The organism is Paraglaciecola sp. MB-3u-78 (assembly GCF_002835935.1).
Taxonomy (GTDB): domain Bacteria; phylum Pseudomonadota; class Gammaproteobacteria; order Enterobacterales; family Alteromonadaceae; genus Paraglaciecola.
The window spans coordinates 57,672-148,089 of sequence record NZ_PJCF01000010.1; the positions used below are offsets into that span (position 1 = coordinate 57,672).

A 90,418-nucleotide genomic window follows, 5' to 3' on the forward strand; every position below is an offset into this window, starting at 1 on the left:
GCCATTTTGGAGAGTCCTTTACGCAAGACCTGTTCACTGGCGAAACCAATAATAAAGACTGGTTTGGCCCCATTCAGTCTGCATATGGTTATCACCTGGTACTGAAGCTTGAACAAACTGAAGGGCGTTATCCGCCAATTGGTGAAGTAATGGACGAACTTTCTGAAGAATTCAAGCGTCAGCAAACCCTGGAACTGCAAAACCAAGCCATTCAATCATTAATTGATGCCTATCAAATCGTCATTGATTTACCTTCTGCAGAGACGAGATAGTGAGGCTGATATTAATACTGGCACTGCTAATTACCAATTTCAGCGTCTTTGCAGATGATGCCAGACCGGTTCTGGTGCAGGTGGAAGAAGAAACATCGTATCAATATAAAGTGTTATTCAGAGTGCCAAATAATGGGCGCTTAGACGCCTGGCCAGAACTTGAATTTCCAGCGCACTGTAAGGATCTTCATTCATCAGAAGTCATGGCTGGCGATAGCCATGTCCAACACCTTATTTTGCAATGTCAGCATTCAATGCAAGGTGGTCTTGTCGAGATCAATTACCTGTCCAGCAACCCGGGGTTTTACAACCTGTTCCAGTTCACCGACAGTGACGGGCAACAGTCATCCCAGTTACTAAAACCATCACAGAATAGCTGGCAAATTCCTGAAGATCTGAGTAAGGATATTGTCATGCAAGAATTTACCATTCTGGGCATTGAACATATTTGGGCTGGACTGGATCACCTACTATTTGTAACCTGCCTGGTATTGTTGACGGCTGGTCGCTGGAAGCAATTGTTGTTGGCCGTAACGGGTTTTACTCTGGCTCACTCACTGACGCTGGCGTTGGCAGCGTTGGAATTCGTTTATTTCCCAATCCCCCCAGTAGAAGCAGTCATTGCCTTGAGCATATTATTTTTAGCTACAGAAATTGCAAGACAACAACATGAGAACTTGACCTATCGTTATCCGATTTTAGTCTCAAGCAGTTTCGGCTTGCTCCATGGTTTTGGTTTTGCTGCTGTATTGATGGACATCGGTTTACCTCAACAAGAGACAGGCATAGCCCTGCTCGGCTTTAATATAGGCGTAGAAATAGGTCAGCTATTGTTTATATCTGTTTTGCTTTTTGTTATGTTTTTGTCAATGGCTGTAACTAAAAAAAATCTCCGCGAATTTTTTAACTCTGGTGAGTTACATAAAAAAGGAGTTCTCTATATTTTGATAATTTATGTGGTTGGCAGCCTATCAGCTTATTGGACTTTTGAGCGCCTCTATCAATTTTTTTAAAGCCTATATTTGCCCCAATTTAGAGAAAATCAATTGTTTATCACAGAAACATCTAAGCAAAATTTTATGGTTAATAGATGTGCTCTAAACCCCGCTCACTGTTAAAGTTATAAATAAGTATTAAAAAAGGTCCTTTTATGGAATTTGATTATATCATCATTGGTGCAGGCTCAGCCGGTTGTGTATTAGCTGCTCGCTTGTCACACAACCCTGATAATTCAGTGTGTTTACTCGAAGCTGGCGGCCCAGATAACAGTGTTTTAATTCGTGCTCCTATAGGTGTGGCAGCCATGTTGCCGACTAAAATTAATAATTGGGCCTTTAAAACGATCCCTCAAAAAGGCTTAAATGGGCGCCAAGGTTATCAACCAAGAGGGAAAACTTTAGGTGGAAGCTCATCCACTAATGCCATGTTGTACGTTCGTGGAAATAAATGGGATTATGATACTTGGGCCGCATTAGGCAATGAGGGTTGGGGATATGAAGATGTACTGCCTTATTTTAAAAAGTCAGAAGGCAATGAAGTCTTTTCTAATGAGTTTCATAATAGCGACGGCCCCTTAGGTGTGTCTAACCCATCTGATGCTAGCGATCTAAATGATATGTTCATTAGTGCTTGCGAAAAAAATGGCATCCCATTTGTAGATGATTTTAATGGTGCTGAGCAAGAGGGTGCATTTTTTTATCAAAGAACGGTTAAAAATGGTGAACGCTGCAGTGCAGCTAAAGCGTTTTTAACCCCTAATTTATCTAGACCTAACCTCACTGTTATCACTCATGCTGTTACTGAAAAAATTCTGTTCGAAGATAAAAAAGCCGTAGGAGTGCGCTATAAAAAAGATAATCAATCAGTGGAAATCAAGTCCACTAAAGAGATTATTCTAAGTGCGGGCACCTTTGGCTCTCCCCAAGTATTGATGTTATCTGGTGTTGGAGCGGCGCAACATTTATCCGACAAGGGCATTACCACAATTCACGATTTAGCCGGGGTTGGACAAAATTTACAAGACCATATCGATTATGTCCAGACTTACAAAGTATCCAGTAAAGCGGATACTTTCGGCATTTCTTTAACTGGTGGATTCAGGATAATTAAATCCATGTTTCAATGGAAAAAAAGTAGGACTGGCAAAATCACCAGTACCTTGGCTGAATCAGGTGCTTTTTTCCATACTAAAGAGGGCTTGAGTGCCCCCGACGCTCAGTTTGTTTTTGTCCCTGGGATTGTTGATGATCATGCTCGAAAAATAAATATGGGCCATGGATATAGCTGTCACATTACGGTTTGTCGCCCTGAAAGTCGCGGAGAAGTGACATTACACAGCACAGATCCAACCGACACAATGCTGATAGACCCTAATTTTTTGGGTGACGCAAGAGATATGCAAACGATCATGGCCGGCGCACAGAAAATGCAAACAATTCTAGAAGCTGATGCTTTCAGTAAGATCCGAAAAAACATGCTGTATGTTGTCGAAAAAGGCAATACACAGCAATTAGAGCAGGACATACGTAACCGTGCAGACACGCAATACCATCCAGTTGGAACCTGTAAAATGGGGCCTGCATCAGATAACTTGGCGGTCGTTGACTTTCAACTTAGGGTTCATGGATTACAAGGATTAAGGGTAGTCGATGCCTCTGTTATGCCTAACTTAGTCAGTGGCAATACCAATGCGCCAACTATCATGATTGGTGAGAAAGCAGCTGACATGATCTTAGGGGCTCATACCTAAGCATAAAGTGAATGGTTCAATAAAAAAGCGAAGGTTTAACCTTCGCTTTTTTATTGGGGAAGTAAAATCCTAAATATTGTTTATTTACGCAATTCTCTGCGTAATAACTTACCTACCGATGACTTAGGCAACTCTTGCATAAATACGATTTTTTTCGGGACCTTGTAAGCAGTCAACAACACTTTGCAATGGGTTAAGATATCACTTTCTGACACCTCAAATTTAACAGTGATGTAAGCACAGACTTTTTCGCCTGTTTTCTCATCTGGTTCACCGATAACTGCAGCTTCTAAAATTGCATCGTGCTGAGAGAGACCATCTTCAATTTCATTCGAATACACATTAAAACCCGATACAATGATCATGTCTTTTAAGCGGTCCACAATTTTGATGGTGCCATCATCTAAACGTATGCCCACATCCCCTGTTTTGAAAAAGCCGTCTTTGGTTATCACCATCGCAGTTTCTTCTGGCATATTCCAATAGCCTGCCATAACTTGTGGACCCCTAACCACAATTTGACCTTCTTCAACAATCTGATCGTCTTCATTCCAAAGTTCAATTTCAGTGCCCTGCACTGGTGTACCTACTGTTCCTAAATGTTCTTTTCCCGGCTGATTAAAACACACCACAGGTGAAGTCTCAGATAGGCCATAACCTTCTGATATAGAACAGCCGGTAGTTGATTTCCACATATTAACAACCATTGAAATGAGAGCATAGTCCCTTAAAGGTATAAAATATGATGGATTAATATTCTATAAAAACTATATTTCATGGAGATACAAGTCCAGAGTCATTAGGAGCATTGATTTATACGTATGTATGTATGTATGTAGTGAGATAGTTAAGTTGGCCACCTAACAAGAGATGTTGTAATTAACTTCTTAGCTGAATTTAAAGGGACGGAATTTAAAGTGGTCGTAGTCAATTTAAACAATAATTTTTCCGTTAATCTGCTTTTAAAGTAACGTTGGAAATTGACATCGCTTAAGTCAGCTTTGTCGGAATTTTTGTCGTTAGCAGATTGGTAAAAATCGACCTATAGCGGACGTTATCAGCATTCGAATTAATGTTCACTTTGTGCGCAAAGGAGAAATCAGAGTTTTAAGATGTGACTGTTTGTCGAGGTCAACTGTGCACCTGTTAGTTGACTTAAACAGGTCTAAAGCTCACTCAATAATTCTCGGCATAACGGACGTTCCCCCAATCGGTTTTGAGACTGATTTCATGATAAAAAAAGCAAAATACAGTTATAGAACGAGAACAATATCTATGACTGCTGCAAGCTCATTCTTGCCGTTGGTGTTTCGTATCTGAACGCTAACTGTTGCCACTGAGCGGGAGATAGGAATAAGAAAATGTTTGGCATAATTCCTAGTCGATTTGGATCCACAGCTGACATGAAACGCTGTTCTGTCCAGTCGTTTTTGTGAAGCCATTGATTACCAATAGAATAGTGAAGAGATGGGCAGTGTTGCACTGAAAGACTCTTCATTTTGATCCTAGCTCTCATTCCAGCCAAAAAACCTCGTCAACAATATTATTATCAATCAAGGACGGATGTTGGAATATTCTTGGTCACTCAGGCCTATAAACTATATTAGTATATATAGATATTTCATCCAAGTGACTAACTGCAATGTTTGAAGCGGCGCTATAAAAATGATTACACCCGATATCGCTATAGCTTATACAGAGTGTCAGCTAAAATCTTACCTTTTATTATATTCCGATAAAAAAGGGGGCACCCATGAATACATTTCTATCATGGCAGAAGAAACAGAAAAGAACAGAGAGAAGTATTTAATCGGGATTAAGAAAGATGTTCCTGCGGCAGAACTATACTCTATTGAAGGGTTTGAAAAAGGAACGTCTGTTCTGCTTGAGGCCAACTTAATATTTCATGACTTGAAAGCTCATGTTGTCTCGCTAACGAGAGCCAAGGCAGTTTCGTCTCAAACAAAACATCATTATTCACCGACTTTGGTCGTCGGAACACATAAAATTGCCAAAGAGCAAAAATTTCATTTGGCTTTCATAGCGCATGTATTGTCCAATATCCAGAAGGGGAAGCCGGTATCAGGCACTATTGTGGTAAATGGGGGCAAAGCCCATACGATTAAATTAACTTCGATCTACAAGGATGTTGATACGGTTCTTAAACAAATAAAGGTGTGGACACAAGACATAAATTCTCTACCACCACCAATCATTCTTAACAAGCACTGTTCACTTTGTCCATTTCAAGAAGATTGCGAAAACACAGCCGCAGAAAAAGATGATTTAAGTCTGTTGAGTAGATTGAGCCAAAAGGAAATCCAAAAATATCACAAAAAAGGAATTTTCACCGTCAATCAACTTTCCTATTTATTTAGACCTAGAAAACAACGCAAAAGAAAACAAACACCAAAGTCTCCACTACATTACCGAGCTGAAATTCAAGCTCTGGCTATCAGAACTAAGAAGATCTACATTCAAGAACTTCCAGTGCTGTGCAGGCCAGGAGTTGAACTGTTTCTAGATATTGAAGGAACACCTGATCAGGATTCCTATTACCTCATTGGTTTGATTGTTGTGAATGGAGATAAAAAGTCGAGTCATTCTTTCTGGGCAGATTCTATAAATGACGAACAGCAAATTTGGGATAGTTTTATTGAAAAAACAAATGAATACCCTGATGCCCCAATCTACCATTATGGCAGCTACGATGCTAAGGCTGTACGTCAGCTTAAAAATCGATATGGCAATGGTTCAGAGACTATGGATGAGCGTTTAGTCAATGTGACCACGCTCATTTATGGAAAAATTTATTTTCCGGTCAGGGCAAATTCACTAAAAAAATTAGGTTTTTTTTTAGGAATTACTTGGTCACATCCCAAATCATCAGGTTTACAAAGTCTGGTTTGGAGATATCGTTGGAATGAAGAAAGAAATCAGCAACATAAGCAAATATTAATCACTTATAATCAAGAAGATTGTAAAGCCCTATACATACTAACCACTGAGCTTACAAAGATAATTGAAACAGCTGATTCAAAATGGAATGTCGACTTTGCCGATCAACCCAAAAAGCATGTTACAGATATTGGTAATAAAATTCACGAAGAACTAGATTTAATGCTCAAATTTGCTCACGTTCGTTACAACCAGAATAAAATACATTTAAATTCAACCGAATGTTCGAGTTCACCCAGGGAAAGCGCCCAACAATCCGTCACCGCAAAATATGTGCGAATTACTCCCAAGCCAATGAAAGAAGTTTGCGTGCCCAGAATGAGAAGGTGCCCTGCATGCCATCGTTTGCTTAAAGTTTTAGAACAACAAGCGTCAACAGTCATTATAGACTTGGTATTCACCAAAAATGGATGTAGAAAAACGATAATTAAGTATTTTGGGACAAAGTGTTATTGTTTGAAATGCCGAAAAATATACGCGCCCAAAATGGTGAGTTCTTTTAAGGGTAAAATGTTTGGATACAGTTTTATTGCCTGGATCGTGTATCAACGGATTATCCTTCGTCTGCCTTATGAAATGATTTGCCAAGCTCTGGCAGACACTTTTAATGAAAGTGCATCCACTGATACTATAGTAAGGTCTATTGCTTATTTTGCAGATCATTATTCCGATACAGAGGCTCTCTTGCTCCAAAAAATATTGCAAAGTCCTTTCGTTCATGTGGATGAAACGACAATTAATATAAATGGAGCGGTTCAATACGTATGGGTATTTACGGATGGTAAACACGTTGTGTTTAGGCTAACAGAGACAAGACAGTCGACAATCGTTCACGAGTTATTTTCCAACTATACAGGTGTATTGATTTCTGATTTTTATGCTGGATACGATGCCATTAATTGTCGACAGCAGAAATGTTGGGCTCATCTGATGAGGGATCTTAATGATGATTTGTGGAAGGAGCCATTCAATGAAGAGTTGGAAGTATTTGTACTTAGTGTTAAAGACCTAATTTTACCAATTTTTAAAGCAGTGCAAAAATACGGTTTGAAAAAGAGGCACCTTAATAAATTTCGAAAGAGCATTGAAATATTTTACAAGAAAAATGTTGATGGTAATACCTACAAATTTGAAATTACGACCAGATATCAAAAACGATTTAACCGTTACAGGAATAGCTTGTTTACATTTATTGAAGAGGACGGGATTGACTGGCACAACAATATGGCAGAAAGAGCAATAAAACCGGTCATAATCCAAAGAAAAATTTCCATGTCTTTTTGGAAGAGTGGTGCCAATACTTATTTACTACTTTTAAGTATCGCTCAATCTTGTAGGCTTCAAAATAAACCGTTTCTTAAATTTTTAGTTTCTCAGGAAAAAGATGTTGATGAGTATAAAGCGCCAAAGCAACACAAATATTCTCGACTATTGTCCCCAAAAAACAAGAGTGGAGACTCTGGGAATAAAACAAATGAATAAGATGGATTTTGGATCGCAGTAGAGTATAAAAAATTGAGGGTGTAAAGCTCAGGGAGGCGTTTGCTTTACTGACTGAAAATACGAAAAAATAGCGAAGAAAAGAGAAAACATATGACGTTAAATAGTCTTGTTGAGCATTAAATCGCGCGATTACAGCGATGTAAAAGCAATATCTCCTCACAACAATCTCTGCGTATTATCAATTCCCCATAGCGCAAACCTCCCACGGTTTCTTCTATGTTGACTTTGTCGACATCAGTTTCAACTAGAGTATCAACATCACGTATCAGATCATGTCACTGATGATCAACAAACCTACTCATTGTTAGCGTTAACTGCCTAATCATGAATGACGGCAATGGTGGCTTAGTTCACGTTCAGGCTGAACGACTCACTGGTAAAAAGTTATTATCAAACACCACCTGTTTTCATCTATGGGGAATGTCAGCTATCAGGAAACGGCTAGCGGAATGTTGTTGTTCAGTCATGTCCGCTGTAGATCAAAACATACAACAAATTTTAGTGACAATTCTCAAGTGCTAATGTCTTCAGTGTGGCAATTCTTGCCATTAAAGCCAATTATCCTAACGACAGCAATGTCGGAAAACTTGCCATTAGGATACCAACCGATAACATCAAAAAGTTTAAAGGTATACAGATTGCTTGAACGGCTCCTGATCGCTCACTGGAGCCATTCGCTGTGTGTCACAAATGTGCCAATAGCTGATTAACACGACGACACATAAAAAAGGCCAACGGCCTAAAACACTTACTTTCCCCCAAAACATTATTCCAATATGCCCTTTATGAATGGGGCTTGTAGTTTTTGGCACCTAAATATCTTACCATGTTGGAATTGGGTGTTATTTGGAGTATTTCATCATCACTGATTTAGAAAAACCTAGACGAAGACGTCCTGTATCTGATGCTGTAAAGCGGTTAAAAAGCAGTACGAAAGGCGCTGGTAGGATTAAAAATAAATCTCAGTTGAAACATATACTAGCCAACGCAAATCGAGGTGAGTGCGCTGAGCGTAATGTCGCCTTGGTCTGGTTTTTATTCGGCTCTCTTACCAGAATTACAGAGACGTGCTATTTACGCGTGGAGGACATTTTTTATAGTAACGGATCTTTAAAATCTATTTTCAGAATGAAAAAAGAATATGCAAAGGGTGGCCGTAGTCGTGATTGTGCCTTAGTTCTTAAGCAGCAAAGAAAGGCGTTATTAGCATGGCGCGACAAAAGAATTAGAGACAATGCCTTTTTATCTGATGATGGTAGTTATGGGGGGTTACGCGGTGACAGCCCTTTGTTTTTATCTTATAAAGGTCAACGAGGGCATAAATGGGTAAAGCTTGCATTTAATCCAAAATCATACAAAACCAAAGATGGTAAAGAGCAGGAGATAATGCGCTGTTCCAGCATGGAAAACTATATTCGAGATCTATTTAAAAAATGTGGGTTCAAAAAAGGCTCTAGCCACTCTGGGCGTAAAAGTACATCAAGCTACCTAAGTGACTTAGGTGTGCCGTATGATGTTATACAAATGGCTATAGGTCATTTAAGCGGTGATATGACAGACACTTATATTATTCCCGATCCTCAGAGGTTAACTGATGCCCTGAATGGTTTGTACAGCACAATACCGCAAATTGGAGAAGCTTAATAAATGACAGATAAGTACAGCAAAACCAAAACAAGCTACTACAGACGGATTTACGTGGCTTATCTTATAGATACTGGTACCAATACAGTGAAAGGGCTGTTGGACGCTACTGGGATGCATAGGCGAACGCTGCAAGACACATTATCCGCCTTGCCAGAGTTGGATATTATTGTTGAATCATCAGGCGGAACTAAAGCGCTCACTTACAAAGTTACCAATTGGGCTGCAATAAAAAAAGAATGGGTAAAAAATAACTTGCAGCACATAAAAGACGTGCTAGAATGCAGTTAGATATTAATCATGTGCCACATGAATAAGGATTAGTTTTGAGGTTGTCGTTTATAATGAAAGATGTTTTGCTTCTACTCTTTGCCATAGAGCGGAAAGGCGGTAAAAACCCCGTTGGTAGTATGGCGCTGCTTAACAGTATTAATGATAGTCGAAACAGCTTCATAGCGGATAAAAATTTCCGCACAAGCTGCCATAAAATGGTCGAGCATGGATTAGTTGAGATGCACAGAGGGCCAGCATTAAAACTTTACTGGAAACTAACCAACTTTGGCCGTACTAAAGCAGAAACTATTTATAACGAGATAATAATGGAACAAAGCAATGGCTAAAAAACAGGAATTTAAGGAGCCACCGGTGATGCTCGTCCAGACTTGGTATGACTTGCTTAACAATAAAGATAGTAAAGAACTTCAGAAAAGTGGACAAGATAAGCTGCTTAGGGCTTTTAACAATGATCCTCAAGCCATTGCTGATTATCTTAAGCTACATAAGATCATTGAGTGAGAAATGAACTATGTCAGATGATGATTTAACAAAACTCAAAGAACAAATTGTACATGCTGAAAAATATGGTTTTGAGGGTGTAGGTCTAAGTCTCAAAAAAGTGAAATGGTTGCTTGAGCAAGCAATAAAAAACAAATAGTTGGAATAAATCACATTCGTAATTAATAGGAATAACAAAATGAAATTAAATATGTATCCACAATTAGCAATGTCACTAGATATATTTTTACACGCAATACTAATTGTGTTGGTCGCTATAGGAGTAAATACGATTGTAGGCGGATTGTTTGGAGAGGTGTTTATATTTTTGAGTGTGTTCGTAAGTATAGCATTGGCAAAATATTCTGGAGAAAATGAAGACGTTGGCCTGCTCGTTTTCCGTCGTTGGTTGAGAGTGAATTAGCTTATTGGAATTTAACGGACGCTGGCAGAGACAGAGCCTGCGAAATCTATAGGGATATTATGTTGGAGCAAGAAAATGGATGATAAAGTAATACAAGAAGAGCCGCCGTTAGTGTTGGTCCAAACTTGGTATGAGTTGTTGTTAAATGGCGAAGATAAACAATCGAGACGACATGCTGAGAAAATGCTTATGGGTGCATTTGGAACCCAAGAAGCGGTTGCAAATTACTTGAAAAAACACAACATAATCGAATAGTGGAATCAATGATTATGTACCTCAAAAAGTGTACTTATGCCATCAGCATGAAGAACACGGATTTTTAGCTAAATAATTCAATGTATTGATATGGAAAACTTAAATATGAACAAAATCGCTATATTTTTAGTGGCAATTTCAATTGCATTAACCGGATGTGATAATGCGGGTAAGTCCCAAAGTATTGATGTTGCAAACACAGCATCCGAGTTATTAGCTGTAAATTCGGTGAGAGTTATCATTGCAGATAAAAACCCCCAGCCTATTTTATTCGAGAATAAAGATTGCTTTTATCAAGCGGATGCATCGTCAAAGACGCAGGGTGTAATCGAATTTAGGTTAAATAGCGTCACTTGTGGGAGTGTAGGCAAAGAGATCAATACAACGAATAATGCTCCAGTTCTTTATTTTACAGGAGCTGAAATTCTTAGAAGCGCTATGGTTGTTGGCGTTGTAAATGAAATGAGTATCGGTAAAAAGATTGATGGAACGAAATGGCTTAAATTTGAGAAAGAATTAAGCAAATATTCCGAGTAGAACTTATTTTTTTGTTTTAAACAAAAGTTAATTATAAATAATAGGTATGCATTCAAAAATAGGAAACATGTGAGTGAGTAATAGTCTGAAAATTGTGTTCGCTCTGTGCGCTTTGCTGAGCGCCAAAGCTCTGGCCAGTAATGGAGGTGGTATGAAGCCGCCTGGGGATGTTTTCTCTTGTGTTCAGGCTAGTCGGAATTACCTGATAGGTACCAAAGATGTAAAGGCGACATTTTTGAAAATTAATAAAGAATGGGCGTGTCTTTCTGATGAGGACTTAACACTCTGCAAGGAAACAACATTAATGGTGTTTGACATGTATAAAAAGGGCTTTTCAAATAAATCAATTCAGAATGCAATTTATTCTAAAGGTGCTTGGACAGCTGGCATTTGTAATAAATGAAATAATAGGAAAACCCAGAAAGAAGAACGGCTTTGAGCTTACGGCAGCATAGCGCAACTTCTTAAATTTGATCTGATTTAATGTTTTCAACTTATTTATTCGAGATGAAAATATGGCAAACGCTAAAGAAATAAATCAGGTAGTTGAAGCATTTGAGTTATGGCGACATAACCGAGGCAGTCGTAAATCCCCAACCCCACAAGCACTGCGAAAACAAGCCGTCGACTTACTTGAACACTGCACTTACAGTAATGTTACCTCGATGCTGCGGATCAGTGGCTCACAATTGAAACAATGGCGTGAGTCCGTTAAGCCAAGCCAAACAAACCATGATTTCATCCAACTTCCTGCGCGAAGCGAAGCGCAGCATAGTATTAATAAACATCCCATAATCGAGCTTCGTTTGTGCAATGGTGCGGCATTGACGTTTGCGGGCCAGATTTCGCAAGCCTTGCTTGTAACGATGATCCAGGAAGCGAAACCATGATCCATTTAACGGCCCAGACGCCGATTTTGATCGCCACTTCCCCGGCCGATTTTCGCATGGGGATCGATGGATTAGCCGCGCTTTGCCACAGCAGACTGACGCATGACCCCCGCTGTGGAATATTGTTTGTGTTTATCAATCGCAATAAAACCATGATCCGTACGCTAGCCTATGATGGCAACGGGTTTTGGTTAATGACCAAGCGTTTATCCAAGGGTAAGTTTCAATGCTGGCCCAACGTCAACTCAATTGTTCATCCGTTTGAAGCCAAGCAGTTACGTCAACTTCTGAGCGGCGTGCAAGCTGATCTTAAACGATCATTTATAGCAAAATAAGCGATCGTATATTAGCGATGAAATCCACCTTAAAAACAGACTTGTATTTTCAAAAGATGGGATCATAATGCCCGCTAATATCTTCAGCAAACATAATAAACGGTTAACATAAACGGTTAACATAAACAGTGAGTAAACCCTTTACAGAAATCGATGGTCAGGAGCTTGAAGCACTGATAGCCCGCGTGGCTGAGGCCAAAGAAAATAATCTGGCGTTAAGTGCGCAGGATAGCCAGTTGTTATTGGATGCCTTGCTGACACTGGCGAGCATGCAGGACCGTTTGACTGATCATAACGTCACTATTCATAAGTTACGTAAATTACTTGGGATAGAAAAGTCGTCTGAGAAACAAACGGATGTCAGCCAGAAAACCAAAAAGCCTCGTACCAAGAAGCACACTTGCACCTCCGCAGATGAAGGGTTTACTCCGGTCAAGCCCACAGTGGTAATTCACCCGTTAACAGACATCAAAAAAGGGGAGGGTTGCCCTGAATGTCTAACTGGGAAGATATATAAAACAGAGCCGGGTAGCTTCTTGCGGATCACCGGACAAAGTCCGTTTACGCCCGAGCAACATGTGATGGAGCGAAATCGCTGCAATACATGTGGGGCGTATTTCACCGCACCGCTACCGCAAGATGTATTACAAGACGGCTCAGGAACCCAGAAATACGGGTATTCCGCGCGTTCATTGATGGCGATTTACAAGTACTTCGCAGGATTACCTTTTTACCGCCAGAGCAGCATTCAAAAGTTGTTGGGCGTGAAGCTCACTGCGTCAACGGGGTTTGACCAGGTTGAACAGGTGTGCGATGCCATTTATCCGGTTTACCAACACCTATTTAGTCTGGCCGCAGATGCCGTGCATTATGCCATTGATGACACCACTCACCGTATTTTAGATGCCAAGCCCATTGAGAAAAAGATGCGCAACAGTGATAAAACACAACTACGCAGTGGTGTGTATACCTCAGGCGTTATCGCCACCACGAAGCACAATCAACACATCGTGTTATTCGAAACCAATATCGGCCATGCCGGTGAATTTATTGACAGCATCTTACAAAACCGCAGTCAATCCAGTGCGCCGCCGATTATTATGAGTGATGCACTTGCCAGCAACCGTCCGACAGTGACGACAACAATGACATCGTTATGTAACAGTCATGCGAGACGACAGTTTGTTGATGTGATCAATCATTTTCCAGAAGAAGTCGAACATATTTTAATACGCTATGGCGAAATCTGGATCCACGACCATCACATAGCAGAACAACAACTGAGTTTAGCCAAACGGCTTGAATATCACCAAGCGCATTCGTTACCCGTCATGGCAGAAATCAAATTGTGGGGTGAAACCCATCTGGTAGATGAGACGGTAGAAGCAAACAGTGGCTTAGGCAAAGCAATAATACCAATTACACTAATTAACCACCCAAATTAAGCCAATCTCTAAAACATATATTTTTCACCCGTTCTATATCACTTATGAAGCTGTTCCATGCATTACTACAAGATTCAACAATATCGTCATAATCCTTAAAACATTTATTCGCTAATTCATTCTGTCTTAACCACTGCCATACCTGCTCAATTGGATTCAATTCAGGTGAATAAGCTGGCAATTTTATGATGCTAATATTATCAAATTCATCAACAACATTTTCTGTATGCCAACCCGCTCCATCCATTATCACTACGCTGTGTCTACCTAGTGGTGTTGCTTTTGATATTTGCTCCATGTGGAGTTTCATACCCTCTTTATTTGAAAATGGTACAACTAAAGCCTCTGTCTTTCCATTCCCTGGGCAGGCGGCACCAAATAAGTAAGCGTTTAAAAATTGTTGTTGCTTAACCGCTCGCGGACGGCTCCCTTTTTCTGCCCAGAGCCTCGTGGTTGTATTCTGTTGACCGAACCTTGCTTCATCTTGAAACCAGATATCTACGTTATCTAAGGGATGAGCTTTAGCGATCTTTTCGATCACTTTGATTTTAAATTTTTTTAAAACCGTCTTGGATTTCTTGGGACTGCTTAGGGTGACGAGAGCGACTTGTTATCCATGAAAAATTAAGTGCATGCAACAGCCTATACACATTCGTTCTACTGTATTTTATCCCAAACTTGTCATGAATGACTGAAACAAGTGCTGTCGCATTCAGCCTGCTTCCACTCTCTTTTATACTGTGCAGTTGAACATATTCTTTAAGCTCGGATAATTGATTTTCCGTCAGTTTTGAACGGCGTCCTGATCTTGTTTTTTCAGTTAGCCCTACAAGTCCCTCATTAAAAAATTTTTTAGCCCAGTCATTGACTACTTTCCTGCTTACTTTTAAATATTTGGCCGTTTGAGCTCTGTCAGCCCCGTCTTTGATGTGTGATAAAGCTAATAGACGAATTCGCATTCTACCATTGGTTTCTTGAGCAATAAGTGCCTGTAAATTAATAGGCTCTAATTTCTCAGATAATTGTTTTTGAGTAATATATTTCATACCTACAATTAGATCATAAAATTAATGTAATTGGTATAAGATACTTTATTAAACACTATGATGGGCTGAGTCTGTTTTGTCAGGTGGCAGGTGCGAAACTGGACAATAACGCCATAGAAGCGATGCTGAAAATTGTGGTGAGGGATAGAACGCGATGTTCCACAAGACTTTACTGGGTGCAACAATCGGAGATGTTATCACCTCGATGATAGCAACAGGCAGTGAGGCGGGCGTCAACGTGATGGATTATTTTACGTTGCTGCAACGTGAGCAAGAACAAGCCAAGGCCCACCCGGAAAACTACCTACCCTGGAATTATCTGTAAAATAGCTAAGCCACTACATCCCAATACACATTCGTTGACTTAGGCTTTTTGCCTGGGTCACGCTATGCTGCCGTAAGCTCACGATTTTATCCGCATGGATCAGCGAATCACCCTCCGTCCAGGGCATGTATTCACGTACTTCAGCAATCACAATGGTAGCCGCTTTTACGGCCTCCATTGTGAAGTCTACGCCCATGCCTAAACTGCAAAAGCCTTGTTTGTTGGGGTGCGTTACTTTAACCAAGGCAACATCAACTGCAATAAGTCGTTCTTCAAACAAGCGGCGCACCCTGGACGCGGACACCGGCACGTAATCAGCCAGTCCCTGGCTTACCTTTTTGCCTACTTTATCAAAGGAAAAGTTAGTGGTAACCCTAAAACGACTGGCATGATGCTCTAAATAAGGCTGTTCACCCCCCCACAATAAATTGCAAAATATTGATATCCTGCAGGCTCTTGTTCTTAACCATGGCGGCTAAAGTAGCATGGGTTGTGGCAGAGGTGCTGCCAATAGTAATATAGCTGCCATTGGGGACTTTTCCGGCCACTTCAGACAGTTCTAGCCGTTTGGTCAACCATGTATGATCCTTGGCGTACCTTGATTTTTATTGAGAGCATTACTAAACCCGAAAAACCGCCAAAAATTATTCATAAATTCATCTCTGACAGTTAAATATTATGGCGGCACAACACTAGAAGATAACCGCCGTGCTCGTCAAGTTGTAATATAATTACTGGTTCACAAAGCAAGAGGATCATGTGTTGACGGCCGTCCTTTTGTTGCAAGCTGTTTTTTAGTGATATGTGTGGCAAGTGTGCGATAGACAATATCTCATACTCCCCCCATGATATGAGAACGGCTAATGTATATTAAAAACTTTGGCGACGATGTTGTATAGTAAGCCCATAGACTTTTAACCCGCACCTCCCACTACTGGTAAAAATCCATTTCATGGTCTTTAATTCAAGATGTCCTTTTTACTTAGGCATGGAAGCGGCTAATGATAAAAACCAAGCAAGAATTTGATAGATTACTAGCTGAAAGCGATCAGGCGTTTCAGGCGTACATCTTTTGCCCGTCTCAAGAAAATGAACATCGTTACAAGACTCTCAAGTATGAGTATCGAGAGAGAGTTTTAGAGTCAGACCTACGCTTAATTATTGAATGGTCCAAATAGCCAACCGCCTATTTCACATTGAAACCGAAGCAATGATGCTAGTAGCGCCAGCAAATCAGTCTTCATTGCGATGTCACAATGACGGTTAGGTAGATCAGCGTGCCGACGATTTCTGACAGTACCGGGATGTAAATCATATCCGTCTCTCTTAACATATGAATATACGGCAACGGCAACCCATGCTCTGTTGCCCCTTCAAGCAGAATATTTATATACCGCTTCGATGCTTGATAAGGGGGCTGCAACTGACTGGTACCCACCAAGGTTTTGGCGCGGTATGTGTTGCCATTATTATCGTGCACTTCAACATCCGCAATAATGTAAGCGGTACCCTCGGAATGTATTACGCGCTTTAAGTCTTGCACTGTAATTTGATGCAATACCCCGTAAGCCTTGCTCTGGAGTTCATTTGTCAGCAACGCAAACGCCGGTTCTATACCTGGTAGACCACGCTCAGATAACGTCACTGAATAATTCAACACGTAGGCCGGCAAAGAAAGGTAAACCCCTACATGTCTAACATTGCTTAGATAACGGGTGGACATATTGGTGCCGTAAGCAAAATACCAGACTTTAGGCTGACTATTTTCTATTGGCTTAACAATGTCCCGATGGATATACATTTCAACACCCATGTGCACACCTACAAATAGCGCCACGATAGCGACAATAAGTACTTTAAGAGGTCTAATCTTTGCGTTTGTCATCATTAAAATGACTATAGACAACACGTCCAGAAAATTCCTTAGCATACATCGCGTTTTCTATCTTTTCAGCCAAGGTCTCAGCATTAATGGGTTTCACAATCACCCCATCAAAATATTTGGTTTCAATCAGCACATCTTGCGTCGCAATGGTTGCATCAGCGGTGATGCATAAGATGACACTATTGGCGTTAATCTCACTCTCACGAATGGCTTTCGTTAAGGTCGCCCCATCTAAATCTGGCATGTGGTAGTCAACCAATATCACATCAAATTGTTTCCTCAGTGCTTTGTGCAATCCAACGTTAGGGTCGGTGGCGTATTCAGGCGTGATATCAAACTGATTGAGCATATCCATCATAACAATACAGTTCGCTTCTCTATCATCGATGACCAAGACTTTACAACCACTGTCCAAATACGACTCGTCACTTAAATCAGGACTGCTCACCATCTTCGTGACTTCGATAGGAATGGTTACTGTAAATGTACTCCCCCGCCTGGGCACAGAAGATACATCAATCGACCCTTGTAAAATTTGCGTTATTTCTTTCACTATCGACAAACCAAGACCTCGGCCAGATTGCCTTCTAATTTCTGGTGCGTTGACTTGATAAAATTGATCAAAAATATGAGCCTGATCTGCTTCGGATATACCGATACCTGAATCCATTACTTTTATCACCAGGCTCGCAGGGTTAGTATCTTCAATTTGCCATGACACCGATACAGCCCCTTTTTGGGTGTACTTAAATGCATTTTCTATTAAATTAGATAACACGCGATCTATTTTTCCCTTATCAAATAACGCCTGATAATCATTACCCAAGCTACCTTCTTGACACTCAAAATTAAGTTTTTTCGCTGCGAACCTGTTTTGGAACCGGTTGCATATGTCTAGTAGGGTTTGATTGACTGACTGCTCAGTATTTTTGAGGCTTACACTCCCTGATTCAAACGCTTGTACATCCAATAATTCATCAATGACGGCAAGTAACTCAGAAGCGCTTTCTTTGCACAGGGCAAGTTTGGGTTCAATACTGTTTATTTGGTTACGCTTAATATCGCGTGTGATCGTCGAGAACAAATTAACAATGACGTGAACGGGACTGCGTATCTCATGTGATATTATCTGCATGAACCTAATTTTAGCTGAATTACTTTCTTCAGCCTCTAATTGTTTCTTTTTCGCATCACTTTGGCTTTGAGTAAGCGTATCTACTTGCACCGAGAAGGCTTTAGCAACATCCTCGAGTTTAGCGGCTAACGTATTAAACTCCTCTACCCGCGTACGCCGGATCTTAATATCATAGTGACCCCGTATAATTTGTTCCATTTCAGAAATCGTACTTCGCACATAGCGGGAATAATTCATTATGAATGACGCCAGTAATAATGTTGCCACTAACACCACGGCGGCAAATATCAATGTTTGCAACTGCAGTTCCCGATTGATACTTTGTACCTGCGAATCGTTGGTGAAATAAAGATACACCACCCCTAGTAGTTCATTAGTTTTGTCCGGTTGAACCATAGTTGCATCGAGTAGTAATTGAGGGCGATCGTCGTAAATTTCGATGGTTTCACGCTTGAGCGTAATGTTATTATTATCTGTTTTACGTTCCACTCGTTCAATAATAACGCCTTGTTCGTTCCTAACTTCAATGGCCCAAATCATTTCATGTTGTAACAAGTCTGATGATATACGCGTAATTCTCTCGATATCATTTACTGCTAAGGGAAACTGCATCATTGTCTTTAGATCGGACGTAATAATGCGATTGAGCTGGTTTATTTGACGAATATTTAAGTCCGAAATATAACGATAGTTTAAGTAGTACTGCGATACCGCGTATATCCCCACTGTCAGGACGATCAAAACTTGCATCCAGACCTTTAATCTCAGCACCAACGGTTTATTTTTCATGCTTAGACACCTCTTTAAGCTGTATATCAAACCGTTTGAGCAGCTGTTGATTTACGACAACTTCAAGGGAGTTAGAAAATTGACTGAAAGGGGTATCTAATTTGTCGCGGATACGTTGTGCAATTGACAATGTTTGTCGTGCAAATTCATCAATTTTGGGCACAAGAGCAATTGAAGCCCCGGCTTTTAATAGTTGTTTATTTAACGCGATAACGGGTAAGTTTTGACGGTACATATCTTCCAACAAAAACCGCAGTACTTTACTCGAATATAACCGCGTATCGTTCGTGATCAGAAATATATCGATTTTATCAATCTCTCGGAGCCGACGAACACCAGCAAACACATCGTTTGAAACCTTCCGGCCTATGAACTCGACATTCGTTTTCGTGGCGGCATATTGATAGAAAGGGTCATTTTCATCAAAGTAAATAAATCCCACTTTGAGCGAATCAAATTGTTGACTGAGAAATGCGTCTATATCACTGGGCGACACATGAAAATATAGGTAATATTCACGTTTATTTGGCTGTTGGCTTCCGGCGTACGGCAATACAGCTAAACAATAGATGTCTGCAATATCATGCGCGGCTTCGAAAAAATCCCGCCCCGCACCGACCACTACCGTACCTGGATTGACGTTAATCTTATCGATGATAATATTCGCGTCTTTAGAAAAAGCGGACTTTAGTTGAATAGATAAGGAGTTGGTTGCAAGTGATTGAGGGTAATATAGCGCTACATCGCTTGCGAAACTGATACTGCTATGACAAGCAATCAGCCACAATAGTAGTACTCGGAGGACCATATTTACTGCAGCTTTGCATGAGCAACAATTATCATACTCCGGATCAACTCCATTACATCCAAATCGGTTTCCATTTCATTGATATCGCTGTGTTGATGACAATATACAACCATTTTTCTATTCAGTAGTTCAAACTGTTGCTTATCCAAATCGGAAAATACATCAATTCCCATTTCATTGGCCAGTTTATGGATCATCAAAACGACGCGTGCATTTAATGATGCACTAATGGTGGAAATATCCCACTTCCCCAAACTTCTCAGATCGGTTTCAATGAAACCCTGTAAACGATCTTCAAGTGGGCCGCTACCCACTACTAGATATTCCTCTACCTCTGCCGGGGTGACGGCAATATTAGTCTTTCGTTTTAGCTCCTGGCTTAGCTCATTCGCTATTGACCTAAGCGCCGATACCCTTTTCGGGGGCCTATCATTTTCGATACATACCTTAGCGCCACTCCAGGAGAGGCCACTAATCGTTGTCAGAAACCGTATCCGACCAAATTTTTTCTTATCCAATACCGCGCATATTGCATAGAAGCGATCTTTAAATCCCGGTAAATGTTCTTTTCTGGACTTGTTCGTATTTTCAACCGTATTTGAAGTAACCATGACCTCCCCTATTTTTATTCTAAATATACCACAAAATAGTGATTTAACTAGCAACCTGCACGAGTAATCACTAAATTTATTGATCTTCAATAATATTTTTTAATATTCTCATCTCAATTCGTGTATGCATATTTATATACAAAACATCAACTTACGATGCGGAAATAATATTTACCTAAAATTAGTTACATTAACACACTTGCGATCTAAACCAGGTTCACATATAAATAGTGATATCACTATTTTTTAATAATAAGTTTATACTAGATAGCATAATGTGAGTTGGAGGATATACAATGGGAAAAATCAAAACCGTTCTATCACTTACTTTGAAGCAGATACAATCTGATCCTCATATTGCCGATCGCTTTTTCAACGCTTTTTTAACGCATAAACCATTGTTACTTAATGCAGTTCTCGCGCAAATAGAACTGCTTTCAGATTGTGTGTTAACGCCTGAGTCCCATTGGGAACTGATTAAGTTGGAGGATAACGGCTATTTCTTTATTTCCTTATGCCCAACCACTGTTAAAGAACCAGAATTGTTAGCGTGGAGAATGATCGGGCTCAAAGCTTCTATCAATGTATTTACAACCATTTTAAAGAAAACGCCAGAGAATAAATGCTTAGTTAAGGCACTGAAAGCGTTTCTTTGTGGCATTAATACGTCGAAAGTGGCGTAAATTATCATCAATTCCTCACTCACAACACGCCATTAACCACGTAAAAATTAAGGATTGCTCACAAATTTAGTTTGGTGATAAAGGGAATAAAAAATACTAGGTTGGATTAAGCATAGCTGTAGAAATTAATTGATTTGATGCGCGTTGTTATCACATTAAAGATGAAATTTTTTGATCTGTTGCGATCATGTAAACCGTGTGCAATAATCCAAAAATAGGACTAAAGCAGCGTACAGGCCTTGCCAACACTGCCTTTAGAAGGTTAGGAGCAAAGTTAAAAAGTGCTGCAAACCTTTATAAACACCTTAAAGAAATACACAAATGTGTCAAAAACAAACGGTAACATTATTCGCATAAATTAAATAAGGATGGGCAGTTAGACAGTCACCGAACTTTTGGTCGAGTAGAAAGTAACTGACTAACCACCAATGTACATATGAATATTACAATGAGAATGGGCTCAGTGCAATCTGTAACCCTATTTTTAGCGCGCTGCGTAGAGATCGAGTGGTCGTAAATGTCGATACTTAGGATCTACGAACCATCGTCCCCACTGAGTTTGCTGTTCAATACATTGCCGCACGCAATTTATTGTAGTGAAGACAAAACAGCGCGATTTAAGCTCTTAAAAAAAGATGCTTTACGATTCCCGTATATCCAAGTTAACTCTAAAAACCTAAAAAATTGGCTCGTATTCGATATAGATCATAATAATCCGATGATTTGGGAAGACGTTGATCTCCCCCCTCCAAATTTTATGGTTGTGTCTAAGGATAAGAAAAACACTTCTCATTTGTTTTATGCCATCCCTGGGGTTGCCACCTCATCAAAAAGCAGAGCTGCTCCCATTTATTATATGAAAGCTGTCTACGAAGCTATGGCGCTTAAAATGAAAGCTGACCTATCTTACTCAGGCCCAGTCGCGAAAACCCCTGGGCACCCATGGTATCGAACGGTTGAATTTCACAATGTAATGTATGATCTAGGCGAACTTGCAGAATATGTTGAGCTAACAACTAAACCACCTTGGAGTAAAGGGCCCGATCTGACTAGTATTAGTCACTCTAGAAATTGCACGTTATTTGAAATCACGCGTTTCTTTGCTTATGCCAAAGTTACTGAAGCCAGAAAAACCTCCACGCTCAGTAATTTCGAAGACATGCTACTCAATTATACAACCGCGAGGAATCGCTTTAGAACCGATGGTTGGACAGATAACCTGCCTCAATCGGAAATTAAATCCATAGTCAAATCAATCGCTAGGTGGTCCTGGGATCACTATAGAGGCAGTTCAGTGCATCGTGGTGCAATGACAATTGATAGTAACCTACCACTTTATACAAAACAAAAAATGTCCGCAGAAAGAACTGCCAAAATTAAACGGAACAAGACAGAAGTCTCTGTGCGCAACACCGTGCTTAAATTGAAAGACCTTGGGATGAACGTAAACGCCTCAAGCGTATCTCGACTTACAATGCTATCTAGGCAGACCGTGGGTAAATACCTTGAGCATGTACTGAAAAACTTAAATCCAATCATCAGCTTAAGTAATATTTTGAAAAATGCTCAGCCTGTTAAATTAGGTCTACATCAGATAGATGCTTTAGGACATTATAAAAAAAAGATGTTACCTGTAGATCTTAAAGTGGGTAGATCCTTTTTGGTTAGTACCCAAGAAAAGGAGTTCGGAGTGGGTACGTTACATGAATCGAATATTGATGATGATACCAGCTGATTCTTTTACGGGTTATCCCTAAGTCATTTGTAGTACGTTCGCTATTATAGAATTTAAGTAGAAGGTTTGCAGCAATTTTAAGTTCAATGCTCTTTATTTAAAAGGTTTAGAGCAATATAAAGGGGTGGCTTTGTGAGGTTTACAGCAATTAAAGCCGTATATTTATATAGATTTTTATACGATTGGTGGTTTTATGTACTCTATAGGGGAGATTATGCTCGTTTCAGCTTGGTTTTTAGTGATTGCGTCTCTTAATTTGTTATAAAGGTTTGCAGCAAAGTTACTCAGAGGTTTAGAGCATAGTTTAATATTCTCTCTATCTCACTGTATTTACACATAAATTTAAATTTTCATTACTCTTATGGTAAAAAGGTTTGCAGCAATCTAAGTGTGAATCTTGTTGATATTGGTTTGTTGCTCGGAAGATTTAGTGCTCTAATAAACGTTATTATGTTGTTTTTTGGGTATATTTCGACCATTTCCTGTTTTAATTAGCTTGTTTAACTCTATTCGGTAACACTAATTATTTCTGTTTGTTATATACAAGGTTTGAAGCAAAGTTAAACTAATTGTTGTTTCGTCCAGATAAGCTCAAAGCCTTTCAACCCCTTAATTTATAAGGTTTCTGAGAATTTACATTGCTAAGATGCCAGGAGTACCAATGACGGACGAAAATAAAGATAATCCAATCATCAGCACATTACCTGAGATAGACGACCACGCTAAAAAACAATTGGCCTTATTTACAGAGCCTAATGTTGATGGGAATACGTTAATGGGTTATGACATACGCCCACGCTTCGTGCATACGCGTTCGTCTAAGGTTATTCCTTTATCGGTATTCGCCGATAAAGGGGATCGGATATTTGAGATGGAGGACGGTACCGTTTATGCGATTCAACCTGCTGTTTTAGATCGTGATAAAAAAAAGGTCGCTATTTTTCCTGGTACGCGTGAATCTCTTGTTGAAGAAGCTATTATGGGGTTTGCTTCGTTGGGCCCTTTTGACAGTAAAACTGCCCAACCAGGGTATAAATATGACGCAGCTGGCTTTGCTGTATTTTTTACACTGAATCAATTGCGTATGAAAATGAGTGGTAGAGAAAAAACCTATTCACATGCGGAGTTAAACGAGGCGCTACGTGTATTGAAGGGTGCGGGGCATTACACTGGTACACATCAAGATTTTGGCGACGGGAAACTTAGAAAAGCAGATGGTTACGGCTCTTACATTCATGATTTGATCTTTGTTGATAATGACAACCCAGATAAAAATATTCGAGTGGATAAATTTATTTGTGTTTACCTGAACAGAGAAGCTACAAAACTTATCTTAGATGGCAAATACAAGTTGTATGATGAAGATTTTTCAATGCGGTTAAAGAGCCCTATTGCTAGGCACATCTATAAAAAAATGATCCAGCAATTAAAGTATCATCCCCATAATATCAATGAAAATATCACTATGGTTCTGAAACAGAATCAATGCATCTTAGAGTCTGGATATCAGATCCAGGAGAACGCGACTAAGCGTAAAACAGCGTTTCTAAATGCACTGAATGAATTGGTAGAAACAAAACGAATTCATCCAATTAAAAAAGACGACGTCGTTGTTATTAAACATCATCGGTCCATTGTTGAGTTGGAATATACCGTTAAGCCAACGGAGGGGATGTTCACCTACTTGGATCAAGTGTATGAACGCACTTTATTACAGCAAAATGAAACCGAAGACGCACAAACTAAGTTAATATAAGTTAGTAAATACAACTAATATAGACAGTTGAAGGCCATTTTATGGTTGAAGCAAAGCAGGTCTAAACCGGTCAATCTATGCTTTCAATATTGTATTATCTATTGTTTTATAATTATTTACTCTGTAATATAATTCGAATTATTATCTAATGTCGAGTTGTCACTGACTTCTATTAAACGCGGTGAGGTCGGATAAGAAAAATAATGTTGCCCGATACATGCACAAACCCTATTTAATTTCATATGTCGTGAGTCAAATTAAAAACCGATCCCCCGGATAATCGAGGCTCAATGACTATTGGGAATAACATTGTAAACGATAAAAAGTTGTTGTTTGAAAGTGTGCTGATAAAACACATTGCCAAACACGATGATTTTATGAACGACTATGATCGCCTGGCGCTGTATTTATCCGCTGATAGTGGTAAGAATATTGATGGCCGGAAAATCACCTATATGTCTCGAGGCGAAGCCTACGCCAAAAAATGGCTGATACTGTGTTTATTAAAAACGGCGTTGGTATATGGTTGGTTACCAAATACGCCAGAAGATTGGATGCATATTATTTGGACACTGACAGGTAAACGACAGTCCGTTTATGGCGGGGATAACACACTTATCTATGAAAAATTGGCGGATATGAGTGGTAAGCCCGAGTGTGTTTTTGAACAAAAATACGCTGAAATGTTACAGGAGAGTCAATATGGCGAACCGAAGTAAAATTAGGCTAACAAAAGCGAAACTTAATTATTTAGCTAAACAGCCGCGAAAATTCAAACCAGAAACGATTAAAATGTTAGAAAGAGTACTTGTTCATGGCGACACTCAAAAGGAAGTAGCAACGGCGTTTAAAGTAACACAACAATATCTTAGCTCAAGAGTCAGAGAGCTTTTAAAGCGATTGTCTGATGATGTCGGTAATGTCCCTGAAGATTGCATTGCAAGAATGGTAATTGTTCATAAAGATTTTATAGGCGAATTAGACACCTTACAGAAAAAAAGTATTAGTAAATCCTTAACTTCGACATGATGCATCAAATGATATTTTGTACTCTCTCTACTAATCATGACACCGATATTTAATAGCTTTTAAAAGGGTGATTTTATTGGCAACAATTCGCAGACCCTATCACTATGCACGCTTGATCATGTCTCCTTAGATAGTCGAAACGACAAATGTAATGTGTGGTCAGACGGTTGACATCATAAAAGAGCGCGGCCAGATTGGTCGCATTTTTTTGACTGTCTATTAACCTGGCGTAAACCAACACCAAGACTTTTTGTGTGGCTAAATATGGTTGGTTTCACCACAGGCGACGCCCCGATTGTTGGGGGTTGTATGGATTTCAATAAAGACCAATTATTTATTGCTGTTCTATATAATAACACCGTTAAACTGGTCATTTATCATTGTCGTTTAATGTCCGCTGGGATACTAAAATATATTGAATCAGTAAGAAGGATAAAGGTTACGAAAATAGAGTGTTTATAACGAAGTACCACCCTACCCTATTTCTCCAGAGATTAATAAAATGCTTTGTGACAGTGTCACAGTATGATAAATTGATTACATTGTGACAGTGTCACACTTTAATGGAGAACCCTAATGAAATTTAATATACCCGACATCAATGGTATTGATGCCTGGGGATACATCAATACCAAACTAAACACCGATCCGACGTATCTTGCACACATTGACGAGTTCGAAAAGGAGCGTTCAGGGACCAAGCTATTCAGCACTTTCAAGTTTGATGATCAACTTGCTGTTAACCTAACGGCTTGGTGCAAAAAATACCTCACCGAACAAAAATTCAGTGCGCTATGTGCTTCGCTACGCAAAAAAAATTCCCGCCGTAAACTTAATGTATTTTCGGTTGTGATTGATAATGACACGTATAATAAATTGAACGACCTATCTGCGCTGTATGAAATGACTATTAAGGACTGTATGTCCATGCTTATCGAGGACCGTTATCAAGAAGTAGATCCTCCGGTTGCGAAAAGCGCAAACGTTAGACGCAAAAAGTGACAGTGTCACACATGGCAGGTCTTTTGGTTAAAGTGAATATTACTATGCAATCTGTTCAAACATGTGATTGATATTAACGCCATCTCTGTTTAAATATTCTCGTACTTCCTCATTTCGGCATATTCGGTCGAAGTCTCTTAGCATATTTTTGAAACGTAGATTATCACTTGCTAACACTTGAGACACATCAATTGGTGAGTCAGCAGCAAACAATATTCCCTGCCGGATCCCACGCAAAATATCCTTATTATCACAATAAAATGTAGTCGTAGTGGTCATTTAAAATGTTTTTTTAATTAATTGTGTCATGCAAGACAATTTTGAGTTTAATTTCCAAATTACCAAGTCAATGTAAGTAATTTGCAGACGCTTACAATAGGCGCAGGCTAATAAGACAATGACGGAGTTACCCTACTTCATGTCACTGTTCGCTTGTATCCCCTGCCCTGTTATGTGAGTTTTAACGCCGTTTCACATATTTAACTACGCTGGACAAAATGGTTATCCACTTAGCCCCACCAACCACTATATGTTGTGTTTGCTAGATTTAACCTTGTCAGTCTCTGGTGGTAACTGGCAGCTGTTTACCAATTCCAATATATGGATGAATATCTTAACCCAGCTACTAAATTGTCTAGGCGAAATCACTTTAGTCGAATGGCTCCTTTGCCCAAGAAAGCGGACGTAGCGATTTATTGTGGTTTCGTCTCCTTTGAGCGAAAAGCGGACCTTATCTTCCGTCTCGCTTAGGACAAGAATTCCGACAAAGCAGACATACGAACGAAGAAATATATTGCTGGTAAACCCCTCAACATCAACTTCCTCTATCCGTCGTCCATGTCCCAATTGCAGACAGTCGTGGTCATAGTGATTCAGGAGTAAGAAGCCTAAGTTTTAGCAAATTAGGATAGCTGCAACTGCTATAGGGCACATTTGAGTGGGTAACGAACCTTGCTCTTCAATAGGAGTAATGGTTTGCAAGGTAAAGACCTTTCGTCCTTGCTGTTTGATTGTAGCGATAGCATCTTTTAGAATAGTGACAATAGGCACTGAGGGAGTTTGATGACTGTGTGGCCGACGCCTCTGTTACAGGCTTTATCTAATTTATCAAGCCTCTGAAATAGAAAAAGCCGTCAGGTTATCTAATACCTCCGACGGCTTCGCTTAACTATGAATTAATCGTCTGTAGTGATAACAAATTCGACGATCACTCGTGCCATTGACCAGTGCCCTTTGAGATGCCACCTTTAGTGTGCCAAGTAATGGAACCGGTCCGACCTTCAAGCTTTCCAGCCTTGCCCTTCAGTCCGCCTACACAGCTTGTCTCGGTCTTTTCCTTATTCATGAAATTACAGCCTGCCGCAACAGTGTATACCGTCGCTTCACGTGTAACGTCACAGGCAACGTGCATAGCAAATATATTCGCATTTGACGGCTGCATCATAGATACGCATTTACTTGTACTCTTTAATTTACTGCCATCAGCGTAGGTCGAGACTCCGTTGCCGGTGTTGTAACTCCCAACATAACTGCCACCGTCTGGTCCGATTCCCCCTACCACGACTGGGGTATCACTTTTCGAGTCGAAATTAAAGGTTTGTGCATTGGCAGAACCAAAGCCCAGAGCCAGTATGGCTGTGGCGATATACATTTTAGATTTAATCATTAAAATATCCATTTGTAGTTATTAGATTTATACTTCGTTTGAGTATGGGTAAAATAAAACGTCATTTTTCATAAAATGAAAATACATCTTGCCTCATATTTTGCATGCCTGCATCTATTTAACATCTTAGTTACGTTATATTTACATCTCTATTGCATTATTGAGGGAGTAAAAATAGGCAATTTCTCGCCTATTACTCAACTGTTTTCAAATAATGCAGAATCTAAAAAAAGCGCCTCCCGCTGTTATGCAAACAGATTTATCTGAGGCGCGCTCGATTTTCGCCGTTTGATGCCAGCTTTCAGCACATACTTGGTATTTAAACGGTTAGAAAAGCTAATCCACTCACCGTCTGTTAATAGGCTCATTGCCGTCAGTCAAGTTTGATTAATCGTATGATGATTTTGCGCTCAATATAATCTGATAGTTTGAATTCTCTTACGTCCGCTATAGGTCGTTAGTTGCCCTTTTGGGCTGCGAACTAGACTGACAATTTATCGCGAAAATCAGTTTAACTGAAGTGACTCCGAATGACCGGTATTGGCACTTTGCCGACGGATAGAAGACGTTCCTTAATATTGGATTTGGTCGCAAAATACACTTATAAAATTCTGAGTGCTAATGTCGGCTTTGTCGGAAAACTTGCCACTAGGATTCCGACCGATAGCATCCACAAATATCAAAAAAGTTAACAATATATTCAGTTTGGGCTACGACCGTTCCTCGCTCATTGGAGCCATTCGCTGAGCGTCGCAAATGTGCCATAAGCCGTCATACGCATTTGATTTTAAGCCTATTTTGTATCTAGACTTTACCTTGTAAGCGGACTGTCAGGGTTTTCTACACTTATTGATTGATGAGCAAGTCACAAAAACGTTTGAGAGAGTTTAATCAATATCAGTTTATAGCGCGAAGTGGAAGTAAACCCACCTAAAGCAGTCTTTGTGTTAGTCTGAAAACCCCTGTAATGCTTATCGCTAATGGTTTGAGCAGCCATATCTCTGAATTAATCGTTTTATAAGCTTAAACATGAAATTATGTGGCTTACTTTCCAGTTTCACACGTTAATTAAACAACTCATTGGCTTTTTACAGCGCCATATTTTTAAGGTTGAGTATTTATTTATATATCCATGTTGAATCAACAGATTAGCTCACCATTATTGTCAGGTTATTTTACAGATTAGCTTTATAAAAAACACCATAAACCTCTATAATATTGAAACAAAAGCATTTTTAATATTTGGCATCTAATTTGCATATGGATAGTGACTTGTTTTATTAACGTTTTCCTTCCAAAAAATTGGAAAGAGTTAAATTAGGAATATCAAATGAAATTTAAATTTTTAAAGACATTATTAATCGCAACATCTTTGTTTGTAGGAGCATTTGCAAACGCTGCTTTAATTACATCACTGTCAGGTAATTCTTATATAGATGACAAAGGTTTTATTGCTATAAGCACAAATGATGTTGTACAAGGTACAACAGTAGCCTCCACAAATATCTGGAACAGCCCCGCAAATTTCTCTGGGTTTACGTTATTGGCTGATGTTGATTATTTCATCCACATTTTCGTTGACGGTGGTAATTATCCAAACAACATAATAGGCGAATTCAATATCGACGGGACTACTCATGAGTTTGTAAATGGTACACAAACGTTAGGTACGAATAAGGTAGATTGGCTTTGGGGTACGAGCCTGTCGAATATGGTTAATGCGCCAGTAAATGTTGGGAATAATTACGCAGGATCATTCGATTCAACAACCGAAAACATATTCAGAGCAAACACATGGCCTGACTATATAAATACAAATGCATTTTTTACTACTAAGATATCTGCAGTCCAGCTAGATGTATCCAACGTACCAGAACCATCGACACTAGCTATTTTAGGATTAGGTTTAGTGGGTTTAGCATCACGTAGATTTAAGAAATAATCTTAGTTTAGAAAACATCAAGAAGTACTTTCCAGTTTGGTAGGTGCTTTTTTTTGTTCGTAAAGTTGCGGTATTCGACGAATGTGATTGTGTAACGTCCGTTTTAAAATAAATCAAACGTCTGCTATAGCGTCAGACCTCAAATTCAAATTATAAACATTGTATGGCGGCTGATCGCTCATTGCCGTCAGTCAAGTTTGATTAATCGCATGATTTTTCGCTCAATATAGTCTGATAGTTCGAATTCTTTTACGACCGCTTTAGGTCGATTTAAGCCTTTTCTAGACTAGAGCCTTATGTCGGCTTTTGGCTGTGAGTTCAATCGGTCAATGCAACGCTATACTTAGATAAAGTGGAGGTGTTGCTATGACAAGAAGAAAAAAGATTTACTACAATGCACAACAAAGAACATTAATATGGGATCGATATCAGCAAGGCGATTCCTTGCATGACATTGGAAAGATGTTTGATCGATTTCATACCGGTGTACAAAGAATTATTTCGAGGGAAGGCGGAATAAGGCCTCGCCAAAAAACAAGATCCGCGTCACATTTAACACCTCAAGAAAGAGAAGAAATATCTCGCGGTTTGTCATCAAAATTATCAATTCGTGAAATAGCCAAACAGCTAAATCGAGCACCTTCCAATGTATCTAGAGAGGTGAATCGAAATGGTGGGCGTGGAACATATCGAGCGAATAAAGCCGACACGGCCGCATGGGAGCGCGCAAAACGGCCAAAGCCATGCAAACTCCTTTTAAACAAAGTCTTAGCACGGTTGGTTGCGATGAAGTTACATCGAACTTGGTCACCCCAGCAAATCGCAGGTTGGCTCATGCACACTTACTCTGATAAGGACTTCCATGTGTCTCATGAAACAATATACAAAACGCTATATATCCAGACAAGAGGGGCTTTAAAGAAAGAACTGTTAAAACATTTGAGGTCTCAACGCGTCATGAGACGCTCTAAACATGCCACCTTAAAAGGTAAAGGTTTAGGTAAAATAGTAGACGCAGTTAATATCAGTGAAAGACCGCCTGAAGTAGAAGATAGAGCTGTTCCAGGGCACTGGGAGGGTGATTTGATAGCAGGCTCAGGAAATAGTTATATAGCGACTCTAGTCGAACGTCACTCCCGATATGTAATGTTAGCCAAGGTTTCAAGTAATAAAACCGCCGCCGTAATTGACGCGCTAATTAAGCAATCTAAAAAATTACCAAGCGAGTTATATAAGACATTAACTTGGGATAGAGGATGCGAAATGTCTAATCATAAAAGGTTCACACTCGCTACCGATATTCAAGTGTACTTCTGCGATCCAAAGTCGCCGTGGCAGCGAGGCTCGAATGAAAATACCAACCGTTTACTGCGTCAATACTTCCCAAAAGGAACAGACCTAAATGAGCATTCTCAACTGAAATTAAGCCAAGTCGCCAGACAACTAAACGAAAGACCAAGAAAGACGTTAGACTATGAGACACCAGCAGAGCGATTTAACCAGTGTGTTGCACTGACCAGTTGAACTCACAGCACTAAGCAGTCCTTAAAGGCTGCGTTTTTGTTTCTACATTAGGTCAGCAAAGTGGCATCGAGGTTAAATCTAGTAAACACAACATGTAGTGGTTGGTCGGGCTAAGTGGATAGCCCTTTTATTCAAACAGACTTACCTGAGGCGGCGCTCTATAATTTGAGGGCAATAATTCGACGACTTCGTTATTTTTTGTATTCAGGTGACTGAGTATCTTTTGGATCACCTATGGATTTTAGATGCTCGCTATAACCACCCAACACCGGATTGCTCACAGGTTTCTATTTCTATCGCAAAAATCCGTTAAGTATTGCACTGTGTCAAGCCTCAGCTTGAACTGTTGACAATCAATATCGTCAGGATATTGGCAAAAATAACGATAATTATATTCTGATCCGGCGGCGTTTTCGTAAGCCCTCTAATAAGCTACTCATTAATACTCGATTTACTCGGGTTTCATGCTTTTTAGCGAATGCTTCGATTTGTTCGTAGAGTTTTGCGTCTAGTTGGACGGAGCGTGATTTAGCTTTTCTATTGGGAGCGTAAAACACCACATGTTGTTTTTTGGTATACGCTGATTTGTTTTCAATATACTCCCTAACAAATAAATCAAGCACCCCCCGTTGCTCACGTTTGACAGCTTCGGCGTATTCTTTCCATGCATCAAAGAGCCAATCAGGCATGGGTATTGAAGCCCACGCCCTATCAATATTTTTATTCTCCACAAAAAGGTTTCCGATTTTTATTAATTATTATTATTCGAAATTGTGTATGAGTACATACATCAAAACAATACCACACAATTTTATATTTTGGCGCAAAACCCACATACAACCAATAGTGCTTTCATACTAATAACTATTGCGGATCAGAGTTAATCCATCAACTACGAGAAAAATAACAACCGAAAATTTTGAAGTATTGTATAAAAATTAAGCAGATTAATTTATTTCGATGTATGCTTACATACATTGCTTAACGGTTAGAGTTTTTACCGATGAAGCATGTGTTGAAATTCAATATGTTTGCTAGTTTCAAATCGAGCCTAGTTAAACAAGGAGCACTGCGTGAGCAGAAAATCAGTGTTTGTAAATAAGAAAGGCGTTGTGACACTCCCAGACTTTTTTAAACGAGGCTTTGGTGTTGTTCGGGATGGTGATGTGGTTCACATGAACCTTCCTGGCTTTAGTCTGTTGTCCGATATACCTAATAGCACTGATAAATCAGTTTCATATAAAGTAGCGCAGTTTTTGATAACACATTTTCATCCTGATGCGTCCCATAATGCTGAGCTTGTAGCGGAATTAGAAAGCGAATTTGTTGTTCCTACATTAACCAATGGTGGCTTGGTGCCCCATGAAACAATTAAAGATTGGCTGTTTTGGCATGGTAAGAAAAATGATTTGGTAGGTGGCTATTAAGGTAGTAAAAAAGGAGTACTAAAGGAATACTATATGTTGAAAGTGACTGATACATGCCTACTTAAAGCCTCGTGCATATTTTTAGCCCTTCCCTTTAGTGCGCTCGCAGAGAATGATCCCTTCGATCCGTTTAACATCAGTGATGCAGATATAAATTTAGTTACCCCGTCCCTACTTTCCGCTGCGTCAAGTGAAAGCCCTGTAAGCGTCACGAAACTTACTGCTTCTGATCTTGAGTTGTTGGGTATTAGCAATATAGTTGACGCACTCAGATTAGTGCCTGGCATGTTGATTGCTGATGAGTTCGGCAGTGGCTCAGTGGTGGGTTATCATGGCACTAACGTCAATGTCCCAAGGCGAATGGAAGTCCTTTTTAATGGTCACAGCATTTATCGTCCAGGTTATGCCGGATTGAACTGGCAACGCCTACCACTGGATATACCTGATCTGACTAGTATTGAGATCATACGGGGTGCCTCGGTTGTTGATTTTGGTAGCAATGCATTCCAAGCTACCGTAAACCTGATCCAAAAACCGTTAGCGACAATGCCCAGTGCAAAGCTGGAGGCATCGCTTGGACAGGACACACATAGAATATGGGCTGGCACTAAATACGCTTTTGACAATGGGCAGGTATTTGCGCGCTTTTTCCAAGAATATAATTCTGGTTTTGATGTCAGTGCGGCGGGTAAAAAAATCCCAGACGACACAAAAGGGAAAAATATCCTAATGAGCGGCATCGTTGATGTGTTCGATAATACATTGATTGATTTCAGCTTTATGAGTAAACGGTATAACTTTGAATTCCCAGGATTTTTAGGGGTAGACACCCAAAACGCCTTAGTCGTAGCGAGTAATTCGCTAATAAATATTGGGAATATTGAAGATAATTCAGATCACGCAGTGCTTAAATTAAGTTCAAAAGATAATTTCGCCGGTACACACATAGAATGGAAGATAGCGGCCAACTACACCCATGTAGAGCGGAAACAACCCATTCGTTCGTGCCAACCAGCTTACGTGTTTGATCCACTATTGGCCAAAATTGATGACAGCCCTAACATCCATTTAGTGAGTTCCGATTTTGACCTTTTCTTTAAGTCTGGGTTTGAAACCGGAAATGTGGTGCTTAAGGACTCAATTGTAAACCCCTTAGAACAGAGTGACTTTGACCTATTACTTCAGATGGGTCAACGAATGCAGGCTCTTGGAATAGACCCAGGTTATGAGCCAATTTGTACCAACACTAATATCGATGTAGAAGAATCTCGTTATGCTGTCAACGGGCGCGCTAAGTTCAAACCCCATGAAAAAATGTGGTTTTCAGCTACCGCTGAGCTACGTAGAGATGAAGCTCAGAGTGAAACGTATTTGGGTGGCGAAACTAAAAGCGACAGCTATAGGGCAAGCGCCAGTGTGCAGTATGCAATGCCAAAAAACGACCTTTTGAATGTTGGCGTGATGTTTGAGGATAACGACCGGACAGGATCAGCACTGTCATACCGCGTTGCTTATATTCATCAGATCGACAAATTACAGTCGGTACGGCTAACCTATTCTGATTCGAAACGTTTGCCCGACATATATGAAACTGAACGCGTATGGCGATTCTTCCACACATTCCTAGATGGATTCGTCGATTATTTAGGGCAACGGGAAGCGTACTTTTTTCGTACATCAACCTCCCCTGAAGGATTAAAGGCAGAGACCAACCGCACCGTCGAGATTGGCTATCAAATATCAGGCGCGCTTAATAAATATCATCTTGATGCAAAACTATTTCAGGAAGAATATCGGGATATGATCAGCGAGCCGTTCGATTTTTTTGATTTTAGATTATCCAATAAGGGTGAGAACAGATTAAGAGGCATTGAGTTTGGTGGCCATTACCAGTTTGATTTTGCGAAGATTGGTGCATCCTATCTCTATTTAGACTCACAGACTAAGACCCCGTTTGAAGGATCACTATACAGTCGTCATTCTGGCAGTGTGTGGACAATAGTCCCTATCACGAATGCGATATATGTGGGTGGCACCGTGACGGGGAATTCTGATATAGGGGGAGCGTCACATCTTCGAGTAGATACCACCTTGTCTTACAAAACGATGCTGTTCAATAAAGACATATTGAGTCAACTTATCTTTCGGCGCTATCCGGATGAATTTAGAGCGTTTACAGAATTTTCTGAAACGTTCCCAAATGTCATTAAGTACAACAACCGAAACCAAGTAACAATCAACTTCTCATTAAGTTTCTAGGATGAAATTATGAAAATTAAATATAGCGGAGTATTTATATCAAGTGTGTTGGTCCTTATGACTGGGTGTGGATCTGGAAGTGAACCGACGACACTCCCCTCCCCTGCTCCTGTTGTGACGACACAGCAAGGAAATTTCTATCTAGGTAATATTAGCGGCGTTAATTATGTTTCAGGAAATACCAGCGGAACGATATCCACAGACGGTGAATTTGAATATGAGCTGATTGATGGAATTGAACAACCCGTGGAGTTTTCTGTAGCAGGTATTGAATTAGGTACAACATTAGGCAAATCTGTTGTCACCCCAATCGACCTAGTGGTGGATGGAACTGTTGATAGTGTTCAGGTTATTAATAAAATAGCCCTACTACGCTTATTGTCTGTGGATCCGTCCTCAAAGTTTAACGTGAATATTGATCAACGTTTGATAGATAATGCCACTGACTTTGCATGGCCACAGCCCGATTTTACCTCGACCGAGTTCTCCACTTCTACACAGATGGTGCAAATACTTGGAGATATCAATGTGTTTTTGTTGTCGCAAAAAAGTATACCCACTTTTGGTGAGTCACAGGCGTATTTAAAACAACGAATGTACTGTGCAGCAAGTGGTATTTATTATGGCGACATTGCAGGGGATGACACTGGACATCTTACGTTCGGTATCAACCCCATAGATGGCAGCATGACGACGCTTGGCTGGAGCGATACGGCCCAAAACTTTATTTTTGTTCAAGCCCCTGCATCACCTGATTATGCTGGTGCTATCCGCTTTGTTAGTGGTGCTTCACTAAGCGGCGATAACTATGATGGCGTCATAACGCATTTTAGTGTTGCGCAAGGTACATGGACTAACACGATCGCACAAACGAGTGGCACGTTCACTGCGCAGCATCTGGACAGAGATGTGTCAGCGGTGCATCATTTTTCTGCTGCGTATATTGCGGTCTACCCGGTTTTTGGTCCTGGCCCTGCGGGAACATATTCATTTAGTCTGCACCAAGACGGTACTGTCACCGGTACTCAGGTAAATATCGCGTTTGGCAGCACCACTACCACCCCGATTACAGGCACTTGGGATAGTGGACTTTTGAGCGCGACCGTCGAAGGAGGAGCCGCCATCAACGCGTCGCTCGATTTTGGTAACATGGCAATGTTCGGTGAGTGGTCAGACTCTAATGCCCCTATAACGAGTGGTGGGATCATCGGTACTGGCTGTCAATTAAACGAATGATCACATCAAGAGGTCGTTTAGTTTGATCAGATCACGTCTGAGCAGGTCTCTAAACACTAAATGGTGAGCCAAGCGGTTCATCATTAACCCAGATTTATCGCAGAAAGATTTTAACCTTTCATAATGTCCGTCTGATATCCAAAATGCATGAGCTTTAGAAGACGGTGGTGAAGAGTAAAGTGACATATAACCCGTATCTTCGTCCTGCGCTGCATCATCATTTCGGAGTAACTCATCAATCAACGCCTCGACATAGCCCTGATGACTTTTCTTTGAATCTTCTATGGCCGTTTTAATGCATTTGATCATATCTGTTGGACAAACAACTTGAACGGATTTCCTCAGGGTTTTTTCAACACCGTACACATAAAGACGGCAAGAGGTATTTTTTTTCATATGCTTTATGAATGATTTTACTTGATCCGACTTTTCATCACCATCAATGATAACAATAGTCGATTTGGATTGATAACAAAGTGCCGCCTCGCCGCTGGCAGCGTAACCAAGTGAGAGCATTCTTGCTTCAGCAGTCTTAGGTTTTAACGTGGTTGTGTGGCCTTCTTTATCCATAAATCTGATCTCATCATCTGATATCGATGCTACTTGCTTGAGTGAATGGGGATTCTGGGTCTGAAAAACGATATCACCGACTGACAAGTGAAGTATTGCTTCATAATAAAACACAGCTTTAATAACCGCTTTCTGGAAAGTCGGAGAGGTTAAATCAAACACAAATTTGTGATTAGATTTCAAACTGACGAATTGAATTTGGGAGGCTTGTTTTTCAACCCGCAGCACCTTGAGCAGGTCGCCTTTTGCGGCAACAGAGCCGCTAATATTTAAGTCGGTTTTTAGCTCAATAACAGTCGAAGAGTATCGCCCTGCATTAAAGTTTTGAATATTGGTTGGTTCAGATACTTCCAGTGGATAACATACTTGCAATGATACAAAACCTGGTTCGATATACCCTGACTTTTGAAGAAACGCCTTGACCGGATTATCTAAACTCACTTGCTTATAATTATCAGGGGCTGAAAGCCTAATGTGGGTAGAGACAGTTTCCAGCAAAGATCTCGTCGCTAAAGACTCCTGCAGCAGTTCAAGATATTTTTCAATCGCTATCGCAGAGCGGTTTTTGATACCTTTTATCTTAGTCGTCTCTATCTTTAAATCATGTTCAGACATGCGGGAAGTGTACCTATAATCGCATTAACAACGGATGATCAAGGGTATTGTGGCCGTTATTACAGTTTAAGAATATCAATGTAGACCTATTGTAATACAATAAAGAAATACTTGTCAGGTATCAAAAGAGAGGAAAAGCACGAATAAATAGTCGAAGTGCGCACACATCGAACGGGGTTTGGTGACATAACAGCCGCTGTACTATTAGGTCTGGACGGCTAAAAGGTGGGTGTTAGCGACAGTTATTGTGTGTTTTAGTGCCAGAAAAACACTCTTCGCATCCTCATTTAATTCAACCCATTCCAGTATATTTTCGAGCGGAATAATACCGCCTTCGGCGGGCATCATTGTGAGCATGCTTTCTGTAAAGTCATTAATGATAGCCTTTTGACACAAGGCTCCATCACAAAACCACCCTAATATAGCGTCAGAAATCTGATTTAATGTATTATCTAAAAGGGGAATTTTATCAGGATTTTCGATGACAATTTCATTCTCTCCCATTGATAATAAAATGGAATGAATACCGACCGGAATGTGTGCTTTTGGTGAAGTGTCCATTGTTTTGCTCAGTGGTTAGTGAAGTGACCAGGTCAAATGAAGCTATACGCGCTATTTGACTAAATTAAACACACCATAATCACATCTCAATGTATGTTTACATACATTTAAATAAAACACATAGTATTGAATTTGGCAAGACAGAAAACACATAAAAACATTAATATAGTTTGTAATCACAGTATTAATATAAAATTTAACCATATAAAACAATGTTATATAGAAATAGTGTGACATCACATAAAAACTAACCTGCATTATAAAACTATTATGTTCAGCAAAAAATAATAAAATAAAAAACCTTTGTAATACAACCACTAATAATAAATATCCTCTTTCTTCTTGTTTATTCATTGTATTACTATCCTAATACAGTCTATACCTAACGTATGAGATTAAAGCGGAGTTCACAGTGAGTCGTGTCATTAAGCCGATCAACATTCGCACTGAGGAGCATGAAGTATTACTAAGCTCTGCCAAGGCGTTGCGTATGCCACTTAAAGATTATATTGAGTCTGTTTTAGTGGTCTATATGGCAATAGTGATGGAGGAAAAATGTGTGAAGTTCGAAGTGCCTCAGAAAATACAAACGCCAAAAGCGTTTGCTATGAGTGTCAATATTGCCCGACAAGTCAAAGAAATGAGCGGCAGGAAAGGGGTATCACAAGTGAATTTTATTTATTCTGCAATAATGTGGCATCTGGCACTGCTCCCCAAAAAGGTTATCTCGTGAAAATTTGTATAGCTATACTAATACTGTTCAGTGCTTTTTCGACGAAAGCGTTCGAACACACTGTGGTCAAAGGTGATTCGCTGTGGTTGCTGTCGCAACAATACCTAGGCACCGGCGTCAACTGGAAACAAATTTTGTACGCTGATGGCACGAAACCACACGCACATAATTTAGCGATTGGCCGCGTTGTTACAGTCAGCGAGTTTGGAGCGCAGCGCTTTCAAGCACCTCAATCAGCAACCCCCACTACAGCCCAAAGAGCAACGAAATCAAGTCACATCGCCTCACGAGGAACGTCATTGTCGTTTAATACCGCGCTTTATTGTTGTGGGGCAGAGGTTGTGACGATGGACGCGCAAGGAATATTTATTGTTATTCCGCAACCCCATCCTTTTGTAACCCAATCCTATGCGCCGGTTAAGCAAGAAATGGCGACATTTATGAACATTAAAATATCTAAGGAATTGTTCGATGCGATCAACACTAATTAGTATGGCCGGGCTATGCCTAAGTTTTCTTGTTGGCGCACAAAGTGAGCAGGACATGATTGCTAAGGCACAGATGAAATTCAAAGCCACCTTCGTGAACTCAACGGCGATCAAATCATTCGGGCCCTCCCCCATTGAAGGGCTTTATCAAATGCAGACGTTGAATGGATTGATGTATTACTACCCAGACAAGGAGCTGTTGGTATTCGGTAAGATATACGACAAAAACGGTGTCGATCTTTCAGCCCAGGTCGAACGAGCATCAAATCAAAAGCTAATAGACACACTCCCATTAGAAAGTGCGCTTGTGTTTGGGAATCCTGATGCAGAAACGAGTTATGTAGAGATTACTAACCCCTATTGTGGTCACTGCATTAATTATAGCCGGTGGGCTGATAAACAGGACAGCTCCCATATCAAACGGTATGTCTTTTTCTTTGTCACCGACGGGGAAGGCAACATCGGTCAGGGGCGTGGCAAACAAGAAGCTATCCACATTCTATGCCATCCGGAAGATTATTCGAAGATTTACAATCGTCAAAAAATCAGCCTCAAAACCTGCGAAGAGGGTTTAGCACGATTTGACCAGCATTCCGCTGCGATGAAGTTAATGGGTCCAACTGGTACCCCTAGTTTCATCGTGGATGGAAGACCCTTCGTCGGTTTCGACGAAGTACTTTTAACTAACCTCTATAGGAAAAGTCATGTTAAATAAAATTTATATTTCACCCAAGCAAATTTCGATTTTTTGCTTAGCTATGTTGGCGTCTGTCGCTGCTATGGCCATCGTTGCTCCAGCAGTCGGTTCACTAGGTTATGACTTGTATGACATCTTTGTTCTACAAGGTATCCAAGGCGCACCTGGCTTCTTAGGTGGCGTTATCGGGATCGCCTATTCTGCGACAATGATGAACAGTGGTAATTGGAAGCTGCCAGCGCTGGGCGTTTTAGGATCTTCTGCGCTTATCAGAGCGGATGACATCACTACCAGTTTAGGGATGCTCATTTAAATGACTAAACAGCGCCTATCTAGGTACCTTCATGAAGTGCCATTTATTATTTGGCTAGATATCCAAGAATGGGCGCTGATCCTAATTTGTTATGTGTTTTGGATTGCTGATCCGAGCCTGTTTAAATTTTTAGTCAGTCTTGCGATCCCATTTTTCATCATCCCACTGAAACGTCGTCAACCAAGAGGTTTTTTGGTGCACCTTATGTATTACGCAGGATTCAAGTCAACAAGTTTTTATCCTCCCGTTCTAGCTAATAAGTATGAGGAATAATCATGGCCGAGTCTGAACAAACAAAGGCACGCCAAGCGCGAGTGAATCATTTCTTATCCAAGAACAGTAACCTTTTTACCGAAAATAAGGTGTTGAAATTTGGGTTTATTTGTTTGTGTCTAATGGTCGCATATCAACAAATATCTATTCCTCGAATGATTGAATCACAGCGCACTATTATCCTGCCCTCCCCCAACATTCAATATGAGATTGGACGTTTTAGTGCCAACAATGCCTATATATTTGATACCTCGCTTAGCATCTTGGCCTTTTACGAAAATGTGAATGCTGGGAATGTTGAAGCTTTCTTTAGTGCACTGTTGTTATACGCATCACCTCAATATCACGGTGAGTTAAAAGATCTACTCAACAAACGTAAAAAAATCATAGTCAAATTAAAGAGTATTTCGTTTTTCACAGAATTTGTAGGTCATGGCGACATCACGGTAAAAGGCGATGAAATTTACATCATATATAACTATTACCGCCGTATTGGGGGCAAAGTGGAGTCTGCAGTTCGAAAAAGACTCACCATTACCCACGTCATGCAGAACGGTCGTTTCATGATAACCAAAATTGCAGATAAAGAGGTCTAAAATGAAAATTCTTCTCGCATTATTAACACTGATTAGTTCACAAGTGCTGGCTGTTAATGTGCAACCTGATAAACCTCGTCAGCTGCAAATATCAGCCAAAGACGTGAATAGGGTGACCTGCGTAAATGGCATGATCCAGGATGTTTTTTATAGCGAAGAAAAGGTACAACAAGTGAGCGTAGCAGAGGACAAGGTGTTTATAAAACTGCCCATTAAGCAGGAAGGCGAAACCTTGACGTACGCGAAAAACATAGTCGACTTCGACATCATCTGCGATGGACTGGCCTATAAGTTTTTTGCAGAGCCTAAAGAAAACTTGCGCGGTCAAATTATCTACTTAGGTGATCCTAATGTCACTCAGGCACTGCAGAATCTAAGGCAGTTGGATGGGATGGACAAAGAGGATCAATATGTACTGCTCGTTGATGCCGTATTAAGCAACGGTCGACTAAATAATCACGTTTACGACTCATTAGTTAAAGAGCAGGTTAAACAAACGTTAACTATCAATCACCGGGCATTATCGCTGCAAGAAAGTTACCGATTCAACGGTGCAGGGCTTCGCATCAAGCACTATATATACCCTGCGAAAGCCACCGAAAAATTCACAGAAGAGCAATTCTTAATACCGCAAATTAGCACCCAAGCACGCGCCATAACCGTTCATCCTATGACGGTTAATGCAGATGGATACATTAATGTAATCGTTATTGAAGAGGTGCACTAATGAACAAATTTCAATTATGGTTTACGCACCTTGAACCCCAGCACAAGCAGAAATACATCAAGTTCGGCATTATTTCGTTTCTTGTTGTTGTTGTGTTGAGTTGGTATTTTTTGTCCGGCGAAGGGGACAAGCGAGACGCAGAGCAACGTGCAGTAAAAGAAGGTATGCAGCAGGAGGAAGTGTTAGATAATTTCGATCTAATGGCGGACGACGTCTCAGAAACGTTCGCTAATCAGTTTGAAGCGCAAAACACGGCAATAGATCAAGCTATCACGACATCCGCTGAGGCGAGCAGTAAAACGGATCAATTAGCGCGCCAGATGACAGAAATGCTTGTCTTACTCAAGCAGGAAAAGGTAAACATACCACCAAGCAACGGGAATGAAAAAGGCTACTTTGAGTTACCTCAAGCACAAGCTGAGGGGTATCAACCACCACCATCATTTCGCAATGACGACAATATTGAGATGCAAGACTCGGTAACCATCATAGGGACGATTGGTCGCGTCCAGGGAGCACGCCAACTGGCTGAAAAAAAAAGCCCAAAAGCAGAGCGGTATTTTCTACCGATATCTTTTGCCAAGGCTCAAACACTTCACGGTCTGCGCATTGTAACCAGTGAAGGGGCGATGGCCGATCCTGAGCAGCTTCTGATCAGAATTCAAGCCCCAAGCATTCTACCCAATTCAATTCGTTCTGACTTAGAGGGGTGTTTTGTCATGTCTAGTGTCACTGGCCATTTGGCAAAACGGCGGGTCGACCCGCAACTCGCTTATTTGTCTTGTCTTAATAAAAATGGTGAATCTGTCATAGAGGAAGAAGTACAAGGGTACGTTGTCGATTCCGACGGCAATAAAGGCATGAGTGCCAACATTGTTTCACAAATGAGTGATTTTATTTGGCGAGCACTGTTAACCGGCACGGTCGCAGGGATTGGTGAAGGCGTGAGTTTGGCAGGTGTACAAAACTCGATAACGGGTGGTGGCCAGGTGCAAACGTTTGATCCAAACAGGATCACGCAATCTGCGCTGGGTAATGGTTTAAAGAACGGCTCTGAAGCCATCCAAGACATATTTATCGATTTAGCTAAACAACATGCACCAGTGGCGGAAGTGGGTGGCACCAAACACGTGTATGTGGTCTTTCAAAAAGGGGTGTGGTTAAACATTAAGCCACGCTACACGACTGCAAATGCAGAAACCAAAAATTAGGAGGAATTATGAACAAATTACTTGGATTTGTCTTATGTGTCACCTTGGGAATTTCTGGATGTTCTATTGTGCCCTATGAAGATGAATATGCTTGTAACATGCCAGGCTCACTCGGTAAATGTCAGAACATGACTGACTCATATCAAGAGGCGGTCACAGGTGTAGAGGTTGGGAAACCCATGGTGCCTGCATCACAAAGGGATGATGAAGAGCAAGTTACATCATCGCCAAAAGATGGTATCGCAGGCACGCAATCACCTAAAGCGACCTCTTCGTCATACGACCGCTATATTGATAATTATTACGCCCAATTAGGGCGCCTTATCGTAGAGCCCAAAAACCCCATCATTCGTCAACCGACTCAGATTCGTATGCTTGTATTACCTTACACCTCACAAGACCAAGCAGTCATGTATATGTCTAGGCATGTTTACTGGGTACATCAACAACCACATTTCATTCAGGGTGACTATATGAAAAAACCGTCTGAAATATTGGACTCTCCAATGATGCATCACCAGGGTAAATAATGATGTTCAAACAATTAAAAGACATATTTATTGGGGATGGTGCGGCGACGTTAGGGGATATTAAAAGGCTCGTCGATAGATTAAAGATCAGTGACTATCTCCCGTATGTTAATTATGACGAAGGTGAAAAGGATTATTTCACCTTAGATAATCGCTTTGGTCATCTGTATGAATGCACCCCAGTGGTGTTTAAAAGTACTGAAACGATTAAAAATTTCAGGGCGTTAGTGAAATCACAATTACCTCGTAATACAGTCATCCAAGTGATCCAGCACGGATCACGACACATTAAACCAATAGTCGATGAACACAACGCATTAGTAAAGTTAGACAACCCCATTGCCACTAGGTCCCGTGAAGAAACCACTAAGATGCTGTACGACTTTACCAACGGAAATGCTCAGTTATTTGGGAATAATATTCGGCATATTAGATTATTTTTCGCCATCACAAGTCTCGATCCGCTTTCAGAAGAACAACTGGCGATTTTTGAAAATAACTTAAAAAGTCTCAACATCAGGCCTACTAATGTCGTTCCAGGCAGATTAAGAGAGTGGTTAAGTACGTTTTTTGGGTACAGCGACAATACGGATTTGCCAAATGAAATAAGCCCTCACATACCCATTAGAAAACAAATAGCGAGTGCTGAAACGGTGCTGGAGTTCCATCCAAGAGAGAAATACGTGGATTTGGGTAACAAAGTGGGTCGATGTATCACCCCAAAGTTTTTACCTCACGCCATCGATGCAATAGAAGCAAATGGGTTACTCGGCGGTTACATGGGCCAAGATGATGACGGTAAACAGTTGCAGGGGGAATACCTATTCACGTTCACCATTTTCATGGGCAAAGAAAATCAAGAGATTGCAGAAAAAGATGCGCAAACAGTGAAAGCGCAGAAACTGTCTAAACAGGCCGCTAAGCGTATTGAAGAACTAAATTGGGCGGACAAACGCAAAGATAATGGTGAGGACTTTGTAAAAGTGATCCCCCAGTTGTGGATATTTGAACCCACAGTGGAAAAGCTTAATCATTCGACAACACGCGCAATCAAGATGTGGGAAAGTCTGGAGGGTTGCGAGATGCAGATAGAAACGATTTTGCAAAAAATTATGTTTATTAGCGCCCTCCCCTTTGGTCTTTACGAGCCAGAAAAAAACATTGGCACCATTGACCGTCACTTTTATGTTGACTCAGAGGCGGTCGCTACGCTGGTTCCGATCACTGGTGACTTCAATGGTATGGGTGATCCGGTGTCGTTATTTATAGGCAGAAAAGGTCAACTTTGTTCATTTGATTTATTCGCTGATGAGTTCGAATCTTTTAACTTCTTTGTAGCGGCTAAAACTGGAGGGGGGAAGTCGAATTTAATGAACTCCATAGTTAAGGATAATTTAGCAGTCGGGCGTGCCGTCAGGATCGCGTCAATGGGTTCTGATTATAAGAAACTTTCTGACTTGTTTAATGGCCGTTACCTTGACGTCGACAATTGTGAGCTTAATCCGTTTTATACCTCGGGATTAATTAACGCTCGCGACGAAGAGGACGTAAACGGCGCATTAGAAGCTATCCGCGCTGTGATATCTGAAATGGCGTTTGGTACCAACAAAGCAGTACAGGATAATTCTGATAATACGTTAATTGAGCATGCCGTAGGCGCAGCCTATAAAGCCGGTGATTATGAATTCCCGGTTGATGCAGTGTATGACTTCCTGCGCGGTTGGCCGGATAACTCACCGGACTGGACTGAACAAAAGAACATCGAAACGATAAAGGATAAAGCCCAAGAAATCGCGTTTAACCTCGGTCCATTTAGAAAGAGTGGACGCTACGGCAAGATGTTTTGTGGGAATAGTCAATTTAATATTGCTGGTGATCAGTTTGTCGTTCTAGAACTGGAGAAGTTTTCAAAAAGTAAACAGTTACTTGGGGTTGCGTACCTGCAGGTGATGAATGCATTTACCGCAGATTTGTATGAATCTAATCGTGCCGATCCTCGAATTCTTATTTTCGAAGAGTTCAAAACACTGATGATGAAATTAGGGCTAGACGACAAGTCCAACTTCAAACAGGTTGTTGAGGAAGGTTATCGAAGGGCGCGCAAATATACCGGCTCTTTAGGGGTGGTTTTGCAAAGCGTTTTGGATATTCCTGATTTTGGTGATCTAGGAAAAGCATTTCAAGAGAACAGTAACACGCAGTTTTTACTGAAGTCTGATATCTATACAAAAGCCAGTGAACAAGGTGCTATTTCACAAGCAGGAATTGCCCTTGAACTGCTCAACTCTGTGAAGTTAGTGAAGAAGCACTATGCTGAACTTTATGTGAAAACCAACCTAGGTGAAGGGGTTATGCGCAGTGTACTCGACCCGTTCAATATGTTCTTAAATAGCTCAGAGGGCAAAGAGAAGGATATGTATGACCATGCTATTGCGTCTGGTATGAATCCTTATGAGGCACTGTGTCACTTATCTAAAGTGCCCTATGATCTTAATCTGTGGAAGCAACGACAAAATGCAGCGTAAATACTTAGGCGTTTACATCCTTACGCTAAGCACCTTACCTTTTTTGGTGTTAGGTCAAAGTGCGTCTGAAGACACCGCTGCGTATTATGCTAATGCAGAAAGTTTAAAAGGGAATGTGATTGATCCCATACTTAGCAGTAGCGCTGTTGTCTCTGCAGATGGTTCAACATTTAATGCCCAAGCTTCCTGTCAAGCAGAAAACGAATACTTGCGAGTATATGCCAGCGTGCAAATGGACGGTGATCTAGATGTCTCTGTCGTTCACGATCACAATTTGGACGGGGTATTTGCCCCGGTTCAGACAATCAGTGATGTTGCAGGTGTGTGTCACAATGGTTATGCAACGAATTGCAACAACGATTTCAGTAGCTGTGATTTTTTTGAATGGGCGGTTGATACATCATTAAATATAACTGGAACACCCTCCTCGCTTGCACAAGGTGGTGGGGTTGAAGGCTGTTATTGTATCAATAATAGCTGTGGCGCGGGGTTGTATTTCGTTAACCAAGAGAGAATTCACGACGATATTGGCACTGGCATCAGCTTGGCATTTCAAAGAACCAACCCGAGCTTTGGGATAACCAATGTGGTTGCTTCCGCTGGCATTACATCCTTTTTTGGACACGACCCAGATAGCTGTGACACAGCGGAAACATCGCAGCAAGTCTATTATGATAATCCTAGCAACATCCCGAGTGCAGCGTTCACTGCATCTGGCACCAGTGAGCTGTTTGCAAGCCTTAGCTCAGCGCAGTCTTCCGGACATACTACAACCAACCAAACCTGTTTCGAAGAACATGGAGCAGATATATTAGAACCGAGTCTCAGCGATATCATTGAAATAACGCGCCTTAACGGAGTCGTTAACGTCAGTCCATGCGGCGCAAATTGCTTTTTAATCACAGTCGGACAACCTGGCGATAACTATCTAAATGGTGGCTCATGTACGCAGTATAATCACAAAGTTGCATTTGATGTGAAACGCCCACAAGACATTAGTAATATCACGTTAATTGATGTTGCGCACGATGATGATTCGCTTATTCAGCACACGATTGGAACCACCACCACCAATATTTGGGTTTCCAACCTGTGGGACCCAACATCACCGCCAGCAAGGTGTGAAAGATCGCACAGTGATTACACCTCAGTTAATCAGAATATTACCAATTTATTCGCGTCTGTAGGTGTTTTTGAAATGGACTTTTGGGGTTTAGTGGGTGACTTAGGTGAATTGTATATTCGTGTCCAAGTGAATATAACCCCAAGCTGTGAAACCACGCCTACCGTTGACAATACCTGTGGTTCGATTCCTTCCGATTGTTATTTGGATGCAGAGGAAATAGATGGGGTGCAAACAGTTGTTAATACAGTAGGAACCGGATTGGTGCCGTTGCCTTCCTCACGCACATTTACCAGCGGTTCGTGCTCTGACACACTGAGTCGCCCATATTGGCGCATTGACAGAACATACAAATGCCCAGCGGCGGGTAGCACCTACGATTTCAGCGCCGGGCTTGACCGGGCTGTTATTATCAATAACTCTGCGTCGCCCACTGGTTATGACGATAAAAGGATTGTTAATGGTATAATGGTGCTTAATTCACAAACCCTAACGTTACCAGCATTACCAACGGTCGATCCGTGCCAACAAAGTTGCAAAACAAGTAAAGAAGTAGGTGAACTCGGAATTTCCACCATGGGACTGTCAGTGGGTATGCGCCCCGATGATACGCGTTTCGAATACAGCTACAAAGCATGCGACGGACTAACCTGTCCACTAGAAGCCGGTGAAACCGTTGTCTCCGCGTGTGGCTGTTTAGACAGGTTTAGCGAAGCCGCGAGTGCTATCCAAGCATTTCGCCTAGCGGGCAAAGACTTCGTTTGCACAACGGAGACGCCTTAATCATGCGTCCTAGTCAAATACTATTTAATACCTGTTTGCTTTTGCGTTCAAATTGTAGCGCTATACTAATACAATCGCTCATACTGTGTTTAGTTTGCTTTGACGTTATTGGACAAGAAATTATATTTCCGCCAAACACACCCGTATGTGTTTTGGATATTGATAACGATGGTGCCGTGTCTGGTGCAAATGAACTTGAAAGCTGTGGCAGTGGTGAGTTGTATAATGCGATTACTGATCTCCCAGGTCCAGCGACCGCCTTATCGTGTCCTTTAGGAAAAACGCCATGCGCCAGACTGGATAACAATGTGTGCCAAATAGACGGCAGTGCATGTGGGGAATTCGATGCTACATGCGATAGACCACAAGCATGCAACCCAATAATTTGGGATGAAGATGGCGGGCCTGCGACGCTCGTCTACAACCTTGCCTCCCCCGATCTATATTTTTGCCCTTCTAACGGAATGACTTATACAAATTTAACGGATGCCACAGCGAGTTGCAGGCTTATGGGCGAAATTATTGATCAAGTTATATTTATAGATGGGTTTGTTGATTTTTGGGTCTGTCTTCGTACAGGAAATCAATTCAACATCGAAGCCGCAGCGGTGGCTGATTGTACCTACATTGGGGACATTGGGGTGGCGACTATTGATGTGTTAGCAGGGGCTCCAGAAAATTGGTATTGCGCAGAAAATAATACTACCTATGGAACGGAGTTTGACGGGCTTGATGGATGTCGCATTGTTCATTCTATTAGCGGTTTCGACTGCCCTTCTACCATCGGCAATGATAAACATTTGACGCTAGCGGCATGCGAGGCAACGTGTGAACAAACGGGCGCGTGTGCCGTTGAGTCCGGTCAGATGCAATGCCCACTTGGTGCCTTTGACTGTATTAACGAGATACCAGGAAGTGAAGACTATTTTTGCTCGCCAAGTGTGTGTGCAACTTATGAAGATGCAGGGACTTATACGCCCCCTGTAGATGATGCATTTACCCCGAATGACGGAGCAATTACGGAGGCAGACGGATGTACAGACTTTATTCAAATATTCAATGGTAAAGCGGAGTCTTGTCGATTGCCTGGTATCGCCAGTGCTTATCAAAATTGCTGTAACAAGGCCGATGAAGATCTACTCACTGACTCGCAAGGCTCCGTGTCCGAAAGTGTACTTTGGGCCGCAGGGATTAATGCGTTATATGATGCTGGTGCGGCCGCATATGCGGCCTATTCAGCAGTACCCGCTGGCAGTGGAGCAGGCGCAGCGGCCGGTTCAACCGCTTCAGCATTTCAGAGCTCGCTACTTGAGAGTCTAGGCAGTACGACAGTGATCGTCGCAGTCGCAGTCGTCGCTGTCACGACTTACCTTGAAAACGCCTGCCCGCCAGAAGGTGTTGTGACGGCAATTAAGAAAAAAGCCAATCAGTGCGTGTTGCTTGGACAAATATGCACCACGTCGTTTCTAGGCTCATGCGTTCAAGAGCGAGAAGTGCATTGTTGTTTCAACTCTTTAATGGCGACTCTCGTTCAAGTCGGTGGAAGAGCCCAATTAGGCATGGACTTTGGCACCGCTGAAACGCCGAATTGTCGGGGCTTTACGCCAGAAGAATTTCAATCCATAGATTTTTCAAAAATCGATTTAACTGCTTACTACGCCGAAATAGAAACTCGGGCTCAAGGAGATGTTGAAAATGAAATTACGAATGTTATCAGTGATGCTGCTAGCGGGATCTAGTTTGTTAGCGAATGCCATTGAAATAAAGGTCGGTGATGTATATCCGGTCAAGGAAAAGTCGATGGAAGAGTTGATCGCGGCGCGTATTCAATCGGCTGACATGGAGCAGAAACTGCTCAATTATACAAAAACCTTTGAAGCAGGGATCACCATCCCTGCAGCTGCTGTTGATAAAGAGTACGCATTCACGCCTTGGTATGTACTACAAGAAGATATTCGAGATCAAAACAACCAGGTTTTATTCCCAAAAGGGTTTCGTTTTAATCCACTCACAAAAGTTCGAGCCCCTGGGCGTTTGGTATTTTTTGATGAGACACAAGTTGATTGGGTTATCGAAAACTCATTAGCCGGTGATCATTTAGTGATGACGTCAGGAGATGTATATACCGCAATGGAAAAACTAAAAGCGCGAGTGTATTTACTTGATGCGAAAACACATGAACGACTGGATGTTAGTGCCGTGCCAAGCATATATGAGCAGAAGTTAAATGATTTTCATTTTACGGTGAATCAATATGCGTTTTAGGATACTGACACTTTTCGTTTTGTGCTGTCTTGCCAGCCGAGCCCATGCAGTTTGCAACGGGACGTTCTTAAATCCTGTGACTGATATTGCATGGGAGAATATATTTCCTATCTCGATTGGCAGCGTCGTCGAATTGGGTGGCAACTCGAAGTATTCCCATGGTAAAGGCTCGCCTGTGTGCTCTTGTGCCAGGGTAGGTGTGCCCATGGTCGGGGTGAAGGTATCCATGTGGGAGCCAGCAAGAATTATAGACACCGTGAAAGATCCATTTTGTATGGTGCCATTTGGAAATACGATAGCACCCGCTGGTAATTTAACGGTTAAAGGCGCTGGTTCACGAGATGCCAAGGATTCTAGGCAATTTAATCAATTTCACTGGTACATATTCCCGGCATTAGCGCTGTTAGACCTGTTTTATGATCTTCCTTGTGTTGATTATAAAAAAGAATTCGACGTGGCGTTGATGACTGAATTATTACTAACGTGGAACAACGATCAATACAGCACCATTATTAATCCAGAAGCGTTACTTGTTGCCAATCCTATTGCGCAATTAGCATGTATGGCCGATGCAACATCGGTGATGTTTCGCCGTCCCATTGATCAACTCTTTTGGTGCGTCGGTAACCACTCAGTTTACCCAATAGCTGGAACAGCTGAGGCATCTGATCCTGTTGAAGCGCATGCAGCCATTGCAGCGAAAGCCATTTTTCAAATGGGTAGATTGGGGCTTTTATGGCAATACCGTTCGGATGGCTGTGGTTTAACACCATCCATAATGTGGACCAAAAGCCGTTGGAGAATGCAACTATCAAAACCAGTTCGCGCCTCACAAGCGAGATATCCTGGCGCACCCGGCGTCCTATGGACATCACTTAAGCATCCACCTTTAAGTGACAATTTCATGTGGATGTTATTTAGAAAATTAGATTGTTGTGTGGGGAATTAATGATGTTTAAAACATGTGTATTAACCTTATGTGTGCTTTTTTCTGTCGTATCGAGGGCTGATCCAGAGCCTATACCAGAAGCTAAGACGGAAACCGACAGCAAATTCAATAGCGCTTTACAGCAGCAATATAAAGATGAACTCAATGCAGTGGTTTCTCAACTGAAAACATCGATTGAATCGAAAGAAAACCCAATGACACAGCGCGCTGATTTGGCCTATACCCATTATGAAAATTCATCGGTAGCGGGTGCATTTTTTAAAGCAATAAAAGACAAGACGAACGAAGGCAATACAGACACCGCAGGCGTATTACTTTTGTTTATATCCTCCTCAATGCCAGAGCGAGTGATCAAAGGGTATCTTGCGCAAGCCGAACGGTTCAATTCTAGAATAATGGTTGTTCTGCGTGGCACCATTGATGACTCACTAAAGCTTCTCCCGACAATTGAATACATTAAGCAAATCAAAAAATTTGATGGATGTGGGCTGGCCTTGTGTCAACGGTCTGTCAATACGGTGATCGACCCGAGACTCTTTGAGCAATTTAGTATCACCCGTGTTCCCGCATTAGCTTATAGCGCTGAGTTTAGCCACATTGGGTATTTTGACAATCAGGAACTACCAGAGTCCGCTGAGCACACAATCGTAGTAGGTGAAGCGACATTGTCTTTTTTAGTGAAAACATTATCCGAGGAGATGAATGATGAAAGCCTTACAGCCTTTACTCAAACCCACGTCTTTTAATACAAATGGAAAGACGAAGAAAAAGTTTTTTATCACACTTTTTGTTATTGGTGCAGCGTTTGTTTTTATAACACGAAGTATCAATTGGGTAGTAACACCTAGCATTGATGCCACCTTACTTCGGTATACCGATGCCCCGTTTAAATATGGCGATTACGTCACCTTTACCCTAATGCATGCAATGGCCAATCACGGCAATGGAATAGAGGTGACAAAAAAATTAGTCTGCCTCCCTGGCGATATATTGCGGATCGACAGGGGTGTTGATTTTTTCTGCAATGATAATTTTATCGGGCGCGCATATGAATATTCGCCGGATATTAAACAGCACCTGCCCGTATTTGATTTTCAAGGCGTGATTCCGATAAACAAAGGCTTCGTAACAGGTAATCACCCCAAATCGTTTGACAGCAGGAATTGGGGATTCATTACATTAAATGAAAGTCGAAATAATGAGGTGATTTTATGAAGCTTTTACTTTTTTTATTATTGATCCAGTCAACGGCTGGGATTGCACAAGACGAGACTAGAGAATATAAGGCAGTGCGGGGGCATTTCTTCTACGAATCACCGGTCGAAGTTGACGAGGACTCACAAGAAAACAAATATCCTAAGCCGCAGGTTCCCGATAGAACGGCACTAATGTCAATGCATCCAAACGAGTTTTCTACGTTATTTGAGGACCAGCTTGAATACGCAATGATGACAATGTCTGAGAGTGACGTCCTCCAATACTACGAATTAGTCGATGTTAGCCGTCGTCGAAGCCGCGCATTTATGGGGGTGACTGAGTTCGTCATGATGCGTAACCCAAGCTTAGATATGCAAACAGTCGATCCTATCAATGCACCAGGTAGAGCAGAGAAAGCCAGACAAACTGAAGAAGCGAGGCGTAAAAAACTAATTAACAATGCTGACCGTTATGCGCTAGTCATGTTTGCGATGGAAGGTTGCAGTGCTTGTCAGTCTCAAATAGGAATACTTGACGTATTTCAACGCACTTATGGGTTTCCTGTGAGAATAGTGGATATCCATTCCGCTCCAAACATGGCGAAACGATACGCGGTTTCACGCACGCCACACACCATATTAATCAGCCGAGACAATGATGACTGGATGCCAATTGGTGTCGGGGTCAAATCCATGCCGGTCGTTGTAAATAAAACTTATTCAGCTATCCGCCTGCTTAACAATGAGATCGAACCGGCGCAATTTTATAATATCGATATTGATAGTGGTGAAATGTACGACCCCTTATTTGGTATCAAAGAAGGAGTGGAATAATGAAAAAATCACTGGTTGCAATAGGAATTATTACCTTGATTATGTGTTCGTCCTCTCCGTCGCTAGCAACAGACTGGACACAGAATTGGTATGATAATGCGGTCGTGACAAGACCATCAAGTTATCAATCTCAACAGCGTGGGTTTTATACACTAGGAGGCTTTCAGTCACGAATCGATTTAAGCGATGATAAATTAATGGCGATATCGCTTCCCTATATCGAATCTGGCTGCGGCGGTATTGATGCATTTTACGGTGGTCTTAGCTTTTTAGACGCTGATTATATTGTACAAAAGCTTGAAAACATCATGCAGGCCGCGCCCTATGTAGCTTTTCAAATGGCCTTAAAGACACTAAGCGCTCAATTGTCAGACACGATCACCGATGCCACAGAAATCGCTGACATGCTAAACAGTATTTCATTAGACGAATGTGCGATCGCCGAAGGTGCGGTGCAAACGGTTGTTGATATCACGGATGGCAAAGGTTTCAGTACTGCACACGATAATGTTTTGGCAAACATGTACAACAAAGACTTATTAGATCGAGCATTAACAAGAAACCGCTCAGAAACGACAGAAGATTTAAAAGCCAACAATAATAATGCAGATACAGATATATCCACCGTGACTGCAAACTGCCCCGCCCTAATAAATGACTTATTCGCCAATGGTAGCTTTATAGACAACATGACTAATTTATATGGTTTTGAAACCTATGAAAATATTATTCGAGGGATGATAGGTGATTTTTTTATCAATCGTGTAAATGGGATTGTGCGTCCTGACGAAATGTCGGGATGTACAGAAAACATAGACTATGACATTGATGACATTGTCTATGGGCGGGTATTGGGTAAGAATCAAGCAGGTGTTTGTGTACCAGGAACCCAAGCAAATATATTCGGGATTGTTAATGGGAATCTGAATAACGTAGTCGCCGCACTTATTGACGGTGACGATATTGCCGCAACCTACCCTTTGGCTGTTGACTTTATTGAACAATCTCCTCTTCCAGTTATCCCTGTTTTACGCTCTGCGGTACTGGAGGGAAATCAAGTGATCATGGTCGATACACTTAGGGAGCCAATCAGCTACGGATTTGCTTACCGCATATATAAGAACCTCAATAGTCATCTAACGATTGCACTATATGACTCGCTCCAAAATCTCGAAAACGTCAATGAGGATGGATGCGATATGGAAGCATATCGACCGGTAATTAACGCCGCCGTAGGTATTCAAAATCAACTGCTGACCCATTCGAAAATATTAGATGACGAATATCGACTCAAACTAAATGAGTTTGAAAGTATGATAAATGTGATTGAAACGCTACGACAACGAGATGACATTTCAACCCGTAAGCAAAACAAACGATTATAGGCCTAGGGGCAAATAATGAATAAATTAATCAGTGCCGCAATACTATGTCTGTTTTGTCACAGTGCGTTCGCTGTGGATCTCGATTTTTACGTTTACGGCGATTTTGATGCCACGGCGGGTGCGTTTACGCGCGCCGCACTGATATTTGCGGATGCTGATTATGCTGGACTGTTCTTTGTGGCCTGCGTGTTTGGTATCTTTTCTGGTGGCATCACAATGTTCTGGACAGGATTATGGGGACAACTGGATGCAGGGAAACTAATACAATATATTTTTTACCCCATCATGGGAGTGACGTTGTATGTCACGTTAATTATTCAGACTGGTACGCTTCACATTTTCGATGAAACCCAAAATAAGTATCGAGCCGTTGGCGGAATACCGGATGGCATTGTACTGGTTGCAGGTGCTTTCAATAAATTCGAACGGATCATTTCAGAAGTAGCAAGTGATAATCCCGCTACAGTGCGTTCATCTTTAGCCTCAGGAACGGGCATTAAACTCTTTTTGGATGCATTTGCAACCAGCCCTTTAACCACTGCGCCGGAATTACAAAAATCATTAAACAACCTGATTATTGATTGTGTTGATATGTCGATGTTGTCAAATGTAGATTTGGATTTAGAGTATATCCGATCCACCGCGCCTAATGCCCGAGCTGTTTTATTAGAGATTGACAATAGCGCAGTCTCAACGACCGTGTACGATAATAATGGCGTACCGACAATCATGACATGCGACTTAGCGAGTGCGGCTATAGTTGCTAGTCTCGACGCGTTGAACATAGATGAGCAAACCGAGTCGTTGTGTCGTGATGCCGGATACGAAGTTGGCGGCGCAAATGCTGCAGCAGAAAGGGCGGCGTGTTATACACAATTGGAGAATGTAGCCGCTGTGTTCATGGGGCCAGCTTTTGGAAATACGACACGAGAGCTATTCACCAATATCGCTGTCTATAATGTTATAGCAACAAACATTAATGACGCAAATGTGGTTGTAAACGGATTAGGGAGCCGTGAAATAGCGTCAGAAGGCATTGCAACTCTCGCAGTAACAGAAGATTGGTTGCCGCAAATACGCGGCGCGATGCTCGTTATTATAGTTTCAATGATGGTATTAATATCATTATTTCTTGTCACACCGTTATTTGGAAAAGCACTCAAAGTCACGTTAGCGTTATTCTTCTTCCTTGCGTTTTGGGGGGCATCCAGTTCAATGCTACTCATGGCTGCTTATGATCAAGTTGTGTATGCATCTCGTTCAATTGGCTTCCATGCGGGTGGACTCGAAGCATATTTATTAGCGCCGACTACGGCTATTTCAGCATTAGCGATTATTGGCGACAGCCTAAGCACTGCAATGATGATAGCAGCGGCATTAACGACAATATTTACCGGTGTCAGCGCTTACGGTTTGTCGAATGCACTGGCCCATGCGGCTGGCAAGGTTGAGGGAATTGGTGAGAATCAAGGCAGAAATCTCACCCCCGAAGGTAAGGCTGATGTGACGGAGCGCAATGCGAATGCGTATGCCACAAATACTGTTTCAGGCTCTATGAGCGCAGAGCAATATGGAAGCGCACATATCCAAAGAGCAAGTGAAAACAATTATAGCGCCTTTGGTAGAGCCCAGGGCATACAACAGCAAGGAGGCGTGAGTTCACAGGTCTCGCATGCAGAAGGTTTGCAGCAAGGCGGAGCAATGGTGCCAACATCTCAACTAGATAACCCTGCTCAATACGGCAGCGATTCGTCCAATCTAAAAATAGGCAGTACTTCTAGTCAAATTAATCGGGCTGATCAAGCTGGAAGCGGAAGTGTTAAAAGTGGTGCTGAAAGTTTGGAGAATGTGCGTAACTCAAGCACATCAGCGACGCTAACGGCCCATAATGGCAGTATTGAGGCTGTTGATAAGACCACGGCGACTGAGGCACAACAAAGCAAAGGTCATGCGGAGGGTCTTAGGAATGTGACTCGTGCAGGCGGGTCGAGTCCTGAAAGCGTTGGCCATCGAGCAGGAGTTAGTTACGGTGCTGATCACATGACTTCTAAAGAAAACTATCGCACGGCAGAACAAGTGATCGCAGCCTCCCAGGCCACAGGTGCATACAAAGCTGGTGAGCTTAAAACAAACATTCAGGATGCAAAAGAACGTTATCCAGAAGAAAGTACAAACCAGGCAATGCGACAGTTTGGCCAAGATGCACAAGCTCTGTCCAACAATCCGTTAATAGCGTCCGGAAGTTTTGAACGTGGGGATTTAATTCAGGCAGAGGAAACATCCAATGTAGAGCGAATTGCTAATGCCAGAATGTTACAGGCCATAGCGGGTGAGTTTTTCAATCCAAATGGTGGGGCAGTAGAAACGGACGAACTCATCCGTGCGGCACAATCAGAAAGTCCGCTGCGCTCTTTGGCGGTACCGGGCCATGAAATGATAGAAAAAATGGATGCGTTAGGATACGGCCATCTCAGCGATATGGTGAATCCCGACGAAATAGTTGAGTTATCAGCCGCAATGACATTAAACGAGCAGGACGGCAGTTTGCAGTTTGGTAATACCACTGTTTCCCAAGGTGCGAGCGTTATTTTATCTGATAAAGTCGATGCACGCAGCGGAGCGAATTTGGACATGGGCGACAAATACGACATAAGAGATGAAGTCTCGGGTACGACACTCATGAATGCCGTCCAAAGCTATGACGAAAACCCCACACTATTAAATAAGATAGTCGACTCAATGAGCGAAATGTCACCCTCCGATTTACTGCAAGTTTCGGAAGAGTTTAATGGCGCATTACCCACCCCATTTGAAGGGCGTTTGAGTACCAGTGATTCTTACAGTTTCACAGCTGGCACCGAAGGACATTTCGGTTTAAGTAGTCCGCAAATACTACAAGGAGTAGCAGGTATTGATGCCGGTTTAAGAGGAGTTAGCAATCAATTTAATGACAATGTAGACACCCGTGATACCGGCGCATCCGTCAAAATGGGCGGGATCCAAATATTCGATAAATTAATGGAAATCCAAGACAGTCATGTTGCTCATGGGGATGTCGCCGATGATCCAACCAGACTCAATATCGGCCCCACAGCAGAAGAAGTATTAAAGACACAAAGAATGGCGGATTACTTCTCGACCGTCTTTCAAAGCTCCTTTACTGAAGGCAGGACCTCAATTAATGTCGATAATGTAAAAGAAGTTAATGACGATAATAGCGGCAAAACAGGCAATCTGTTGAGGGAGATTAATAAGGCAGAGACCGAGTTGTACCGGGCGAAAGGTTGGGAGACAGGTACACGTGAGAGTGTCCCCACCCCGCAAATACGCGCGGCTCAAGAGAAACAACTGGCCGAACAAGCCGCGCTGCAAAAGAAAGTTGAAATGTATCGTTTGAATTAGGTCTATAGTCAATAGGTAACTCTTGGAGAAAAAAAATGACTACAACACAGTGGTATGCATTTCTAGACGCCATAAAGTTCAACTATTGGGGATTTGCCGTTTTAGGACTGATCGTTGGCATGGGTCTGGTGTATTGGAACATACGCCAAGCAAAAAAAAATCTCGACCAACAAGACGATGATAAAGTTGGTGGGCGCCCAAGGTGGCCAGGGGATGCTTATTGGAACAGAACCAGGGTAGGTAAACGGGCGGCGGCTTATCGAGCAACGCGTCCTAACAAAAAGCGGGAGTGATATGAACAAGGTATTTTTTGTTCCGTCGAAAATGTGCGCTACGGGAAAAACCAAGAAAAAAGCTGTCCCTACAGGAAACAGCAAAAAGGTGTTTGGTGGCCTGCTCAGTGTGGCAGAAACAAAACTAGTCGAAGACTTTGTACCAACAGGTGTGAGCGATTGCCAGGTTGATAGTGTGGCACTCGCGTTTGATCTAGAGGCGAAACTTCATGAGTTGGAGGTAAATGGTTACGTGATTGTGAATATTACGCCCATTATTTCTGGTACTTATGCGTATAAGGCCCAGTGGTCGACTAAATTTTCAGCAGGTTATGGGTACGGCTACGGGTTTAGCTATACTCACGGCATGATGATCATTGCTCGTAAACAAGAGTTCTATTCAGAAACCACAGCACCTGTTTCTTGATTTAATTTTTGTATATCTATACTAATACAAAGGTAATTGTTATGTTAAATCTTATTCAATTATTATGGAAAGTGACTGTAGCGCTGATGTTCCACATATCAATGTTAGGGGTATTCACGATTATTTGGATATCATTTGACTACTATTCGTATGATTCATGCGATACGAAGTCAGATTGTTTTATAAGCTACATAGATGAGCGGGTGAAAATAATAGTGGATGCTAGTAACACATCGCTGTAATTACGGGAAAGCATGAAACTTTATTGCTATCTTACACATTGGTTTATATTAATTTTTGTATCTTGATACTCAGAAATACCAGCGCCCCATTAAGATAATGCCGTTCACCTTAAGTGAACGGCATTAGGTTTTGACGCTCTTTTTTGCCTCTATTGCGGACAGTCGAAGGATGTGAGCAATAACACAGCACAACCATTGCGGTTGGTTAGTCGTGTCATTACTTTTATGTCAGCAGGTGCGACATAGCGGACGTAGCTGTTTATTATGGTTTAGTCTGGTTTGCGGTAATGTCAGGATAGTACCGTTCGATCAATTGATAAGCCAAGGTGATTATAAAGTAGGTTTTACAGAGGTAGATATAGATCGACTTTCACCAATTTTCATAACCCAGATATCATTTTCAGAAAAACCGCCCTCAATTCCTGACGCTTTAAAACGAATTGGCGGTTCGAATGGTGGCTCGTCCGATAAACTGCTCAGGGTTCCCCAATGAGAAGCTATCAACGCTTTAGCTTTTACATCCAAACCAATGGCGACAGCTTCTTCGGGTGTAACATGAGACATCCACAATAACTCCCTTGGCTCATAAGCGCCGATTGGCAGTATGGCATAATCAAAAGAACCAAACTGTTCACCTATTTTTTTATAAATAGTATCTGAATAACCTGAATCGCCAACAAAGAAAACTTTCTTTTCTTGTCCCTCTATCGCCCAAGAAGACCATAAAGTTTTATCTTTATCATTTACGCTCCGGGCAGAGTCATGAACGGCAGATAATGCTGTAAACTTCAACTTACCAATAGCCTTTGATTCGCCCCAATCTAATTCAGTTACCTTGCTATAGCCTCTCTGAGTAAAAAAAGACTTCAACCCTAACGGCACAAAAACATTGATATTTTCTTTGTTGGGCAAACTGCGAACGGTTTTATCATCCAAATGATCATAATGATTATGGGAAACTATAACGACATCAATAGGGGGTAGTTCATTTATTGGAATAGCATCGCCAACGAATCTTCTCGGCCCAGCAAATGGCACCGGACTGGCGTAATCAGTTAAAAACGGATCGGTTAACACGTTCATGCCCGATATTCTTATCAAAAAACTGGCGTGGCCAAGCCAAGTGATTCGTTCACCCGCAACGTTCTTTAATAGTTGAGCTGATTCAATCTCGGACAAAACGTGCCCATCGGGAACATCTGGCACAAACAAAGAATCCCATGCCCTACGCAGATAAAAGCGAGGCCCCTTGGCTGCTGCAGTTTCAACAAAAGGATCATTTTGAAAGCCCTTCTCAGTATGGTGATTGGGTTTATTTTTCATAGGTGTTTCATTCATAGCTTTATTATACATAGCTTCATGCACATGACTTTGTGATGAAACAGCATTACAAGCAGACAGCAAAATCACTATCATTAATATTCCAACGATAAGTTCTAAACATTTCATAGGTTCTCGCTGTAATCAATAAGGAAGACCTCTAAGCCTAAAAACAGCAAGATTGCATCCAACGTGGTTATCCAATAGGTTAAACAATAAGGCTTTAATGTTTTCTTTACGTAAGCAAGGAGTATATGGATTGGTTTATATAGTTTGTGTTGCTAATGACATTAACTCTTTCATTTTTCAATGAATTTCTAGAATACTAGTGTCACTATTAACATTCTCAGCGCCATCAAACTCAATAAGATTTAAATGGCCGAGAATACGTCATTTTTCTTATAGCTGCGGATTAGTGCAAATTGAGAGTGATTTAACGATACAGTAAGCTATAAATATTTAGGACGATCTGCTTTATAAAGCTAAGGAACAAGGGAGAAAAAAACAATTGCTGAGGTTATTTAGGCACAAACTTCTTAACCAGGTTTAACGCTCGACCGTCCGGTATTAGGCTCACAGCTGCCTGATGGTCACAAGCTAAGAAGTCAGCAAAGAATGTATTTTATTGTCAATCTACATGATTAAAACATACAGAAATAATTTAGATGAATAATGGCACCAGTGGATCTAAAAATTACAGTTAATAATTGCTACTTCACACTTAAAAATAAGCATAAACTTAGATGAGTTAAACGAAAGTTAGATAATCACCTTAAAAGCACCGTTATTATTGGGTTTTCTAACTTTTTTATCTAAATTTAAGTTACATGTATTTCTTGGGCAAAGCAGACGGTCGGCTTCGATACCTCAAATGTCTCCTGATCGCTCAGACTGTGTAAAAACTCCAATTTATGGATTTTCGTTTTTAACTTTGACTTAAAAACCTTCTCTAAAATGAATATTGATGGTGATTTGCGGTTAATCCTTTGTTTCATTTACACAGCAACGCATTGTCAACGGCGGAAAATTAGTTTTTACACAGTCTGCGCTCTAAGCTGCCTGTCACCACAACCCTTCTCTATTTCTGCTAACGGCAAGTTTTCCGACAAAGCAAACATAAGCACTTAGAGTTATATTGGTGCATTTTGCTACTAAAACCCATCTTTAGGAACGTTCTCTATCCGTCGGCCAACACCCGTCATTCAGCTTTTCTGAAAACAACCAAAGTTTGTTCCCTTAGCCGCCATTCAGCTATGCTTAAGCCATGCTAGATACCAAACATGTCTTCACCGAAGCCACTCTCGATACCGCTTATTCATGGTTGTGTAAGCAGCGGCGTAACTTTCCCGCCAATGCCGACATTTGGCACCTGCGTTTTCACTGGCACACTCTCCGTGGTGAGCTGCTGCAAACACTCAACAAACAAGATTACACCTTCATGCCGCTCAGTGTGGTGACCAAAGCCGATGGTGAAAGTATTCATTTGTGGTCATCACAAGATGCGCTGGTATTAAAGATGTTAGCCATGGCCTTACCGGAGGCATTAGCATTATCCTCACTTTGTACTCATATCAAAGGGCATGGGGGACTAAAAGCCACCGTGAATGACCTACACGCAGCTTTGCCGGATTATAGCTATGTGATGAAAACCGATGTAAAGGGCTACTATGAGTCCATTGACCATACGATATTGCTTAAGCAATTGGATAAAGACATCACCGACCCGTTTATCTGGCGCTTGTTAGTGCAGTTTGTGAAACGCACCGTTGAAAGAGGCGGTACATTTAAGTCTATACACTGCGGTATATCAAGAGGCTGCCCCTTATCACCGATTATCGCGGCTTATTACTTAAAGGCCTTAGATAAACAGATGGAAGGTAACACACGCTATTTTTATCGCAGGTACATGGATGACGGTGTGCCACGAAGGCGCAAAGAAGGACATTGTCCTTCATGCAGCTATGCTGCATAAAAGATGAGGGTTTGGCCCCTCGAAGCCGCCATGCAGGTGGAGGCTTCAAACCACCGTAAGCTGCGTCGGTAAAGAGCCGGGGTGGTGAGCGTTACGGAAAAGGCAAGGCTCGATCTTGTCAGGTGAGTTTCAAGGAGACGAATGCAAATGAACCATTATTGAAGTGTCGAAAATGTAGGGACGAGTGTCAAAACCGAGGGGTCGTCGTTACCTCGGGATAAGTCTAGCGGAAACCTGATTATTGGCTAGGCGGCCTCCGGCATGAAGATGGCGTGAACTTGAAACAGGCTTTTATGTGGAACGTGGGAACCTGTCGCCCTGATGATAAGGGAGAAACACAAGTGGTAGCCCCATAAGTGTGAGAGTACCGATGCAGGGCACAGGGGCGGAGCGACCCGTAGTAGTGATGAAGCTTTTGTAATGAAAGTGGAGCGAAGGGGAAGCATCGATCAGCTTGAACTAAAGAAAACAACCGGAAACGGGAGGATTGGATTGAAACAAGCAAAGCCGTTTACTATTTCCAAACGACAAGTTTGGGAGGCATACAAACGGGTCAAGGCCAACAAAGGCGCTGCCGGAGTTGATCGCCAGACGATCGAAAAGTTTAATGGGGATTTGAAGAATAATCTTTATAAGCTCTGGAATCGTCTGTCGTCAGGCAGCTACTTTCCATCCGCCGTCATGCGGGTTGAAATACCCAAGGATGATGGACAGATGAGGCCTTTAGGGATCCCTACAGTGACTGACCGCATTGCGCAGATGGTAGCCAAACAATTAATAGAGCCTGAGTTGGAACAGCATTTTCATTCAGACTCTTATGGTTACCGTCCAAAGAAATCGGCACATGATGCAGTGGGGCAAGCACGTAAGCGCTGCTGGAAAAGTGACTGGGTACTGGATCTTGATATCAAAGGCTTTTTCGATAATATCGATCATGAGCTGATGATGAGAGCAGTGCAAAAGCATGTGAAAGAAAAGTGGGTACTATTGTATATAGAGCGGTGGTTAAAAGCCCCGATTGAAATGCAAGACGGCACACTGGAATTTCCGGAGAAAGGAACACCGCAAGGAGGCGTCGTAGCGCCACCAACAACATAGCAAAAACAAGTATAATATGTGGGATCCGTATTGATCGGGTGTGCCTGATACAGGGATTCCAGGGGATCCCAGATAGCCATATCAGTCTTTACCTCGACGTTGATACCGGAATTTCAACCTACAGGACGCATATGCTATGAAAAAACATCTAACGCCATTGAATATCCGAGTCGAATTCGAGCCTAATCGTTTTTCATCGCATAGCCTGAACAAGGTCTACGAGAAATTGAACGAGATACAGTCGTATCCTATTACAAATACACAAAAAAATGATGAAGTATGCATCACTAAAACCTCGAAAGTAGGGGGTAACGGATGAGCAATAATAGAATGGTCGCACTCTATGCACGTGTATCATCAGACCAACAGGCTAAGAACAACAATGTTGATAGCCAAATTGACTTACTAAAAGCGAAGATTGAAGCCGATGGTGAAACCCTCATTGAAGACATGATGTTTGTCGATGCGGGGATCAGTGGAGCAACCTTAATTCGCCCACAACTAGAGAGACTAAGAGACACTGCTTCTCTGGGAGGAATTGATTTGCTTTACATTCTTGCACCAGACCGCCTATCACGAAAATACGCACACCAAGCGCTATTGATGGAAGAATTTGCAGACATAGGTATTCAGGTTCGGTTTTTGAATCATGATATCGGCACAACACCAGAAGATGAAATGCTGCTACAGATGCAAGGCATGTTTGCTGAATACGAGCGCGCTAAAATCATGGAGCGTAACCGTAGAGGCAAGCTCCACCGTGCTAAAGGTGGCAGTGTCAACGTTCTATCCAATGCGCCTTTCGGCTACCGTTACATCCGTAAACAACAGGATGGGCAAGCGGCTCAATACATCATTAATTTACATCAAGCCACGACTGTGCGACAGATATTTCAGTGGATAGGCGAAGAACGGCTGAGTATAGGCGAGGTCAGCCGGCGTCTAAGTAACGCAGGAATAGAGACTCAAACAGGAAAAACAAGTTGGGATAGGAGCGTTATCTGGGGGATGTTACAAAATCCAGCTTACATGGGCAGAGCCGCCTTCGGTAAAACCAAAACGACAGAGCGTAGGAATATAATTCGTCCACAGAAACACAGCGCCGAGACACCAAAGAAGCCGTATTCAGTAGAAAAAGTCAATCGAGAAGACTGGATAGAAATAGCGGTACCTGCACTTGTCAGCGAAGCGCTATTTTTAACTGTTCAGGAACAGCTGGAAGAAAACAGGAAGCAGGCTCGACAACGGCGAAGAGGGGCTGCCCATTTGCTTCAAGGGCTAGTGGTTTGCGGGCATTGCCATTATGCATACTATGGCAAGAAAATCAGTCCATCGTCTGCTAAGGGTAAAAAAGCCTATGCGTACTACCGCTGCATTGGAACGGATGGTTACCGGTTTGGTGGACAACGGATATGCGATAACAAACAAATCAGAACAGAAAGGTTAGATGAAATAGTGTGGCAGCAGGTGGTCGAATTATTAAAGCATCCAGAGCGATTAGAAAAGGAGCATGAACGACGTCTGGATTTATTGCAACAGGATAAAAAAGTCAATAATAATGACGATACAATAACGCTGAAAAAGCAAAAAAACAGTTTAGATAAAGGTCAATCACGGCTCATTGACAGCTATGCAGAAGGTTTAATCGACAAAGAAGATTTTGAACCCAAAATCCGTCAGCTAAAGAGTAAGATACAGCAAATAAACCAACAAATTGAAGCCTGCCAGCATCACGAAGTCAACCAAATGGAACTGTTTCTGGTAGTGAGTCGACTAGAGGAATTTGCAAAAACGGTAGCAGGCTCCTTAGACAACATCGACTTCAACAGTCAGAGAGAAATTATCAGAGCATTGGTGAAACGCGTTGAGATTTACAAAGAAGAAGTTAATATCGTATTTCGTATAGAGCCGCAGAATGATTTAAGCGGTAATAATGGTATATCCACTATCAAGGGAAAACTTATGCAACACTGTAAGCGGAGTAGTTAGCCCCTTGTTGGCTAACCTTTTTCTCCATTATGCATTCGACCAATGGATGGTTCGGGAATTCCCGAATGTTCCCTTTGAGCGCTATGCTGATGATGCAGTTTGCCATTGCAAGAGCCAGTCTCAAGCGCAGCAATTGAAGCAAAAGCTGGAAGCCAGAATGAAACAAGTGGGTTTAGAGCTTCATCCTAAAAAGACGAAAGTTGTCTATTGTAAAGATGATGACAGGCGAGGGGATTATGCAGAAGTCAGTTTTGATTTTCTGGGTTATACCTTTCGCTCTCGCCGTTCAAAGAATCGGTGGGGGAAACACTTTATTAATTTCACTCCGGCAATCAGCAACAAGGCTGCAAAAGCAATCCGGCACAAATCACGTGATTGGAACTGGCCATTACGAAGCGACAAAGCACTGGAAGATCTTGCCCGAATGTTCAATCCGATCATTCAAGGTTGGATCAACTATTATGGACGTTACTACAAGTCAGCGTTATACCCGACCCTTAAATGCTTAGATCGTCGTCTCATTATGTGGGCGACGCGAAAGTATAAACGTTTACGCAATCATCGAAGACGAGCAGCGCAATGGTTAAATCGTATTGCGCATAAGCAACCTTGGTTGTTTGCTCACTGGCGATTGTTGTACGCGAAGGCTTGATTGATAAGAGCCGGATGAGCGGAGACGTTCACGTCCGGTTCTGTGAGAGCCTGAGGGGGCAGTTCCCTCGGGCTACTCGACTGATTGTATTGGCCAAAACCCGCTGGCACTTGCGCAAAGCGGTGAGAACCGTCAATCAACACTTTCATCAATTAAAAGTGGAGCAAGCGCCGGATAAAACCTTTATTGGGCGTATTGAAAAAGAATTTGATTTTTTGGGTTATCGATTTGGCCTGCCAGAATTGGGCTTAGCAGAGAAGACGATAACTAACGCGGTGAATAAAGTACGTCAGCTTTATGAGCAAAAGTTAGCGGCCCCCAAAAGAGCCGCTATGCTTGATGACTATATTACCCGCTGGTTACGATGGGTAAATGCAGGGCTAGATGACAAGCCGATTAATATTGTTTTCTGTATCGAGCAAATGACAAGCCCGCTAAACCCAGCAGCATCAATATAACCGAACTGGGTTCGGGGACTGTCACGCGTTTTCCAAAAACACCAACCCCAGTTGCATCATAAAAACCTTTATTTCCACCGTTGTATAAATATACTTCTATGTTATGTATGGTGCCTCGATAAGTGGCACCCCAATCAAAAATAAATATAATTCGTTCAACGCCTCCAAATATATAACTAGCATAAAAATTAATATCTTTAAACTCTCCATCCATCACGTCGAAACTATTATTGTGAACCGTCCAACCGTTATCTTCAAATACGTTGTAATTTAAATGCATAACACCGACGGACGTCAATACTAACCCGGTGGCCCCCATGTTATCGCCATCGTCAGATAACCCATATATTTCGCCGATGATTTTACCATTACTAGAATCCCACGAAAAATCAAATATTAACGTCGCATTGGCAACGCCCATCCATCCTGTTAAGGCTATGACGCCTAAAATCTTTGAAACCATCTTAAACATACCTGTATCCTTTTTTAAATTAAACCTCGAGTCCAGTGCTTAGAAATTTGCAATAATTGCGCCATGAAAATAAATCCTCTTTAATTCAATAGCATATAATACACTTACAAAAAACATGGGATTGAAATAGTAAAGAAACCTGACACATTCATATGGTTGAAAAAGAAAAAAACGTAAACACTTGGCTGTAGGGGATTTCCCATTTTAAAGGGCATAAGATGTGTAAAAATCCCCACCTCATCAATTTGGTGTAAATTGTCAGGTCGGTTGTGCCTGTCATTCTGGGGCCATGCCATCACTTGGTTTGATAAATACGGCGGTGAAAGGGTGGCCTTTGATGGCATGTCAGTCATGATGTGGGCTGCCCGGTATTTGCTCGGTTGAGTCAGATATCATTTTATTGTGAACGGCTGCGATGATTTAGTTTATCAGTTATCTGTCGATCGCTCTGAGCATCGTTAGTTCACCTGCCTTGGGACAGATGATGGATAATCTAAATCATTGGAGCCATTCGCGTTTGATTAATCCTATGATAATTTTGCGCTCAATATAGTCTGATAGTTTGAATTCTCTTACGTCCGCTATAGGTCGATTTAAGCCTTTTCTAGACTAGAACCTTATGTCGGCTTTTGGCACAAAGTTCTCCTTCAGGTTTAACGCTCGACTGTCCGCTTTTAGGCTCATAGCCGACTGTAGCATCCTGGTAACTTGGTCAACGGGATGAAAAAATGCTGTTGTCATGCACCATCGGCTGATGTTTTGACAATATCTAGGCTGCGAGTCAGGGGGCAAAATCAAGGGTAAGAGCCTTGAAGTGCTAGCAGTCTCTCACAAAACAAAAAAAAGAAGCTTTGACGCCTCTTTTAACGATCATACCGAAAACGCTAAATATCAGCGCTTATTACGCCGAGGTGCGAGGCCAATCAGGCCAAGAGCCAGTAATGCCAGGGTTCCCGGTGCAGAGACAGGCACAGTTTCGGAGACACGTGCTATATCGATAGAGACGTTGCTGCGCAAAGTTAGCTGGTACAGGTTACCGGCCAGCAGCTGACCGGTGGTGTCCGAAAATGAAGATCCCAGTTCAATACCACAAGTACCAAAGATTGCGTCAAAACTGCCGCAGGTCTGAATGTCAAAGCCGAAGCCGTTCGGGTTCACAGACGTAGTCTCATTCAACAGGTCTGGAGCGAGGCTGTATTGAATACCCTGGCCACCCTGAAGATCGGTGATGGTGATCCCGAAAGTGGTTGATGCTGAGGCATTGCCAGAGAACAGTTCGCCTGCACCGGCGAAAGCCTCGAGATAGGTTATAAAGTTTCCTGAGAAGGTTATACCGCCTTGTTGCTCCAGAACAAAGGTGTAGCTAAGGTCAATACCGTTATTGACCTTAGCGGAGCCCTCTGCCGTAGTGGTGGATAGGGAACCTGTCGCTTGCTGACCTATAGTGGCACCGGCTGCCGGCTGAAAACCAGGCAGATTACTGATCGGAGCCCCAACTTGCGTATGATCCGCCGCAATAAAGTCCGAAGTCTGTTCGCCGGTAAAATGAGGAAAGCCATTTTCCAATAGTGGGTTGCAATCGCCTGTGGTGCTGAGGCAGCTGCTTGGGAAGTCAATGTCGAAGCCGTTGGGTGTGCTGAAGCCGAAACCGCCAGTACCTGACAAGGAGCCGCTCATATTAGCACTGCTGGTGTAGGCCATGCTGGAAAAATCACTAAAATCCAGCGGGGTGCCACTAGCGTTGGAAATGAGGAAGTTGTTAACTACCAGCTTCGACGTTGCCATCAGGTTAGCATGTGAAGGTGCGGCGAACGCCAAAACAACTGCCACTGTACCGGCCATAAATGCTTTAGTTTTTAATTTACTAGTCATTTTATTAAATATCCTTTGCCGTATGCAGTTAAAATACTTTAAGAAAACTTATTAAGTATAGAAGAATAGTGAGTATAAAAATTCATTTTTAGTAAAATTACGATACATGTAGTTTCATATTTATATCTCTTTTATATCTTCGAGGGATTGGGAATCGGCAATTTTTCGTAAATTACTCAGTTGTTTTCACAAAATGCAAAACATGCGCTTCACGCTGTTTCGATCTGACGTTAGGTTAATTATTGTTAGAAGCTTAGTAACTATTCAGGTCGCGCAGATGAAAAGATGTCAGGAAGCCTGCCCTTGAACAATAGTCGCAACGCCTCACTTGCTGAAACATCTTGCTTGCGACAACTGGATATGTAACTGCGAAGCAAACAAAACATATCCGCACCGTTTTGACTTCTGAAACATCCCGATATTTTTTGATGTACTTTTGTCATTCGAATATCGTTTTCCCCTTGATTGTTAGTAAAGGGGACATCTTTTATTTCGATAAATCTAAGCGCATCATTTTCAAATTCTCTGAGCCGTTCAAGCAAGGCGCGCGCTTTGGTTCGTTTTAAACGACCCCGTTGTCCTGCTGGTCGGTCCTCCTCATTTGGTGGCGGACACTCCTTATCACCCTCAAAGAGTATTTCACGGTACTGTTCTCTGGCGACGCGGGCAGACTCTGGCGTTAACTTACCGTCATTATCCTTCACGTCCTGACAAAGCTTGGTCAGCAGTGCACGCATTTCATTGGCCCATTTCTGCTTGTCTTGCTCCCACGCTCTTTCCAATTCTCTCAAATGATGGGCATTGCACAGAGAATGTTCACATAGGATATATTTGTAGTAAGGTTTCCAGTGGTCATGGCACAGAATGCCCGTAAAGCATGGCAGTATCTCGGCCGCATCCATGGCCTCTTTCCCACGTTTATCGTGGGCATGGAAATACGTCCAGGTAAGTGATGAGGCACAATGTAACCAACGCCGCTTGCCGTTAATGTTGACGCCTGTTTCATCAACATGCAGCACGGGTGATGCTCGTAGTGCGGCTTTGATCCGATCCGCGGCACCTGTTTGCTCAATTAAATCTGACGCTTTTTGATTGAAGTTAAACAAGGTTCCCGCACTGATCGGAATATTGAGTTGATCGGAAAAATACTCTTCAATACGTTTATAAGGCAGCAATTGATATTGTGACAGGTAAACCGCGTGCGCTTTAATGCCATCGCCATATTGGATAGCACTGTTAACACCTTGTGGAAACTCAGCTGTGAATTTCTTGCCTGTTTCGTTGAGCAGTATTTGCGCTCTGTATTCGGTGACCATGCGTGATATTTCTATGTCAACCACTTGACGACACTGGACGCCAGCATCACGATACTTCCCAGGAGGCAATAGCGCCCTGTTTACGGGAATATCCTTGACTACATCGGGCTCTTCGAACGGGCTCAGCGTTTTACCCTCCCGCCCTTTCTGGCCGCCGGCCGGATTGTCAGATTTAGTCCTTGAATTCTTCTTTCTATCAAAATCTGTGGAGGGTGGTTTACTGCTGTTTTGGCTATTTAGTCCTAATCGATTAGCAAGCAAAGACACAACCAGCATGATCAATTCAATTGCCGCTCTTAAGGCCGGCGAAATTGATTTATCCTCTGTAAGCAACTTTTTTGTTGAATCGATCACACTGTCGATTTCAATGCCGTCAATCTTCATTGGTTAATAACTAAAGTGATATTAAGGCAAGTCTGACATCCTAGCGGGATCAGTCAATACGATCGCTGGGATCGTCAAAATATATTTTCATGAGGCTGAATAGTTACGAAGCTTACGCTTCAACCCTTAAAAACTTTGACTGAGCGCGCTCATTAGTCCAACAAAACCGAAAACGATATCGAACATTCATGATCGCTCAGTATTCTAATGCAGTCGACAGACATCGACCGACTGCTTTTAGGCTCACAGCTGCCTGATTCAATGCGCAAAAATCCGCATTCTTTGGTCGTAATAAGTACTTCATCTAAAACTGAAGTTAATCCAACTAAACTATTTGACCAGGGCTTAACTGAAAATCAGTTGGCTAAGATAGAAGCTATAACCCCCCTGCCCTCTCTATTAAAGAACATTATCCAATTGAGTAAACATCATTGGCCATGAATGAAACTCAAGCGTTGTCTAATAGTGTCTTGAAAACTATCCCAGTTGTTGAAGCAAAATGACAACCAGCGTAACGGACTTCATTTCTAACTAATTAGTTAATGTGGAGCTTAGCTAGTGATCTTAAATCTGATATTAGTTACACAGGCCATTTGAAGGATGTTATTCAATTAGTTGTTGAGTTGAATCCTCATACTTTCAAAAATGGCGATCCAGATTTCAGGTACGCTCATAAGCCGCTTTACCTCCCTGCCCTGTCTGAATTAGAAACCGGTTTGTCAAAGTCTATCCAAAGCAGACAACCTGTTTGGGCCTTTGCGCAAGACATTAAAGATGACTACAAAGCGTCAGTGTCTATCAATCAGGTTCTATATGCTTTCGTTAGTGAGCTACCCAGCGACTAAAAGATCACTGTGCTTAGCAACCTAATTGATTACAATTAGGTTGCTTCTTTTTTCTAATTACCAACAACTCACGTTTAAACATGATGTATAAGTCGTCCTTAAGTGAATATGCATATGGCCCATCTTAGGCTCTACAAGACATTATCTTATGTATTGTCTGTAACGACATGAAAAACTAGTAAATTGCTTGTAGTGGCTCTCTGGTTTACTTCAAAGTAGCTTTTAACGTGTATAATTCCAGGGATTTAATTCTGCTTGATGTCAACTTCCCTCTTTAATCCAAGAAAACAAAATTATAATGATTGGCGTAAGCCATCTTAATAGTTCTTTGTTTAGACTTTAACATCTAGTGTGTGCACCAACGTGCTGGAATTGCTTAGTAGTGTATGCAATTTGTGAGCAAATGAACTATTAACGCAGCAGTGGATCATCCTAGTGCGCAGCAATGGATCAAGTATGGATAAGCGTACGTTTTTAATCTACCCAAATTCTTTCATTGGTAAACTATCCTATCTAAAATGGCTATTTTGGATGTTAAATTAAGATATGTAGGGATTGGTGACTATGAATTAGCACCTAGTGAGTTGTTTTTATTTGATTTTGTCGTTAACTTGAAAGACTTGTTAATTATCGCGCTCTTGCCACTCTTTTAAATTCTGCGCTCCCTGAGAGGGGGTTAAGTTTTCTACGTCAATTTTGAATACTTTATTGGGAGCAGCTGCCGTGATTGGCTCTTTATCTGAATTACAAAGTTTAGTGCGAAGTTTATTGGAGGTGTTTTTAATTGCATTGATTACAGATACAAATGTAAATGTAACTGTTTTTGTAGCATAAGAATATCCAACGGCACCGATGTCTTTGAGAGTATTAATTACTCGTCTGACTGTGTTTTGTGACCATTGCATAGCGGCTGAAAGAAAAGCAACTCCCCTAGATACGTTATCTCTGTTTCTCTTTTTATTCCAGCTGGTTTGGTTATACAAATAGCCATGCAATATCAGTGTTTTGTGAAAGTGTTTACTTAGATTTTTTTCTTTTTTATCCACCACAGTATTGGTGTCTCGGTGTAACTTACCTACATTTACTTTAAAAAATGTCATATCACGAGGTACTGTTACTTTTTTCTGCTTAGTTACAGACTCTTTTAGCATTGTTGCCATAGAGTTAGCATATTTAACAGCATAGTCAGCTTCACCAATTGTTAGTTTATGAGCCACTTTATCTATGTAATTATATTTTAACGTCGGTTCTTCTTCTTTCACTACAGACAAGAACTTCTTATCTATCAAATCTTCAAGTGCTTTTCGAACAGTATTAGCTGAGTAACCCACTTTATTGCAAATAGCTCTAGTCGTTTGTTTAAAGTTCCCCTTAAAACGCCCTTCTTTTTGACATGCGAAAAATGCGACATGAGAAAATACGTAACTTTCTGCATCGCTGAGGTGTTCAAACAGTCCTGTGGACATGAATAACACATCGTCTTTCTTGTCTCTGATGTTCATTTCATTCTTACCAACAAATTTAGTTCACATTTGTTGATAAAAAACGCGAAGTACTATTGACCTGATCGATCACTAGCGTAATATTACATTTGTAGCCCATCTAAAGTTACATATGTAGACCCGCTTGGTGTTGGCGCACTATGCGGGTTTTTTATTTTTAGCGCTTTTTATCTTTTTATGAAGTTTAAAGATTCGACTTCATATTCATATTCAGTCTAATCTTTATACGAACGAGTAAAATGATCAAGCTAACAAGCGATCATTCTAAAGATTCGATCCAAGACTTATAATGTTTAAAGATTCGATCCAAACACATCGTTGGAAGTTATTGATTTTATTAAAGATTCGATCCAATGCTGCTTCTTATCATAATGCCGGACATATCCCGCCTAAAGGAGATAATCGGACACCCATGTTCTCTAGAATATCCTATATTTATTAGAAAACCTTGTATGGTTGATCTGCCATACTCAACCACCTTTTCGTTGCTACTTTTACCAGACAAATGTGTTGTTCCTATTTTGTCGGTTATCTTGCCTGATACACGCTCATCAATATTGGCTTTGTAGTCAGGATCAGCATTGGCAATCATTACGTTTGAGAATTTTCTTTTAAATTCAGGCAATGATGATGTAGGTGCCACACTTTCCCGTAGCTCGTTCCAAGTGAACAAACGTTGTTTATAAGAGCCTGTGACAAGCTGTTCTCGTGCCCACAGACTGAACAATATTTCAACTTCGTTGTTTGTTGAAAACAAATCACTATCAAACAACAACAGCTCTTTGACAATACGGTTTTGCTTAATTGCCTCAACAATATTTTGTATCGTGCTTTGTGGAAACTGGATTACTGCAGCTTTCTTTTCGGTTCCTCGCTCGTCATTAAAAGTCACTATTGCTTCTAATCTAAACATTTTATAGAAAAGCTCTAACTCCTTTATTGATGTGGCTGAGACATGAGAGGCTAAGTTTGTCATGTCGAAGGTGGTACCCGATATTCTGTGTAAACTTGCAATCGCATTAGTGATGTATCCACCACCAGATGCTTCATCCATATTAACGTTTTTACTTAAGGCAATTATTGGCTCAAGTGGCAAAGTGTATGTTTCTCCAATGGGCTCATCAGTTTTCAGTAATGTTTTGATATGGGAGACCAACCAAGTGATTGTGCCAGCATAATAAGACAGATCAGGGAGGTACATCAGCCTACCCGCCTCCGCTCTAGCCGTTATCTTGATGGGCTTTTCATTTGGACGATTTTTTACTTCGATACTGATTTTACTGGATGCATCTTTTCGATTTGTCCGCATCGCTTTAACCAAGTAGCGAACAATTTTCAATTCAAGAAATCGTGCATTATCATCATACTGATAGACGCTGATGTTACTTACCGTATCAGAAGCAACTAACTGAAATTTATCTACCTCGTCATCTTTTGATAGTGTCTGTGATGACAATGTTTTACCTGAAGGAATGACTAATTGAAAAAGCTTTCCTCGCCTTTTTCTAATTGGGTCAGTTGTAATGAACTCGCTTTGTACTAACCCCCTTTTTTCAAGCAAATTTAGATGATGACGAATGACGGTAATTTTCTTATCAATCTTTTCTCCTACATAATCTAAACTGCCTATCTTTTCTTCTATAGATTGTAATGCAATGAAAATATTCGAAGCCATCGCGGTTGTAGTTGTAGATACATTCAAGGAGTTACAAAGTCGAGTAAAAGCGGTGAAATCAAAATCTGCATCAATACAGACAAGTGGGGCAGTGAATCCATATTTTTCAGTTAAATTAAACAGCTCCCTCAAAACTCACCCCTTTAAAGATTTAATTTATTTTATGATTCGATTCGAGGATATTACAAACAAATTACCATGTAAATGATGATTGTCCTTATTCGTCGCTGTAACATTAAAATACGATAATTAATAAAAATTACCGCGCGGTAATTTTCATTAATATTGTATGTAACCCTTGCTTATATTGGGCTGTGGCAAAGTGTATTTAAAAATTTAAATAAGCAAAACATGCATAGATTGAAAGGTCTTAAAGATTCGATCCACGTCTAATACAAATATACCACTTAAATGATTATTATCTTTAATAGTGGCTATAACATTAAAATACGATTGTTTTTAAAAAATTACCGCGCGGTAAATATTACGGATGTTGTCTGTATCCCCTGTTTATAGTGCTCTGTAGCAAAGTGTATTTAAAAATTTAAATAAGCAAAATATGCCTAGATTGAAAGGTCTTAAAGATTCGATCCACGTCTAATACAAATATACCACTTGAATGATTATTATCTTTAATAGTGGCTATAACATTAAAATACGATTGTTTTTAAAAAATTACCGCGCGGTAAATATTATGGATGTTGTCTGTATCCCCTGTTTATAGTGCTCTGTAGCAAAGTGTATTTAAAAATTTAAATAAGCAAAATATGCCTAGATTGAAAGGTCTTAAAGATTCGATCCACGTCTAATACAAATATACCACTTGAATGATTATTATCTTTAATAGTGGCTATAACATTAAAATACGATTGTTTTTAAAAAATTACCGCGCGGTAAATATTATGGATGTTGTCTGTATCCCCTGTTTATAGCGCTCTGTAGCAAAGTGTATTTAAATTTTAAATAAACAAAATATACACAAAAAGTAATATTTCTAAAGATTCGATCCGAGACATCTAATCTTTAATGTGCAAACATCATCAAAGTATTCAGACAACGTTTGGAAAATATTATGTATGGCGGTTTAAAGGTCTTATCTAGTTATCACAGAAAAGGTGGCGTGGGGAAAACGTTTCTTGCCTCCACCATTGCTTACCTTTTAGCAGTAGGAGGCCCTGATAAAAAAGGGAAGAAACGTAAAGTATTAGTACTTGATTATGATTCCCAGCAAGACTCGTCAAAAGCATTTATTCAAATGCAAGCTATCCCTGGTGATGATGAATATGCAGCGCCTATTCATCCTGAATTTGGTCAAATAGATGACGATGAATGGACAGGATACAATACCAGTACAGATATCTTGTTCGACCTACCTACTTATGATTATCCAACGGCTTTTGATAATATTAAATTGTTACCGTCAGAAGGTAACGTCGATAGAGTGCTAGCGCTGACGTCAGATCCAAATGAACTAGTGACAAAAATCACCATACATATGACAGATTGGTTTAACCTTCCCGATTTAAGAGAGGATTACGATATTATTATTATCGATAATCCTCCTAGTAAATCACCAATATCATCAGGAATACTAGCGGCAGCAACACACGTTCTTATTCCAACGGAAGCAGAATACGACTCAGTTGATGGTGCACCAATGTTGCTGAATCGCATCAAAATTATTAATGAAATTCGTCAAAAAGATCCATTGCAGGTGCTAGGTATCATACCTAATAAAATCCCAACGCCATCTAGAATGACACAAAAAGACAAAGTAGCACTTACGAAGCTTTATGATAAAAATGGCGCAACAGCCGAACACATGTCGCGTTTCTTTATCAGTAAAAGAGATTGTTATCGTGTCATGGAAAGGCCTTCAATTGATCCATCACATTTCGATTATGTTCATAATCATCACGCTATTGAAGAGATGACTAATCTTTATAACTTAGTAGAAACAAAATTATGGGGGAACCCAGATGAATAAACCTAGACGCCGTAAGGTCGAAAGAAAACCTACCAGTCAAGATGACATGATCAGTCAATTGGAGCAGGGAAGCAGTGTTTCAGAAAAATCAAAAAGATTCCTGAAAGATATGCAATCTAAAGACGCGGATAAAAAAAGTGAAGTCCATGAAGATCCCTTGTTTAATTCAGGTGCCTTTTTTGATTTAGTGCTTATCGAATATATTAGACCACAGCAAGATAACCCAAGGTATCTTCCCGTAAGGTCATCTAGGTCTAACAAGGAAGTCGATGAATCGACCTTAGATGACTGTGTGCTCTGTGAGAAAGGTATTCTAGAAAACAGGCTAAACAAGAGTAATCCTAGATATAACGAAATAGAGAAGGAAATAGAAGCAATAAAGACCCTCGCTGATTCCATTAAAAGTAATGGGTTAGTTCAACCTATTACTGTATGGCGCGGCAACACAAGCAATTTCCCAATAATTTCAGGCCATAGACGTTTTTATGCTGTTTGCTTTTTGTATGGCCGCATGGTTAAAGTTAAAACCAAGATATACCCTGAAAAACCTACAAATGTTAATATACTTAGGCACGTTGAAAATTTCTCTAGGGCTGACTTATCTGCATCTGACGGTTTAAGGAGTTATTCCGGTGCTATTAAGGATCTGGATGCAGTACTTACAAGTGATATTACTGCTACAAAAAGAAAAGACATAGTGACTCACCAATTAGGATTATCACAGACCCAATACTATAGATTCGAGAAGGCCATGCAATATTATGAAGCGTTGTTACCTATTTTGGATAATGGATATATATCTTCGCTTTACACCGCAAATAATGACATTCAAAAATTAGATAAAAATGGTGGGCCTGAAAAAGTACTTCAGTATTTGGCTTACCTATCTGAGTCATCAAAGTATGTCGAAGTGGATCTGTATTTATCACAAAATACTATTGAAAAACCAATAACGAAACCAAAAAGGGGCAGAGAAAAACGGTTTATTTCATTTCCTAAAATAAAAGTAAATCAGTCTCAAGCCATTATTCGGTTACTTAAGGAAGATATAACACAAGTTGATACTGGTATAGATTGGGATACTTTGGACATGAGTGATCCAAAAGCTCTTGAAGATGCACTGAGTCATGTCATTAAAGCTTTATGTAAATAGAATATTTAAATTTACTCTGGGGTAAACTTTATATAAATGACACGAAACCCCTGATAAGTATGGCATGCAGGGGGTTTTAATTATCTATTTACAATATAGATATTCCCCAATTTATAGATTCGATCCAGTCAATAGTTTCGCTTTCAACTATTAGTTCCAAGTGAATTACCCATTTTTACGGAAGTTTCCGTTAGTATCTGTCATTCCGCACCTAAATTTAGAATTGAATTTGGTTATTAATTGACCACTTGATGTGGGTTTGTTAAAAACACCTTGACGCCGATCCCCAGTTTTGATCTATTACTCTCTTTTGAGAGCTATAAATAATGACTTACCCCTCCTCCAAATCCCTCGATCACCTTGGCCTTGTCGCTGGATTTTGTAAAGATATTCAACTTGCACAATACATTGATGATGCATTAGGTGGCTCTAATGAGCGTAAAGTCAGCTTTGGACAATTATTCGTGGCGATGCTACTCAATGGTTTAGGTTTTACCGGTCGCACTTTGCATATGTACAGTGAATATTTTGAAAGCAAACCGCTTGACCGTTTGCTCGGGGAAGGAATATCTGCCGATGATATTAATGACGATGCGCTTGGGCGATGTTTGGATGCACTTTACGACAAGGGCGTATCCTCTCTTTACCAAGGCATAGGCGAGCGGGTGGTCAATCATCTAGGGTTAGATTGCCAAGCGGTGCATCTCGACTCCACTAGTTTCCATTATGATGGCCAAGCCACACCAGTGGGTGAGTTTGGACACATTCGCATTGCCCAAGGCTATTCACGTGACCATCGCCCTGAGCTCAATCAGGTGATATTAAATCTCATTTGCGAAAACCAGTCGGGTATTCCGGTGTACATGAAGCCCGCCAGTGGCAACAACAATGATATGGAAGGCTTTAAACAGATTGTGAAGGCGCATATTGGTAGTTTAAAAGCGGCTCAAGCCAGCCGCTATTTAGTGGCCGATGCGGCGCTTTATGTCAAAGAAACGATTGAGGAATTAGACGCCCAAGGTCAATTATTTATCACGCGGGTGCCGCAAACACTGAGAGAAGCGAAGGCACTGGTTGCACAAGCCCCCACTTTACTGTTTACCCCTATTTCCCAAGGCTATGAAGGCGTCAGTTATGACAGCGAATATGGCGGTGTTAAACAAACATGGTTACTCATTCGCAGTGAGCAGGCTTACAAGCGTGAGCAACACAACTTAAACAAGCGCATGTTAAAAGCCGGCGAGCAAGCGCGAAAAAGCTTCAAACAGTTAAGCCAACAACGCTTTGCCTGCGTCCAAGATGCACAAAGCGCCATTGTAAAATGGCGAAGTAAACAAACCGTGTGTGATGTCAATGCCCGAGCAATTGAAGTGGCGGTATATGCAAACGCAGGACGACCTAAACGAGGCGAATTACCCACGCGCATTGAATATCAAATCACGGGCGAATTATGCACACCTCTGATATCACGCCAAACCGCTTTACAGCAACTCGGACTGTTCATTATTGCCACCAATGATGTCAGTGATGATTTGGATATGGCCAGTTTACTCAGCAGCTACAAAGCCCAGCAAAATGTTGAAAAAGGCTTTCGTTTCTTAAAAAGTCCCGACTTCCTAACCAGTGCCATTTACCTCAAGAAGCCAGAACGTATTGAAGCCTTACTGATGGTCATGACCAGTTGTTTAATGGTGTACGCCAGTCTAGAGCATCAAATCCGCAAAACACTCAAAGACAAGGCGTGTTACTTCCCCGACCAGAAAAAAAAGCCAAGCCAAACACCCACTGCTCGATGGGTTTTCCAATGCTTCGAAAATATTACAGTTCTGTATCAAGCTGAACACATTCCGCTGGTGATGAACTTAAAAGAACGACAACACATCATCATTAATTGCCTTGGTGATGTATACCGGAGAATTTATTCTTAAAGTGGGTGCGGAAGATCGGTTAGTATTACTGCTTCTAATGTATTTTGATTAAGTGTTTGCTTGCACAGGTCGTTGGTAACCAACCATTTGCCTACAGGTATGAATACTTCTTCATTTTCAATGCTATAGGCCATTTTAGTTATGGCAGTTTGTGTTTGGGGCTCTTTAGAACAAGCAAAGAGGCACAAGATCACTAAAGTAAATAGGGTAAATCGACTGTTTGAATAGTGATGATAAAACATAAGAACGTTTCTAATTATTTTGATATCTAGATATTACGTGTGAAAAATTGAAAGAAAATAATTAGAGAGGCCAAATTAGGCATGTCTGTACCTGCAGGGGCAGGGGATGAGTTTATAAAAAAGCTTATTGCCTTTATAGATAATAAATCTATTGCTGTTTAAGGGCTGCTTGAAATGGACAGAGTCGGTCCCGCTATTAATGAATGTGGGTTTCTATTGGCGGATGAAATTAAGTTTCAGTAAATAGGGTGTCACGTCACCATAGCTAATTATTTGCTGTAAGTGCGTTCTTTTTCAACTCGATTAACCGCATTATTTATACTCTTTATGATTTTAGGTTCTAACATATCAAACATAACACCCGCAAAGCTAGAAAAAGGCATCGTTTGTACCCAGACTTTGCCAGTTCCACTAAGCCGACAAAGATATATTCCCTCACCTGAAAACATCACTGATTTTACACTGGTTGTAGTTTCGATATCGTATGTAATTCCTGAAGTGAATGCTACGAGACTTCCGGTCTCCAAATAGATCGTTTCATCTTCTATAGCTTTTTCGACAATGGTTCCCCCGGCATGAATAAATACCTCGCCATCACCTTCTATTTTCTGAAGCACAAACCCTTCACCACCAAAAAATCCTGCGCCGATTTTCCTTGAAAATGCCATGCTTAATTTTGTGCCTATAGAAGCACATATAAACGCACTTTTTTGAGCATAAACCTTACCCCCCATATCCCCCAAGTTCATCGCTATTATTTGGCCAGGGTAGGGGCCTGAAAATGACACTTTTTTCGGAATTTCAGTATTATTAGTGAAGTGGGTTAAAAAAAATGACTCGCTTGTCATGACTCGTTTTGTAGCAGATAACATTTTCCTTAATATCCCCTGTTTCTGGTTTGAACCATCCCCAAGCTTTACTTCGAAATTGATACCTCCTTCAAAGTATTTCATAGCACCGGCTTCCGCTATTGTTGATTCATTCGCATTAAGTTCTATTTCAACACAGGGCATACTCTCCCCAATAATTTTAAAGTTCATAGACATTGTTTATATTCCTTCTCTGATCACTGACTTCAATTCAGTCTTTATTGAGCTGATACGAAAGAGATCATCAAGGCCAGTGGTTGGTATATTATCACTTCGTACTTTCTTGTATATGTTTAGCAATACAAAATATAGTCAAATTGGTACATTTTTCAACTATCTGGATGTTAAGAACTCAAGTAGCTCCACAACCTGCTCTGTCTTGCTGTGCACTAACGTTCTCAGGGGGATCGCCTTTCGGGTTTCCGACACTATCGCAAGAGCCACTGGCCGTTGGCCAGCTGATAAGGTTACTCCGTTGTTCACACTCCATGCTATCCGCTAACTTGGTGCAAACAATGCACTAGGTAAACGGGCAAGGATTACGCCCATCGAGTGACTTTAGTTTACCTCACCGATGTCCCAGGGTTTTGCTATGTGACAGTGTCACATTATTCATATCTTACTTCCTCCTTGGTAGGTCCGTGACAATATGGCAATGCCTGAGAAGTATCAACGCAGGCTGTCGGCTAAAGCACTTATGACACGCCACAGTCATCCCCGTTCTTCATTGTCACTACCAAAGGCAGGTGCTCTCAATAACACCCAATGTGTGACACAGCATCGCACGAACAGCCCCTTGGCCATCACCTCCAAATGCAGAGCTCGGGACTCGACCCGCTGTCGAACAAACCAGACAAAACCATCACAGTAAGCGCTTGAGAACCACTACTTTTTGTGCATAAACCGAACACATTTATGTTATTTAATTCCAGTGATAAAAAATGTATTATCTGTTGTTTTTGGTCTATGCTTAGAGGTATTTAGAAAGGGTATTCCCCGACCTTGATAAGTTCCTTTTAAACGTGGAGGAGGTGGAGAGTTTATGTTACCTATTTTATCACCATCTCATCACCAAATATCAACCATACAGAAATTCGCTGCATGGTGTGTTTTTCGTTCAAATAGCGGTACTCACCCCGGTACAATCAGACGTGCGAGTATTTTTGTCTGGGCCGAATCCAATGATATTGATGTGTCTGAAGAGGGCGTTACTTATATTTTTGAGCATTGGCAAGATCTCGTCGAGTGTTGGCCAAACTAATCCCAAACAGCTGGGCAAATTGTCCCCTAATTTGTCTAGCTGAATCATGAAGGGTAGGGGAGTGCAATAAAAATGAAAACCTTAATACCAACCTTTTCGCGTCACCATTTACCTATCGTCAAGATACGCTGATTATTCACATCGCGGCAATACCAGAAAATTCTGCGGCTGTTGTGGCTGGCCTTGCTCGAAGCTATTACGATGATGCTACCGATATAGCGCGCACTATCAATCTTATTTATGACATTAATGATATTGCTACATTCTCTGATCTCTCTATCGATTTTCGATTGGCAATAATCCTAAACAATGACGATAAACTCATGAATCAAGAAGAGCGGGAATCAAACATTGCTGTGCCGAGCAATTAAGTCTACGACTTGTTTTAATCATGTCTGCGACGGTAATTAACTCTGACTGGGATTCGCACTTTTCTTTCGCGGATTTCAAGTTTGGACAAATTTCCACTCTGGTCCTAGACTTTACTAAAAGGCTTATCCTGTTACTGACAAAAGGTTTCAAAGTGGATTCTGCACCAGTTTTCAATGAGTTGTTCGAACGGTCTGCGCAAGGCGAGGTGGAGACAACTGAGTTGTTGTTTCCTATTGTCTATGGGGAATTGAAAAAAATCGCTCACAATCAAATGCGCAATGCTTGGTCGATGCACACATTGCAAACAACGGCTTTAATCAACGAGACATATTTAAAGCTATTGGGACAGCCAAATGCAAACGGAACAAATAAGAGTCATTTTTTTGCAATTTGCGCAAAAGCAATGAGACAAATTCTGATTAATTATGCTGAGCAGAAAAGTGCCCAAAAGCGCGGCGGTTACATGCGTGCGGTTACCTATAATGAAGTTGTACATCAGTCCGAAACACAGGCAGAATTTTCTATCGATACCTTACTTTCGGTTGATCAGGCATTGCAGCAGTTGGAAGATATTGATGAACACCTGAGTAAACTTGTCGAACTGCGTTTTTTTGCTGGGCTGACTGAAACTGAAATTGCAAAAATGTTTGACGTGTCCGAGCGAACAGTGCGCAGAGACTGGGTTAAAGCCAAGGCATTGCTCTCATATACCTTACTATCTGACTAGGTTTTGCTGTATTGCCAGCCTTACCTCAGGTGCTTATATGAATCCCAAAATGTCCAGAGAGAAGTGGCAAAAAATCCAGGTTATTCTGGATGAAATATTTCATCTTTCAGAAAATGAAAACCGGATTTATCTGCAAAATATCGAGAAACAAGATCCACACTTGCACGCAGATATTGAACAGTTTCTGGCTGCCCAGCGCAACGCTCCTTCCTACCTCGATCAATCAGCGACCGAACTGGCTAGACATTTAGTTTCTAATTCTCCACGTGGTGAGAAAAACGCCCTTGGAGAAAAGATTGGTGCTTATATACTGCGAGAAGAAATAGCCCGCGGCGGCATGGGTATTGTCTATCGAGGCGAGAGACATGGAGGTGAGTTTGAGCAGCAGGTTGCGATCAAATTATTATCCAGTGTAAGTCAGTCAAAAGAGAATAAATCAATATTGCTGGACAGATTCCGCCAAGAACAACAAACGTTATCTTCGCTCAACCACCCTAATATTGCGCAACTATTTGACGGCGGATTTACCGAATCTGGCGTACCATACATCGTGATGGAATTTGTCGAGGGCGTCGATATTAGCCAATATTGCCGCCTCAACAACCTACAGCTTGAGGCGCGATTGCGGCTGATTATTCAGGTCGCCAATGTGCTGGCCTTCGCACATAAGAATCTAATTATCCATCGCGATATAAAGCCTTCGAATATATTAATCAACAACTCCGGGCAAGTTAAGTTGCTTGATTTTGGTATCGCCAAACTGATTGCTGACGATCACCTGACCGATATGACGCAAACCGGTGAGTCACTTCTAACACCTGGTTTTGCTGCTCCTGAACAAATCAGAAAAGCACCAATCACGGTGGCAACAGATATATATCAACTGGCATTGGTGATGTATGAGCTTATCACGGGTCATAAAGGATTTTCCGACCAGTCTGACTCCCTCTACGAATTGGCGCGGGTGATGTGCGAAAAGCTGCCAACTGCGCCCAGTGTTATCTGCACCAGGGAACCAAATTCATCCATAGCCCAACACTGGCAACGAAAACTAAGGGGGGATTTGGACGCGATCACGCTTAAAGCGCTGCGCACTGAGTCAGAACATCGTTATTCCTCGATGTTGGAGTTCGCCAAAGATATTGAGGCACATTTATCTGGTCACCTGGTGGAAGCCAGACAAAAGAACATGAGATATTTGGCCTCCAGCTTCAGCCGCCGACACTGGAAGTTCATGTTGGTGGCGTCTTCCTTCATTGTCATTCTGCTAGCTTATGCGACAACAGTCACTCTGCAGTCGCAAAAGATTAAAGCGGCCCTGGCACAAAGTGAACTTGAAGCGAATAAAGCGCAGCAGGTATCAAAATTTATGATCGATATTTTTAAGACATCTGATCCGAACATCAGTGGATTACAGGAAATTAGTGCTCAGCAATTACTGGATAAAGGGCAGCAGGACATTCAACAAAACTTGCAGCAAGCACCAGAAATTCGGGCGCACATGTTAAGCGTGCTGGGCGATATTTATTATACTCGTGGCGTTTACGAGCAAAGCGATAAGCTGCTTACTCTCGCTTTAGCGCAACAAAAGGCTTTGCCCGATCACAGTCCCCTGCAAATTGCCAAAAACTTAACTAAGTTGGCGATTAGCTACAGTACCCAAAACAAGTATCAACAAGCCGAGCTTTTGTTATCTGAAAGTTTAACCATTCATCGTCAAAAATTAACGCCACTGGATAAACTAGACAGGGGCAGTCTGTCTGAAGATCAACATGTCGCTTATGCAGAAACCTTGAACGCCTATGCTGACCTGTTAAAAATACGCGGCGAGTTTAAAAAGGCCGCGCAGAATTTTAGCAACGCCATTGCGATTATTAAACCCTTTGGCGATAAGCAGAATGAACTTGCTATTGCCTATAATGGCTTAGCGGGTGTCCAGCATGTTCAGGGCCAGTTTGATGATGCAATAAAGAATATGCGCGAAGGACTGCGTATTTTAGCTTTGGTCCAGGGTGAAGAACATACTTACTACACCATTGCGCTGAACAACCTGGTGACGATCCTGACTGATCTGGAATACTTTGAAGAGGCAACAGTCCTGAGCAGGAAGTCGCTGCAAACGCAAATGAATATGTTGGGTGAGGATCATCCAAATGTTGGAAATACATTACGCTCACTGGGTATATTGTCACATCGACAAGGCGATTTTTTGAGCGCCAGAGATTATTTACAAATGGCCCTCTCCAACAAGCGCCAAAACCTCAGCGAAGACAATGTCACTATTGGCGTCATCTTGTTGTTTTTAGGTGCGGTTGAGCAAGATTTAGGACAGTTTGAGCAGGCCTCAGCCTACTATCAGACTATGCTGCAGATTTTCAGAAAGTATCAGGTTGCCGACAGGATCCTTGGGCGCGGTTTATGTCAGCCTGCATCATTGCTTTTAGCCACAGGAGAATGGCGTGCTGCCAATCAACAATATGCTCAGGCACTGGGATTATTGCCCGAACAAGGTGTACGTACGGCCATCGCGCAATTGGGTTTTGCCCGATCTGCCCTTCATCTTGGCTTTGAATTAGCAAGGGCTGAATCACTTTCTCGCGCGGCGCTGGAAGTGCGACTGCAAAAATACCCTGAAAATCACAGTCTGGTGGCCGAAGCACAGGCCGTGCTGGGTCTGGTACTCCACAAACAAAACCAGCCATTGCATGCACTGCCGCTACTCAGGGCAGCAGCAGAAGTGCTAAACAAACACCCTATGTACGCGCGCGCGCAGAGCCAGGATAACCTGGTTGTGAACGTTAAAAAGGCACTGGCTCAGTTAATCTTATAGTAAGCTAAACGGGGTCGATTTTACTCGGGGGGGCGCATGCCAAAGTAAGGCGAGTTCCCAAAAACAATGGACCATTTTCGTCAAACAACGGGGCATCTGTAGTCACAACAATAGTCCCTTCAGGGCACTTGGGTAATTCAGGGATCACTCTGAAACTATCGTTTTTTTCAAGCTTGCACGAAAAAGTATCGCTGCCGCAGCCAGTCAATGAATATTGCGGGAGACAAAACCCTTTACGTTTGAGTCTTCGCCAGTCTGCAGGGCATTGTCCTACAGGCGCTAATGCTTTAGTTCTGCCCGCAATTATGTCTGAGATATCAATGCAATCGCTGCCGCCCGGCGGCCGAATAAAGCCGCTGGAGCACCCAGCCTGAGAGCTCAAATTTAACTCTATATTAGCCTGTTCACTGTCTGTACCCCTTGATGAACATCCGGATGTCAAACATGTGATTAGCAATATCGTTATGCCTAGCAGTTTAGCTGTTTGTACAGGCATTATGTCAATCTCCTTTTCAATGGCGGCCAGTAAATTATAGATGCTGATTGCTAATTATTTAAAAATTTTGTCCGGTTTTTTTAAGGGTTTCTGTATAGCTAAATAGGAATGACAAATTCCTTACAACGACCATGCAGTGTATGGAAATTTTTTAGCTTTATTGGAGCAATATTATGAAAACGCTTAAATTAGTTGGATTGTTAGCAAGCCTAAGTTTGACCAGCATCAGCCACGCAGAACTGCTGTGGGACAATGGTGTCCACGATAACGTCGGCAATGGTGTAAATAATCAGTATCAATCGGTTATGGATGATTTTTATGTTCCCGGCGCAGGGTGGTTTGTTAACAGTGCAGAAACCCATGGGATTTTTCTAAATTCAGGGAGAACCGTTAGCGATGTAGATATTACGATTTGGCCTGCTGATCTCGCCACCGGTGAACCCAATGGTGACACAGCCTTTCCTGTGCCTACCATTAACTTTAATGCCGCAGATACCGGCGAAAATTGGGAAGGATATGACGTTATAAACGTAACAGTTAATTTTGACAATACCTTTCTTGATGGGCAGGAATACTACTTTCTTGAATTGGATATCAAGGATCAATATGGTGAGCGTATCAAGTTGATTGAACGGCAAAGCATTAGTTATCAACCTGCCCATACTGGACCAGGCGCTAACCCCATTAATGCTGGTGTGGATCTGGCTTTTAAACTGTCAGGAACCGATATTAAAGTGATAGATTGGGGGATGCCCGGCGGGTTCAAAGTAGAAAGTTTGGACTCGGGTAGCAAAGTCGTGAGTCTGCAAATAGCGGGAAATAGCAAACAGTTGGATCCCGGCTTGTATCAGATGAATTTGCTTAGAAATATCCCTATTTTGTATCACTTTGATCAAAATGGTAACAAGCAGCTCTATGATTTTGCGCCTAACCCTAAAGAGCCCGCTAGATTCAGCACGCCTTTAGGTGATGACTTATGCGGAGAAGCAGAAGGCTCATTAGCGGAATATTGCCAAAGTTTTGTAGCTTGCGTGGCATATGAACTTTGGTGCCCCGGGCTTTAGGTAATAAATACATGATAAGGGATCGACAAAGTGAATTACCCCGCGACTCGCGTCGCTCTGATACAACGGGGTTTTTCTCGGCAATTTTCGATAAATTGTTTCGTATTTTATTATCATGGGAATGAGATGGACGCTCCCTAATACGGCGTCAATGCGCCAAAATAGTTGTTTCGACAAGACTATTTAAATAGGGAACGTCCACCATAACGCTTAAAAAAATCACTTTAGATATGGCAAAAATGCATTTCTAATGTGCGCTGTGATTGATAACCAACAATACAGCCGTCAGTTAAGGATTATGATGGGATGGTTAATAACAAAGAAAGGCAAAATCAGTTATCAATTGTCGCCTTCTATCTGTATCGCCTCAACATTAATAATGGTGGAGCGGTTTAGGGTAATTTTAAAGTGATGCGTTTGCTGTTGATATTGTTTATCTGCTTGAAAATATCTGGGATAATTATTAATGTCTTTGGTTTGCAGGTTTTGACAAGCCAATGCCTATTAAGCCCTCAATTTTTCTTCGTGATTTTCCAAGTACATGATTGCGAATTCAACACTTCCAAAAGCGTCGTTCAACATTTTTTTGGCGTGACGCCTTGCCTCATTTTTATCTGCTGAAGTTAGAATATACAGCCAAGTATTGACTAGCATTAGAGGGGGATTATTAATATGTGACATGATCCTCATCCTTAAGTTGAATTATAAACTTAGGTTAAACCTGTGAAATCGTCAAATTACAGGCTCCGTTTAACATCTGTTTTTGCATTATTAATAAGGATAAAAATTAGCGTATATACACCATACAAAAAAATAATGACGAAGTTAATATCAAATCAATAATTACTGTATATAATTACAGTAATGTTGAAATTTATCCCAATTAAAGCCTCCGCAGGTATCATCGGTTTTGAGTCTCCTGCGGCAGAATATACTCAGCTTAATCTTGATTTAGACCAGCTTCTAATAGACCACCCTGCTGCTACCTACATCGGTTTTGCCGAAGGTGAGTCTATGATGGGTGACGGTATCTTCTCTGGTGATTTGCTGATTGTTGACCGTGCTCAAAATATTCAAGACCAAGATGTTGTGGTGGCAAACCTTAACGGGGTTTTTGTGTGCAAGAAAATTGACAAGGTACAGCGCTGCTTATTGTCTTCAGGTCAGAACCTACCACCCTACTTTTTAAGAGAGGGGGACGAGTTTCAGATTGAAGGTGTTGTCACACGCTCAATAAGATTGCACCGTCCTTTCAAAAAGCAGCTCTAATGTACGCATTGTGTGACGTGAACAGCATGTATGCCAGTTGCGAAAAGGTCTTTGACCCCAGCATTCGTAAAAAACCTGTTGTGGTGTTAACAAACAACGATGGCTGTATATGTGCCGCGTGCGGTATTGCCAAGCGTATGGGGATTGGAAAGAAGTTTGTACCTTACTTTCAGGTAAAGAAAGAGCTAGAAGCCGCCGGTGCTGTCATACGCTCAAGTAACTATGAGCTATATGCGGATTTAAGCCAACGCATGATGGATACATGTGCACGCTTTGCCCCGGACATTAATGTCTATTCAATCGATGAGTGCTTTTTGTATTACGGCAAGCAGGCCAACGCGCCTAAGGAAGGTTGGGGAACGCTGGGGATGCAGATAAGAAAAGCCGTTTGGCGAGAAGTAAGGCTACCTATCTGCGTAGGGGTAGGCTCAACACCCACCTTAGCCAAAGTCGCTAATCACGCCGCCAAAAAAGTTGAAGGGTTCAAAGGCGTGGCCGTTCTTGATACTAAGGAAATACGAAAAGCAGTGCTATCAAAGATGGCCGTAACTGATGTATGGGGTATCGGTAATCGCCTCGGTAGACGTTTAAATATGCTGGGCGTTAATACCGCGTGGGAATTGGCTAATAGAGACCCCACTCAAATTAGAAAAGAGTTCTCAATTTTAGTTGAAAACACAGTGCGAGAGTTAAACGGTGAAGTGCGACACACTTGGGATACAGTGCGTGGCGCTAAAAAAGAAATATACAGTACACGTAGCTTTGGACAGCGCATTACTGATTTTGAAGAGCTACGAAGCGCTTTAGCTAGCCATGCTGAAATTGTGGCAACAAAGCTACGCAAGCAAAAGAGCTTAACGAGCAGTATGACCCTGTTTGCAACTAGCTCACCCCATGATACTGAAGACTATTTTAGGAAGTCGTACTTTCATCACTTTGCTGTACCCACTAATGACACTCGTAATATTCTTAAGGTCATTGAAATTGCCATGTCGCAGCTATACAAACCTAATGTGCGTTATTACAAGTGCGGGGTGGGTTTGATGGGGTTACAGAATGAAGAGCTGTTTCAATACGACTTGTTCACACCCTCGAATGACAACACTAAACTGATGACTTGCATGGATACAATAAACGCCCGCTATGGTCGTTCAACAGTGCATATCGCAGCGAAAGGATTTGAGCAAAAGTTTGCTATGCGACGAGCTTTTTTGTCGCCGCAATACACAACAAAGTTGAGGGATATCCCAAAGATAATTTGTTAGCGATTAAGATTACATTTTAAGTGTAAATCGCGTCAATGA

At 41.5% G+C, this 90,418-nt stretch carries 86 protein-coding genes and 1 pseudogene (1 of these 87 running past the window's edge); 65 read left to right on the forward strand and 22 right to left on the reverse strand.

The features are described from left to right. The 3 genes from CXF95_RS21890 to CXF95_RS21900 all read left to right on the forward strand — a co-directional run. Nucleotides 1-272, forward strand: the 3' end of a protein-coding gene (locus CXF95_RS21890; RefSeq protein WP_198556670.1) for a peptidyl-prolyl cis-trans isomerase. Its footprint begins 559 nt before the window's first position; the window shows 272 of its 831 coding nt (coding positions 560-831); its start codon lies beyond the left edge, outside the window; it ends in the stop codon at nucleotides 270-272. Then, nucleotides 272-1,285 (forward strand): HupE/UreJ family protein, encoded by a 1,014-nt coding sequence (locus CXF95_RS21895; RefSeq protein ID WP_101200686.1) that lies wholly within the window; start codon nucleotides 272-274, stop codon nucleotides 1,283-1,285. Before CXF95_RS21890 ends, CXF95_RS21895 begins: the two co-directional genes overlap by 1 nt. A 137-nt stretch (nucleotides 1,286-1,422) precedes the next feature. Continuing rightward, on the forward strand, nucleotides 1,423-3,021 hold the full coding sequence (locus tag CXF95_RS21900) for a GMC family oxidoreductase (protein WP_101200687.1): 1,599 nt from the start codon (nucleotides 1,423-1,425) through the stop codon (nucleotides 3,019-3,021). Nucleotides 3,022-3,101: 80 nt separating this feature from the next. On the opposite strand, the pseudogene CXF95_RS21905 reads toward CXF95_RS21900, so the two are convergent. Then, nucleotides 3,102-3,740: pseudogene (locus CXF95_RS21905) on the reverse strand (AMP-binding protein); the annotation flags it as partial. A 554-nt stretch (nucleotides 3,741-4,294) separates the two neighbouring features. After that, complete coding sequence (locus CXF95_RS29680) at nucleotides 4,295-4,519, reverse strand: hypothetical protein (protein WP_157828207.1); 225 nt, start codon at nucleotides 4,517-4,519, stop codon at nucleotides 4,295-4,297. Nucleotides 4,520-4,686: 167 nt separating this feature from the next. On the opposite strand from CXF95_RS29680, the gene CXF95_RS21910 reads away from it, so the two are divergent. The 13 genes from CXF95_RS21910 to CXF95_RS21965 all read left to right on the forward strand — a co-directional run bounded on the left by CXF95_RS21910 (nucleotide 4,687) and on the right by CXF95_RS21965 (nucleotide 13,786). Further along, the gene (locus CXF95_RS21910) at nucleotides 4,687-7,461 is read left to right on the forward strand and encodes an IS66 family transposase (protein WP_101200688.1); all 2,775 of its coding nucleotides are present in this window, start codon (nucleotides 4,687-4,689) and stop codon (nucleotides 7,459-7,461) included. Between the two features lie 987 nt (nucleotides 7,462-8,448). Further along, a complete protein-coding gene (locus tag CXF95_RS21915) occupies nucleotides 8,449-9,126 on the forward strand; it encodes a site-specific integrase (protein WP_232787980.1) in 678 nt (225 codons plus the stop codon). A 3-nt stretch (nucleotides 9,127-9,129) separates the two neighbouring features. Continuing rightward, nucleotides 9,130-9,417, forward strand: coding sequence for a helix-turn-helix domain-containing protein (locus tag CXF95_RS21920; protein ID WP_101200690.1), 288 nt, complete (start codon nucleotides 9,130-9,132; stop codon nucleotides 9,415-9,417). Between the two features lie 53 nt (nucleotides 9,418-9,470). Next, nucleotides 9,471-9,746, forward strand: a complete 276-nt coding sequence (locus CXF95_RS21925) for a chromosome segregation protein ParM (RefSeq protein ID WP_198556671.1) — start codon at nucleotides 9,471-9,473, stop codon at nucleotides 9,744-9,746. Further along, nucleotides 9,739-9,921: a hypothetical protein gene (locus tag CXF95_RS21930; RefSeq protein WP_101200692.1), complete on the forward strand. Its 183-nt coding sequence runs from the start codon at nucleotides 9,739-9,741 to the stop codon at nucleotides 9,919-9,921. The genes CXF95_RS21925 and CXF95_RS21930 overlap by 8 nt, the downstream gene beginning before the upstream one ends. A gap of 10 nt (nucleotides 9,922-9,931) precedes the next feature. Continuing rightward, a complete protein-coding gene (locus tag CXF95_RS31180; protein WP_255418946.1) occupies nucleotides 9,932-10,060 on the forward strand; it encodes a hypothetical protein in 129 nt (42 codons plus the stop codon). A gap of 39 nt (nucleotides 10,061-10,099) precedes the next feature. After that, the gene (locus CXF95_RS21935) at nucleotides 10,100-10,324 is read left to right on the forward strand and encodes a hypothetical protein (protein WP_101200693.1); all 225 of its coding nucleotides are present in this window, start codon (nucleotides 10,100-10,102) and stop codon (nucleotides 10,322-10,324) included. A 75-nt stretch (nucleotides 10,325-10,399) separates the two neighbouring features. After that, nucleotides 10,400-10,579, forward strand: a complete 180-nt coding sequence (locus tag CXF95_RS21940) for a hypothetical protein (RefSeq protein WP_101200694.1) — start codon at nucleotides 10,400-10,402, stop codon at nucleotides 10,577-10,579. 105 nt (nucleotides 10,580-10,684) lie between these two features. Continuing rightward, the gene (locus CXF95_RS21945) at nucleotides 10,685-11,116 is read left to right on the forward strand and encodes a hypothetical protein (protein WP_101200695.1); all 432 of its coding nucleotides are present in this window, start codon (nucleotides 10,685-10,687) and stop codon (nucleotides 11,114-11,116) included. Between the two features lie 73 nt (nucleotides 11,117-11,189). After that, a complete protein-coding gene (locus tag CXF95_RS21950) occupies nucleotides 11,190-11,519 on the forward strand; it encodes a hypothetical protein (protein WP_101200696.1) in 330 nt (109 codons plus the stop codon). A 112-nt stretch (nucleotides 11,520-11,631) separates the two neighbouring features. Next, nucleotides 11,632-12,006, forward strand: a complete 375-nt coding sequence (locus CXF95_RS21955; RefSeq protein WP_101200697.1) for a hypothetical protein — start codon at nucleotides 11,632-11,634, stop codon at nucleotides 12,004-12,006. After that, nucleotides 12,003-12,341, forward strand: a complete 339-nt coding sequence (tnpB, locus tag CXF95_RS21960; RefSeq protein ID WP_101200698.1) for an IS66 family insertion sequence element accessory protein TnpB — start codon at nucleotides 12,003-12,005, stop codon at nucleotides 12,339-12,341. The genes CXF95_RS21955 and tnpB overlap by 4 nt, the downstream gene beginning before the upstream one ends. 128 nt (nucleotides 12,342-12,469) lie before the next feature. Beyond that, a complete protein-coding gene (locus tag CXF95_RS21965; RefSeq protein ID WP_101200699.1) occupies nucleotides 12,470-13,786 on the forward strand; it encodes a transposase in 1,317 nt (438 codons plus the stop codon). On the opposite strand, the gene CXF95_RS21970 is transcribed toward CXF95_RS21965, so the two are convergent. Beyond that, nucleotides 13,770-14,832 (reverse strand): IS630 family transposase gene (locus tag CXF95_RS21970; RefSeq protein ID WP_101200700.1). Its coding sequence is split into 2 segments (ribosomal slippage): nucleotides 13,770-14,345 and nucleotides 14,347-14,832, totalling 1,062 coding nucleotides; the frame shifts between segments, so codons are not numbered across the junction. The genes CXF95_RS21965 and CXF95_RS21970 overlap by 17 nt on opposite strands. 154 nt (nucleotides 14,833-14,986) lie before the next feature. Between CXF95_RS21970 and CXF95_RS29685 the strand changes: the two genes are divergently transcribed. Beyond that, the gene (locus tag CXF95_RS29685; protein ID WP_157828209.1) at nucleotides 14,987-15,157 is read left to right on the forward strand and encodes a hypothetical protein; all 171 of its coding nucleotides are present in this window, start codon (nucleotides 14,987-14,989) and stop codon (nucleotides 15,155-15,157) included. A gap of 13 nt (nucleotides 15,158-15,170) precedes the next feature. Here CXF95_RS29685 and CXF95_RS21975 read toward each other — a convergent pair whose 3' ends face one another. The 6 genes from CXF95_RS21975 to CXF95_RS22000 all read right to left on the reverse strand — a co-directional run bounded on the left by CXF95_RS21975 (nucleotide 15,171) and on the right by CXF95_RS22000 (nucleotide 20,385). After that, nucleotides 15,171-15,581 (reverse strand): hypothetical protein, encoded by a 411-nt coding sequence (locus tag CXF95_RS21975; protein WP_157828210.1) that lies wholly within the window; start codon nucleotides 15,579-15,581, stop codon nucleotides 15,171-15,173. Next, nucleotides 15,568-15,732 (reverse strand): hypothetical protein, encoded by a 165-nt coding sequence (locus tag CXF95_RS21980; RefSeq protein WP_232787977.1) that lies wholly within the window; start codon nucleotides 15,730-15,732, stop codon nucleotides 15,568-15,570. The genes CXF95_RS21975 and CXF95_RS21980 overlap by 14 nt, the downstream gene beginning before the upstream one ends. A 665-nt stretch (nucleotides 15,733-16,397) precedes the next feature. Next, entirely contained in the window at nucleotides 16,398-17,045 is a 648-nt protein-coding gene (locus CXF95_RS21985; protein ID WP_232787978.1) for a gamma-glutamylcyclotransferase, read from the reverse strand. After that, nucleotides 17,023-18,966 (reverse strand): ATP-binding protein, encoded by a 1,944-nt coding sequence (locus tag CXF95_RS21990; RefSeq protein WP_101200703.1) that lies wholly within the window; start codon nucleotides 18,964-18,966, stop codon nucleotides 17,023-17,025. Before CXF95_RS21990 ends, CXF95_RS21985 begins: the two co-directional genes overlap by 23 nt. Continuing rightward, a complete protein-coding gene (locus CXF95_RS21995; RefSeq protein WP_101200704.1) occupies nucleotides 18,956-19,774 on the reverse strand; it encodes a hypothetical protein in 819 nt (272 codons plus the stop codon). The genes CXF95_RS21990 and CXF95_RS21995 overlap by 11 nt, the downstream gene beginning before the upstream one ends. Before the next feature lie 2 nt (nucleotides 19,775-19,776). Then, entirely contained in the window at nucleotides 19,777-20,385 is a 609-nt protein-coding gene (locus CXF95_RS22000; RefSeq protein ID WP_101200705.1) for a hypothetical protein, read from the reverse strand. A gap of 296 nt (nucleotides 20,386-20,681) precedes the next feature. Here CXF95_RS22000 and CXF95_RS22005 point away from each other — a divergent pair, with 296 nt between their 5' ends. The 6 genes from CXF95_RS22005 to CXF95_RS22035 all read left to right on the forward strand — a co-directional run bounded on the left by CXF95_RS22005 (nucleotide 20,682) and on the right by CXF95_RS22035 (nucleotide 26,590). Beyond that, nucleotides 20,682-21,068: a hypothetical protein gene (locus CXF95_RS22005; protein ID WP_101200706.1), complete on the forward strand. Its 387-nt coding sequence runs from the start codon at nucleotides 20,682-20,684 to the stop codon at nucleotides 21,066-21,068. A gap of 517 nt (nucleotides 21,069-21,585) precedes the next feature. Beyond that, complete coding sequence (locus CXF95_RS22010; RefSeq protein WP_101200707.1) at nucleotides 21,586-22,803, forward strand: replication initiation protein; 1,218 nt, start codon at nucleotides 21,586-21,588, stop codon at nucleotides 22,801-22,803. Nucleotides 22,804-23,464: 661 nt separating this feature from the next. After that, entirely contained in the window at nucleotides 23,465-24,559 is a 1,095-nt protein-coding gene (locus CXF95_RS22015; protein WP_101200708.1) for a hypothetical protein, read from the forward strand. 290 nt (nucleotides 24,560-24,849) lie between these two features. Next, nucleotides 24,850-25,278, forward strand: a complete 429-nt coding sequence (locus CXF95_RS22020; protein WP_101200709.1) for a hypothetical protein — start codon at nucleotides 24,850-24,852, stop codon at nucleotides 25,276-25,278. Continuing rightward, a complete protein-coding gene (locus CXF95_RS22025) occupies nucleotides 25,262-25,588 on the forward strand; it encodes a hypothetical protein (RefSeq protein ID WP_101200710.1) in 327 nt (108 codons plus the stop codon). Before CXF95_RS22020 ends, CXF95_RS22025 begins: the two co-directional genes overlap by 17 nt. A 576-nt stretch (nucleotides 25,589-26,164) precedes the next feature. Beyond that, the gene (locus tag CXF95_RS22035) at nucleotides 26,165-26,590 is read left to right on the forward strand and encodes a hypothetical protein (protein ID WP_101200712.1); all 426 of its coding nucleotides are present in this window, start codon (nucleotides 26,165-26,167) and stop codon (nucleotides 26,588-26,590) included. A gap of 42 nt (nucleotides 26,591-26,632) precedes the next feature. Here CXF95_RS22035 and CXF95_RS29690 read toward each other — a convergent pair whose 3' ends face one another. Beyond that, complete coding sequence (locus CXF95_RS29690) at nucleotides 26,633-26,869, reverse strand: hypothetical protein (RefSeq protein WP_157828212.1); 237 nt, start codon at nucleotides 26,867-26,869, stop codon at nucleotides 26,633-26,635. Between the two features lie 928 nt (nucleotides 26,870-27,797). Next, nucleotides 27,798-28,256 (reverse strand): hypothetical protein, encoded by a 459-nt coding sequence (locus tag CXF95_RS22040; RefSeq protein ID WP_101200713.1) that lies wholly within the window; start codon nucleotides 28,254-28,256, stop codon nucleotides 27,798-27,800. Nucleotides 28,257-29,586: 1,330 nt separating this feature from the next. On the opposite strand from CXF95_RS22040, the gene CXF95_RS22045 reads away from it, so the two are divergent. Next, a complete protein-coding gene (locus CXF95_RS22045; RefSeq protein ID WP_101198968.1) occupies nucleotides 29,587-30,198 on the forward strand; it encodes a PEP-CTERM sorting domain-containing protein in 612 nt (203 codons plus the stop codon). Between the two features lie 366 nt (nucleotides 30,199-30,564). Further along, the gene (locus CXF95_RS22050; RefSeq protein WP_101200714.1) at nucleotides 30,565-31,722 is read left to right on the forward strand and encodes an IS30 family transposase; all 1,158 of its coding nucleotides are present in this window, start codon (nucleotides 30,565-30,567) and stop codon (nucleotides 31,720-31,722) included. Nucleotides 31,723-32,111: 389 nt separating this feature from the next. Here the strand turns inward: CXF95_RS22050 and CXF95_RS22055 are convergent, their stop codons facing one another. Then, nucleotides 32,112-32,453: a hypothetical protein gene (locus CXF95_RS22055; RefSeq protein WP_101200715.1), complete on the reverse strand. Its 342-nt coding sequence runs from the start codon at nucleotides 32,451-32,453 to the stop codon at nucleotides 32,112-32,114. 342 nt (nucleotides 32,454-32,795) lie between these two features. Between CXF95_RS22055 and CXF95_RS22060 the strand changes: the two genes are divergently transcribed. From CXF95_RS22060 to CXF95_RS22070, 3 genes are read left to right on the forward strand one after another with little or no spacing between them, the layout of a single operon-like run. Then, nucleotides 32,796-33,149, forward strand: a complete 354-nt coding sequence (locus CXF95_RS22060) for a hypothetical protein (protein WP_101200716.1) — start codon at nucleotides 32,796-32,798, stop codon at nucleotides 33,147-33,149. Between the two features lie 33 nt (nucleotides 33,150-33,182). Next, complete coding sequence (locus tag CXF95_RS22065; protein ID WP_101200717.1) at nucleotides 33,183-35,408, forward strand: TonB-dependent receptor; 2,226 nt, start codon at nucleotides 33,183-33,185, stop codon at nucleotides 35,406-35,408. Nucleotides 35,409-35,417: 9 nt separating this feature from the next. Continuing rightward, a complete protein-coding gene (locus tag CXF95_RS22070; RefSeq protein WP_101200718.1) occupies nucleotides 35,418-36,644 on the forward strand; it encodes a hypothetical protein in 1,227 nt (408 codons plus the stop codon). Here the strand turns inward: CXF95_RS22070 and CXF95_RS22075 are convergent, their stop codons facing one another. Further along, nucleotides 36,645-37,829 (reverse strand): hypothetical protein, encoded by a 1,185-nt coding sequence (locus CXF95_RS22075; protein ID WP_101200719.1) that lies wholly within the window; start codon nucleotides 37,827-37,829, stop codon nucleotides 36,645-36,647. Between the two features lie 204 nt (nucleotides 37,830-38,033). Next, nucleotides 38,034-38,390, reverse strand: coding sequence for a hypothetical protein (locus CXF95_RS22080; protein ID WP_101200720.1), 357 nt, complete (start codon nucleotides 38,388-38,390; stop codon nucleotides 38,034-38,036). Nucleotides 38,391-38,802: 412 nt separating this feature from the next. On the opposite strand from CXF95_RS22080, the gene CXF95_RS29695 reads away from it, so the two are divergent. From CXF95_RS29695 to CXF95_RS22185, 21 genes are all read left to right on the forward strand, one after another. Then, entirely contained in the window at nucleotides 38,803-39,123 is a 321-nt protein-coding gene (locus CXF95_RS29695; RefSeq protein WP_157828213.1) for a hypothetical protein, read from the forward strand. After that, complete coding sequence (locus tag CXF95_RS22090; RefSeq protein ID WP_157828214.1) at nucleotides 39,120-39,614, forward strand: LysM peptidoglycan-binding domain-containing protein; 495 nt, start codon at nucleotides 39,120-39,122, stop codon at nucleotides 39,612-39,614. Before CXF95_RS29695 ends, CXF95_RS22090 begins: the two co-directional genes overlap by 4 nt. Continuing rightward, on the forward strand, nucleotides 39,595-40,326 hold the full coding sequence (locus CXF95_RS22095) for a disulfide isomerase DsbC N-terminal domain-containing protein (RefSeq protein WP_101200723.1): 732 nt from the start codon (nucleotides 39,595-39,597) through the stop codon (nucleotides 40,324-40,326). The genes CXF95_RS22090 and CXF95_RS22095 overlap by 20 nt, the downstream gene beginning before the upstream one ends. Continuing rightward, nucleotides 40,316-40,621, forward strand: coding sequence for a hypothetical protein (locus CXF95_RS22100; protein ID WP_101200724.1), 306 nt, complete (start codon nucleotides 40,316-40,318; stop codon nucleotides 40,619-40,621). Before CXF95_RS22095 ends, CXF95_RS22100 begins: the two co-directional genes overlap by 11 nt. Then, nucleotides 40,622-40,894, forward strand: coding sequence for a type IV conjugative transfer system protein TraL (locus CXF95_RS22105; protein ID WP_101200725.1), 273 nt, complete (start codon nucleotides 40,622-40,624; stop codon nucleotides 40,892-40,894). 2 nt (nucleotides 40,895-40,896) lie between these two features. Further along, a complete protein-coding gene (locus tag CXF95_RS22110; protein WP_101200726.1) occupies nucleotides 40,897-41,490 on the forward strand; it encodes a TraE/TraK family type IV conjugative transfer system protein in 594 nt (197 codons plus the stop codon). A gap of 1 nt (nucleotide 41,491) precedes the next feature. After that, on the forward strand, nucleotides 41,492-42,217 hold the full coding sequence (locus CXF95_RS22115) for a type-F conjugative transfer system secretin TraK (RefSeq protein WP_101200727.1): 726 nt from the start codon (nucleotides 41,492-41,494) through the stop codon (nucleotides 42,215-42,217). Beyond that, nucleotides 42,217-43,428: a TraB/VirB10 family protein gene (locus CXF95_RS22120; RefSeq protein WP_101200728.1), complete on the forward strand. Its 1,212-nt coding sequence runs from the start codon at nucleotides 42,217-42,219 to the stop codon at nucleotides 43,426-43,428. Before CXF95_RS22115 ends, CXF95_RS22120 begins: the two co-directional genes overlap by 1 nt. Before the next feature lie 8 nt (nucleotides 43,429-43,436). After that, complete coding sequence (locus CXF95_RS22125; protein ID WP_101200729.1) at nucleotides 43,437-43,958, forward strand: TraV family lipoprotein; 522 nt, start codon at nucleotides 43,437-43,439, stop codon at nucleotides 43,956-43,958. Next, nucleotides 43,958-46,483 (forward strand): TraC family protein, encoded by a 2,526-nt coding sequence (locus CXF95_RS22130; protein ID WP_101200730.1) that lies wholly within the window; start codon nucleotides 43,958-43,960, stop codon nucleotides 46,481-46,483. The genes CXF95_RS22125 and CXF95_RS22130 overlap by 1 nt, the downstream gene beginning before the upstream one ends. Continuing rightward, nucleotides 46,443-48,389, forward strand: coding sequence for a hypothetical protein (locus CXF95_RS22135; protein ID WP_157828215.1), 1,947 nt, complete (start codon nucleotides 46,443-46,445; stop codon nucleotides 48,387-48,389). Before CXF95_RS22130 ends, CXF95_RS22135 begins: the two co-directional genes overlap by 41 nt. Before the next feature lie 152 nt (nucleotides 48,390-48,541). Then, complete coding sequence (traN, locus tag CXF95_RS22140; protein ID WP_157828216.1) at nucleotides 48,542-50,128, forward strand: conjugal transfer protein TraN; 1,587 nt, start codon at nucleotides 48,542-48,544, stop codon at nucleotides 50,126-50,128. Beyond that, nucleotides 50,085-50,654 carry a hypothetical protein gene (locus tag CXF95_RS22145; protein ID WP_101200733.1) on the forward strand — a complete coding sequence of 190 codons (570 nt, stop codon included), beginning with the start codon at nucleotides 50,085-50,087 and terminating at the stop codon, nucleotides 50,652-50,654. Before traN ends, CXF95_RS22145 begins: the two co-directional genes overlap by 44 nt. After that, nucleotides 50,644-51,603, forward strand: coding sequence for a TraU family protein (locus CXF95_RS22150; RefSeq protein WP_101200734.1), 960 nt, complete (start codon nucleotides 50,644-50,646; stop codon nucleotides 51,601-51,603). The genes CXF95_RS22145 and CXF95_RS22150 overlap by 11 nt, the downstream gene beginning before the upstream one ends. Continuing rightward, nucleotides 51,603-52,349, forward strand: coding sequence for a TrbC family F-type conjugative pilus assembly protein (locus CXF95_RS22155; protein ID WP_101200735.1), 747 nt, complete (start codon nucleotides 51,603-51,605; stop codon nucleotides 52,347-52,349). Before CXF95_RS22150 ends, CXF95_RS22155 begins: the two co-directional genes overlap by 1 nt. After that, nucleotides 52,306-52,818 (forward strand): S26 family signal peptidase, encoded by a 513-nt coding sequence (locus tag CXF95_RS22160; protein ID WP_157828218.1) that lies wholly within the window; start codon nucleotides 52,306-52,308, stop codon nucleotides 52,816-52,818. The genes CXF95_RS22155 and CXF95_RS22160 overlap by 44 nt, the downstream gene beginning before the upstream one ends. Next, on the forward strand, nucleotides 52,815-53,633 hold the full coding sequence (traF, locus tag CXF95_RS22165; RefSeq protein ID WP_101200737.1) for a conjugal transfer protein TraF: 819 nt from the start codon (nucleotides 52,815-52,817) through the stop codon (nucleotides 53,631-53,633). Before CXF95_RS22160 ends, traF begins: the two co-directional genes overlap by 4 nt. Next, entirely contained in the window at nucleotides 53,633-55,018 is a 1,386-nt protein-coding gene (locus CXF95_RS22170; protein ID WP_101200738.1) for a conjugal transfer protein TraH, read from the forward strand. The genes traF and CXF95_RS22170 overlap by 1 nt, the downstream gene beginning before the upstream one ends. A gap of 15 nt (nucleotides 55,019-55,033) precedes the next feature. Beyond that, on the forward strand, nucleotides 55,034-58,420 hold the full coding sequence (locus CXF95_RS22175) for a conjugal transfer protein TraG N-terminal domain-containing protein (RefSeq protein ID WP_101200739.1): 3,387 nt from the start codon (nucleotides 55,034-55,036) through the stop codon (nucleotides 58,418-58,420). Between the two features lie 35 nt (nucleotides 58,421-58,455). Beyond that, nucleotides 58,456-58,713, forward strand: coding sequence for a hypothetical protein (locus CXF95_RS22180; protein WP_101200740.1), 258 nt, complete (start codon nucleotides 58,456-58,458; stop codon nucleotides 58,711-58,713). 1 nt (nucleotide 58,714) lies between these two features. After that, on the forward strand, nucleotides 58,715-59,119 hold the full coding sequence (locus tag CXF95_RS22185) for a hypothetical protein (RefSeq protein ID WP_101200741.1): 405 nt from the start codon (nucleotides 58,715-58,717) through the stop codon (nucleotides 59,117-59,119). Between the two features lie 572 nt (nucleotides 59,120-59,691). Here the strand turns inward: CXF95_RS22185 and CXF95_RS22190 are convergent. Further along, nucleotides 59,692-60,810: an MBL fold metallo-hydrolase gene (locus CXF95_RS22190; RefSeq protein ID WP_101200742.1), complete on the reverse strand. Its 1,119-nt coding sequence runs from the start codon at nucleotides 60,808-60,810 to the stop codon at nucleotides 59,692-59,694. Between the two features lie 1,135 nt (nucleotides 60,811-61,945). Here CXF95_RS22190 and CXF95_RS22195 point away from each other — a divergent pair. The 5 genes from CXF95_RS22195 (at nucleotide 61,946) to CXF95_RS30070 (ending at nucleotide 66,850) form a co-directional block, all read left to right on the forward strand. Then, nucleotides 61,946-62,653, forward strand: a complete 708-nt coding sequence (locus CXF95_RS22195) for a reverse transcriptase domain-containing protein (RefSeq protein ID WP_101200743.1) — start codon at nucleotides 61,946-61,948, stop codon at nucleotides 62,651-62,653. 492 nt (nucleotides 62,654-63,145) lie between these two features. Further along, on the forward strand, nucleotides 63,146-63,751 hold the full coding sequence (locus CXF95_RS22200; protein ID WP_232787979.1) for a reverse transcriptase domain-containing protein: 606 nt from the start codon (nucleotides 63,146-63,148) through the stop codon (nucleotides 63,749-63,751). Between the two features lie 315 nt (nucleotides 63,752-64,066). Then, complete coding sequence (locus CXF95_RS22210; RefSeq protein WP_198556676.1) at nucleotides 64,067-65,740, forward strand: recombinase family protein; 1,674 nt, start codon at nucleotides 64,067-64,069, stop codon at nucleotides 65,738-65,740. A gap of 7 nt (nucleotides 65,741-65,747) precedes the next feature. Further along, the gene (locus tag CXF95_RS22215) at nucleotides 65,748-66,392 is read left to right on the forward strand and encodes a group II intron maturase-specific domain-containing protein (RefSeq protein ID WP_198556677.1); all 645 of its coding nucleotides are present in this window, start codon (nucleotides 65,748-65,750) and stop codon (nucleotides 66,390-66,392) included. A 14-nt stretch (nucleotides 66,393-66,406) separates the two neighbouring features. Continuing rightward, complete coding sequence (locus tag CXF95_RS30070; RefSeq protein ID WP_198556647.1) at nucleotides 66,407-66,850, forward strand: hypothetical protein; 444 nt, start codon at nucleotides 66,407-66,409, stop codon at nucleotides 66,848-66,850. Here the strand turns inward: CXF95_RS30070 and CXF95_RS22225 are convergent. From CXF95_RS22225 to CXF95_RS22235, 3 genes are all read right to left on the reverse strand, one after another. Next, entirely contained in the window at nucleotides 66,789-67,322 is a 534-nt protein-coding gene (locus tag CXF95_RS22225; RefSeq protein WP_101200746.1) for a PEP-CTERM sorting domain-containing protein, read from the reverse strand. The two genes, CXF95_RS30070 and CXF95_RS22225, sit on opposite strands and share 62 nt — an antisense overlap. A gap of 891 nt (nucleotides 67,323-68,213) precedes the next feature. Continuing rightward, nucleotides 68,214-69,194 carry an EDSAP-1 family PEP-CTERM protein gene (locus CXF95_RS22230; protein ID WP_101200747.1) on the reverse strand — a complete coding sequence of 327 codons (981 nt, stop codon included), beginning with the start codon at nucleotides 69,192-69,194 and terminating at the stop codon, nucleotides 68,214-68,216. Nucleotides 69,195-69,454: 260 nt separating this feature from the next. After that, entirely contained in the window at nucleotides 69,455-70,894 is a 1,440-nt protein-coding gene (locus tag CXF95_RS22235) for an IS66 family transposase (protein WP_101197042.1), read from the reverse strand. A gap of 542 nt (nucleotides 70,895-71,436) precedes the next feature. On the opposite strand from CXF95_RS22235, the gene CXF95_RS22245 reads away from it, so the two are divergent. Continuing rightward, complete coding sequence (locus CXF95_RS22245; RefSeq protein ID WP_101200749.1) at nucleotides 71,437-71,739, forward strand: hypothetical protein; 303 nt, start codon at nucleotides 71,437-71,439, stop codon at nucleotides 71,737-71,739. A 623-nt stretch (nucleotides 71,740-72,362) separates the two neighbouring features. On the opposite strand, the gene CXF95_RS22250 is transcribed toward CXF95_RS22245, so the two are convergent. Together CXF95_RS22250 and CXF95_RS22255 are read right to left on the reverse strand one after the other, a co-directional pair. After that, nucleotides 72,363-73,241, reverse strand: coding sequence for a hypothetical protein (locus CXF95_RS22250; RefSeq protein WP_101200750.1), 879 nt, complete (start codon nucleotides 73,239-73,241; stop codon nucleotides 72,363-72,365). A 337-nt stretch (nucleotides 73,242-73,578) separates the two neighbouring features. After that, on the reverse strand, nucleotides 73,579-75,048 hold the full coding sequence (locus tag CXF95_RS22255; protein ID WP_101200751.1) for a hypothetical protein: 1,470 nt from the start codon (nucleotides 75,046-75,048) through the stop codon (nucleotides 73,579-73,581). Between the two features lie 940 nt (nucleotides 75,049-75,988). On the opposite strand from CXF95_RS22255, the gene CXF95_RS22260 reads away from it, so the two are divergent. The 3 genes from CXF95_RS22260 (at nucleotide 75,989) to CXF95_RS22270 (ending at nucleotide 79,984) form a co-directional block, all read left to right on the forward strand. Beyond that, the gene (locus CXF95_RS22260; protein ID WP_101200752.1) at nucleotides 75,989-76,903 is read left to right on the forward strand and encodes a ParA family protein; all 915 of its coding nucleotides are present in this window, start codon (nucleotides 75,989-75,991) and stop codon (nucleotides 76,901-76,903) included. Next, nucleotides 76,896-78,056: a ParB N-terminal domain-containing protein gene (locus CXF95_RS22265; protein WP_101200753.1), complete on the forward strand. Its 1,161-nt coding sequence runs from the start codon at nucleotides 76,896-76,898 to the stop codon at nucleotides 78,054-78,056. The genes CXF95_RS22260 and CXF95_RS22265 overlap by 8 nt, the downstream gene beginning before the upstream one ends. A 326-nt stretch (nucleotides 78,057-78,382) precedes the next feature. Continuing rightward, the gene (locus CXF95_RS22270; RefSeq protein ID WP_101197774.1) at nucleotides 78,383-79,984 is read left to right on the forward strand and encodes an IS1634 family transposase; all 1,602 of its coding nucleotides are present in this window, start codon (nucleotides 78,383-78,385) and stop codon (nucleotides 79,982-79,984) included. A 511-nt stretch (nucleotides 79,985-80,495) separates the two neighbouring features. Here the strand turns inward: CXF95_RS22270 and CXF95_RS22280 are convergent. Then, nucleotides 80,496-81,272, reverse strand: a complete 777-nt coding sequence (locus tag CXF95_RS22280) for a TIGR00266 family protein (protein WP_101200755.1) — start codon at nucleotides 81,270-81,272, stop codon at nucleotides 80,496-80,498. A gap of 865 nt (nucleotides 81,273-82,137) precedes the next feature. Here CXF95_RS22280 and CXF95_RS22285 point away from each other — a divergent pair. From CXF95_RS22285 to CXF95_RS22300, 4 genes are all read left to right on the forward strand, one after another. Continuing rightward, nucleotides 82,138-82,356: a hypothetical protein gene (locus CXF95_RS22285; protein WP_101200756.1), complete on the forward strand. Its 219-nt coding sequence runs from the start codon at nucleotides 82,138-82,140 to the stop codon at nucleotides 82,354-82,356. A 173-nt stretch (nucleotides 82,357-82,529) separates the two neighbouring features. After that, nucleotides 82,530-82,727, forward strand: a complete 198-nt coding sequence (locus CXF95_RS22290) for a hypothetical protein (protein ID WP_101200757.1) — start codon at nucleotides 82,530-82,532, stop codon at nucleotides 82,725-82,727. A gap of 152 nt (nucleotides 82,728-82,879) precedes the next feature. Next, on the forward strand, nucleotides 82,880-83,455 hold the full coding sequence (locus tag CXF95_RS22295; RefSeq protein WP_157828219.1) for an ECF-type sigma factor: 576 nt from the start codon (nucleotides 82,880-82,882) through the stop codon (nucleotides 83,453-83,455). 37 nt (nucleotides 83,456-83,492) lie between these two features. After that, on the forward strand, nucleotides 83,493-86,285 hold the full coding sequence (locus CXF95_RS22300; RefSeq protein ID WP_101200759.1) for a serine/threonine-protein kinase: 2,793 nt from the start codon (nucleotides 83,493-83,495) through the stop codon (nucleotides 86,283-86,285). Nucleotides 86,286-86,289: 4 nt separating this feature from the next. Here the strand turns inward: CXF95_RS22300 and CXF95_RS22305 are convergent, their stop codons facing one another. After that, nucleotides 86,290-86,781, reverse strand: coding sequence for a hypothetical protein (locus CXF95_RS22305; protein WP_101200760.1), 492 nt, complete (start codon nucleotides 86,779-86,781; stop codon nucleotides 86,290-86,292). 173 nt (nucleotides 86,782-86,954) lie between these two features. Here CXF95_RS22305 and CXF95_RS22310 point away from each other — a divergent pair, with 173 nt between their 5' ends. The 3 genes from CXF95_RS22310 (at nucleotide 86,955) to CXF95_RS22320 (ending at nucleotide 90,379) form a co-directional block, all read left to right on the forward strand. After that, nucleotides 86,955-87,845, forward strand: a complete 891-nt coding sequence (locus CXF95_RS22310; protein ID WP_101200761.1) for a hypothetical protein — start codon at nucleotides 86,955-86,957, stop codon at nucleotides 87,843-87,845. Nucleotides 87,846-88,709: 864 nt separating this feature from the next. Then, complete coding sequence (locus CXF95_RS22315; RefSeq protein ID WP_101200762.1) at nucleotides 88,710-89,114, forward strand: LexA family transcriptional regulator; 405 nt, start codon at nucleotides 88,710-88,712, stop codon at nucleotides 89,112-89,114. Further along, entirely contained in the window at nucleotides 89,114-90,379 is a 1,266-nt protein-coding gene (locus tag CXF95_RS22320) for a Y-family DNA polymerase (RefSeq protein WP_101200763.1), read from the forward strand. The genes CXF95_RS22315 and CXF95_RS22320 overlap by 1 nt, the downstream gene beginning before the upstream one ends. Nucleotides 90,380-90,418: the final 39 nt, after the last annotated feature.

What these genes read in the sequence shown, in the direction of transcription:
- CXF95_RS21900 (WP_101200687.1), top strand. Translation starts at nt 1,423, where the DNA reads ATGGAATTTGATTATATCATCATTGGTGCAGGCTCAGCCGGTTGTGTA.
- CXF95_RS29680 (WP_157828207.1), bottom strand. Translation starts at nt 4,519, where the DNA reads ATGAAGAGTCTTTCAGTGCAACACTGCCCATCTCTTCACTATTCTATT.
- CXF95_RS21910 (WP_101200688.1), top strand. Translation starts at nt 4,687, where the DNA reads ATGATTACACCCGATATCGCTATAGCTTATACAGAGTGTCAGCTAAAA.
- CXF95_RS21920 (WP_101200690.1), top strand. Translation starts at nt 9,130, where the DNA reads ATGACAGATAAGTACAGCAAAACCAAAACAAGCTACTACAGACGGATT.
- CXF95_RS21925 (WP_198556671.1), top strand. Translation starts at nt 9,471, where the DNA reads ATGAAAGATGTTTTGCTTCTACTCTTTGCCATAGAGCGGAAAGGCGGT.
- CXF95_RS21930 (WP_101200692.1), top strand. Translation starts at nt 9,739, where the DNA reads ATGGCTAAAAAACAGGAATTTAAGGAGCCACCGGTGATGCTCGTCCAG.
- CXF95_RS31180 (WP_255418946.1), top strand. Translation starts at nt 9,932, where the DNA reads ATGTCAGATGATGATTTAACAAAACTCAAAGAACAAATTGTACATGCT.
- CXF95_RS21935 (WP_101200693.1), top strand. Translation starts at nt 10,100, where the DNA reads ATGAAATTAAATATGTATCCACAATTAGCAATGTCACTAGATATATTT.
- CXF95_RS21940 (WP_101200694.1), top strand. Translation starts at nt 10,400, where the DNA reads ATGGATGATAAAGTAATACAAGAAGAGCCGCCGTTAGTGTTGGTCCAA.
- CXF95_RS21945 (WP_101200695.1), top strand. Translation starts at nt 10,685, where the DNA reads ATGAACAAAATCGCTATATTTTTAGTGGCAATTTCAATTGCATTAACC.
- CXF95_RS21955 (WP_101200697.1), top strand. Translation starts at nt 11,632, where the DNA reads ATGGCAAACGCTAAAGAAATAAATCAGGTAGTTGAAGCATTTGAGTTA.
- tnpB (WP_101200698.1), top strand. Translation starts at nt 12,003, where the DNA reads ATGATCCATTTAACGGCCCAGACGCCGATTTTGATCGCCACTTCCCCG.
- CXF95_RS29685 (WP_157828209.1), top strand. Translation starts at nt 14,987, where the DNA reads ATGTTCCACAAGACTTTACTGGGTGCAACAATCGGAGATGTTATCACC.
- CXF95_RS21985 (WP_232787978.1), bottom strand. Translation starts at nt 17,045, where the DNA reads ATGATGACAAACGCAAAGATTAGACCTCTTAAAGTACTTATTGTCGCT.
- CXF95_RS21990 (WP_101200703.1), bottom strand. Translation starts at nt 18,966, where the DNA reads ATGAAAAATAAACCGTTGGTGCTGAGATTAAAGGTCTGGATGCAAGTT.
- CXF95_RS21995 (WP_101200704.1), bottom strand. Translation starts at nt 19,774, where the DNA reads ATGGTCCTCCGAGTACTACTATTGTGGCTGATTGCTTGTCATAGCAGT.
- CXF95_RS22000 (WP_101200705.1), bottom strand. Translation starts at nt 20,385, where the DNA reads ATGGTTACTTCAAATACGGTTGAAAATACGAACAAGTCCAGAAAAGAA.
- CXF95_RS22005 (WP_101200706.1), top strand. Translation starts at nt 20,682, where the DNA reads ATGGGAAAAATCAAAACCGTTCTATCACTTACTTTGAAGCAGATACAA.
- CXF95_RS22010 (WP_101200707.1), top strand. Translation starts at nt 21,586, where the DNA reads ATGTCGATACTTAGGATCTACGAACCATCGTCCCCACTGAGTTTGCTG.
- CXF95_RS22015 (WP_101200708.1), top strand. Translation starts at nt 23,465, where the DNA reads ATGACGGACGAAAATAAAGATAATCCAATCATCAGCACATTACCTGAG.
- CXF95_RS22020 (WP_101200709.1), top strand. Translation starts at nt 24,850, where the DNA reads ATGACTATTGGGAATAACATTGTAAACGATAAAAAGTTGTTGTTTGAA.
- CXF95_RS22025 (WP_101200710.1), top strand. Translation starts at nt 25,262, where the DNA reads ATGGCGAACCGAAGTAAAATTAGGCTAACAAAAGCGAAACTTAATTAT.
- CXF95_RS22035 (WP_101200712.1), top strand. Translation starts at nt 26,165, where the DNA reads ATGAAATTTAATATACCCGACATCAATGGTATTGATGCCTGGGGATAC.
- CXF95_RS29690 (WP_157828212.1), bottom strand. Translation starts at nt 26,869, where the DNA reads ATGACCACTACGACTACATTTTATTGTGATAATAAGGATATTTTGCGT.
- CXF95_RS22040 (WP_101200713.1), bottom strand. Translation starts at nt 28,256, where the DNA reads ATGATTAAATCTAAAATGTATATCGCCACAGCCATACTGGCTCTGGGC.
- CXF95_RS22045 (WP_101198968.1), top strand. Translation starts at nt 29,587, where the DNA reads ATGAAATTTAAATTTTTAAAGACATTATTAATCGCAACATCTTTGTTT.
- CXF95_RS22050 (WP_101200714.1), top strand. Translation starts at nt 30,565, where the DNA reads ATGACAAGAAGAAAAAAGATTTACTACAATGCACAACAAAGAACATTA.
- CXF95_RS22065 (WP_101200717.1), top strand. Translation starts at nt 33,183, where the DNA reads ATGTTGAAAGTGACTGATACATGCCTACTTAAAGCCTCGTGCATATTT.
- CXF95_RS22070 (WP_101200718.1), top strand. Translation starts at nt 35,418, where the DNA reads ATGAAAATTAAATATAGCGGAGTATTTATATCAAGTGTGTTGGTCCTT.
- CXF95_RS22075 (WP_101200719.1), bottom strand. Translation starts at nt 37,829, where the DNA reads ATGTCTGAACATGATTTAAAGATAGAGACGACTAAGATAAAAGGTATC.
- CXF95_RS22080 (WP_101200720.1), bottom strand. Translation starts at nt 38,390, where the DNA reads ATGGACACTTCACCAAAAGCACACATTCCGGTCGGTATTCATTCCATT.
- CXF95_RS22095 (WP_101200723.1), top strand. Translation starts at nt 39,595, where the DNA reads ATGCGATCAACACTAATTAGTATGGCCGGGCTATGCCTAAGTTTTCTT.
- CXF95_RS22100 (WP_101200724.1), top strand. Translation starts at nt 40,316, where the DNA reads ATGTTAAATAAAATTTATATTTCACCCAAGCAAATTTCGATTTTTTGC.
- CXF95_RS22105 (WP_101200725.1), top strand. Translation starts at nt 40,622, where the DNA reads ATGACTAAACAGCGCCTATCTAGGTACCTTCATGAAGTGCCATTTATT.
- CXF95_RS22110 (WP_101200726.1), top strand. Translation starts at nt 40,897, where the DNA reads ATGGCCGAGTCTGAACAAACAAAGGCACGCCAAGCGCGAGTGAATCAT.
- CXF95_RS22115 (WP_101200727.1), top strand. Translation starts at nt 41,492, where the DNA reads ATGAAAATTCTTCTCGCATTATTAACACTGATTAGTTCACAAGTGCTG.
- CXF95_RS22120 (WP_101200728.1), top strand. Translation starts at nt 42,217, where the DNA reads ATGAACAAATTTCAATTATGGTTTACGCACCTTGAACCCCAGCACAAG.
- CXF95_RS22125 (WP_101200729.1), top strand. Translation starts at nt 43,437, where the DNA reads ATGAACAAATTACTTGGATTTGTCTTATGTGTCACCTTGGGAATTTCT.
- CXF95_RS22130 (WP_101200730.1), top strand. Translation starts at nt 43,958, where the DNA reads ATGATGTTCAAACAATTAAAAGACATATTTATTGGGGATGGTGCGGCG.
- CXF95_RS22135 (WP_157828215.1), top strand. Translation starts at nt 46,443, where the DNA reads ATGATCTTAATCTGTGGAAGCAACGACAAAATGCAGCGTAAATACTTA.
- CXF95_RS22145 (WP_101200733.1), top strand. Translation starts at nt 50,085, where the DNA reads ATGAAATTACGAATGTTATCAGTGATGCTGCTAGCGGGATCTAGTTTG.
- CXF95_RS22150 (WP_101200734.1), top strand. Translation starts at nt 50,644, where the DNA reads ATGCGTTTTAGGATACTGACACTTTTCGTTTTGTGCTGTCTTGCCAGC.
- CXF95_RS22155 (WP_101200735.1), top strand. Translation starts at nt 51,603, where the DNA reads ATGATGTTTAAAACATGTGTATTAACCTTATGTGTGCTTTTTTCTGTC.
- CXF95_RS22160 (WP_157828218.1), top strand. Translation starts at nt 52,306, where the DNA reads ATGATGAAAGCCTTACAGCCTTTACTCAAACCCACGTCTTTTAATACA.
- traF (WP_101200737.1), top strand. Translation starts at nt 52,815, where the DNA reads ATGAAGCTTTTACTTTTTTTATTATTGATCCAGTCAACGGCTGGGATT.
- CXF95_RS22170 (WP_101200738.1), top strand. Translation starts at nt 53,633, where the DNA reads ATGAAAAAATCACTGGTTGCAATAGGAATTATTACCTTGATTATGTGT.
- CXF95_RS22175 (WP_101200739.1), top strand. Translation starts at nt 55,034, where the DNA reads ATGAATAAATTAATCAGTGCCGCAATACTATGTCTGTTTTGTCACAGT.
- CXF95_RS22180 (WP_101200740.1), top strand. Translation starts at nt 58,456, where the DNA reads ATGACTACAACACAGTGGTATGCATTTCTAGACGCCATAAAGTTCAAC.
- CXF95_RS22185 (WP_101200741.1), top strand. Translation starts at nt 58,715, where the DNA reads ATGAACAAGGTATTTTTTGTTCCGTCGAAAATGTGCGCTACGGGAAAA.
- CXF95_RS22190 (WP_101200742.1), bottom strand. Translation starts at nt 60,810, where the DNA reads ATGAAATGTTTAGAACTTATCGTTGGAATATTAATGATAGTGATTTTG.
- CXF95_RS22195 (WP_101200743.1), top strand. Translation starts at nt 61,946, where the DNA reads ATGCTAGATACCAAACATGTCTTCACCGAAGCCACTCTCGATACCGCT.
- CXF95_RS22210 (WP_198556676.1), top strand. Translation starts at nt 64,067, where the DNA reads ATGAGCAATAATAGAATGGTCGCACTCTATGCACGTGTATCATCAGAC.
- CXF95_RS30070 (WP_198556647.1), top strand. Translation starts at nt 66,407, where the DNA reads ATGAGCGGAGACGTTCACGTCCGGTTCTGTGAGAGCCTGAGGGGGCAG.
- CXF95_RS22225 (WP_101200746.1), bottom strand. Translation starts at nt 67,322, where the DNA reads ATGTTTAAGATGGTTTCAAAGATTTTAGGCGTCATAGCCTTAACAGGA.
- CXF95_RS22230 (WP_101200747.1), bottom strand. Translation starts at nt 69,194, where the DNA reads ATGACTAGTAAATTAAAAACTAAAGCATTTATGGCCGGTACAGTGGCA.
- CXF95_RS22235 (WP_101197042.1), bottom strand. Translation starts at nt 70,894, where the DNA reads ATGAAGATTGACGGCATTGAAATCGACAGTGTGATCGATTCAACAAAA.
- CXF95_RS22245 (WP_101200749.1), top strand. Translation starts at nt 71,437, where the DNA reads ATGTGGAGCTTAGCTAGTGATCTTAAATCTGATATTAGTTACACAGGC.
- CXF95_RS22250 (WP_101200750.1), bottom strand. Translation starts at nt 73,241, where the DNA reads ATGAACATCAGAGACAAGAAAGACGATGTGTTATTCATGTCCACAGGA.
- CXF95_RS22260 (WP_101200752.1), top strand. Translation starts at nt 75,989, where the DNA reads ATGTATGGCGGTTTAAAGGTCTTATCTAGTTATCACAGAAAAGGTGGC.
- CXF95_RS22265 (WP_101200753.1), top strand. Translation starts at nt 76,896, where the DNA reads ATGAATAAACCTAGACGCCGTAAGGTCGAAAGAAAACCTACCAGTCAA.
- CXF95_RS22270 (WP_101197774.1), top strand. Translation starts at nt 78,383, where the DNA reads ATGACTTACCCCTCCTCCAAATCCCTCGATCACCTTGGCCTTGTCGCT.
- CXF95_RS22280 (WP_101200755.1), bottom strand. Translation starts at nt 81,272, where the DNA reads ATGTCTATGAACTTTAAAATTATTGGGGAGAGTATGCCCTGTGTTGAA.
- CXF95_RS22285 (WP_101200756.1), top strand. Translation starts at nt 82,138, where the DNA reads ATGTTACCTATTTTATCACCATCTCATCACCAAATATCAACCATACAG.
- CXF95_RS22300 (WP_101200759.1), top strand. Translation starts at nt 83,493, where the DNA reads ATGAATCCCAAAATGTCCAGAGAGAAGTGGCAAAAAATCCAGGTTATT.
- CXF95_RS22305 (WP_101200760.1), bottom strand. Translation starts at nt 86,781, where the DNA reads ATGCCTGTACAAACAGCTAAACTGCTAGGCATAACGATATTGCTAATC.
- CXF95_RS22310 (WP_101200761.1), top strand. Translation starts at nt 86,955, where the DNA reads ATGAAAACGCTTAAATTAGTTGGATTGTTAGCAAGCCTAAGTTTGACC.
- CXF95_RS22315 (WP_101200762.1), top strand. Translation starts at nt 88,710, where the DNA reads ATGTTGAAATTTATCCCAATTAAAGCCTCCGCAGGTATCATCGGTTTT.
- CXF95_RS22320 (WP_101200763.1), top strand. Translation starts at nt 89,114, where the DNA reads ATGTACGCATTGTGTGACGTGAACAGCATGTATGCCAGTTGCGAAAAG.